Raw genomic sequence first — 115,343 nt, forward strand, 5'->3', positions numbered from 1 at the left:
GCCAGAACGATCGCGATGGCGACTGTGCCGAATGTTAGCTTGCGGTACTCGCCTGAAACAATGCGGCCGATTACCAAGGTACAGAAGCCGAGCATAATGCCCGTTACGATATTGCATGTCAGGACAATGAATACGGCACAAACTAGTCCAGCCATCGCATCGACCGTATCCTCCATATGCATCTTGCTGACACTGCCAAGCATCAATAATCCGACGTACATCAATGCGGGCGCAGTGGCGTAGGAAGGCACCAGGCCAGCCAATGGCGAGAAGAAGATAACCCCGAGAAACAGCAAGCCCACCACCACTGCAGTAAGACCGGTTCTAGCGCCAGCGGCTGTGCCGACGGTGGATTCAATATACGCAGCAGCAGGTGCACCACCGACAAAGCCAGCAAATATTGAACTGAGTGAGTCTGCTGTCAGTGCACGACCACCGTTGAGAATGTAGCCGTTTTCACTGACTTGTCCAGCCTGTCCGGCCACCGCACGAATGGTACCCGTGGCATCGAACACTGCAGTCATGACCAACGCCAGCACGCTCGGCAATACTGTCATGCTCAGCGCGCCTTTGATATCCATCGCGCCGATCAATGAGGCGTGACCCGGAGAGCTAAGCGCTGGCCATGCAAACACACCCGTAAATTTAACGGCTGGATCAAATATTAATCCGATGATTGATATGCCAATGACGACTAGTAAAATACCGCCTGGCACACGCCGACGTTCAAGACCGAAGATAGCCGCCAGTCCAACGATGCTCATCACGACTGGAAAAGAGGTGATGTGGCCAAGTGCCACTGGCAATCCAGGACCGGCATTTTTAACTACTAAACCTACGTCGTTTGACGCAATCAATAGCAAGAACAAACCGATACCGACACCCGTTCCGTGGGCGACACCGGCAGGCAAATTTTGCAGAATCCATGAACGCACGCCGGTCACTGAAATAGCCGTAAAGACCAAACCAGTCAGAAAGACTGCACCAAGAGCGACAGCTGGCGTTATGCCTTTGCCGAGCACCAAGCCAAACGCAGTGAATGCCGTCAACGAAATCGCACAACCAACCGCGATAGGCAAACGCGCCCAGAAACCCATTATTAGAGAACCAAAGGCGGTAGTCAGACATACGGCGACAAATACGGCGCTAACATCAAACCCGGCCTTGCCCAGCATATCCGGCACAACGAACACCGAGTAGACCATTGCCAAAAAGGTGGTGACCCCGGCAATAATTTCACGACGCTGCGTACTGCCGCGTGCAGTGATTTGAAAGTATTTGTCTATCCTGCCGGTTCCTGTTTCGGGTACAACCCCGATAGCTGGGTCAATGCCAGCGGCATCAAGACCGGAAGCTTTAAAACTACCTGTCGGCGGGGACTGAAGTTGTGGTTCCATCATGATCAAGCTACTCCTTTATTATCCTCTGAGGCAATATGCGTGCAATCGTCTTCAGGGTGTCTCGTGTTATGTTTTTGAACGCACCCGAATCGAGAAGCAATACCTCGGTCCTAGCCCGCTCTTAGTATGGAATGTGTGAATATTTCCCACAAATACAGCTTATGGTATGTAAAGTATCGGACCCATCATGATAGGTAAATAACCGCCATTTGCTTTTGGATATGCGGGAACGTTATAACGAGCAATAAATTATGCCCACGCCAGAACCAAAGCAGATCATTTATCAATGATAAATATTGGTTTTTAGCGCTAGAGCAAGGGAGAAAAAATTGGTAGAGAAAGCAAAATGACCCAATTAGCACTTCATTAATGCGTTATTTTTTCAACAAACGTCGATCACTTTTCTCGCTAATTAAGAGCTGCTGCCGGCTCCCGTGGCCGAATGCAACGGCGCTAACAAAAATTGCAGATCTTCCGTATTAAATTTCTGTGCCAATGCGCCGTCGCTGCCCAGCACTCCTTCGGCCAGCGCTGCTTTGCGAACTTGTAAATCTAAAATTCTTTCTTCGATACTGCCTTCGATCACCAGTTTGTAGACGAATACCACGTGCTCTTGCCCAATACGATGCGCGCGGGCCGTAGCCTGCTCTTCAACAGCCGGATTCCACCATGGGTCCATGTGAATAACGGTGTCTGCGGCGGTCAAGTTCAAACCGACGCCGCCAGCCTTTAGACTAATCAACAAAATCGGTACGGTTTTACTTTGAAATTGCGCGACTAATGCACCACGCTTTGCTGGCGGCGTCTTGCCGGTCAGGGCAAGCCAAGGGATTCCCAATAGCTTGAGCTCAGCTTCGAGCATGCCGAGTAATTCAGTAAATTGAGAAAATACCAGAATGCGACGACCTTCGGCGACCAGCGACGGCAGCATGTCGCGCAGCATTTCTAACTTGGCGCGTTCCATTGTTTTGGCGTGTTGTATTCCCTTTAGTAAATATGGATCACAACATACTTGTCGTAGTTTGAGTAATGCGTCGAGGATGGTGATTTGTCCTCCAGAAAATCCCTTGCGCTTTAATATACGCCGCACATGCTCGTCAGCGGCCACACGCACACTTTCATAAAGCGCGCGCTGCTGGCCTTGTAATTGCAAACGTTTGATCACTTCGATCTTGGCGGGTAACTCAGTGGCGACTTCATCCTTGCGTCGTCGCAGGATAAAAGGCCGTATCCGTTGCGCCAATAACTGTGCCCGCAACGTTTCACCGCTTACTTCAATTGGCTTGCGCCATAAGCGCATAAAACTGCGCGCATCTCCTAAAAAACCGGGCATCAAAAAATCGAATTGCGTCCATAACTCACCGAGATGGTTTTCCAACGGTGTGCCTGTAATGCAGAGACGATGACGCGCCTTTATACGGCGCACGGCGTTCGCACTGCGGGCTGCGGCATTCTTAACGGTCTGTGCTTCATCCAAGATCAGCATGTAAAAATCTTGCGCTTCGAGGATGGTTCGGTCACGCCACAGCAAAGGATATGTCGTCAGGACGACATCATGATCTGCTATGCGAAAAAAATCCTGCTTTCTGTTTGGCCCTTGCAACGTCAGAACACGCAGACTTGGTGCCATGCGTTTTGCTTCAGATTGCCAATTAAAGACGAGCGAGGTGGGCAGGACAATCAATACTGGACGATCCAGTCGACCAGATTGCTGTTCTATCAGTAGATGAGCAAGCGCCTGAGCGGTCTTCCCCAAGCCCATGTCATCCGCCAGGATGCCAGCCAAATTTTGCGCGCGCAGATATTGCAACCACGCCACACCATGTAACTGATACGGCCGCAAAGTGACACCCAAGCCGGATGGTGCCTCAATCGGTTGTGGGCCAGACGATTGTTGCAATCGTTGCGCCAACTCGCGTAATCCGACGTCTCCACGTAATTGCCAGGCGCCGTGCTTGCCTGCGCGTTGCGCCTGCGTATTCATCAGATGTAGACGCATCGCTTCGAGACGATAAGCATCCCAGGATGACAGTTGTAGCGGACCATCCTTACGATCCGGATCGGTCAGCAAGTCCAGCATGCTTCCTACAATTACCTTAAGCGGCGCGGCCTCCGCCGCAATCCGCTTTCCGTTTGGCGTACGTAGCAGGATCACTGCATCGTCATCAATCAACGCCAGTCTTCTGGCGTCAAGCCAGCGTGCATCACGTTGCAATAAATTCGCTAGTAACGGTGTCAGGTCCAGTATTTCTCCGTCAATCTCTATACCTAGCGTCAACATCCACGATTCACCGGAAGGTTGACTTAATGCTGTTAAAGCCTGAGGCCGGTTCCGCATGCGCGAAATCACTTCCTTATTGCGTATTTCGCCGGTTTCCGTGCTGACAGTGAGATGCCACGCATCCACCGCCACGCTTTCGTGCGCAAAGCCTGGATGCACTACCACCGACCAACCTTCCGCTTGCAACATCGGCAACTGGTCGGCCCAGAAATCACCAAAAAAACCTTCTTGTACAAGCGTCCAAAGTGAGGCGAACTCTTGCCCGTCGCTAGCCGTGCGCCACTGCAAATTTTCGCTGGGGAGCGGGTGCAAACCGACATCCCACACGCGATCCAATGCGTCAGCTTCTGCATCAAAATTGCGTGTCAACACGCGTTGCCCTAATGCATCCTCGGCGTATTGCGATGATGAAGGGCGTCGATTTAATAGCGCGATTGGCGCAGGGGTTTCCCAATACAAGCCCTCATCATTGGTATAAGTCCACATGATACGCACGACCGTCACTAGCCCGCCACGGGGGCCAAATGGACCAGATGGTTTCATCCCTAAAAGACCGTCACCACGGCTTAAAGTTTGCAGCGTCAGTCGTGGGCGGAAATGACCCATCGATACGGGAGCATTATTCGGGAGCATGGATCATCTATCTGAGCAGAAGAAGAGGCAGTATGAACAATGTATCAAAGCGTTAAAGCTAGTGATAAAGGACCCCAATCACGCGTCGGATTGACAAATAACAATCTCGTGATCATTGATTAAACGATCACGAGATTCAGATAGCAGCCATCACTGTTGTACAGGCTTCACCAGCAAATGGCGACCAATTCACTCGGAGCACTTTCGCAAAAATGCCCATCACGCGCATTACGTTACCCGAACTAAATCAGTCTGGTTACATCAGGCCGGTTTAGGACCTTTGCGATGTGGCTTAGGTTTTGTTTTTGCAGCGTCAGAACGGTTGTTAAAATCGTTTTTATTTTTGAACGGTGGTTTATCGCTTTGTTTCTCACCCACGCGTCTGTCGCCTCCCATTTTTGGAGAAGCAAAAGATTTGCTGTTGCCCGCAAATTTTTCGGATGCTTGCGAACGCTCACCAGCGTGACTAATACGTAGTTGCTGCCCTGCCACCCAGACAGTTTTTAAATGTTCGAGCAGTTCTTTTGGCATACCTTCTGGCAAATCGAGCGTGCTGTGATCATCAAATATTTCGATGCGGCCAATATATTTGGAATCCAGACTAGCTTCGTTGGCGATAGCGCCCACAATATTGCCAGCCTTCACACCGTGTTCATTTCCGACCTCAATACGGAAGCGCTCCATACCGGCATCAGGTTTACGATCATTGCGTTCTTTTTTTGGAAACTCAGATCTCGCAACATGGTCCGGTGATTCAGAACGTTCCTTACGTTCAAACTTATCGGACGGCGAGGCACTATTTTCTCTCGGATTGCTGGGGGAAAAAGCTGCCTTCGATGTTGCCGACGCTGGCGATGTAGCAGATTTATGTCCAGCACTGGCCGTCGCACCATCAGCACTTATACGTAATTGCTGACCTGCTACCCATACAGTTTTGAGATGTTCAAGCAGTTCAGCAGGCATGTCGTTCGGCAAATCCAGCACGCTATAGTTATCGAATATTTCGATGCGTCCAATATTTTTTGAATCGATCCCCGCTTCGTTAGCAATCGCGCCAACGATATTGCCAGGCTTGACGCCGTGCGTATGGCCGACTTCTATGCGGAAGGTTTGCATGCCGACATCTGCTGCGCGATCAACACGCTCTTTCCTTGGGGCTGCCGGACGCTCATTCCGATCCGAGCGATCATTGCGATCGAATCTTTCTGAACGCTCTGCTCTTTCACCACGTTCGGGACGATCAAATTTGCCTGCATGAGAAGACCGCTCGTCCGACCAGGACGAAGTAGGCGACGCTTCACGCTGATTTTTATCCAGCAATAGCGGTACATTGCCACGCGCCATTTTTGCGAGCGCGGCAGCGATTTCGATGGCAGGAACGTTGTTTTCACGTTCATATTCTTCGATGATGGCGCGGAATTGCTCCAAGTCACCAAGACTCAACATCTCGCCTATCTGACTTTTAAACTTCGCAATACGGACATCATTGACAGCTTGAATGCTTGGCAATATTAACGGCTCAATGGGTTGGCGTGTCGCCCGTTCGATCGCTTTTAGAAGACTTTTCTCACGTGGTGTAATAAATAAAATTGCCTCGCCGCTACGACCGGCGCGACCGGTGCGCCCCACCCGGTGGGTGTAGCTTTCCGGATCGTGCGGCACATCGTAGTTGACGACGTGACTGATACGCTCGACATCGAGACCACGCGCTGCGACATCGGTGGCGACCAGAATATCAATGCGTCCATCCTTTAGCTGTTGGATGGTGCGTTCGCGTTGTGCTTGTTGGATGTCGCCGTTAATTGCGGCCGCAGAAAATCCACGCGCTTGCAACTTGCTGGCCAATTCTTCGGTACCCAATTTTGTGCGCGAAAAAATGATCATGCCATCAAACGTTTCGGCCTCTAGAATGCGAGTGAGCGCTTCTAGTTTTTGCATGCCGCTTACCAACCAATAGCGTTGACGAATGTTGTCAGCAGTGCCAGTTTTTGCTGCAATTGCGATTTCAGATGGGTCGCGCAAATACGTTTTTGCGATACGTCGGATGACCGATGGCATCGTTGCGGAGAACAATGCTGTCTGACGTGTATCTGGCGTTTTCTGAAGAATATTCTCGACATCGTCGATAAATCCCATGCGCAGCATTTCATCGGCCTCATCCAGCACCAAGGTTTTCAGCTGCGACAAATCCAGCGTATTTTTATCCAAATGATCAATCACGCGACCTGGCGTACCGACCACCACGTGCACACCACGGCGTAAAGCTCTTAACTGCGGCTCATAACTTTGGCCACCATAAATAGGCAAAACGTGAAAACCGGGAATATGGGCGGCGTATCGTTGAAAGGCTTCTGCAACCTGAATTGCGAGTTCACGCGTCGGCGCTAAGACAAGCGCCTGCGGGGTTGTTTGTTTGATATCAATGCGGGACAGAATCGGAAGAGCGAAGGCGGCGGTCTTTCCCGTCCCGGTTTGTGCTTGACCCAACACGTCGCGATTCGCTAAAAGAATCGGGATGGTGGCTGCCTGAATCGGGGACGGAGACTCATATCCGACTTCTTTCAGTACGCGTAACAGCGGCTCACTGAGATTCAAATCGGCGAATAAGGGAATAGGTGTTTCTGACATGATAACTCGCAGGTTTGCTCGAATCGCACTATGCGAAACAATGTGATGCGTAGTTTACTCTGTTGTAGGGTCATCGGGGCTTATTGACGCTAGGTATCCTACTTGTACGTAAGATAACTTCAGCCGCTCTCGCCGATAAAATAGTAACGCAGGTCTGGAAAAAATGTTGATTGGTGTGAATGTGGCCCCACGCCTTGTCCATACACCAGCTTAATATCAAGCTTAGTAATAAGTATATTAGTAAGTGTATTAATGCGAGTAATTAGAGCGACACAATGGTTAGTGCGCGCTCTTTTGGCATCAAGCGTTGCGAGACTTCCATTCTAGGTTGATTCCTTTTGCCATTTACCGAGCAGTCCAGTCACCGTCCACAACTAAATTAGCACCTGCCATAAACGATGATTCGTCGCTGGCGAGAAACACAACTGCTGCTGCGATTTCATCTGGGGTTCCCAACCGCTTCAGAACAGTTGCTTGCTCAAAGCTCCTGCGTTCCTACCGGATCAGGATTGCTAGCAAATACATCTTCCAGCAAGGCCGTTGTTGTCGGGCCTGGACACAAACAATTGATACGAGCACCTTCGGGCCCGTGGTCCATCGCCATCGCCTTGCTCAACATCACCACCTCGCCTTTTGACGCGCAATAGGCGGCAACACCAACTTCACCAACCAGCCCAACCTCTGAAGCGATATTGACGATGATACCGCCACCGCTCTCACGCATGATAGGAATGACTGGTTTTGAACAAAGGAATACGTCTTTGAGATTGACTCGCATCAACCAGTTCCATTCGTCCTTGGCAGTGGTTGTCACCGGCTTAGCAAATGCAACACCAGCATTATTAATGAGGATGTCTATACGACGATGAAAATCCAATACCTCTTGGGCTAATTCTTGCACTGCGCCCTATGACCCGACATCGGTTTTTACAAAACGCATTTTATGTTTCCCTTGCTCCGGCAACGTGGAAACCTGCTCTGTTGCATCAACGATGTCAGCAATAATAACGTATGCGCTTCACGCATGAATCTCTGCGCAATAGCGAGGCCAATGCCGCGTTGTGCACCAGTGACGATGGCGACCTTATTATATAATTTCATCAAAACACCTGGCCCGTAACAAGGCTTCATCAATAAGTGGATGACCATTGCCGGGGGAATTCAGACCAAAAAGTCTGATCAAAAAATCTGAGTCATATTTGAGTAATACAGATAGCCCGAAAAAAAGGCCTCAAAAAAAGGCATGAGCGCCCGATAGGATGGTCAAAAGAATATTGTGGTAGCGTTAAATTCAATTGCATATTTATTCCCGACGTTAGATTCATTCAATAAAAAAGTGATGAATCAGTCGGAATCAAACAGTCGGGTTTAGATACATTATTTCGGTTATCCCGCTTTGTTAACTATAAGGGATTATTGCGCATCGTCGCAAGTTTAGTATGGTGCTTATTGCGACATGCCCGAAATTATTCATTCTGTAAAATCGTACATCTAACCGATCCTTACACTCAAACTTGGAGTTGTACTGTTTAACCGTCTTATTGCCATATGAAAAGCGCAAAGCCGCGACGCATTTGAGATAGATACAATCGCCGAGGCTGAGCGCAATGGTTTTTCTGTATGCCGATTATGCGATATCGCCGAGTAGTCGAATAACCCTTTCGCTGGACTGCTGAAATCCATTTGTGAGCAACTTCTGCGCCTCTTCTTTTTTCCCTGATTGATTCAGGCTGACGACATTGGACGCGTGATAATGGAAATTTTTATGTTCCGCAACAAGTTGCTGAAACGACGCGTATTTTCCTAGCTGCTCACGTGCAGATCCGTGTAACCACTTTCCCAAGTCGCAGCGATTATCGAAACAAATAACTTCCGGACGCAGATCCTCGCTAGATTTTCCCGCGAGATAAGTATCTAACCTAATTTTCCAGTTTTCATGCGCCGCAATCGCGGCGCTAACATTCAACTCACGAATAGTCTTAAGCTGCATTTCGGACACTTCATTTGGTCCGTTCTGCTTTGAGTTGCTATCCGCCCCAAAGATATTTTTAAAAAATTTCAACATGCATGACACTCCCTGTTTTTAGTTTATTGATAATCAAAGATATTGCAGCAATTCATTTGCCACATTGCCATAACCTGAAGTCTTCGGCTGCAACATCGCCACGCAGAATTTTTAGTCTCTGAAGTGCATCACCCAAAAGACGTGGGCCTCTGAAAGCTTTCCAACGACTGCCTGCAAATATGCCATGGTCGAATATCACCTGTTTAATTTGAACCGGATGGTAATGCTGGAACACAGTTTTGTAATGAATAACGTCGAATAAAAGAAGTTTATCTAGTTAAGCGAGATATTAGAAATTGGTCAAACGAAATGGTTCGTCATTGATGACAATTATGGCTATTTACTTAAGTGAGAATGTTTGCATTGATGGAAATCAGATGTGATATTTGATAGTTCGGTGACTACACACTGTGAAGTGTGGCCGACAATCTTGATCAGTGGCGCACATGCGACATATAAAATTAGGGGTGAATTGAAGGCCTCTTATTATCATCACTTACCTGAAGTACGGTTAGTAATCCCACATTTTTATTGTAAATATCATATTTTTTCGGATTTACATGACTATTCGAACTGTACCCATTGCTGCCGATTATCCTGCGTCGGTAGCAACGGAAGAGAAGTAGTGGGTATTCTGGCCGATCGTGACCACCGATTCTGGTCTATCGTGACCGACCATTCTGGCGCATCGTGACCGCTCATTCCGGTCTATCGTGACCGATTTCAAGCCCGACCAGAATCGGCGGTCACGATAGCAGAATCATCGGTCACGATACCGGAATGGTGTCGTACAGCACCGTGATGATGTTACGCATAGAGCAACCGAACGGGTACGCTTCCAGTTTGTCTGGAGACAACGTGCCCGTACAAAGGATCACTATGCGTAAGATAAAAGACGTATTACGTTTAAAACTGGATGCCAAACTATCGCACCAGCAGATTGCCGCAGCACTGGGGATTTCAAAAGGAGTCGTCACCAAGTATGTCGGCCTGGCCGCCGTTGCCGGTTTGGACTGGTCGGCGGTGCAAGATGTAGACGACACCGAGTTGGCGCACCGGCTTTTGGTCACGCCAGAACGGACCCGAGACCATGTCCAGCCAGATTACGCCAGGCTGCATCACGAACTGCGGCGCAAGGGGATGACGCTGATGTTGCTATGGGAAGAGTATCGTGCCGATTATGCCCAGCACCAGACCTATGCCTACTCACAGTTCTGCGTGAATTACCGGCAGTTTGCCAAACAGCTCAAACGCTCTATGCGCCAGATTCACCGGGCTGGCGAGAAACTGTTCATTGATTATGCTGGTCCGACTATCGGTCTCACTGATGGTAGCCGTGCCCACATCTTCGTCGCTGCTCTGGGCGCATCGAGCTACACCTATGCCTGTGCTACGCCGCGTGAGACGATGGCCGACTGGCTCACTTCGACAGCGCGTGCGCTGCGCTTCTTCGGCGGGGTACCGCAGTTGATTGTTCCCGATAATCCGAAGGCTATGATCGCCGACGCCAATCGCTACGAACCACGCAGTAACGACACCGTACGCGATTTTGCGCGCCACTACGGCACCTCCATCTTGCCAGCCCGTCCGCGTCATCCTCAGGATAAAGCGAAGGCCGAATCAGCAGTGCAGATCGTCGAGCGCTGGATCATGGCGCGTCTGCGACATCAGCAATTTAGCAGCGTCCACGAGGTCGATGTCGCCATCGCACCGCTGCTGAGCGTACTTAACGATAAGCCGTTTCAGAAGCTACCCGGTAGTCGCGCCAGTGCGTTTGCCCAACTCGATGTCCCGGCGCTACGGCCTTTGCCATTGCAATGTTATGAGATGGCGCATTTCAAGACTGTCAGGGTGCATAACGATTACCACGTTGAGATCGGCCGCCATCACTACAGTGTGCCGCAAGCCCTGGTCGGTCAGGTGCTGGAAGCCCGGATGACAGCGACGACAGTGGAAATCCTGCATCGCGGTCAACGTGTCGCCAGTCATCCGCGCAACAGTGGCGAAGGCGGGTTCACCACCGACACCCTGCATATGCCGGTGGCGCATCGTGCGCAATTGGAATGGACGCCACAGCGACTGATTCACTGGGGACAGACCATCGGTACGGCGACAGCGGAGGCGGTGACGCGTCTGATGGCCGAGAACAGACATCCCGAGCACGGCTACCGTGCCTGTCTTGGTCTGCTGTCATTGGCCAAGCGCTACGGCAAGCCACGTCTTGAAGCAGGATGCATGCTGGCCTTACAGCTCGGTGCCTGCCAATACCGCCACGTCCGTGACATTCTCAAAAATAACCGTGATCGCACACCGTGTGCCCCAGTTGGCGATTGGGTCAGTCCTGACCATGCCCATGTGCGTGGCCCTGATTACTATCAATGAGGATGTCAACGATGATGATGCATACCACTCTGGCCCAATTGCGGACCTTAAAACTCGATGGCTTAGCGACCGGACTGGAGGAACAATTGACGCAGGCCAGTATGGCGGCGATGAGTTTCGAGGAACGTCTGGCACTCTTGGTTGATCGCGAAGTCCATTGCCGCAATGACCGCAAGCTCCTGCGCCTGCTTAAGAACGCCCACCTGAAATACGCACAAGCGGCGATTGAAGACATTGATGCCCGCTCGGGGCGTGGCATCGACCGCCGTGAAGTGATGAGTCTGGCGCTGGGAGATTGGGTCAGTGCTGGCCACAGCATTCTCATTACCGGACCGACCGGTGCTGGCAAATCGTGGCTGGCCTGCGCACTGGCACAGTACGCCTGTCGGCGCGGATACTCTGCTGTTTATCAACGCGTACCCCGTCTACAGGAAGAACTACGCATCCGGCACGGCAGCGGCAGCTTTGGGAAATGGCTGCTCCAACTCGCCAAGATCGATGTCTTGGTACTTGATGACTGGGGCATGGGCGCGATCGACAGCACGACCCGTTCCGACTTGCTGGAGATGATTGACGACCGGGCGGCAAACAGAGCGACGATTATTACCAGTCAACTTCCTGTTGACCATTGGCATGCCTGGATTGGCGACGCCACTATTGCCGACGCCATCCTGGACCGCATTCTGCAGCGCAATCATCGGCTGACACTGACCGGCGATTCACTGCGTGGCGCAGAACGACCTAAAACCAGCAAAAAGGAGAAAACTATCGACCCATCGTGACCGCAGACATTACAATTTAACCGCGTAACAACATCGCAGGCGCAGCGGTCACGATCGGCCAGAATGAGCGGTCACGTTGACCAGAATACGCAGTAGCGGAAATACGCTGATCAACGTCAAAAAAAAGAGCGTTAAGACAACAAAGAGGAGGTAATCGACTAGCGGCGTCTCTTGGTCGGGCACGGCGTCCGGAAATTTCAAGATTAAACGTTGAGAGGGTGTTGGGTGTTGGGTGTTGGGTGTTGGGTGTTGGGTGTTGTCATTGCATAAATCGTTTCTGCAAAGCAAAAACCCTCCCCGATTACTCGGGGAGGGTTTTCTAATAAGAGCCTGACGATGACCTACTTTCACACTGGTTGCAGCACTATCATCGGCGCAAAGTCGTTTCACGGTCCTGTTCGGGATGGGAAGGGGTGGTACCAACTCGCTATGGTCATCAGGCATAAACTGTAGTGTCGTGTGTTCCCAATGGGGCAACAAACAACGCAATCTAGAAGAAGTAAAGTTTTGTATTACTGCAGTGCAGTGACAAGGGTGTGTCACCGCACTGCTGGGTATGATTGCACTTTTCAGGCAAACACATATCTCATTAGCTTAATCTATAACCTGCTAAGGTTATAGGGACAAGCCTCACGGGCAATTAGTACTGGTTAGCTTAACGTATTACTACGCTTCCACACCCAGCCTATCAACGTCCTGGTCTCGAACGACCCTTTAGGGGAATCTAGTTCCCGGGAAATATCATCTCAAGGCAAGTTTCCCGCTTAGATGCTTTCAGCGGTTATCTCTTCCGAACTTAGCTACCCGGCAATGCCACTGGCGTGACAACCGGTACACCAGAGGTTCGTCCACTCCGGTCCTCTCGTACTAGGAGCAGCCCCCTTCAAATTTCCAACGCCCACGGCAGATAGGGACCAAACTGTCTCACGACGTTTTAAACCCAGCTCACGTACCACTTTAAATGGCGAACAGCCATACCCTTGGGACCGGCTACAGCCCCAGGATGTGATGAGCCGACATCGAGGTGCCAAACTCCCCCGTCGATATGAACTCTTGGGAGGAATCAGCCTGTTATCCCCAGAGTACCTTTTATCCGTTGAGCGATGGCCCTTCCATACAGAACCACCGGATCACTATGTCCTACTTTCGTACCTGCTCGACTTGTCAGTCTCGCAGTTAAGCACGCTTATGCCATTGCACTAACAGCACGATGTCCGACCGTACCTAGCGTACCTTCGAACTCCTCCGTTACACTTTGGGAGGAGACCGCCCCAGTCAAACTGCCTACCATGCACTGTCCCCGATCCGGATAACGGACCAAGGTTAGAATCTCAAACAAACCAGGGTGGTATTTCAAGGTTGGCTCCACGCAAACTAGCGTTCACGCTTCAAAGCCTCCCACCTATCCTACACAGATTGGTTCAAAATTCAATGCAAAGCTACAGTAAAGGTTCATGGGGTCTTTCCGTCTAGCCGCGGGTAGATTGCATCATCACAAACATTTCAACTTCGCTGAGTCTCGGGAGGAGACAGTGTGGCCATCGTTACTCCATTCGTGCAGGTCGGAACTTACCCGACAAGGAATTTCGCTACCTTAGGACCGTTATAGTTACGGCCGCCGTTTACTGGGACTTCAATCAAGAGCTTGCACCCCATCATTTAATCTTCCAGCACCGGGCAGGAGTCACACCATATACGTCCACTTTCGTGTTTGCATAGTGCTGTGTTTTTATTAAACAGTCGCAGCCACCTTTTTATTGCAGCCCTTTCACCCTTCTGGCGCGAGCCAGTCAAGCTACCGGGGCGTACCTTATCCCGAAGTTACGGTACAAATTTGCCGAGTTCCTTCTCCCGAGTTCTCTCAAGCGCCTTAGAATACTCATCTCGCCCACCTGTGTCGGTTTGCGGTACGGTCTCGTGTGACTGAAGCTTAGAGGCTTTTCTTGGAACCACTTCCGATTGCTTCATGAATAAATTCACTCGTCTCAACCCCTTGAATTACGCTGCCGGATTTGCCTAACAGCCTTCTCTGAGCCAAAAACCGACTATTCCAACAGTCGGACAACCTTCCGCGATCCGTCCCCCCATCGCATCACACGACGGTGCAGGAATATTAACCTGCTTCCCATCAGCTACGCATCTCTGCCTCGCCTTAGGGGCCGACTCACCCTGCTCCGATGAACGTTGAACAGGAAACCTTGGGCTTACGGCGTGGAGGCTTTTCACCCCCATTATCGCTACTCATGTCAGCATTCGCACTTCTGATACCTCCAGCATCCTTTACAAGACACCTTCGCAGGCTTACAGAACGCTCTCCTACCATATGACCTATAAATAGGTACATATCCGCAGCTTCGGTGACTGGCTTAGCCCCGTTACATCTTCCGCGCAGGACGACTCGATCAGTGAGCTATTACGCTTTCTTTAAAGGATGGCTGCTTCTAAGCCAACTTCCTGACTGTTTTAGCCTTCCCACTTCGTTTGCCACTTAGCCAATCTTTGGGACCTTAGCTGGCGGTCTGGGTTGTTTCCCTCTTGACGTCGGACGTTAGCACCCGGCGTCTGTCTCCCAAGCTCGCACTCATCGGTATTCGGAGTTTGCAATGGGTTGGTAATTCGCAATGAACCCCTAGCCATAACAGTGCTCTACCCCCGATGGTGATACTTGAGGCACTACCTAAATAGTTTTCGGAGAGAACCAGCTATTTCCAAGTTTGTTTAGCCTTTCACCCCTACCCACAGCTCATCCCCTAATTTTTCAACATTAGTGGGTTCGGACCTCCAGTGCGTGTTACCGCACCTTCATCCTGGCCATGAGTAGATCACTTGGTTTCGGGTCTACACCCAGCGACTGAACGCCCTATTCGGACTCGATTTCTCTACGCCTTCCCTATACGGTTAAGCTTGCCACTGAATGTAAGTCGCTGACCCATTATACAAAAGGTACGCAGTCACGGAACAAGTCCGCTCCTACTGTTTGTATGCACACGGTTTCAGGATCTATTTCACTCCCCTTCCGGGGTTCTTTTCGCCTTTCCCTCACGGTACTGGTTCACTATCGGTCGATTACGAGTATTTAGCCTTGGAGGATGGTCCCCCCATGTTCAGACAGGATTACACGTGTCCCGCCCTACTTGTCGCACACTTAGTTCCACACCACCGATTTCATGTAAGGGGCTATCACCCTCTATGGCCACTATTTCCAGAGTGTTCCATTATCGCTGATGCTAAATCGTGCAGGCTGTTCCCATTTCGCTCGCCACTACTCTGGGAATCTCGGTTGATTTCTTTTCCTGTAGCTACTTAGATGTTTCAGTTCGCCACGTTCGCCTTGCATACCTATGTATTCAGTATGCAATACCCATAAAGGGTGGGTTTCCCCATTCGGAAATCTGCGGATCAAAGCCTGTTTGCTGGCTCCCCGCAGCTTATCGCAAGCTACTACGTCCTTCATCGCCTGTAATCGCCAAGGCATCCACCATGTGCACTTATTCACTTGTCCCTATAACGTTAGCCTCTGATCGCGTTCACGACCAAAAACCGGTTATAGGATATTACTTATGAGTATTACTTTAGCGTTTGCCGTATCCAAAGTGTTATCGCATTTGCATACTTACGTATGCTCTTTTGAGAACTCTTTAATACTTTTTGATTTGATACAATCATACCCATCCACACTACTGTCGTAGCGCAGACGAATCTTTACTTCTTCTAAATTGTTAAAGAACAAACAGCCAATGATCTTAAAAAGATCAAACCTAAATCGCTTTTATTTCACGCTACTACCCCGCGCAAATACTGACTTAGGTTTGATTTTTTACGCTTACTTTATGCACCAGGCGGTGTGCCCGGAAAAGTAAATGGTGGAGGCTAACGGGATCGAACCGATGACCCCCTGCTTGCAAAGCAGGTGCTCTCCCAGCTGAGCTAAGCCCCCCTTAAATCGTACCTCTATAACTGGTGGGTCTGGTTGGGCTCGAACCAACGACCCCCGCGTTATCAACACGGTGCTCTAACCAACTGAGCTACAGACCCGTCCTGATTAGCACGTTCCTAATATGACTGTTCTTCTTCTAACTAACACACCGATAAGTGTGGACGCTTAATGTCCGGGCAAACTCTAGAAAGGAGGTGATCCAGCCGCACCTTCCGATACGGCTACCTTGTTACGACTTCACCCCAGTCACGAATCCCACCGTGGTAAGCGCCCTCCTTACGGTTAGGCTACCTACTTCTGGTGAAACCCGCTCCCATGGTGTGACGGGCGGTGTGTACAAGACCCGGGAACGTATTCACCGCGACATGCTGATCCGCGATTACTAGCGATTCCAACTTCATGTAGTCGAGTTGCAGACTACAATCCGGACTACGATACACTTTCTGGGATTAGCTCCCCCTCGCGGGTTGGCGGCCCTCTGTATGTACCATTGTATGACGTGTGAAGCCCTACCCATAAGGGCCATGAGGACTTGACGTCATCCCCACCTTCCTCCGGTTTGTCACCGGCAGTCTCATTAGAGTGCCCTTTCGTAGCAACTAATGACAAGGGTTGCGCTCGTTGCGGGACTTAACCCAACATCTCACGACACGAGCTGACGACAGCCATGCAGCACCTGTGTACTGGTTCTCTTTCAAGCACTCCCTGATCTCTCAAGGATTCCAGCCATGTCAAGGGTAGGTAAGGTTTTTCGCGTTGCATCGAATTAATCCACATCATCCACCGCTTGTGCGGGTCCCCGTCAATTCCTTTGAGTTTTAATCTTGCGACCGTACTCCCCAGGCGGTCTACTTCACGCGTTAGCTGCGTTACCAAGTCAATTAAGACCCGACAACTAGTAGACATCGTTTAGGGCGTGGACTACCAGGGTATCTAATCCTGTTTGCTCCCCACGCTTTCGTGCATGAGCGTCAGTGTTATCCCAGGGGGCTGCCTTCGCCATCGGTATTCCTCCACATCTCTACGCATTTCACTGCTACACGTGGAATTCTACCCCCCTCTGACACACTCTAGCCTTCCAGTCACAAATGCCATTCCCAGGTTAAGCCCGGGGATTTCACACCTGTCTTAAAAAACCGCCTGCGCACGCTTTACGCCCAGTAATTCCGATTAACGCTTGCACCCTACGTATTACCGCGGCTGCTGGCACGTAGTTAGCCGGTGCTTATTCTTCAGGTACCGTCATTAGCCCCAGGTATTAACCAAGACCGTTTCTTCCCTGACAAAAGAGCTTTACAACCCGAAGGCCTTCTTCACTCACGCGGCATTGCTGGATCAGGCTTGCGCCCATTGTCCAAAATTCCCCACTGCTGCCTCCCGTAGGAGTCTGGGCCGTGTCTCAGTCCCAGTGTGGCTGGTCGTCCTCTCAGACCAGCTACTGATCGAAGCCTTGGTGAGCCTTTACCTCACCAACTAGCTAATCAGATATCGGCCGCTCTGATAACGAGAGGTTCTTGCGAATCCCCCTCTTTCCCCCGTAGGGCGTATGCGGTATTAGCTAATCTTTCGACTAGTTGTCCCCCATTACCAGGCACGTTCCGATATATTACTCACCCGTTCGCCACTCGTCAGCGGAGCAAGCTCCCTGTTACCGTTCGACTTGCATGTGTAAGGCATGCCGCCAGCGTTCAATCTGAGCCAGGATCAAACTCTTCAGTTTAATCTCTGTTTTGTGGCATTGCTGCCTAGCATCGCTGCTATCGCTCACTCAAAATACTGACAGGCTATCTCCCCAATTTGACTCAGGCAAATATCCTATTTTCTTCTTTTGTGAACATTTAATGTTTTAAGTTATACGCAAACCACCGAAGTAGTTCACGCTGCACTTTCATTAAACGCCCACACTTATCGGCTGTTAATTGTTAAAGAACTGTCTCTGTTTGGCGTCACACCCAACCTTACGCTCGGTGTTCGCAGCGCTGACAAAGCGTTTTGTTTGTCAGCAGCAGAGAGATGAGATTATGTGGCACTTCGAACTTTTCGTCAACTTCTTTTTAAATCATTTTAGAAACAATTTAAAACCAAATCAACTCACAACTACCGCTCAAAACACCCCACTTTACAACCTCGTTTCCGCCTCCAATTTCGCCCTTCGCACCGCTTGCGCCGTACTCAGTATTTCGCGTCGTTTTCAACAGAGGCCGAACTATAGCAACACATCTCAACACTGGCAAGCAATTTTATAAACAATTTTAAACATTTTTTAAGTCATCAAATAAATTGTTAATTAATCAAAATAAGGCACTTAGCAGGCTTGACTCTTTTCGACCACTTAGATCAAGAAAATCGTGGCGTGGCGGCAATCGCTAGAACTAGCCTCCAGCTTCCCTCTTGAACTGTACCTGATATGAAGTGGTCTACTTCCTAAGCCCTATTTGTCCGAACAGATCGGATAAAGCCCGCAAATTCATATTTAACGGCGAAAACGAGCGCATTATCAAAACACCATCAACAGCTGACTAAGATTCCGTATGCAGAGTCGGCTGGGAAAGCACACCGTCTTATAGTAGCTAATTGGCAACCAGCAACAGCAACGAAAATCGTAAAAGTACCCAACTTCTACAGGAGAGCGCCATGAATATAAGCCCAATGGCTGGCAAACTAGCCTCGCCCGACACGCTCGTTAATATTCCAAGACTCATCACTGCGTACTACAGCAATCGCCTCGATCCGCATGATGTTACACAACAGGTCACATTCGGCACTTCCGGACACCGGGGTTCATCGCTTCAAAATACATTTAATGAGTGGCATGTACTCGCCATCACGCAAGCCATTTGTCAGTATCGCAAACAACACAATATTACCGGCCCGCTATTTCTTGGAGTAGATACCCATGCGCTTTCTGCTCCCGCTGCGGCTAGCGCACTCGAGGTATTGGCGGCAAACGGCGTGAATGTCATGCTTGCCGAAAACGACGAGTACACGCCAACGCCGGCAATTTCTCACGCGATCCTGACTTATAACCGAGGTCGCACAGCAGGCCTGGCTGATGGCATAGTCGTCACTCCGTCCCACAATCCTCCTGATAACGGTGGCTTCAAATACAATCCACCGAATGGTGGACCGGCGGATACCAACATTACTAAGGGGATACAGGCGCTCGCGAATGACTTTATGAAAGATGGTCTGCTGAGCGTAAGGCGGTTGTCTTTTGAAAAAGCGTTGCTCGCGCCCACTACCCATCGCCACGATTACCTGGGTAACTATATTGCCGACTTGGGCAATGTCATCGATATGGAAGTAATACGTGGTGCTGACATTCGGCTGGGTGTCGACCCCCTCGGGGGCGCTGGCGTCCATTATTGGGCCAGAATTGCTGAACATTACCACATCAATTTGACGGTGATTAGTGCAACGGTTGATCCTACCTTCAGTTTTATGACCCGCGATTGGGATGGCAAAATCCGTATGGACCCATCGTCTCCCTATGCAATGCAGCGTCTAATAGATATCAAGGATCAGTTTGACGTCGCATTTGCCTGCGACACTGACCATGATCGCCATGGAATTGTTACACGCACGCATGGTTTGATGCCGCCAAATCACTATCTTACTGTCTCAATAGACTACCTGTTCCGCCATCGCCCTCAATGGCGGCAAGACACCGGTGTGGGGAAAACGGTTGTTAGTAGCCAAATGATTGATCGTGTATGCAATAGATTAGGGAGAAATCTGTACGAGGTACCGGTCGGGTTTAAATGGTTTGTCGATGGCCTTTTCGATGGCTCTCTCGGTTTTGGAGGCGAGGAAAGCGCTGGCGCTTCCTTCTTGCGCCGCGACGGTACTGTTTGGACAACGGATAAGGATGGTCTCACACCTGCATTATTAGCAGCCGAAATGACAGCACGCAACGGCAAAAACCCGGCACAAGTTTATCAAAAGCTTACCGAAGAATTAGGAACGCCCGTTTCCGACAGGGTCGAAGCGCCTGCAACAACCCCTCAGAAAGCCACGCTTGCGGCACTTTCTCCACAACAAATACACTCGACAGAATTGGCTGGTGAGAAAATCACCAGCATTCTTACCCAAGCGCCAGGAAATAATGCCTCCATAGGCGGCCTAAAAGTTTGTACAGAAAATGGCTGGTTTGCAGCACGCCCTTCGGGCACTGAGGAGATTTACAAAATTTACGCGGAAAGTTTTCGAGGCGATGCACATTTGCAGCAAATCGTCGAAGAAGCACAGACTATTGTCGATACGGCCCTGCGTACCGAATCAGGAAAAACAACGGCTAGCTAACTATCAGCAGACCATAATTACATAGGAATTGCAGAGGCTTAGTAAATCCCATTACACTAAAAGCTCTTTTATTTGGTCAAGCTCATATGCTAAAAGCCCTTAGTCGATTGTGGTTGCGAAGCATTAAAAAAATTAGCAAATCGCAACAAAGCCAACATAAAAAATTGGTTAAAACGTTCCTCGCGCCTCCCGCGCCGGCAAAACGTAAATCGACTAAATCAACGGCTAAGAAGGCCACCCCACTTGCCAAGCGATCCATAAGATCGACGTCCGCTGGTAAATCCACCTCTAAAGCGCCCACAAGCCCCGCACTGCCCGGGCGCTGGCTGCCTTTTTATTATTTATCAACGAAAGACAGTGCTGCGAGAACGCGCCGCCGCATGCAATATTGGCTTTATTTACCGGCCAGCGCCAGCGCTATTGGGGCCGAACTTCCTCTAGTTGTCATGCTCCACGGCTGCAATCAAAATGTAGACGACTTCGTACGCGGCACAAGAATGAACGAATTGGCCGAGAAGCAAGGATTTGCTGTCTTATATCCCCAGCAATCCTATAGTTCACACATGAAACGCTGCTGGAATTGGTATAACAGAGAGACGCAGGCAGGAGGCGGCGATGCCAAACGTATTGCTGCGATCATTAATATTGTCGCAGACAAACACCCAATTGACACAACGCGCATCTATATAGCGGGTTTATCAGCCGGCGCTACGATGGCTTCTATTGTGGCGCTTAATTATCCACATTTGATTACCGCCGTGGGCATACACTCGGGAACCGTTTTTGGCGTAGGGCACTCTATTATCGGTGCCTATGGCGTGATGCAACGGGGGGCACTCAAAAGCGCGACTGACATTATCGACACTATTAGTCAAAAATACCTTTTATTCCCGACGATGCCGGTCATGTTAATTCACGGCCTGGAAGACAATGTTGTCCGCCCCATTAACGCATTGCAATTAACCCAACAATTTAAAGCGTTGAATAAGATAGCAGAAGACAGTAAAGTCGTCGTCACTGCCAAGACGGGAAGCGCTGCCAACAGCCGAAATCCACACAAACCCTACACCATCCAAGAATACTACCAAGCAGGCAAATGTCTGATCCAAGTCTATGAGATTTCTACTCTCGGCCATGCGTGGAGCGGTGGAGACTGCTCACTACGATACAACGCATGCGAAGGCCCGGACGCTACCCAACTGTTATGGGATTTTTTTAAAAAACAACGTCGAATTGCCGTCCAAAAACCTGTTGAGGTCTAACCATTTAGACAAACAATTGATATCAACATTGCTCTTTACGAATACCTTAAGCCAGGAGCGCCTTCACAAAATCCTTTTTATCGCTTGCCGGTTGCCTTTCAAACTGGAGCGCAGACTCAACATGGTGGAGATGATGCCGCATCAATAGGACCGCTTTTTCCGTGTCTCCCGCTTTTGCGGCAGCTATAAAAGCCAGATGCTCATCCGATGAACAGACGGCGTCCCGTGTTGATTGGTATAGCATCGTTATCAACGAACTCCGGCCTGCCAACTTCACCAGAATATCGGTCAATACCTGATTGCCTACCGTCTTCGCCAACAATATGTGAAAGTCACTCAATAGCTTGGAACGCGTTTGCGGATTCTCTTTTGATAATGCATCGCGTTCCAACTCCAGATGGCGATCGATTTCTAAATAATCATCGATTCCCGCCTTCGCCACAAATTCTCGTACCAGCGCTTCCTCCAGAATTCGCCGCACAAAAAATAGTTGGCGCGCCTCTTCTTCGGTGGGTTGGCTGACAAATGCCCCCTTGTCCGGTATCAAATCAATTAATTTATCTTTTGCCAGCATCACCAAGGCCGCACGAATCTTGGTGCGGCTGACTGAATACAGACGCGCAAGTGCTTCTTCACGCAATTTAGTTCCTGGCGGCAGTCGCTGCTCCGCGATCGCCATTGCAATGTCGGCCGCGATGTCGTCCGAACTATCGGAAATGACTGGGCTCAAGGGCATGTTCATATTATTACTGACCTTAAAAGCGCTAAAGTTATCTAAAGGCAGAAATTGTACTTGGAAAACCTATTTTTAAAACTTCTATTCCAAATGAGAAATACTGTCCGTCGAGATCGCACCACAACCATTCGACGGACACGCATATTTAATCACAAGAGCAAAACACCATTTACATTGATGCCGGCATCAATGATTAACGCCCTTTTTTGCAGCTCTACTTAAGCCCTACAAAAATGAGCAGCGGATTGTTTAATGCCCGGCCTGCAAATTCAAATCAGTGGCCGGCCGCACATCCTGACGCAAATTTTCGCGATTTTTTTGCTCGTCATATGCCTTAATCGCGGCAACGTCACCATTCAACACAGCATGCGCACGTGTTCTATCAATATCTTTCTCCCATACCGCCACGACCACGGTTGCCACACAGTTGCCAAGTAAATTGCCAAGCGCGCGAGCGATACCCATGAACCAGTCAACCGACAGTACCAGCACCAAACCAACCACCGGAATAGCAGGAATCGCAGACAATGTCGCCGCCAGAATCACAATCGCCGAGCCGGGAACGCCATGCGCACCTTTCGAGGTGATCAACGCAACCGCCAGAATCGCTAATAAGTCGGTAGTCGCTAAGGGAGTGTTGGTCGCCTGAGCAATAAAAACAGCAGCAAGCGTCAGATAAATCGAGAACGCATCTAAATTAAATGAATAGCCAGTCGGAATCACCAAGCCCACGGTCGAATCTTTAATGCCCATATATTCAAGCTTTTTCATGATCTGTGGCAACACGGCATCCGACGATGCCGTTGCCAACACTACCATCAACTCTTCGCGCAAATATTTAATAAGTTTAAAAATACTGAATCCGGTAAGTCGCAGGATCGACCCTAAAATGGCAAATACGAATAAAACGACCGACGCATAAAATAGCGCCACCAAATAACCTAATTGCTGAAGAGAGCTGACGCCGTATTTGCCGACAGTAAAAGCAATCGCACCAAATACTCCCAAAGGCGCGAGCTTGATGATGAATGACATGCATTTAAAAAATGCCGCCGACATACTGTGGACGATCGTCACGATCGGTGCGGCTTTCTCGCCGATCAACGATAACGCGCAACCAAAAATGATAGAGAAAAGCAAAACTTGCAACACATCACCTGATGTAAAAGCGCTGACAACCGTATCAGGGATAATTTTCATCACAAAATTACCAAAGCCGGTTCCCCTCACCTTGTTGGCCGTTGCCACATAATTCGACAGCGAACTGGCATCCAGAGCGCCAACATCGATATTCATTCCAGCGCCTGGGTGAAACACGAACGCTAGCAACAATCCCAAAGCCAAGGCAATGGCTGTCACCACCTCAAAATAAATCAGTGCCTTTAAACCAACCCGACCAACTTTTTTCAGCTCGCCTGCGCCATAAATGCCTTGCACCACGACACAGAACACAATCATAGGAATGATCATCTTGACCAGCTTGATGAAACCATCCCCAAGCGGTTTCATACTTTCGCCAAACTTGGGATACAACACTCCCACGATAATGCCCAAAATCAAGCCGATAACGACCTGTCCAAAAAGTGATTTATACAAGCGCTGCATGTTTGTCTCCTAGTAACTAGAAATATTAATTTTGACATCAAGATCTTGCCACAATCGCAAAACTAAAAGTGCTGAGATGGTGACTGCCCTACACGCAATATAGTGCATACTTTTTTTGTATGCAATAAATGAATTCAAGAGTAATATCCAAAAATACCAAAAGGAGACAGGCATGGAATTAAATCCAACACCAAATCAAGTGGCCCATTCGATGGATGAAAATTGCGGCAATCAAATAATGCAATGGTCTGAGGACTTAGCGCGGCACACCGAAGTAGAAGGCATGTTGACCCGCACCTACCTGACGTCAGCGCATCACTCCGCAGCTGCGCAATTAGCCGAATGGATGTGCGCGGCAGGAATGCAGGTCCGGCGCGATATGGCGTGTAATGTCATTGGCCGCTATGAAGCCATCACCGCGGATGCACCCGCTCTCGTCACAGGATCACATTTTGACTCGGTCAGAAACGGCGGCAAATATGACGGTAATCTCGGGATTTTGTTACCCATTGCCTGCATTCAGCAATGGCATAAAGCAGGAAAACGCTTCCCGTTCGCGCTTGAAGTCATCGGATTCGCTGAAGAGGAAGGCGTCCGCTTTAAGGCCACCTTGCTCGGCAGTCGTGCAGCAGCTGGCACCTTCGATATGGCGGTACTCGATAATCTCGATGATGCTGGACTAAGCATGCGCGAAGTCATGGCGGCCTCCGGTTTTCATGCGGTCGGTTTGGCCAAAGCGGCTTATGCCCCGGAATCAGTGCTGGCCTTTGTCGAAGTCCACATTGAGCAAGGACCGATATTGCTTAACGAGCAATTGCCGGTTGGCGTCGTCACCGCCATTTCCGGTGCTTCTCGTTTCATGGTGGAAATCGACGGACTAGCTGGGCATGCCGGGACCGTGCCGATGGAAATGCGCCGCGATGCAGCGATGGCTGCGGCCGAAATAGGGTTATTGATAGAACGAAGGTGTCAGGGCACGCCGGGATTGGTTGGCACGGTTGGTATGTTTAATGTACCAAACGGCGCTGCTAACGTCGTTCCCGGCAAGGCACTCTTTTCCATTGATATTCGTGCCGGTGACGATACGATCCGGCAAGCTGCCGTTGCAGATGTACGCGCTGAGATTGAACGGATCGGGCATCGTCGCAACGTTACCATCAAGACCCGCCAAACCCATGACGCCGTCAGTGTTCCCTGCGCGCCGTGGTTACAACAACAATTGGCAAAGGCTATTGCGTCCAGCAATTTGCCAGTGCGCCACCTTCCCTCTGGTGCCGGTCATGACGCCATGGCGATGGCTGCAATTACTGATGTCGCGATGTTGTTTGTCCGCTGTGGTAACGGTGGCATTAGCCATCACCCTGATGAAATCATGACTGCTGAAGATGCTGCACTGGCAGCGCAAGTATTCACACATTTTGTCGAACAATTTAAAAAATAACGATGAATCTGACGCCGCAACACGGATCTGTGATCAGTCAAGCTTCCGGCTTATTAAAGCACGGCAAAAGTTAAGACATCTCCAAGACAAAAAATTTAACCCAGGAATTGGAAAGAAAAATGACGAACACCACCACTCTCACCATCGACGGTTTCACCCTCACCGCGGCGCAAGTCGTCAGCGTGGCGCGTGCGCCGCATCTGCCTGTGACGCTGGCGCAGTCTTCCCGCACGGCATTAAAAGAAAGCCGCGATTTTATCGAGGCGACCTGGATGCACGATGATGCGCCCATGATGTATAGCTTCAACACCGGCGTCGGTTTGCTCAAAGACACCCGTATCAAGGTGGAACATATCGCCTTGTTTCAGACCCAGTTGATCAAGGCCCATTGCGCCGGGATCGGCGAACCGTTCTCGGAAGAAGTCAGCCGCGCCACGATGTTGCTACGCGCCAATGCTTTTGCGAGTAATTATTCGGCCCCGCGGGTTGAAGTGGTGGATCGTCTGCTGGCTTTTCTGAACGCCGGTATTCACCCGATCATGCCGCAAAAAGGATCGGTCGGCGCGTCCGGCGATCTGGCACCGCTATCGTATCTGGCGGCGGCCATTGCCGGTTTCGATGAAGCCGAAGTCATGTATCAGGGCCAGCGCATGCGCGCACCGCAAGCCATTACCGCCGCGGGTATCGCGCCGGTCAAATTTGATTTGCAAGCCAAGGATGCGTCGGCGCTCATTAATGGTTGCACCGCTTCGCTGGCTGTTGCCGTATTGGTGGCCCACGATGCCCGTCATCTCTTAACCGATGCCTGCCTGTCATTAGGCCTGACATTGGAAGCAATGCGGGCCGAAATGGCCGCCTTTGATCCACGCATTCAGCAGGCACGTCCGCATGCCGGTCAAATCAAAACGGCAGCGGTCGTGCGCAAATTACTCAAAGGTTCAACCCGCACCACGCATGAAGCCCGCGCCGTACAGTTTCCCGAAGAATCCCGCCGCACTGACATTCCGTACACGGCGCGGATTCAGGATGTCTACTCACTGCGTTGTGCACCGCAAGTGTACGGACCGGTGTTCGATGCGCTCGATTACATCGATAACACCGTCGACAAGGAAATCAATTCGGCCACCGATAATCCCTTGATATTCGGCAAAGAAGGTGGCGGCTTTGAAATCATTTCCGGCGGCAATTTCCATGGCCAATATCTGGCGCAGGCGATGGATTTGATGGCGATGGTGATGACGGATTTGGGTAGTATTTGCGAACGTCGCGTCGCTCGCCTGATCGATCCGACCTTGTCATGGGGCTTGCCGCGCAATCTGATGAGCGGCGTGCGTGGCGTTAATACCGGCTATCCGGTGGTGCAATGCTCGTTGAGTTCGTTGGTGATGGAAAACCGCACCTTGTGTATGCCCGGCAGCGTTGATAGTATTCCGGCCAAAGGCAACAGCGAAGACCACGTTTCCAACTCGACCTGGTGCGCCCGCAAGGCCGCGACAGTCGTGGCAAACACGCAATATATTATCGGCGTTGAAATGTTGTTAGCCGCACAAGCCCTGACGATGACCGAAACGTTGCTTCCAGACTTTGTATTGGGCCAAGGCACGCAAGCCGCCTACGAGGAAATCCGCCGCCAGATTCCGGCCTGCCTGGACGGTGACCGCTGGTTCCATGACGATATTCTGATGGCGCAGTCGTTTGTGGTCACCGGATCGGTACGTAATGCCGTGGTGGAGAAAATTGGGGCGTTTGTCTAAATATTTTTAAAAATGGATCTATTCAACATGCATACCCACTCGGCCAGCAATGGCCACGTGGGTATTATTTTGCGACAAATTACGCCAACCGACCGGAGTTATCGCCACCACCACATACAGGCGTCAACTTCTGATAGGTCGCACTCAGTCTGATTTAACCGTTGTTTATCAATTGTTGTTGCTGAATTGATGAAAAGGCTGCGATATTTCTTAAGCGACGATGTTACGAGATTGCGCCCGTGTTAACATCTTTGCTTTGATCCGCACCACCCTTCATGACCTCATCCTCGCTCGCTCGCATCGTTGAAATAGTAGCCGTTGTTCATCCTGACATTCTACTTGGCCCCATTCAGCCAGAACTCATACGCAACGAAGTTCTCGCAGATCTTCTGGAGGACACCGCACGGCGGTCGCCTGACCAGATCGCGTTAATTTTTGCAGACCGATGCGTCACTTATAAAGAACTCAATCAGGCCGCCGACCGCGCCGCTTCCGCACTCATTGACGCAGGTGTAAAACCGGGCCAAATCGTAGGCTTATGGCTTCCACGTGGAATTGATTTGCTCATCATGCAAGCCGCCATAGCCAAAGCCGGTGCAGCATGGCTACCATTAGATGCTGACACCCCAGTTGAACGTATTGCAGTCTGCCTCGAAGATGCCAGCGCACCGGGTATAGTTACCTGCGCTTTGTTTTCATCACGGCTTGAGAACCTTGGTCGCCACCTCTGGACGATAGAAAATCTGCTTACGCCGCTGGAAACGCCGCTTCAAAGTCGTACTGGCTTGTTAAGCACCCATCCGGCTTATGTCATTTATACATCCGGATCAACCGGCAAGCCCAAGGGTATCGAAATCACCCAAGGCGGCATCTGCCACTTTCTGCGTAGCGAAAATGCGGTACTGGGCGTGCGCGGGTCAGATCGCGTTTACCAAGGATTTTCTGTCGCTTTCGACATGTCTTTTGAAGAAATCTGGATCAGCTATCTGGTTGGTGCGACGCTATGGATCGCGCCAAAAGAACTCGCCTCCGATCCAGAGGCATTACCGCTGGCATTGGCCGCAAACGGCGTGACCGTATTGCACGCTGTGCCCACTTTGCTGGCATTGTTTAATCAAGATATCCCAAGCCTGCGCCTGATCAATCTGGGTGGAGAAATGTGTCCGGAGGCTTTGGTCAATCGATGGGCTAAACCAGGACTACAAATATTTAATACCTATGGACCGACCGAGGCAACCGTCTCTGCCAGTTTAGCGGCATTACGTGCCAACGAACCGGTGACAATTGGTTCACCTTTGCCAAACTACGGCATGCTAATCATTCATCCCGCGACTGAAAATGGTCTGACGTTGATGCCGCGTGGCGATACCGGCGAACTGTGTATCACCGGCCCTGGCGTCGCCGCTGGTTATCTCGGCCGCCCTGACCTGACCGCAGAAAAATTCTTAGTCAATCCGTGGTCATCCGGCGCACATGATGGCCGCCTGTATCGTACCGGCGATCTGGCACGGATCGACACTGACGGACGCGTTCAATGTTTGGGCCGCACCGACGATCAAGTGAAGATTCGCGGCTTTCGCGTCGAATTAGGCGAAATCGAAGAAGTATTGGCGCGACAACCCGGCGTCGGGACAGTCGCGGTCATATTGCGCAATGATGACGGTATCGATCAACTGATCGCTTTCATTGTTCCAGAAAATGGTGCAACGATTGCTACTGGCACACTGCGCGCAGCGCTCGGGAAACTTCTGCCGCCGTACATGGTGCCGGGATTTTTTGAGTTGATGAGCGAGATGCCACGACTGACATCGGGCAAAATTGACCGAAAAGCCCTCAAAATACGTCCACTTACGGTCAGCCCCGTCGGGACAGCAAGCGTTGGCTCGGACACAGCAGAAACAGTAGCCGAAGAAGCGTTATTCGCCGCATTGATCAAATTATTCCCCGGTCAACCTATTCGTCGTGATGCCGACTTCTTTAGCGATCTTGGTGGTCATTCACTCTTTGCCGCGCGACTTGCTTCCGCATTGCGAACCGATCCTCGCTTTGCCCACGTCACCGTACGCGACATCTACATGAATCGCGTGATTGGTCGCATCGCCGCAGCTTTATCAGAAGTGCCCGAAATCCCTGTTGCAGTCGATACCACCTGGATCGCTCCATCGTCGTTGAAACGTTGGGTCTGTGGAGCCGCCCAAGCCGCAGCTGTGCCATGGTTAGTGGCAATGCGGATGATGCAATGGCTCGCACCATTTTTTACGTATCACTTCTTTACCGGTGATCCTGGAGATTCAATTCCACGTGCAATTGTCATGTCGGTCGGCGTATTTTTACTGGCAACGTTTTTTGAATTCGGCATAGCTATTGCTGCCAAGTGGTTAATTCTAGGACGCCTTAAACCCGGGCGCTACCCGCTGTGGGGATTAACCTATTATCGCTGGTGGCTGACTGATCGTCTGATTGAGGCAGCGCCGACCTATTTGCTTAGCGGCTCATCGATTTACACATGGTGGTTGCGCGCACTCGGCGCGCGGATTGGCTCGGAGGTGTTAATTGGTTCAATTATGTTACGCGTACATGATTTGCTCATCATTGAAGACGGCGCAACGATAGGCAATGCTGTCAATTTTGAAAATGCACGTGTAGAGCACGGTGAATTGCGCATAGGGCAGATTGCGATTGGTCGAGAAGCCAACGTTGGTTCTTACGTCGTCATGGAGGGAAACACGACTATTGGAGAATTCGGCCATCTGGAAGGACAGTCCGCGCTAAGCGATGGTCAGTCCGTCCCGGCGAACCGGATTTGGGGTGGTTCACCGGCGCGAGATATGGGCGCTTTCGACAAACGCTCTAACTCACCACGACCACCCGTAACCCGTAAGCGTCAAGTTGGCGAATCGATATTCTTTTTATTAGGCGCATTACTGATCACCACGCTGTTCTTCATGCCGGTTTTTCCTAGTTTTATTCTGATCGACTGGCTTGATAACTATGACCGCTTCCCATGGTTACAAAGTAATCAGTTATCCTTCCAGCTAACAAAATATTTTGTGATGGCCTTCCCTGCGACAGCGGTGTTGATTATCTGTACGGCGTTACTTTCGGCGGGCATTCGCTGGAGTATTTTGCCGCGACTCAAAGCCGGTAGCTGGCCGGTGCGGAGCAATAAATATTGCAGCAAATGGCTGGTGAACCAGATTCAGGAGTCCAGCCTGAGTGTTCTGCACGGCGTATACGCGACCATTTACGCACCGTTCTGGTATCGTCTGCTCGGTGCCAAGGTCGGTCGTGGCGCTGAAATTTCGACTGCGCTGGGCGTTGTGCCGGATATGCTGACTTTGGGCGAAGAAACGTTTATTGCCGACGCCGTTCTGCTTGGAGATGAGCAAATCGACGGCGGCTGGATGCGGATGCAGCCAACTGTCATTTCACGCCGTAGTTTTGTCGGTAATGGTGCCTATATTCCCGACGGCACCACTTTGCCAGAAAACGTCCTGATTGGCGTTCACTCGCGCGCACCCGCCAACGACAAAATGCACAACGGCGACGTCTGGTTAGGATCGCCGCCGATTAACCTTCCAGCGCGTGAGCAAGTCAGCGGATTTCCTGAGCATTTAACATTCCGACCATCCAAGCGCCGCCGCCTTGGTCGCGGTTTAGTAGAAGCCTTCCGTATCGTCTCACCACACGCAATCGTGATTGCCGTCGGTTATACATTGGTATTAAACCTGATGCCGCTAGCCGGTGCAGGACTTTGGGGCGAAGTAATCTGGTTACTGACGTTATCAGGGCTGATGTACGGCGTCGGGACGTTTATTTGGATCGTCTGTATCAAATGGTTATTATTAAAGCGTTATCATAAATGCAGCGTCCCAATGTGGACCCCTTTTGTATGGCTATCTGAAGGCGTAACCAATCTGTATGAGGGAATCGCTGTCCCGAACTTACTCAATTACCTGCGCGGAACCCCTTGGCTACCGCTGGCGTTCAACCTGCTGGGATGTAAAATTGGACGCGGCGTGTATCTCAACACCACTGACATTACCGAATTTGACTGCGTCACCATTGGTGACTACAGCGAACTCAACGCTTTGGCTTGTCCACAAACCCATTTGTTCGAAGACCGCGTCATGAAGATCGATCACGTCACCATCGGAAACCGCGTCTATATGGGGCCTCGGAGCGCAGTTCTGTACAGCGCGGTGGTCGGTGATAACGCCAAGCTGGGCGCGCTGACACTTGTTATGAAGGGCGAGCAAATACCTGCTGGCACCAGTTGGCGTGGTTGTCCTGCCGCACCGGAGTTAAAGGGATCGAAATGAACGTCATTTGCGCGCTCTGAATCATGCTAGCGTATCAATCAGGGCAACCAATCTCCGTCACTCCCTGGCCGCTAGCGGCTCCTCATATCCAGCAAGTGCGCGCTATGAGGGCTGTCGGTGGGGGCGAGCTAAAACCGTTGATTCTCGCCATCAGTATCATTACACCGCAAACAACAAACCGTGATAGCGCCCGGAAGCTAGTCCGTGCGGCGCTGCGTGAAACACTCGGTATTTTGCTTGATATGTCACCGCAATCGGTGCCCTTGATTTCTGAACCCGGTCACCCCATCCGATTAGCTTTACCTCATCAGCAGATTGGACTGTCGATAACCCATGAAGCTGGTTTTTCACTCGCAGCCATCAACTTGTATGGCAAAATCGGTATCGATACGATGCGAACCGACAGCATTTCTGATTGGCAACAGGTAGCCCAAGACTATCTCGGAAGCACTATTTATAACCGTATTTTGAGCAAGCCCGAAAACCAGCGTGCGATTGCATTTGCGGAACAGTGGACGCGATATGAAGCGAGTCTTAAATGTCTCTGTTTAGGTATTACAGAGTGGGATTTAAGGTTAGATAAAGCATTACGCCAATGCGCCGTAAATTCGCTGATGTTGCCAAATGGCATGGTCGGCACTATCGCCACATTGCCCGCCAAACCTTAATTTTTGTTGTCTCATTTTAGCTTGGCTTGACGTTCGGCTCAAACCCTACAAAATCACTTTGCCGCGCATCGCCTTGTCTTTGCCCCGCCGGGTTTTTCCTTCAACACGTTTAAGCTGCGAAGAATAACTCGGTTTCGTAGGGCGACGACGCTTCTGTACCACGGTCACACCTAATACCAGCGCACGTAGTCGCTCTAGCGCATCCACCTTATTCTGTTCCTGACTGCGTGATTGTTGCGCCTTCAGAATCACCACGCCATCCTTGGTAATGCGCTGATCTTGCAGCGCCAGCAGTTTTTCTTTATAAATAACAGGAAGTGACGATGCGTTTATATCAAAACGCAAATGGATAGCGGACGACACCTTATTCACGTTTTGACCTCCCGGCCCTTGTGCGCGCACGCCGGTCATCTCAACTTCTGCAAGAGGAATGCTAAGGCCTTCGGCGATAACCAGCAAATTTTGATCGTTAGGAGGGAACATTTGGCCTATTATAAAGCGGCAATTTCGAAGAACCTAATACCACCAGAAAACACCAAGGTTGAACGCCGTTAACCTAGAGGGAAGTCCTGATGCGCGCCAAAGTTATCAAAGTAAAAAATGGGTTAATCATTCTGATCGCCCTCGCTTTTAGCGCAAGTGCTGGTTCAAGCTCGGGTGCGACGGAGCACTTCACAATTGATTCCGACCATACGTTTTCGTCATTCGAATATAGCCATTGGGGCTTATCGATGCAGCGCAATCGGTTTGATCGTACCAGCGGCTACATTGCGTTTGATCAGGCTGCAGGAACCGGTGAAATCATGATCGAGATTGAAGCAGCATCTGTTAATACCGGTACCGAGTTATTTAATAAAGCACTACGTGCCAGCGAATTTTTTGATGCCGAAAAATATCCAAAAATACTATTTACCTCTTCGCAGTTACTATTTGACGGAGACAATCTCAAGCAGGTCCAGGGCGATCTAACTATTAAAGATGTCACCCATAACGTGACGCTGGAAATAACCAATTTCAATTGTCGCTTTATGTTGCTGTACGGAAAGCGGGCTTGCGGTGCGAATGGCTTCGTCAAAATTCTCCGAAGTAATTACCACTTGGGACGTTTTGTACCTTTTGTCAGCGATGCGGTCACGCTGCATATCGTAGTGGAAGCGATCAAGGATTATTGATGCTTGCCACGCTTCATTCTCATGATCGAGTAATCAAACAAGAAGTCATCCAAGTAAATCCGCGTTACAGCTATTTGGGTAAGAAAAAATACTCTCTTCTAAAGAAATAACCAGACATACACCAATGCAGCAACAACCAAAAGAAACGGAATCGAATAAACATGAAAGGTGATCCACGCCTTTTTGTCCGGTGTCATACGCAGCGCAATAATATTAGCGAGTGAACCCAACATAAAACCAAATCCGCCGACGTTAACGCCGAAAGCGATCAATCGCCAGTCGCCACTATATTCCGCAAGCAAAATCGCAGCGGGGACATTACTGATGAATTGCGACGCCACGATACCGGCAAGATAGAGTCGTTGCGATTCGGCAAGACCGACACTCTCCACCAACGCATGAACTATCGGCAACTGCGCTACCAGTCGTAAATCGACAAACATTAAAATGAATACCAACAGCAATGCCCAGTCGATCCGCGCCACCACGTTGCGCTGCGCAAATAAAAAGATCGCCAATACCATTAACAAAGCGGGGGCGGCATAATGCCTGTCCGTCATGATTAAAAACGGCACATACATAGCCAGCGATATGAGAAGCAATTTTTTATTGATCGGGGTCATCGCAGCATCCTCCTCAACCATCAGTTTTAAACCGGGAAATGCAACTACGGTCAATAAAACCAGCGGAATCATAAAAATGCATACCATCGGTAACATCGCGATCACATAATCCTGAAAAGAGAGATGTGAAAGCTGCCAGAGGAAAAGATTTTGTGGATTTCCAATGGGTGTCAGCGCAGAACCCGCATTGGCCGCCAGCGCTTCAAAAATAATCAGGCGGGTTATCGGCAATTTGATCGTGGTGCGCAAACTGAGTGTCAACGGGACCATGACGAACAGTCCTACGTCGTTGGTCAACAGCATCGACAAAAATGCGGTGGCGAGCACCAGAAAAACAGCAAGGGCGCGCTCAGTTGGCATCAATACCGTTAAATGCCTACCCAAGCGCGACAGATAGCCGCTTAATTCAACACCCTTGGTTAACGCCAGCAAACCGGTCAATGTCGCAATCGTGGGCCAATCGACCAAATGCGGATACTGCTGAATTTTTTCGGGAGCAATAGCCGACAAAATCAGCAAAATGACGAATAAAATTAGAAAAAAATAATCTTTACGTAGTGTTTCAAATAAAGTTGCAAATAAGGATGAAGTTGTCGATAGTTTAATAATATTTGTCATTGTTGGTCGAGTAAACACTTTGTAAATCGGTGTAAAGTTTGCGAATTCCGGGCGACTAGCCGACGGTGAACGAACCGTTTAAGGCGTTTTCATCAACGCCCTCTAATCGTTGTGCCTACACAGAATACTGCTTCAACGCAATTATATCGATACACGCTCAGTGAGCGTGAAAAAGCAGGAGCACCGCACGTAGATCTTTGCTTTAGTGTATTTGAAAAGCGCAGCAGTACTAGTGGAAACAATCATTTCCACGCTGTAAGTGCGTAATTGCAGATTGGATCGCTTGACGGCGGGAAGATAGATTTGTATTAACGCGACATTCCCTCAACTGCTGTGCGCAATTTCTTTATGGAAGCATCCAGGTCGGTTTTTAATTCTTCCCAGGCATTCAGTCCACTATTTTTCAAATCCATGCTTTTTTTATCAAGATCATTCAGATCTCTTTGAAAGCCTTGAATAGTCGGCTCCATACGCAGTCTCGCAACTCGACCTGACTTCTTGGCCTTAGCATTAAGACTATCAATTTTGATTTTTAAGTCGGCAATTTGCTGGCGCACCGCTTTTAAATAGGTATCCCGTTGTACTTCTACACCATATATTTTTTGTCGCGTATCGGGCGACTCTGCGAACGTGTTTTCGTAAAAACACAAAGGTAATAAAGCCCAGAGCAATAAAACACCAATATTCGATTTAGCTACTTTGATGGTGCGTTTCATGTACATTCCCCGGTAGGCCCATCACATGGGCGTGATTTGAGCGTCTTATTGGAACGTCTTATCAGTGATCCTATAAGGGAGCCGTGATAACAGGTTAATAAATAAAACCGGTATGACACGTCAATAAATAGCAGGAATAGTTGACGCCAGATAAGTCCTGCAATTTCACTTGTTAACGAAAGCTCTCCATTCAGCCTATCCTCTATTTTCGTACTTTCAAGAAAATTCTATTCAGTATCGAAGCCACGGGTTGTACCTGTGTCTATTGAGCTCAAACCTCAACAAGTGGCATATCTGCTGACTGGCCCACAATATCGAGAACGGCTTACATAATTGGACGAATTGTTGAAATATCCTTGGAAGATCAATACTGGCTAAAAAGCGATACGATCAACAAAAAATTAACACACCTAAAAATCTGTGATCCCCATGACTGCAATAAGCTCCAAAATTGACTTGCAGAACAGTTAATTGCGATTACAATTGTAATCATAAAGACAACATTAATAACTGATCCACATCAAAATTTATCGTCAACAAATCAGAAAATCAACGCCTTAGTGGCGATTCTGGTTTAGAAATATCGCATCCCGTCCGCGTCTTTTTATTTTTAAAGGGATCAGTCACGATGGTTAATACAGTCCCATTTCTCTCCCCACATCCGACACACGTCATGAACGTAAAGACGCATTGCGGGAACTGCAATTTGCGCGACCTATGCCTTCCAATCGGACTCACCGAGGCCGAACTTGATCGATTGGATCAAATTGTTAAACATAGACGGCGCATTACGCGCGATAGTGCGCTCTATCGGATGAACGATCCATTCGTCAATCTGTATGCTATTCGTGTCGGGCATTTCAAGACATATCAAGTTAATGCCAACGGAGCTCACCATATTTCCGGATTTCAAATGACCGGTGAATTACTAGGGATGGAGGCCATCAGCTCATATCGGCATCAATGTAACGCAGTGGCGCTGGAGGATAGTGAAGTCTGTGAAGTGCCGTTTTCGGACTTGGAAAATCTCTTGAAAGATGTCCCGATCATGCTGCATTATTTTCATCGCATGATGAGCCATGAGATTGCACAAGATCATAACGCCATGCTGCAATTAGGGAATCTTCGCGCAGAGCAACGGTTTGGGGCTTTTTTGCTCAATCTTTCGACCCGATATAAAAATCGCGGCTATTCAGCTACGAATTTTCAATTACGGATGTCTCGAGAAGAAATTGCCAACTACTTAGGACTGACAAACGAAACTATTAGTCGGTTGCTTTCTCATTTTAAAAAAATGGGATGGTTGAAGGTCAACAACCGCGAAATTACATTATTAGACGTTCCCGCTTTGCTGATGTTAGTAGAGGGAAAGTAACCAAGCTGTGAAAAAGTCACCACCCAAGAGCGAAAGTCCAAAAAAGAGTAGCGCCAATCTACTCAGCAGATAAAAATATCAGGCGGTAGTAATGCCTTACGTCAACCAAGCTGTGAAACATCTGCCGTTACTGTCGCTGTCTCTTAACCTTTTCGCTATTCCTGCAACACTAACGGATCACAACATCAAATCGGGCCTACCAATTTGTTACGTTTAAAAAGGCGACTTTACCTGCTTAATTTTTTTCCATTGCTTATGGAGTTTTTTAAGATTGATTTCGTTATGCGCTGAGACATAATCGCGCACGTATCCAGAAACATCGGCCAGTCTTGGCTTACCCGCTGTACATTGCTGTAATAAACCATCAGCTACACGCGCATCGTTTAATTCGCCTAACGTATCTTGCAGCACGCTAAGGGCGGCAAGATACGTTTTGATTTTTTTTGCAGAATATAACGAAGAAAAGAACGCTAATCCATAGCGCATTTTTTTTGCCGCAATCCGTAATTTGTGACGCTCTGTCGCATCGATGGCACTTAGCCCCTTTCCGCGCTGACGTAGTTTCTTTTGATATCTACGCAACTGCGCAGTGGCGAAAGGGCGCAACGGTGCATTAGCACGTTCCAGTAGCGAGGTGGCAGTGTCCGACTTTTTCCCTAACTGCTGATTTGCATCATGGATACATGCGCCCAAGATCAATATAAGACGTGCATACCGGCTAGAGTTGAGAACTTTGACAGCATTACTTCTGCTCTTCTTCGCAAAGTCAGCGGCTTTTTTCTGTAACGGCATAACGGTCCGCGGTCCGTTGAAACCGAATGTCGCGGCGGCCAGTGTAGGACCAGCAAACACTTCCCAGTCACGTGCACTTCCTAAGTGTCTACCCAACCACTTGCACTCCTCCAGTAAAAACTCCGGTTCTGCTAACTGGTCTCTAAAAATCACGAGCGCTGAGCGCAGGCGGCGCACGCCAACCCGCATTTGATGTACGCTCTCGGCATCGGTCCCGTATTTAATGCCAGCTTCGTTACCTTGAATTTGCTCCAGACAATGGGCAAGAATTATCTGAAAACCCTCTCCTATCGTCTTTTTATCTGATAATGCAAGAGCGCTTGCCGTTGTTATCGCCGGTGGTTGCGGTGCATACAATCCGTAACCACGCTCAGCCTTACTAATATTACCGACGCTTAGTGCTATCGTCTCTTGCAGCGCTAATGCTAAGGCAAATAAATTTCCTGCCTTCCCCGATTTAAGTTCCAGTTCAATTTCACTAATCGGGATACTAATAACGCCGTCGCCATGACTAGAGACAATCTGGCCCTGATCGAGAGCCAACTCTACTTCGTCACCTTCGGGCAAACGCAACATCCAGATACGCCGCTGAAACCGCGTAGTGAATACAGGGGCGAGTTGCTGCATCAACTGTGGTCGACCCAACAGCTTGAACCATCTGGATCGGGGTTTCAACAGTGCCTGAATTGCCGGCAGGTCAGGCCTGAGATCCGTGACTTCGGACTCCCATTCGTTGCGCTGATGCAAGCCACTGTCGACCTGACCGCCCGCTTTCAATGTCTGGATTAATTTGCCATCAACTTCCCTCACCCGAAATCCTGCCCGATGGCGCATTAGATAACAATCCGGCGTATCGAAGTAGGTGCTGACAAGTTGTTGTTGGTAAGGTTTGGCGATCGCCAGTTGCTTTAACAAAGGATGCCGTCTAAAAGCGCTAACCGCACTTGGGGCAATAAGGAGTTTTAATTCTATTTCCATCACAATCTCTGGATGTGGCGCCGCTTTGTTTTATTAATGGCCATGCGGAGTGTTGGCTTACCGAATATCAATCTAATCAAATTCAACGGCACAAAAGCATAAAAGTAGAATCGACGGCTCTTCGTTTTCGCAATAATTTAATGATGAAATGCTGCGCAGTCAGCGTTCAAGCCGTAGAAAACTTATTGATCTGCCATCACCAACATATTACACCCACCACGAAACAGTCATTGCGGCAATTTTGCCTGCGCGTGCGTCAGCTGTGCCTCAAGCTCACGAATGCGTCTTAGGAGATTAAGCGCTACTGCCAGGCCGTGACCATCCAGCTCAAAATCATCCCGCAAACGTCGCGCCGTTCTGGCAATCACGATGTAATGTGTCTGATAAAGATCATTTTCCGCATCAACGCTGGTCGGTGCAATTTCGCCCATCTCGACCAAATCCTGCAATTCGGCCAGCGTCAATCCGGAATAATCTGCCAACTGATCTAGCGAACAAAGGCCTGCATCATTGAGCCATACCGCTTCCACAATATGCGTACGCATCACTAACCTCCTGTATTGAAGTGTGCACGAGGATTAAAAGTTGATTCGGCGGCAAGTTTTACAAACAAGGCTTGCTCACCCGGCGTCGCCGACTTTGGTACCTCAATCCGAACAACTGCAAACAAATTGCCATTTTCGCCGTTGGCGGAAGGGAGACCCCGCCGGGCCAGACGAAATTGTCGATTAGCCGCCGTAGCGGGCGGGATCGTCAACTCAACAGTACCGCCCAAAGTGGGAACCTGGACGGTCGCACCCAGCACTGCTTCCCATGGAGACAGCGGCAGATCGATATAAAGATCTTTTTCGCTGACGCGATAAAACGGGTGGGGAATAACCACCATGACGACATAAAGGTCGCCGTTTTTGCCACCATTACTCCCTTGCCCACCTTTGCCTGGCAAGCGTAACCGCTGACCGTCTTCGGCTCCTTTTGGCACCTTGACTCTGAAGGTCCGCGGTACGCGATGAATCAAACCTTGTTTATCATATTCCGGCAAACTCAAATTCACATCGATTTCGCCGCCGACATAAACCTGCTCAAGTGTGATCGGGGCCTTGACTTCATAATCTTGCCCGTGGGAAGGGCGACGTTGACGCGGTTGTCCACCTTCATGGCGGGAAGCCGCAAAGGCAGCCAGGATGTCGGCCATATCGACGTCGCCGAAGCCAGCATCAGAATCGTTAAAGGTTTGCTGCCAATCTTTGGGCGGCTGAACGTTTTCTCCCTGCTGATGGCGACCTAGCGCGTTATAAGCATCGCGCTTTTCCTGGTCTTTCAGCGTGGCGTAAGCTTCGGCGACTTCTTTGAATTTTTCCTCACCGTCTGGATCTTTGGAGACATCGGGGTGATATTTATGCGCCAGCTTACGGTATGCCTGTTTTATTTCCGCAGTGGTGGCATCTCTTTCGACACCAAGGGCACTGTAATAGTCTTTGAATTTCATATTCGCGCCCAGAATAAATTTTGATCGATGGACAGGTCGACTAGTCGCAAAGAATGGCCATCGATTTGCTTCCAAGCTTTAATCTTACTGTATATGAAGAGGAGTGTATGCAGACACAAAGGAAAAATGCCTAAAACAAGATAACTGCGTAATCGCCGACCAATCACGGGTTATCGCGTATTAAGCATCGCTTACAGACTTCCATCCCGAAAAATCCAATTTACCTATTACTGCCACACAATTTTGGGATACATCCGCTTTTTTTGATTACTCAGAACATTGGCATAACGCTTATTATTTTCGTAGTGAAACATTCAAAACTGCGTCCAATCGTCACTATTAATATTTTTTACAGGCGCCTTCCACGTTGATTCGCGCGCCAGAGTTTTGTTCATCTGCGGCAATCGTGTAGCCGGTCGAACGACAGCCTGAGCGGTCGCTTTGGTCGCGCCCTTCTTCATCGCTGCATTGACATGCGGCTGGACTATTCGCCTCGACGATTCTGATTCCGATGCAGTTAACCCCTTTGAATGGCCCGATAAAGTAGCCGCAAACGCTTGTGCGGCGCGCACCTCCTGGCTATTGTCCAATCTAAAAATACTCACACTCTCCGTCAAATGCGTCGCTTGATCCTGCAAAGAACCCGCCGCTGCCGCTGCCTCCTCCACTAGTGCCGCATTTTGTTGCGTGACTTGATCCATTTGACTAATGGCGTGATTGACTTGTTCAATACCATCGCTTTGTTCTTTACTTGCGGTGGCGATTTCACCAATGATATTGGTCACGCGTTTGACGCTACTGACGACCTCGCTCATGGTCACTCCTGCCTGTTCGACCAATTTGCTCCCGCTGCCGACCTGGGCGACAGAGTCGTCAATCAGGGCTTTGATTTCCTTGGCTGCGCCTGCAGACCGTTGCGCAAGATTCCGCACTTCTGCCGCCACTACCGCGAAACCGCGCCCTTGCTCACCCGCTCGGGCCGCCTCGACCGCCGCATTCAGAGCTAGAATGTTGGTCTGAAAAGCAATCCCGTCAATAACACTAATGATGTCAGCAATCTTCTTTGATGAAGTCCGGATAGCGCCCATGGTGTCAACCACTTGCGCCACCACCACGCTACTGTGGGTCGCCACGTCGGAGGCACTGACCGCCAGTTGATTTGCCTGATTAGCATTGTCTGCATTTTGCCTGACAGTCGATGTCAGTTGCTCCATCGCGGCCGCTGTTTCCTCCAGCGAACTGGCTTGCTGTTCAGTCCGACTCGACAAGTCCATATTGCCAGCGGCGATCTGCCCGGACGCAGTGGCAATTGTATCGGCCGACCTCTTGATTGTATTAATTGTTTTTTCCAAAGACTCCCGCATGCATTTCATGGCATACATCAGACTGCGATCATCACCAGGACGCGTATTTATACGCAAGGTCAAATCACCTGCTGCGATCCGGTTTGCGATATCAGCCGCGTATTCCGGCTCGCCACCGATGGCGCGCAAAATACTACGATTAGTAAAAGTGGCAAATATGATGACTAAGATCGCGATCCCCATCAGTAATAAACCAGCCTGGTACAACGACACCATGAAAGCGCTGTCAATATCATCCACATACACGCCCGTAGTGGCTATCCAGTCCCACGGCTGATAAGCTATTGAAAAGGAAATCTTGGAAAACGACTCTGTTGTTCCTACCTTTGGCCAGACATAGTGTACAAAACCGCCTCCAGATTGCGCCGCTGCTTTAGATATCAAGCGATAGACGTAATTACCTTCCGGGTCCTTAAAATCGGTCAAATCGCGCCCGTTCGTTTCTGGCTTGATGGAATGCATGATCACTACTTGTGAAAAGGATGAGATCGTAAAATAGCCATCTTTGCCGTACCGCATTGCTCTGACGCGCTCTAGCGCTTGTTTTTGTGCGTCGGTTTTGCTCAGCGCGCCGCTATCGACAAGCGCACCGTACTGCGCGATCACGCCGATTGCTGCTTCCGAAATATGTCTAAGATCATTTTTTCTCTCTTCGATACGAATTTCACGGGATTGATATGCACCGAAAACGGATACAGCCAGCAGCGCAATCAGGCTAATAACTAGCGGCAACCAGAGTTTTTGGGTAAAAGTAAGCTTATTCACAGCGAGGTCTCCTATAATATTTCGTTGTTTGCCAACAAGGAAATATGTCTGCGGGAGGGCTGTGCATGATTCCCGGGTAACATTCTTGCTGCCTTTGCATTAACGGCAGTTACCCGATAAAAATGAAGCTTTGCGGCTTCCATCGGTGATTTATTCTCTATCCGTGGTCTTGTTGCGCTGATTCGTCGCACTGACCGATGCTCCGAATATATTCCTGCAAAGTCTTCGCAGGATTTGCAGGAACGCCAAAAACAAGGTCAGCTTCATCAAACCAACCCACTTGCCAATAGTGATAATGAAGTAAGAATTTAAATGAGGTAAAGTCGCAGGGAGCAAGTCTTTCGCCCCATCAAGCGCGGCATTTAAGAAATCGTATTATTTTTTTATTTAAAATGTAAGATTTACAAAATCGGAGCTAATTGAATGCACGCTGTGCCACTTGGGCTGATTTCTGCCGCTGTCTTTCTTTTACACGTCGCTGGCGTCATCGCCGCCGCACACGCCTTAATGCATACCCGTACTTCACAAGGCGCGGTAGCATGGGTATTTGGACTCGTACTTCTGCCCTATTTTTCACTATTACCGTATCTATTTTTAGGAAGTAAACACTTCACCGGATACGTAGAACTGCATCACTCACGCGTGGCCCGCAAGCGCAAACTGGATGACTCTGATCAACTGGATTTGGTCAGACAATACCCTCCCGACCCCGCCGCACAACGTTACACTGCAATCAGCGCCATGCTTGGCGTACCCTTTCTCAGCGGACATCGTTTGCGCTTACTGATAGACGGAGAAGCGACATTTGCAGCCATTTTTTCTGCCATCGCTGCTGCCGAATACTATGTTTTGGTGCAATTTTTTATCATCAAGGACGACGCACTTGGTCGCCGACTTCAGGCGGCACTACTAGAACGCGCTGCCGCTGGCGTCAGCGTCTATTTGCTTTACGATGGTGTGGGCAGCCATGATTTGCCGAGTAGCTATGGAAACGTCCTGCGCGATGGAGGCGTAAAGGTACATCCATTCGCCACGCGACGATGGCGCAACCGCTTCCAGCTAAATTTCCGCAATCATCGCAAAATAGTCGTGGTCGATGGGTCTAGGGGCTTTGTCGGTGGACTCAATGTCGGCGAGGAGTATCTTGGACGTAAACCGCCGTTGGCACCGTGGCGCGATACGCATATGGAATTGCAAGGCCCCGCAGTCGGCGACCTGCAACTGGCGTTTGACGAGAATTGGCATTGGATCACCGGCCAGCAACTCACGTTGTTACCGCCCCGCCCAACCGATGGCTCAGCCACCAGCCTCATCGCCGCTACCGGTCCCGCGGATGCGCAAGAGACTTGTTCGCTGTTCTTTGTCCAGTTGATTCATGCTGCACAAAAGCGCATCTGGCTGACCACGCCCTATTTAGTGCCGGATTCAGCGCTGATCGCCGCGTTGCAACTAGCGGTCTTCCGTGGCGTCGACGTTCGCATTATGCTGCCTTCGCGCCCAGATCACCGTACCGTATTCCTGGCGTCAACACTTTATGCGCATGAAGTGGTCCGCGCCGGAATCCGCGTGTTTCGCTATCAGCCCGGTTTCACCCACCAAAAAGTGATGTTGATCGACGACAATACTGCCGCCATCGGCAGCATGAACATGGATAACCGGTCACTTCGGCTTAACTTCGAAATCGCCGCCCTGAATATCGACGTCGCTTTCGCCAGTGAAGTTGAAACAATGCTGCAAGAGGATTTTAAACAAGCAATAGAAATCGGCACAGAGGAATATGCCCGCTCCTCTTATTTACACCGTGTGGCGATGCATGTTGCCCGCTTGTTTGGTCCCGTGCTGTAAACCTGTTTATCCGTTAGTGAGCATTAATTCGGGCCTTCAACTTATCCGTAGCGAATCAATCATAGAGACTGAATGATAACTATCGCGCCATCTCGCTATTTACGACAAGGGATGGCGTCGCCTCCGTCACGGCCGCCATATCTACTCTCGATTCGGTGAGTTTTTTGTTCAGCACCTTCTCCAGTTTTGCCATTTCCCGTTCAGAGTCGGTCCACCAGTCAGTCGACCAGATACGGTGCAAGGTCCATCCCAATCCTTCCAGCACAAACTGCCGCAATCGATCGCGATCTCTCGCGGTTGGTAGTGAGTGATAAGTAGCACCGTCACACTCAACACCAAGCAAAAACGTGCCTGGATGGTCGGGATGAACGACGCCGATATCGAGTCGATATCCTGAACATCCAACTTGCGGATGGACAATCCAGCCACGATTGCGCAATGCGCGAATTACCTCGACTTCAAATGGGCTGTCGGGTTCGCGTCCGGTCGGAATGGATTGCTCAACCAGCGCTCGCGGTCCCTTCTGCGCAAATTCCAGATAATTTTTCAGATCAATGACACCGGTCGCACGTGTCCGTGAAACGTCGATATCTTCGGGCCGTATCGAACTATAAATCGTCACGCCGACGCGCGCCCGTGTGATCGCGACGTTAAGGCGGCGATGACCGCCCTCTTTGTTCAGTGGCCCGAAGTTCATTGGCATGCGACCGGCAGCATCTTTACCATAAGCAATCGAAAACAAAATCAGATCGCGCTCATCGCCCTGCACATTCTCGAGATTCTTGATGAATAATTTTTCTGGACCGTGTTCAGCAATATGCCGTTCCAACTCTGGCGCTTTGCGTAGCTCTTCATCCAGCAATGTTTCAATCAGGCGTCGCTGAGTCTGATTAAATGTCACCACACCCATCGTTAACTGGCGTCGTTTTTCATCTGAAAAGTGAACCACGATAGCAGCAACAATGGCGTTGGCTTCAGCGCGATTGGTACGGCTGCCGCCGCGATCATAGACGCCTGATACCAACTCCAGCCGCACCGCCTGATCTTGTGTCACAGGCGAGGGAAAAGTAATCAGCCGTGCGTCATAATAGCGATGATTGGAGAACGTAATCAGGCTTTCATGACGGCTACGATAATGCCACTCCAGTCTGAGCGTCGGCATACCCGCGCCCAAACATTCATCCAATATGCTTTCAAGATCATGGACCACAGTATCTTCACCGTCCCCAGCGGTTTGATCGTCTTCATCATCGGCACGTGCAAAGAAACTAGTAGGCGGCAGTTGTTTCGGATCGCCGACCACCACCAATTGTTTGCCGCGGGCAATAGCACCGACCGCATCCCACACCAAAATTTGCGAGGCTTCATCAAACACCACCAAATCAAAACTGGAATGCGCCGCGTCAAGGTATTGCGCGACGGAGAGCGGAGACATCAGCAAACAAGGCTTTAACTTCGGTAATAAAGTAGGAATTCCGCGAACCAATTTCCGTACCGGCAAATGCGCTTTTTGCTTAGCTAACTCGCGCAGTACCAAGCCCATTTCGGCATCCGGCTTTTGACCTGCGTCAATCCGCGGTACTTTACCCGCCAGCACCGCGTGAAGGTATTGCTCAGTCAGTTGCTGAAATCGCGCATCGGTTGCACGGAACTCTCGAATCTTCCGATCATGGTCCGCGCTGGAAAAATTACGCAGAACCAACTCCTGATCAGTAATGATTTTCAGCCACCACACCTGATAGGAATATTCAACGTAATCAATCAACTCCGGCAACGCAATACGGTCCTGTTCGATCGCCTGCACTACGCTGGAAATACCAGCATCCACCGCCTGCTTGCGCAATCCGCGCCACTTACACCAACTACGCAATCCGCGTTGCTGTGCGCGCCATCCTGCCAATACACCGCGCACCCGAGTCGGCAAACCCGCCGCGTGGCTAGCGCCAGCCAGATCAACTCCGGCATCGGAATATTCGGTCACCAATGCCAGTTTGAGCGTGAATTCGCGGAATGCATTTTTGAACGCAACCAAGTGTAGCGATAACCTACCTTGTGGCCCCAGATCGGCACGTTGATCATGAACAAGTTGGCGCAATCGTTCCGCCAAAGTTGCAGCCATAACGCCGTCAGTGATGGTCGCAAAACGTGCAAGGACCAACTCAAATTGCTGGCCCCATTGCTCGTAACGCGCGACGGCTGCCCAATCAGTTTGCGGCCCCTGATACTCGGCCCCCAACCACTGCGTGGCTTGCGCCTGCGCCAGATTCAAGGCCTGATCTTCTTGATTCAATCCACGCAAGGCGTCCAGCATCGCCACGATATCGGAAGCCGATGGTTGCTGTTGTTGTTGCGTGTGCGGCATCAAACGCGCCATCAGATCACGTGACGCAAACCAACTCTTAGGCCACCAGGTTTGCGAAGCGGCTGTCCACAGCGCCGCCAACTCCGCACCGTTGGCTTGCGCGATTTCCGGCTTAAAACCTAAAGACGCCAATTGCTGCGCAAACAGGTGACGCCGCTCGCCATGCTGTCTTAACTTTTGTAATGCATTAAGCTTAGTTGGATCATCGCCGAAAGCGGCGATCCCGGTCGGTATTTGAGGCGCTTGCAGCAAAACGTCCGCTAGCGCATCAAAAAACTCCAGCAATGCAAGCGATGGCGCCTCAGCACTGATCGCCATCATCGGTTCGAGTGCCAATGCGGCAATTTGTACTTGCTCAGAGGCACTGTCCAACTCGGCCATTGCGTTGAGTAACTGATCTTCCCAGGCATTCGACCACGCGCTATGACGGATGAGGCGTAAAGGATGTTGTTGAATCGGGCCCAGTTCCTCAACTACTACCTGGATCGTGCGCACCAGTTCACGCAAGCTATCAAGACCAGCGCGGTGATGCGTATCTGGATTGGTCCACGGCATGGGCGCAGCAGTCCAACGCTGTTGATGCAATATTGCGCTGTCAGTCGCCCCGCGCACGGTCAGGCCATGCGGATAAGTGCGATGCAGCGCTTGCACCAACGCATTCAGATCCTCGCGCAATGTTGCCAGGCGATCAGCTTCGCGCTGCCAGTCGCCCGCCGCAAATTGCTGAGAAATATTCATCGCAGTGCGCAATTGCTCCAGAACTTCGGACTTCTTGGCTTTGGCAGAATGCAACTGTAAGCAAAATGGGCCAAGTCCAATCGCATTCAAGCGGCGTTGGACAACGTCCAGTGCGGCCATTTTTTCTGAGACAAAAAGGACGGTTTTACCTTGCCCCAAAAAATGCGCAATCAGATTGGTAATGGTCTGAGACTTCCCTGTTCCCGGCGGACCTTCAAGCGCAAAATCATGTCCGGCGCCCGCGCGACTCACAGCATTTAACTGGGAAGAATCGGCTAATAACGGCGTCAACAAACTTTCCGGCGTATGGCGCTGATCCATGTCTGCGCGCATGCCGATATCTTCGCCGCGGCTCATCGATTCGGTTGGCCTTTCGATCAAATGATTGACTACCCGATTCTGTCTCAACTGATCACTGCGATCCTGCAAATCTTTCCACATCAAATATTTTGTGAAAGAAAATATCCCCAGATAGACATCCTCCAAGACTTCCCACCGAGGTACGTGATTGATCGCCAGACGCAAAATTTGCCAGATCTTTGCCACATCAACGCCATTGCCATCCGCCGGAAGTGGATCAAATCCTTTGATCGTCAGTTGAAATCTTTCTCGCAGCAACTGAATCAACGTTGGATTGATGATGGTTTCATCATCGTGGCGTTTGATCGAGTAACCGGCCCGGACCGATTGTCGCGTCAGCGTCACCGGCACCAATAATATCGGCGCAAGCAAAGTTTTCTCAGCGCGATCGTCCTCAGTCCAGCGTAGAAATCCTAACGCAAGATAGAGCGTATTTGCGCCACCCTCCTCCAAACCCAAACGCGCAACGCTGTAGATTTCGTACAAATGCGCATCCAACTTTTTAGCGTCAACAGTTGCCAACAACTCGTGCATTGCCAACGCTTGCAATGCAGCAGCGATCAACGGATCTTCACCATTGCGACGCACGGCAATCGCCGTGACACGCGGATCGTCTGGATTGGTAGCGTCCATTAATAATGGCTGATGCCGAAACTTCCACTCCTTCCCATCTGATAGCTCATCTTCGAGATGGCTGGGATTTGGCACGCACAGCGGCAACATCACCTTGGTCGGCTTAAAATTAATCAGTCGGTTGCGCAGGGTTAAATCCAGCAACTTTGATTTCCAGCGTGCCAGACGTCCATCCGCAGTTTCAACGGGTGCATCGTCATCGATCAGGCTGATCCCATCGAGCGGTGGCAACAGCGGCGGCGGCTCGATGCGTGGTTCCTCAGTCACTTGCGGAATGTCGTCGCTCTCGTTCGCTGGCACACGGAATGGCAGCGGACGGATTTGCTCCATGCGAGCGCGTTTTATATCGATAGCGAAAAGAAATGCATCCTCATCGTGTAGTTGCTCCTGACCATTTTCACAGGCCAGCCGAAGCGAGGCTGCGGGTCGGTGCGTCAGCATGGTGGTTTCAAATAGCAACAACTCACCACTGGCGACGCGTTTGCGAACCGCTTGTCCATCATCAAATACGGCATTCGGTAGCGTCGTGTTGATCAACCAGCAACCGACCAACGCATGACCTTTTTTAATGATGACAAGGGGATTTAATCCAGCTTGCTCCATGCACGACACCAACAACATCGAAGAGTCGAGACAGGTGACCAGACCGCTACTGAGAATCCGGTCGGGCGTACGAATTTTTTGACCATCGTTTCCAAATGACGCCGCTGGATTAATGTAATTTAACTTGAGCGCACCGATAACGCTATAAATAGCCGAAATCTGGGCCCATGCATCGTCACGGTTTTTAGATTGATAACCGTTCATGCTTTGTCCTGCACCGGCTTTATGCAATAGCTCACCGCACTGCGCCATCAGGCGATCAATAGCCGGATGATTGGGCAACGAGAATGCCGCCAATAATTCTGGCAAGGCCCGCGTTCCGGCCCATTGATCATAGGCCAGCACATCCACTGCATGCTCTGCGACGGTAACCTCATGATTATTCGCCATGACCTGAAAGATAATGCGACCACGCTCAGCCTCGTTCAACTCAGCCAGGTAACGATGGGAAATTTTCAAATCGATAGGGTCGATGCGGCGTGTCTGGTGCGCATCAAGTTGTGCAAATCGCAATCGAACCGGATCAGCAAAAGCAGGCTCGCAACGAATGACAATTTCGACATCAAGGAGCGGCGCATCGCTATGATTCTGGACCGAAAGACTACGTATCAACGGAACATTATTTTGATAGGACGCATAGTTCACCGTGGCATCTACCAGCGCTGCGATGGTGATCTCTGCTAGCGCTAGCGGCGGCACGTCTACATGTAACTGACGTGACTGTGGTGACTGTTGTGGTTGCTCTAACTTCTCCGACACTGCGTCCTCTTCTTTTTATCATCCAGCGCGACGTTCAGTCGCCAAGGTCAACATCATACCAACCCGTATGCAAAATTGCAGGCTCTATCGATGTTAAAACTGCTCGTTAATGACGGATTTGAAGTTATCGGAAGGTGAAAAGGAAATCAGACTCTCTGATATTCCCTGCAAGAATTAGTCTTAAACAATAAAGTTCAATACTAGCGCTAATGTGCACACTTAATGGTGATGCGACCAGTCGCCGGTTGGGGATGCCAGATAAGAATCTACCGCCGCCTTTTGTCCGGTGGCATGGCGCTTCAATTCGCCGCACTTGCAGAGTCCCTGATAAGGCTGAATATGGGAACATGCCGACACTTTTTGCAAAAAAACCTGCACAGGCTTAGTGCACTTTTCACATTTAAATGTCAGCGTCCGCGAAGGTTTAATAGACATATTTTGAAGCTGCTTTCTGCCGTTATTGGCGGCGATAATTGTGACGTTATTAACTATACCGTTTTTCAAATTTCTTAAACGTTTTACACTTTACTTTTGCATACTTTACTTTTTTACACTTTCTTTAACTTTGAAAGTGCCCAGAATGGGGGATCAACGCGCCGCAAGACGCCATAGCGAGGTGACTTCTGCTGCACGTGCCGCGTGCAACGGATCGGACGCATCAGCAGCTTTTGGATGATGTGGCTTAACATCCATTCGGCCTACGACGATTAAGCCAGCCTCATCAATGAACGCCAACAACGCTGCCCGTGAACGTAAAGCTAAGTGCTCAGCCAGATCGGATAGTATTAACCAGCCTTCGCCACCCGGCGCAAGGTGTTCGACTAAACCGTTAAGAAAACCGCGCAACATCCGATTATCGGGATCATATACCGCGTGTTCAATAGGTGAACTTGGGCGCGCCGGAAGCCACGGTGGATTACACACAATGAGCGCTGCCCGTCCGGGCGGAAAAAGATCAGCCTGCATCAGCTCAACTTGTTGGGTGAGCGCAAGTCGGGTCAGGTTTTCTTTAGCACATGCCAAGGCACGCGGGTCCAGATCGGTCGCCACTATGTGGGCAATACCGCGACGCGCCAACACTGCCGCCAGCACGCCGGTTCCTGTGCCGATATCGAATGCCAGGTTTGTCATTGGCAGCGGCGCTTCCGCTACTAAGCCGATATACTCGCCACGCACCGGAGAAAACACCCCGTAATGCGGATGAATACGCTCGCCAAGCGCAGGAATCTCCACGCCTTTCTTGCGCCACTCATGCGCGCCGACCACCCCAAGCAACTCACGCAACGAGGCAACAAAAGGACCGTTTGCGACGCCGTAAGCTTCCAGGCAAGCCTGTTGGACATCTGGCGCACGCCTCAGCGGAATACTATAATCTTCATCAAACGGCAGCAATATCATGGCTAAAGTACGACCACGCTGCGATTGCGCCTGACGATGAAAATTGAACACATCGCCAGGCGTTGTTGCTAGCTTTGGCGGTTTTCGGTCAGTACGCCGCGCTAAAGCCTGCAACAATTGGCGCGCATTTTGAAAGTCACCGCGCCACAACATCGCCGTGCCTTCAGATGCCAGACGAAAAGCAGCATCTGCGGTCATGCGGTCATCCGCTATCACCACGCGTTTAGGTGTGGGCGCGCCACTTTCGGAATGCCAGCGCATCGACTGCAACATATCATTTTCGGTCCAGCTAATCAGCGATGGTTGACTCACAACGACGCCTCCGATAGACCGAACGGAATCTGGAATGATTGCATCGGGAATACTACGAAATGAGCAAACATGGTGCTACCTTAATTAAAGTCGGCTTAAACGGGCATCCTCTCCGCAAGCCTGAAATCACAAAACCTGAAAGTACCGAAGATTTGACGCTTTGGCTCGACCAGTATTCAACGACAACTGAGGCAAAACCGTCATGGCAATGGGTTAAATCACGTCAATCAGAACCGTTCATATCCCAACAAATAGCGCCATTGTCCTGCTGGCAAACCAGCCATCGGCACGCGACCAAGGCGAATGCGCTTCATCGACACCACTTCCAGCCCGACCTTTTCACACATATGCGCGATCAAACCGCGTGGCGGGGCTTTCAGCGGAAAACGCAAGCGCGTTTCATTTTGCCAGCTGACCTTGATCGGTGCCAAAGGCTTGCCACTGAATTTCAACCCGTAACTAAGCAATTGCAATCCATCCGGAATAATATCGCCGCGTACCTCTACGATGTATTCCTGCTCTATCTTGGCCGTATCATCGACTAACTTCCGGGTAATTTTCCAGTCTTGCGTTAATACGACCAAACCGCTTGCCTTGGCTTCAATAGGATTGACCACGGACAGACCGACCAAATGATGTTTTAAAAACCGCAATCCCGATCGATCATCTGCCGTAAGGTTTGCTGCACTTAAGAATTGAATAATCGGCGATAAGTCGGAAGGATCGAATGCCAGATCAATACCAAGCGGCAGATGCAGCAGAATAGTGACCGGATCAACCGGTTGCAAAACAGCATCGGGCAGCAATGCAACACTATGTTGCGGTAGCACCCTAAAACCGGCCTCCTCGACGATTTCGCCGTCCACGGTGACCCATCCGCCCTGAATATATTGTTCAGCCTCGGTACGAGAGCAAGAGACTAGCTCGGAGAGGTGTTTGGCGAGGCGGACGGATTCTGTCATGGCAAAGGTCGAAATTGAATAGGCGCTTCTGTAATCAGCGCAGGTGTTAGGGAGAATGCTGAACGGGGTCCGACATCGATGCTGGCCTTAGCCAGCAATGACAAACGTAACGATGTATCTAAAAAGCAATGATTGTCAGCATCATTTTTACGGCGTAATTTACGGCGTGATTTCGCATTTCGCTTGCCGTATTTATACGTATTTGTGCGTGTTTGTGCGTCCTCATACATCCTGATTTAACGTCTTCATTTAACGGGGGTTTTAGACCGTCCATGAAATGCCTCAGGGCGCGACTTGTTTCTCTGCTCAAAAATCTTTACCGCATCCAGCGCCGCATTCTCTTTGGTGCGCAGTTCAGCATGATCATCGTGCAAAGTAAAAAAATCAGCAGCTTGCGCGCGCATCACGTGCTTGATCGCCGCAGCATCAATCAGGTCATACTTTTCAGTCAATACCGTGGTGACTTCATCCAGATATTCTTCGTAGGTCATTGTCATGGTGTTACTCCAATTTATTCTTAACGCCAGGAGGCTGTCGCGCAATCATTTTGCAGCCGGTTAACCGTAAGGACAGAAACACATCCGACAGACTCCTGGACCAAATAGGGCGGATAAGCAGTCTGCCTTCCGCCCTACTGTATTCTTATTTTAATATGAACTTTAGATCATCTTGGAAAAGACCAAAGATCCATCTCTGCTAGCCAACCCACGTCCGCGCATTGCGGAACATGCGCATCCATGGAGAATCTTCGCCCCAACTATCAGGATGCCACGATTGCTGCACGCTACGGAACACGCGTTCGGCGTGTGGCATGATGGCATTAAAGCGACCATCTGCGGTAGTGACCGCAGTAATACCCTGCGGCGAACCGTTAGGATTGTATGGATAAGCTTCACTCACTTGCCCTTTATTATCAACGAAGCGCATACCCACCAACGCCTGATTAATATCGCCAGTTTGCGAGAAGTCTGCAAAGCCTTCACCATGTGCAACCGCAATCGCGGTTTGCGTACCGGCCATGCCTTGCAAGAAAATCGATGGCGATTCTTCGATTTGTACCATCGAAAACCGGCCTTCGAATTTTTCCGACTTGTTGCGCGTGAATTTTGGCCACGCTTGCGCACCGGGAATGATGCCTTTTAAATTGGCAATCATCTGGCAACCGTTGCAAATGCCCAGTGCAAACGTATCGGTGCGGTTAAAGAACGTAGAGAACTGATCAGCCAGCGCATTATTGAACAAAATGGTCTTGGCCCAACCCTCACCAGCACCGAGCACGTCGCCGTAAGAGAAGCCACCGACGGCGATAAAGGCTTTGAAATCGTCGAGTTTGGCGCGTCCGGCAATCAGGTCGCTCATGTGCACATCGACCGCAGTGAAGCCCGACTTGTGCATCACATAGGCGGTTTCGATGTGTGAATTGACACCCTGCTCGCGCAGAATCGCCACGCGTGGTTTAGAGCCGACATTGATAAACGGTGCTGCTACATCTTGCTGAAAATCGAAAGTAATTTTTGGCGTGATACCTGGATCAAGCACGTCCAGAATACGGTCATATTCAGCATCGGCACTGGCTGGATTGTCACGCAAACGGGCAATGCGCCAGCTTGTTTCACTCCACAAACGTTGTAATGCAATCCGCGTCTGGCTGTAAATCACTTTTGCATCGCGAGTAAATTCAATCACATCACGGGCGTCAGGCTTGCCAATAATGTGACTGCATGCGCCCAGATTGTAAGTACGCAACACGTTCATGACATCCGACTTTTGCTCGGCGCGGACTTGAATCACAGCACCCAGTTCTTCGCTGAACAAGGCGCGTAATGTCATTTCATTACGACGTTCCGACACTTGACCAGCCCAGTTTTTCGAATCGCCCCAATCAGCAGCGTGTTCACTTTCCATAGCCAAAATATCGAGATTGACTGAAAAACCGGCATGACCAGCAAATGCCATTTCACACAACGTGGTAAATAAGCCGCCATCCGAACGATCATGATAGGCCAGCAATTTATCTTCGCTATTGAGTTGCTGGATAGCGCTGAAGAAAGCTTTCAGATCTTCTGCGCTGTCGACATCTGGCGTTTCATTACCGATCTGCTGCATTACCTGCGTCAGCGCCGATGCGCCCATACGGTTTTTGCCACGTCCAAGGTCAATGAAGATGAGAGCAGTATTGCCTGCATCGGTTCGCAACTGCGGCGTGAGGACGCGACGCACATCGGTGACCGGCGCAAATGCAGAGACGATCAATGACACCGGCGACGTCACTGCCTTATCCTCGGCGTTATCCTTCCAGGTCGTGCGCATGGACAAGGAATCCTTGCCAACCGGAATACTGATACCAAGCGCCGGACACAATTCCATACCCACTGCTTTGACTGTATCAAATAATGCGGCATCTTGACCGGGCTGACCACACGCGGCCATCCAGTTGGCCGACAATTTGATATCTGAAATATGAGCAATTGGCGCAGCAGCAATGTTGGTCAACGCCTCGCCGACCGCCATACGACCCGACGCAGCAGCATTGATCACCGCCAACGGGGTACGTTCACCCATTGACATCGCTTCGCCCAAATAACCCTCAAAACTCATGCTGGTCACGGCGCAATCCGCTACCGGAATTTGCCATGGGCCAACCATCTGATCGCGCACTGAAGTCGCGCCCACAGTACGATCACCAATCGTGATCAAAAACGACTTATCCGCTACCGTCGGCAATTTTAATATGCGCTGCGACACTTCCAGCAAATCCATGCCGGTCAGATCCACGGCTGGCAAATTGTGAGCCAGACGCTGGACATCCCGGTGCATTTTAGGTGGCTTTCCGAGCAACACATCCATCGGCATATCGACCGGATTGTTATTGTGTTGCGGATCAATGACCTTCAATTGACGTTCTTCTGTGGCGGTGCCGACTACCGCAAACAAACAGCGTTCACGCTGGCAAAAGTATTCAAATAGCGGCAAGCTTTCTGGTGCAATCGCCATCACGTAGCGTTCTTGCGATTCGTTGCTCCAGATTTCCTTCGGTGCCATGCCGCTTTCTTCCAGTGGCACTTTACGCAAATCAAAGATCGCACCGCGCTTGGCGTCGTTGGTAATCTCAGGGAATGCATTCGACAAACCACCAGCGCCGACGTCATGAATTGACAGAATTGGATTGGTATCGCCCATCGACCAGCAAGCGTTGATCACTTCCTGTGCGCGCCGTTCCATCTCGGGATTGCCACGTTGCACCGAGTCAAAATCGAGATCTGCCGTATTAGTACCGGTCGCCATCGATGATGCCGCGCTGCCGCCCATGCCGATACGCATGCCGGGACCGCCCAGTTGAATCAGCAAGCTACCGACCGGCAGTTCATTTTTAAACGTGTGTTTATCTGAAATGCTACCGATACCACCAGCGATCATGATCGGCTTGTGATATCCATGCACATTGCCAGCAACGTTTTGTTCGTAGGTACGGAAGTAGCCGCCCAATATAGGACGACCAAATTCATTATTGAAAGCCGCCCCGCCCAAGGGACCGTCGATCATAATTTGCAATGGCGAGGCAATACGATCCGGTTTGCCGTAAATAGCGGTGCTGGACGCACTCACAGAATCAGCAGAAATCGTCACATCGCCCGCGTTTTCCCATGCCTGATTAGCGTCAGGGAGCATCAAATTGGATACGGTAAAACCCGTCAAACCGGCCTTGGGCTTGGCACCGCGACCAGTTGCACCTTCGTCACGAATTTCACCACCCGCACCAGTGGATGCACCCGGGAAAGGTGAAATCGCAGTAGGATGATTATGCGTTTCGACTTTCATCAGGATGTGCGTTAACTCATCTGTCGCCTCATAGACGTCGCCGTTGGCCGCGCCGCGTGGATAAAAGCGTGACACGGTCGCGCCTTCAATGATCGACGAGTTGTCGCTATACGCGACGACTGTGCCTTGCGGATGCAATTCATGGGTATTTTTGATCATCGCAAACAATGACTTGTCCTGCGTCTGGCCATCAATCGTCCAGTCCGCATTGAAAATCTTATGTCGGCAATGCTCACTATTAGCCTGCGCAAACATCATTAATTCGACATCAGTCGGATTGCGTTCAGCACGGGTGAACGCCGCCATCAGATAATCAATTTCGTCGTCGGATAAAGCAAGACCGAGTGTGCTATTGGCAGTCTCAAGCGCCGCTTTACCGCCAGCCAAAATATCAATAGAAGCCAGTGGAGCAGCTTCTAGTTCACGGAACAAATCGCTGGCCGCTTCGGGACTGCGTAACACCGTTTCCGTCATGCGGTCATGCAATACATCCGCAATCGCTAAAATACTAGCTTCGCTGAGTTTTTTAACCCCGCCGAGCAGGCCGGATTTAAGGTGCACCTGATACGCAATACCGCGTTCGATACGCTTAATGTTCGACATCCCGCAATTGCGCGCAATATCGGTCGCCTTACTTGCCCATGGCGAAATCGTACCAAACCGTGGGATAACGATAAATTCTTCGCCGCCACTAGTTCCCTCGAAAAGATCACCATAAGTCAGGAGCGCTTGCAAACGACCGAGATCATCTTGCCCCACTACTGTTAAAGCATCGACAAAATGATCATAACGACCGGTAACGCCGATTATATTGGCGTCAATCAGCTGTAATTGAGATAAAAGACGTTGGGAGCGAAAAGCAGGAAGGGCATTAGAACCCGGCAAAATCAACATGGCGATATGGAGGGGTTGTGCAGCTATAAGCCGCGGGTTAAATCAGAAGCCGCCATTATACAACCATGCCTCGGAGGGCGCTCTATTCGTTCCCGTAAAATCCTTGTTTCGGTGCTAATTTTTCCACAATGCGGAATCCTTGGATGAATGAGGGATTCCGCATCTGGTTGTCACATCCATCCTAAGGGTAGATTGGTACGTAATCTCTCTCACCGCCATAGCGCTTTGTTAGTCGTAAAAACGCGGTAACGACCATGGTGCCAGGAATACTACCTTGGCGGATTCTGCGCCCGCCCGAATCCTAAGAATCGAATGAGTATAGATTTTTTACCATCATTATTTGCCACTATTTTCCACGCAGGAAGTTGGCAAAAATAAAAGTTAGAAATCCTTCAATACGATTTTACCAATCACATGGCCCGCTTCCAACGTTGCATGCGCTAACCGTAAATTAGCCGCATTGATTGGCGAAAGGACTTGCCCTACTGTCGTTACCAGGATTTTGCTATCAATCAAACGTGCAATTTCATTCAACAAATTGCCCTGCTCTTGCATATCGGGGGTCTGATACATTGAACGCGTGAACATGAATTCCCAGACAAAACCGGCACTTTTTGACTTGAGCAAGCTAAGATCCAAAGGCGCGGCATTTTCTACAATGCTGCAAATCATCCCTTGAGGCGCGATCACTGCCGCCGCCGCTGGAAAATGCTGATCAGTGTCATTCAGAATCAAGACATGGTCTACCGCTAAAAATCCCTTTTCCTTCAGTTGCGCCTGTAGATCGCCAAAATGGTTAATGACGTGCTGCGCGCCCAGCTCACGGACCCATTTCTCTGACTCTGGACGCGAGGCAGTAGCAATCACCGTCAATCCAGCAACTTTTGCCGCTAATTGAATCGCAATTGAACCGACTCCACCAGCGCCACCGATGATCAGAATGGATTTGCGCGGGATGGCGTGTGGTGGCGTTGTGACTTGCAAACGCTCAAATAACGCTTCCCAAGCAGTAATGGCGGTGAGCGGCAAGGCTGCAGATTGCTCAAAATCGTGCGATTTCGGCATATGGCCGGCGATGCGTTCGTCGATCAATTGAAATTCGCTGTTGGTACCAGGCCGCGTGATGTCACCGGCATAAAAAACTTTATCACCGACCTTAAAAAGGCTAACGTCAGGACCGACCGCCTGCACTATTCCAGCGGCATCCCATCCCAAGACGCGCAGCGCTTCTTCAACTTTGGCTTTTGGTGCGCGCACTTTCGTGTCGACCGGATTAACGGCGATTGCTTTTATTTCAACAAGCAAATCACGACCTTGCGGCGTCGGCTTACTCAGCGTCACATCCATTAAGGACTCTGGATGATCGATTGGCAAATAGCGCGTTAATGCAATGGCTTTCATGTGTGCTCCTGATAGGTGTAAAAGTAGTGACAAATACCAATCACTTTTGATTGAGGCGCTGCTCAGCGAATGAAAACTATTATCCCTGTTTGAATTATTTTATAAAGAGTCTATTATTTGATTCACTTTCAAAAATAATTTGCCAATGTACTCAATCACAGACATCCAGCTTTTTGTTCTCACCGCAGATTTAGGCAACTTATCCAAAGCTGCGCGCCAACTTGATCTGGTGCCAGCAACCGCGAGCGCGAGTCTAAAACGCCTGGAACTTCACCTAAACACACGATTATTTGTTCGCTCCACGCGAAGCCTGCGCTTAACGCCGGAAGGCACCTTATTTTTAGAATATGGGCGTCAAGCTTTGACGCTTCTCAATCAAGGTGAAGCCCATTTACGTAGCGACGGCGAAATCAAAGGGCATTTGCGCTTATCCATGCCCGCAGACGTAGGTAGAAACGTCTTACTTCCCTGGCTGAATGATTTTCAGCAATCCTATCCAAAAGTAACTCTGGCCTTGCAATTCTCCGACCGCATTATCGATCTCTTCAGTGCACCGATTGATGTTGCCTTTCGGTATGGCAAACTAGATGACTCCACATTGATTTCACAACCGCTGGCCGCGAGTCGGCGCGTAGCGGTCGCATCACCCGCTTATTTAGCGCAACATGGCACACCGACCACGCCAAAAGAGTTGGCAGAACATAACTGCCTACTGTTTTATCTCGAGCGCGGTTTGTTTAACAACTGGCGCTTTCACTCTGGAAAACATGCAATCGTTATCAAGGTGCGCGGTGACCGCATGACGGACGATGCCGCGATTGCGCGGGAATGGGCAATTGCCGGATTGGGGATTGCTTACAAATCATGGCTGGATGTGAGACTGGATTTAGCGGAAGGAAGATTAGTAACATTGCTGGATCAATACGTCGGAGAAGAAACCCCGCTCAACATGGTCTATCCGGATCGCAGCAGCGCTTCACCCGTGCTACGCACATTACTCTTATTTTTGCGTGAGAAATTTCATGCTTTGGGTATTCCTAGTGAGAGAGCTTATTAATCCATATGAAGACTGCGGATTATTCTTAACTTTAAAATCGGTGGTCGTTTTTCAGAAAGTTCTTAGGACTATTGACGACCATTCCCGCTTACTATTACCTTAACATTTTTCGTCCCCACTATTGAGGGATGGTAACGAAATTCAGTTAATCTCCTATTCCAGGTATAGCTCCAGATAAAAAAAGAACAGAATGATTCATACGTAATACTGCGTCAAATAGTCACCGATAACGGCGATATCGCATTAAGGGTCGTAATGGTTCAGTTAGCGGTTTCTTTAGATTAATTTGTAAGTCTGCATCATCAACTGTAAATGCAAATTTTTGCAACAAAAGACCCCAAACCAGTTTTATAAATTGTTGCGCCATTGTTTGACCCAAGCAGAAATGTCTGCCGCCCCCAAATCCAATCAATGAAAAGGCTTGTCGTTTATCTTCTTCACGTCCGGGAGAGAAACGATCTGGATCAAAGTTAAGTGGATTAGAAAATACCTCAGCCAATCGATGGCTCACTGGCGGACAAACTGCAACGAAACTGCCAGCTGGCACGACCATATTACCTACTTCAAAATCATACAATACCTGGCGCGGTATCAGATTGACCGTGGGGTATAAGCGTTCGACTTCTTTGATGAAGTTTCTCATCTGATATTGAGACTGAATAGCTGTTGGTAATATCGGATACTGTTTCAATGGATGCTCAGTTTCCTCGCGAATTTTGGCTGACCAATCGGGATAATGCGCCAATAATAAACCGGTCCAAGTGGCCAATATCGGTGTGTTAGTTTGCGCTGCAAAAAATGTCATGATGGCTAATCCAATTACTTCATCATCGGACAAAGCAGATCCGTCGGGATAGCGCGAAGACATAAGGGATCCTAAAAGATCTTGATTTTTTATCTTTTGCAAGCGTCTTTGTCTAATAATCTGCAAAAAATGATTTTCCACCTGACGCCGCGCATGATCACGTCGCCAATGAGACAGTAAAGGGGCATTAGTCCATACAACCGATACTAAACTAATAGTATTTTTCATTTCACGATACAACTGTGAAATATGCAGTGAATCCGATGAAGAACAGTCTTGTCCCAGAATAAAACGACTCATGATTTTAACGAGTAATGTCTCCATAATGATGGAGATATTCAATGTTCCCTCTTTGCCACAGCGAGAGGTGAATTCTTCCACTACCTTAACGATGGTATCTATATAACCTAAGGCTGCTTGTTCATGTATGGCAGCATGTAACAGGCGCATTTGTTGATCCATCCGCGCTGGTTCAGTATCGTAGACGATGCCTTTTCCCACCACCGGAGTGAGAATACGATGAAATTCTTGTACGCCCAATTGTGCATCCGTCGCATGAAAATACGCCGCATGATTCTGCGATCCCAGCAAAACATACACCGTTTTTCTCAGGAATTTAAAGCGAAATAATTTACCATGCTCCTCTAGGCCACGTTGAATAAATGGCGTTGGGTTGCCGCGGAACGCTAGCAGATGTCCCAGAACAGGTATTTTGCCGGATACCCACGGGGCAGATTGAACTATCAAAGTAACTCTCCTAATGAGGATTTGCTTTTGCCAGAGCTAACGTAGGAAAATAACAGCTATACAGTCGATAATTCAAAAGCGCTGTACGAAAAAAAACACCATTCACCGCATCGCCCGACCAGGTGCCATCTGTCTGTTGACGCTGAACCAGCCACATGATGCCGCGATTGGCAGCTACTGATTGGGGTCCTTCAATCGCCAACAGGGCGAGGCTCGCCCAGCTAGTACTAACGACAGTACTCGCAGGATGATCTACATAAGAGCCGGTATGACATCCAGAAAAATGCTCTCCCCAACCACCATCGGCGTGCTGTATGGTTTTCAACCACGCAGCTGCTTTTTGCAACGTTGAATTAAAAGGAGAAAGCTGTGCAGCGCATAGTGCTTCTACCGCAAACCAAGTCGAATAGATCAGGTTGACACCCCAAGCGGCTAACCATGTGCCATCAGATCGTTGCTGTGCACATAAAAACTTTATTGATCTGTTGATGGCATGACGTACAGTTTCAGATCCCAGCTCTGGATAATCCTGAACGGCAATATACAAGGCGCGCAAAACAGAAGCTGTACATTCAATGTAGGACAGTTCAGCCATACAATTGCCATATATTTCGGTTGGATTAGCGTTATTCATCCAATGCATACCGCGACTACGTTCATAAGAACCAAAGCCACCGTCTGCATTTTGCCGGGTCAACAAAAAACCAATCGCGGCTTGTAAGTGAGCGACGGAAATACGATTTTCTAGTGAGATTACCTCTGGTAGATGATGGCAACTTAGTAAAGCACTGATTACTTCAGCAGTGCAGTCAGAGATTGCCCATTGATGTGTTGAATCGTTAAAGCACCAACCTCCCGAATTTGAGTCTCGTTCGTCACGCTCCTCAATTGGTAATTCATTTGTAATTTGCATATTGTGGAGACGATGATAGGCAGCACGCACAGCTAGTATGACTTGCTCTGTTACTTGATGTGAAGCTGTCAGTGCTTGCAGTGTGAATGCCGTATCCCATGTCAGCGAGCGAGCGCCGGCATAACGAGTCCCTTCGGCTGCGCTAGTCCAGCACCAACTATCCAACATCTCTACACTGCGATATACAGCACTATGATTAGGATTTTCGTGCCACAGTGCCAATATATTGAGACTACTGCTTAGACTAGAAAGACCTTGAAAATTGCTTGTACGCTGCTCAGCAAGGATACGTGGGTATTCTGGCCGATCGTGACCACCGATTCTGGTCTATCGTGACCGACCATTCTGGCGCATCGTGACCGCTCATTCCGGTCTATCGTGACCGATTTCAAGCCCGACCAGAATCGGCGGTCACGATAGCAGAATCATCGGTCACGATACCGGAATGGTGTCGTACAGCACCGTGATGATGTTACGCATAGAGCAACCGAACGGGTACGCTTCCAGTTTGTCTGGAGACAACGTGCCCGTACAAAGGATCACTATGCGTAAGATAAAAGACGTATTACGTTTAAAACTGGATGCCAAACTATCGCACCAGCAGATTGCCGCAGCACTGGGGATTTCAAAAGGAGTCGTCACCAAGTATGTCGGCCTGGCCGCCGTTGCCGGTTTGGACTGGTCGGCGGTGCAAGATGTAGACGACACCGAGTTGGCGCACCGGCTTTTGGTCACGCCAGAACGGACCCGAGACCATGTCCAGCCAGATTACGCCAGGCTGCATCACGAACTGCGGCGCAAGGGGATGACGCTGATGTTGCTATGGGAAGAGTATCGTGCCGATTATGCCCAGCACCAGACCTATGCCTACTCACAGTTCTGCGTGAATTACCGGCAGTTTGCCAAACAGCTCAAACGCTCTATGCGCCAGATTCACCGGGCTGGCGAGAAACTGTTCATTGATTATGCTGGTCCGACTATCGGTCTCACTGATGGTAGCCGTGCCCACATCTTCGTCGCTGCTCTGGGCGCATCGAGCTACACCTATGCCTGTGCTACGCCGCGTGAGACGATGGCCGACTGGCTCACTTCGACAGCGCGTGCGCTGCGCTTCTTCGGCGGGGTACCGCAGTTGATTGTTCCCGATAATCCGAAGGCTATGATCGCCGACGCCAATCGCTACGAACCACGCAGTAACGACACCGTACGCGATTTTGCGCGCCACTACGGCACCTCCATCTTGCCAGCCCGTCCGCGTCATCCTCAGGATAAAGCGAAGGCCGAATCAGCAGTGCAGATCGTCGAGCGCTGGATCATGGCGCGTCTGCGACATCAGCAATTTAGCAGCGTCCACGAGGTCGATGTCGCCATCGCACCGCTGCTGAGCGTACTTAACGATAAGCCGTTTCAGAAGCTACCCGGTAGTCGCGCCAGTGCGTTTGCCCAACTCGATGTCCCGGCGCTACGGCCTTTGCCATTGCAATGTTATGAGATGGCGCATTTCAAGACTGTCAGGGTGCATAACGATTACCACGTTGAGATCGGCCGCCATCACTACAGTGTGCCGCAAGCCCTGGTCGGTCAGGTGCTGGAAGCCCGGATGACAGCGACGACAGTGGAAATCCTGCATCGCGGTCAACGTGTCGCCAGTCATCCGCGCAACAGTGGCGAAGGCGGGTTCACCACCGACACCCTGCATATGCCGGTGGCGCATCGTGCGCAATTGGAATGGACGCCACAGCGACTGATTCACTGGGGACAGACCATCGGTACGGCGACAGCGGAGGCGGTGACGCGTCTGATGGCCGAGAACAGACATCCCGAGCACGGCTACCGTGCCTGTCTTGGTCTGCTGTCATTGGCCAAGCGCTACGGCAAGCCACGTCTTGAAGCAGGATGCATGCTGGCCTTACAGCTCGGTGCCTGCCAATACCGCCACGTCCGTGACATTCTCAAAAATAACCGTGATCGCACACCGTGTGCCCCAGTTGGCGATTGGGTCAGTCCTGACCATGCCCATGTGCGTGGCCCTGATTACTATCAATGAGGATGTCAACGATGATGATGCATACCACTCTGGCCCAATTGCGGACCTTAAAACTCGATGGCTTAGCGACCGGACTGGAGGAACAATTGACGCAGGCCAGTATGGCGGCGATGAGTTTCGAGGAACGTCTGGCACTCTTGGTTGATCGCGAAGTCCATTGCCGCAATGACCGCAAGCTCCTGCGCCTGCTTAAGAACGCCCACCTGAAATACGCACAAGCGGCGATTGAAGACATTGATGCCCGCTCGGGGCGTGGCATCGACCGCCGTGAAGTGATGAGTCTGGCGCTGGGAGATTGGGTCAGTGCTGGCCACAGCATTCTCATTACCGGACCGACCGGTGCTGGCAAATCGTGGCTGGCCTGCGCACTGGCACAGTACGCCTGTCGGCGCGGATACTCTGCTGTTTATCAACGCGTACCCCGTCTACAGGAAGAACTACGCATCCGGCACGGCAGCGGCAGCTTTGGGAAATGGCTGCTCCAACTCGCCAAGATCGATGTCTTGGTACTTGATGACTGGGGCATGGGCGCGATCGACAGCACGACCCGTTCCGACTTGCTGGAGATGATTGACGACCGGGCGGCAAACAGAGCGACGATTATTACCAGTCAACTTCCTGTTGACCATTGGCATGCCTGGATTGGCGACGCCACTATTGCCGACGCCATCCTGGACCGCATTCTGCAGCGCAATCATCGGCTGACACTGACCGGCGATTCACTGCGTGGCGCAGAACGACCTAAAACCAGCAAAAAGGAGAAAACTATCGACCCATCGTGACCGCAGACATTACAATTTAACCGCGTAACAACATCGCAGGCGCAGCGGTCACGATCGGCCAGAATGAGCGGTCACGTTGACCAGAATACGCAATACGCTCCAGACAATGCGCCAAGGCACGCTGGCGCACTCGTTTTGTGCCAAATATATAGGGCAGAACACCTTCGCTCCAACGTTGGATGTCATACAAAATACGCAATACACGAGCAGGCATGTGAAATACATCGGTCAATGCAATTGTGTGACGACTTGCGTGGCGCTGACTACTATCTGCAGCTTTAGAGTCGGAACCATATAATTCATTGCGTATTGTCTGTGCTACAAAGCCTAAATCATATTGGAACCGCACGCCCTTTAGGTAAACCATGCCTCGGTAAACTGAGCGGGTATGGCAATAAAAGCGAGTGGGTGATAAAAAAAACCAACGCGGTGTAAGAAAAACTTCTGGTCCGCCTATATTTACAAAATGCCAGTCATATAGCCCCAAGATTGCCAACCAGAATTTGCCATGAGTCGGAACACTATCTACTCCACCCGGTTGAGAGTCCAGCCTATGTGCACTGCGTAACATAGGGTCATCTGCAGACATACCTAATAAACGGGCAGCGACATACACTAGGGTAGTCACATAGCGGTAGGAATGAGACTCATCATGGAATCCCCATCCACCATCAGGTCGTTGGGTTTTCGCAAAATAATGCAATATGGAAGACTTCTTTTCATCAGCAATCGGATGCCCAATTATTTTATGCGTCAACACTACCTGCGCGGTGGGTAACGGACACCACCACATCTCACCTTCCCAGTCCCCCGTTTTATTTTGACTTTGGATAAAGTAAGAACAGGCTCGTTTGAGTGCTGAGGCAATTTGAGACTGATTGCACTCATCTTTAGACGAGCAGATTATTGTTGATCCGGATTTCATATGCTGGTTTTTAGATATTTTCTTGTTAATATCCAACGATTTTGATGAACTACTGCGTGATGCGATTCAGTCAGCCAAGGAGTTTTTAGCTAATAGAGTCAACGATAGTTCGTGTACCGCCATTGCAAACAACCAGCGCAAACCTTGGTCGTATTTGCGAGACAGTCTGGTGAGCACAAACGTACTAGCGACGTTTTATGCGAAGACACCCGCATCTATTTATATATTAAATGAAGACAATATTAGGATTGCAATTCTCTGCATGCTGACAATCTACCGGGCAAAATAATATGCTTATTTTTGCACATAGGACTTCCAGACTTCCAGGCAGCCGTCGCCAGCTTCATTCAGAATTTTTATAAACCAAACAGTAAAGACCTGGGGTTGAACTGCAATCCATTCCAGCAAAGCAGGCGTGGCTATCCAAAACCAATTCGAGGCTTCATCAGGATTTGGCACAGGTTCGCTGTTAAATCTACCAACGTAAATGTGATCGAATTCGTGCTCAATAAGATGATTGGAAACCGATGCCCGATAAGTAATGGCGGCGACTTCTTGCAAGGGGCAATCGAATCCCATTTCCTCCATGAGCCGACGATGTGCCGCATCATCGTTGTTCTCTCCATGTCGTGGGTGACCACAGCAGGTACTTGTCCATAAACCACCAGAGTGATATTTATCCTTAGCGCGCTGCTGCAACAACAAGCGACCATCACTATCAAAGATAAAAATTGAGAATGCACGATGCAATACACCATCTTGATGTACTTGTAATTTATTACCAACGCCAATGGCGTGATCATATTGATCAACCAGAATGAGTACTTCGTCCATGATGTGGAATCTTTAATAAAAAAGGTAACACCAACACGCATGCTGCAAATAGATTGCTCTGTTAGGATTTTTTTTAAGCGTCATTCAATGACGTGTAATCACACAGCTCATCTTGTCTGTTTTACTTCAGATGGCTTACTTTATCGAACGACCCTCCCATTTGTACGAAGAAATTTCGCAGCAGCAGCAGCAGCAGCAGCAAATTAGTAACTTGCCAGCGATCTTTTAATTCCCCTCAGGAAATATAATTTCTCCATATTAACGCTCTTATTGAATTACGCAGACATTTTTTTATACAAAGTATTTATCCAAAGGTTTTTGGTATAGCACTGCTTTAGCCTGTATGAATTTTCAAGGTCGTTACTGTCGCATATTGTAGAAAAATAAAAACGAACCAGCATTCCAAGTAAAAGAATTTGCTCGTACTTAAGATAACTATGGACTATTCTTAAATTTGAAAATGGCATACATTTTCAGAAAGTTCTTAGCACTATTGATGATCATTCCCGTTTAATATTGCCACAGAGTTTTTCACCTCCACGATTGCAAGATGCGATAGAGATTGCATTAAATCGTCCTCACGTTCGTAGCGGAAGGTCTTTCCCCAATGTCCAGCAGTCGCACTCTCAGCGCATCTAGCAGCGCTATTCCAACACGCCTGAATCAACCTGCGCTGGTGCCGATTAGTCTCTCTGGCACGGAAGGCATGAACGCATTATTCGATTACACCGTCGTGCTGATGACACCCGAATCCTTGATCCATCTGAGTGAAGATATCGGCAATGTCAATCTTGACGATTTCATTGGTCGCGAGTTAACCATCATGATTGCATTGGATGGCAGCGGTGGATTTTTCGACAGCGCATTTGCTGACAATCTGCTTGGCAACATCGGTGCTGGGACGCGTGAAATCTCCGGCTTGATTACCGCTGCCCGCGTGCTGCGTCAGGAAGGACGCCATGCGCTGTACGAAGTCACCTTGCGCCCATGGTTGCATCTGGCGACACTGACCACCGACTGCAAGATATTTCAGGATCAAAGCGTGATCGAGATCATCGATCTGCTGTTTGCCGACTACGCCTTTCCAGTCGACAAGCGTCTCATTGAGACTTATCCCAAACGCGACTATCAGACCCAATACAACGAAAGCGACTTTACGTTCTTTAGTCGATTGTGCGAAGAATGGGGAATCAACTATTTCTTCGAGCATGATAACGGCGTCCATCGACTGGTCTTAATCGACAGCATCGGTGCGCATAAGAATTCGCCCAGCAGCGCTTATCACGTGGTGCAGTTTCATACGGAAGGCAAACATATCGATGAAGAGTGTATTCATGCCTTTTCACCCGTACATCAACTCACTTCCGGCCAGTACACCACGCGGGATTATGACTACACAAGGCCCAAGGCCAATCTCACCGCCAACCGCTACGATCCCCGCCCCACTGCGCACAGTGAGCAAGCGGTCTATGAATGGCATGCCGACGCGCATTATAGCCAGCCGAAGGCGGGTTCCGGTTCAGCAAGCACCAACCCGGAAAGCCAGAATGATCCGTTTGCCGAAGGCGATTTCATCGCCCGTTTGCGCATGCAAGCCTTACACAGCGTCGGCCAACGAGCGCAAGGCCAAGGCCATCTACGCGGCATGGTGCCCGGTTGCATCTTTACATTAGAGCGCCATCCGCAGACCGCCGCCAATGCCGAGTATGTGATCCTATCGACCACACTGAGGATCGACGAAGCCGCGCAAGAAACGCAGGCGTCCGACAATGCGCATCGGCAACGTTATCGCGTCCACGTCGACTTTACGGTGCAACCGGCCAGCGAGAACGTGCGACCGCAACGGTCTACACCCAAACCGTTGACCCACGGTCCCGCCACCGCCATCGTGGTCGGTCCGCAGGGACAAAACATCTGGACCGATACCCTCGGCCGCATCAAGATCCAGTTTCCATGGGACCGCCTCGGCCAACACAATCATCAGAGCAGTTGCTGGGTCCGCGTCGGCGCACCGTGGGCTGGCAATCAACTCGGCGGCATGCATATTCCGCGCATCGGTCAGGAAGTCATCGTCGACTTTCTCGGTGGCGATCCCGACTTGCCGCTATGTACCGGACGGGTGTACAACCAACTCAATACGCCACCGTGGGCATTGCCGAGCCAGAGTGCGCTATCCGGATTTCGCTCACGCGAACTGACACCTGATGGTGGCAATGCCGCCAGCGGACGTAGCAACCATCTGGTCATGGATGACACCGCTGGCAAAATCCAGAGCCAGCTCAAAAGCGATCATCAGCATAGCCAATTAAGTTTAGGCCACATTACACGCATCGAAGACCACGCCGGTCGCAAGGAAGCCCGCGGACAAGGATTTGAACTGCGCACCGACGGACATGGCGCAATCCGTGCTAAAAACGGTCTGCTGATCAGCACCGAAAGCCGTACTCATGCCAGTCACCACATCACCGATCTGGGCGAGACGGCACAGCGCCTGATCGATGCGCACGGTCAACAGCAAAGCTTTGGTGAACTGGCGCAGCAACATGGTGCGCTTGAAGCCGATGAGCACAAAGCGATCACCACTTCACTCACCGATCAGAACGACGCGATTCAAGGGACCGGCGGCAACAACGGAAACAACGGCAACGTCAAAGAAGGCAGCTTTCCCGAATTAACCGCACCGCATCTGATACTCGCCAGTCCGGCGGGAATCGCTACCACGACGCCGCAATCGACCCACATTGCCAGCGGGGAGCATGTAGCGCTCACCAGCGGACAGGATATGAGTTTGTCGGTAGGACAGCGGCTCATCGCCAGTGTCAAAACCGGTATCCGACTATTTAGCTATCAAGCAGGGATGAAACTTGTCGCTGCCAGTGGCGACATTAGTCTTACCGCGCTAAAAGACAGCATCAATCTGCTTGCCAAACTCAACATTACGCTCACCGCCAACCGTATCGTCATCAACGCCACCGAAGAAGTCATGATCAATGGCGGCGGCAGTTATGCCAAATGGAATGCCAACGGAATTGAAAGCGGTACAAAAGGAATGTGGAAAGTGCATGCCGCCAGCCATTCGACGGTTGGACCTAACAGCCTGCCGATCGCATTACACCAATTTCCTCAAGCAGCGTGCAAAGAATGTCAACAATCGGCGCGCACCGCGGCTACACGTGCAGGCTCTCCTCCAATCTAATTAAATTGAAAAGAAAAATATGATCTATTACGGCCTTGACCCATACCATCCAGAATTACTCAGCCAGATCGAAGCGACCTTAACCGAAGCCAGCACCAAACACGCTCAACTATCAACCTTCGTGTTGATCGACGGTACCTTTGATGACGACTTCGGTATGGAAATGTGGAAAAAAAGTCGAAGCGAAAACAGTGAAGTTATGTCTCTATACGACAAGACGGTATTAAGCGAACTGGAAGAATGTGCCCCCTTCCTCATCGCCATGACCGCAATGAATTTACCCGGTGTACTTAAAAGCTGTGCAGGCAAGCCGATGCTCAGTATTCTACAAAGCCCACTCACCATCCATGCGCTAAAACGCCACTTCACGCCGTTCTTACAGATCCGCACAACATCTGACGGAATGTGTTTTTCGCTCCCGTTTTCGGACACAATTTGCAGTGAGGATATTCTGTACAGCTTCGATACTGCACAACGCACAGCATTCTGTTCCGGCTTTGCCAAATGGCACTTAATCAACCGCAAAGGCACGCTGACGACCATCGACGGAACATGCTTTGATGCAGCATCGTACCTACCTTCTGCGGTCGGCGAATCTAATGCCATCGATATCACCGACAAGCAATACGCGTGGTTAATCGATAGCGGCGAGGCAGATTATATTTTGCGCGAACTTGCCAAGCAACCGTTCGCACTACCGCCGGACCAAACTCCATCCATGCTCTTTCCAAGCATCCGTACGCTATTGCTGGCAATGGATAAACGCGATATCACCATTGATGACGAGCGACATGTGCTGGTCGCACAATCTCTGCAGCTTCCTGATTATTTTTGCGCTCTGGATATGCTGGATGAAGCCCAAACGCTTGGTGTCGAAGCCGCGGTAAAGCGCGCTTCTCTGCGCACGCTCGGATAAACCCGATTGACTATTCCAATCAACCTTAACATTGTCCCTGAAGAAGAGTAAATGCGCGCAATTATCCAATCTAATCTAACGAACGTCGCTTTCATTAAGTGGTCGGTATTAATCACCTCCGCCCTTGTTCTCACTGCTTGCGGCACGACGTCTCACACGACCTTGCAAGCAGCAAAACTCAAACGTGCGGTATTCGTTACTATTCCATCGACAGCTGTGTCAATGTCCTGTGTAAATCACACGAATGGGTACATTCACTCGTATGCAGTCCAAGAGCCGCTTACGATGGCAAGGGACATGAAGTACTCCTTTAATTGCTGGCCGCATGAAATGGGCAGTTCAATCGTTGCGGCTGGTTTCTTGCTGCCAGATCAATGGCAGCCAGGAATGAAAGTTAAAGTCCGCTGGAATCGGCCAATCAAAGGCGAAGATAACTGGATAGAAAAGACCACCACGATTCCAAGATATGAAAGTCCAGGAAAACTCTATGTGCACTTTTTTAAAAATGATGAGGTTCGTGTTGTTTCATCTCCGAATCATGGCGCTCGCAATCGTAATCATCCCATTTTAATGAACATCACCATCGCCCCACCGGAGGAAGAGTAAATGCACCTAATGATCCAATCTGCGCCATGGACATTCGCCTCCATTAAATGGGCGATATTACTCACTAGCACGCTCTGCTTCACTGCTTGCGGCACGACGTCGCACACGACCTCGCAAGCAGCAAAACCCAGACGGCCCGTATTCGTGCCGATTCCCTCAACCCCGGCTCCAATGTCATGCGCAAATCACACGAATGGGTACATTCACTCGTATGCAGTCCAGGAGCCCCGCACGATGGCAAGAGACATGAAGTACTCCTTCAATTGCTTTCCGAATGAAATGGGTAACTCAATCGTTGCGGCTGGTTTCTTGCTACCTGATCAATGGCAGCCAGGAATGAAAGTTAAAGTTCGCTGGAAACCTAATGCGCACGACTGGATCGAGAAAACCACCACGATTCCACGATACGACAGAGTTGGAACACTTTTTGTCCACTTTTTTGACAACGATGAAGTGCGCGTGGTGTCAGCGTTCTATTTTCCAAGAAGTACCCTTCATCCCATTCTCAGCAATGTCACAACAGCCCCGCCCGAGGTAGAATAAATGCACACATTTGTCCAATCTGCACTAACGAACATCGCTTGCATTAAATGGTCGCTGTTAATCACGGCCGCAGTCGGCCTCACTGCTTGTGGCACCACGCCACACAAAACCTCGCAAGCAGCAAAACCCAAACGTCCCGTATTCGTGCCGATTCCATCGACAGCTGTGTCAATGTCCTGTGCAAATCATACTGATGCATATATCGATTCCTATGCAGTTCAGGAACCTCGCACGATGGCAAGGGACATGATGTACTCCTTTAATTGCTGGCCTCATGAAATGGGCACCTCTATCGCAGCACTTGGTTTCACGCTACCTGATCAATGGCAGCCGGGAATGAAAGTTAAAGTTCGCTGGAATCGGCCAATCAAAGGGGAAGAAAACTGGATAGAAAAGACCACCACGATTCCACGGTACAACAGAGTCGGAACACTTTTTGTCCATTTTTTTGAAAACGATGAAGTGCGTGTCGTGTCAGCGTTCTATTTTCCAAGAAGTACCCTTCATCCCATTCTCAGCAATGTCACAACAGCCCCGCCCGAGGTAGAGTAAATGCACGCAATGATCCAATCAGCACCATTAATTATTTCCGATAATGTTGAAAAAGAAATGACACCAGCCACCGCCGACCTCTGTAGCCTCATTCTAAAAAAAGGACGACCAACCAAAAATATTCCGTGGTGCCAGCAATATATCAATATTGGCGTGTTTTTTGATGGAACCGATAACAACCGATACCGAGACGAGCCGCTACAAAGTCATACCAACATCGTCAAGTTGTTTAATGCCCATAAAAGCGCGGATGGGCAAGGCTGGATGAATGCACCGGGACATTATCGTATTTATGTTCCCGGTTTGGGTACGCCCTTTCTGGAAAACGACGAATGGCGCGAAACAATGGAAGGAAAGGCGTTCGGCAAAGGTGGGCAAGCAAGGATTTTGTATGCATTACTGCAGGTATTTAACGCGGTGCACCAAGCATTTAACAATGATCGTCCAATGTTTTGGCCTAAAGACATCACTGCCAAACTCCAAAAATACACACGCGAAATTGACACCGGTGACCCATTACGCGACGCCCACGAACCACGCCCCGACCGGCGTAGTTGGTTTAAAGGGCTAAGCGACGAACTGGATATTGCATTGCGTCTCGCCCGCAAGGATCGTCCCTTACCAAAAATTCCAAAAATTAGCCTTTCGGTTTTCGGATTTTCACGTGGCGCGATGCAGGCTCGGGCATTTTGTTACTGGTTTAACGACTTGCTGGTGAAGGATGGCACCTTTGCAGGAATGCCTGCCAGTATCGAGTTTCTTGGACTATTTGATTGCGTGGCAAGTACCGGCATGTCGCAATCGGCGGCAGAAACTACCCCGGCGTTTTGGGCCGATGGGCATTGGGCGTGGGCAAATGAAACGTTGTCCCCACTGCCAGCATGCGTAGAACAAACTGTGCATTACAGCGCCGGGCATGAGCTACGACGCAATTTCCCGCTCACACGCGTGCAAGGAAAAAACGTCACCGAAGTAATCTATCCTGGTGTGCATGCCGATGTCGGCGGCGGTTACGCGCCGGGCGACCACGGACGTGGAATCAAAAATGGCAAAGGAGAACTGGATATGCTGCTGTCGCAGGTCCCGTTGGCGCATATGTATCTGGCTGCGAGTAAAGCGGGTGTGCCTTTAGTTAACTATTGCGTGATGGAGTCTGATCTCAAGGAAGACTATGCCATCAGCCCCAAACTTGCCATCGCCTGGAACGATTATATGGCGGCCGGAAAAACAGAATTTGAGGGCGATCCAGAGCGTAAGATCGTTCCCACGTTTCACAGTATCGTCCGTCAGCACATGCGGTTGTATTACAGTTTTCGACGGCTGCGATTGGAGGGGTTGACCAACTCTGTCGGTTACAACCGCGCCAACCAGCAAGAACAACACAATATGCAAAGCTATAACGCCTTACTAAAAGGCGATGTCAAACTGCTGACAAAACGCGCCCAATTAGCGGCCGATGAAAGGAATGGTCGAGATAGTTTTGGTCGCGATGTGCATGGTCGGCCCTCTCTCCGATTTGCTGCCGAAGATCATGGCGTGGCAAACGCCTGGCAACTGCGCCTGGCGCGTAGCGGGGTGCCCCCGGAATCAAATGAATTATGGGCCTTGGGAGAAATGACCAAAGCAGCGGTGCCGCAGAACGCACCCTTTTTAGTCCTGCTGGAAGAATACATCCATGATTCACTGGCGAATTTCTATTTGGCCGGTTACACCACCCTTGAAGAAAAATCAGAAGCTTTGCTCAAGATGGCAATCGCGTATCACGATTCAGGGAAAGCGCCATCGACGCCGTATAGAAGTCGTGTATGGCAAAACTATCAAAAGGGGATCAAGGACAATCCGCAACTGGATGCCATACTGCAAAGCCGTGTCGATACATTGGAAGCGGCGGATAACATGTCCAACTATCGGAATGGAGAAATTGATCCACAAACACGTCGTCCTTACGCTTACTACCGTGCGGACAAAATTCAAGCTAGGCAAAGTGCCAGACAACAGACTATTTTTTCGAAAGATGAGCAAGCCACGCTAGCGAGGTTTTATCCGCTGCAAACTGATGCCGACGTCGCTGAATTGCGCTCTCCCTTTATTGTGACTCAGACAAATACACGTCGTGAAGGAAGTGGCTATTTGCGACAGCGACATATCTTCGAATAGTTCACGCCCATCATTCATCCGCGAAATTCCACTTAACGCATTAACGAGTAATTAATTGTTAGTCGTCGAAAGCAATCAGGTATTTATTACTGATACGGCGCGAGTCAAACTAAAACAGCCGAACTTCATCAACGCAAGAAAGAACACCGCATGTCTATAGACAAGAAGCCCCGACCATTTCACCTTATCAAAACCAGACAACTCCGCAGAAAAATCGTCATGGTCCTGCTTTGTAGTATTTTCTTGCTTCTTGGTATCACGCCACAAACCGGCCGAACAAACGAGCGTCCTCCACCGTCGCTCATGCAGGCAAATATTTATCATCCTGGCGTAAAACTGGCAGAGTATTGGGTCAGTGAAAAATTGGATGGCGTAAGGGGCTATTGGGATGGAGTGGCGTTATGGACCCGCGGTGGCAATCCGATTCATGCGCCTGCGTGGTTCACTTCTGGCTGGCCGAAGGTTCCGCTAGATGGTGAGTTATGGGCCGGTCGCGGACTATTCACGACAGCCGTTTCGACTGTGCGACAACAGATACCCAATGACATAGCGTGGCGTCAGATTCGTTTTATGGTATTTGATTTACCGGCGCATTCAGGAACGTTCGATGAACGTATTCCCGTGCTGCAAAATCTCGTCACCAAGATAGCAAAGCCATGGGTTGAAGCGGTAGCGCAAATCAAGGTCGCGGATCAACAAGCGCTACAAAGCATGCTCCAAAAAAATGTCAACCAAGGCGGCGAAGGCTTGATGCTACATCGAGGCAATGCAACCTATCGCGGCATACGTAGTGACGACCTGCTCAAAATGAAAACGCATGATGATACTGAAGCCAGAGTCGTCGGCTATCTTCCCGGAAAAGGAAAACATCTCGGCGTGATGGGTGCGCTGATAGTCGAAACACCAACAGGATTACGCTTTCGGATTGGGACGGGGTTCACGGACGCCGAGCGTCGCCGACCTCCGCCGATTAGTAGCTGGGTGACGTATCGCTATCGGGGATTACATCCAGGTGGCGTACCGCGCTTTGCGAGTTTTATGCACATACGCGATGAAATGCCACCAACTGAACTACTGCAAACGATCAAACAGTAAAGCTGCTTTAACATTCACATTTAGCTAAGGTTAAAACGGTGTGTCAATTTAAAGCGCAGATAACTCGTAGCGTTATTTTTACCAGACGAGATTATTATCGTGCTGGTGAAGAAACGAAAATAAAAATGTTGAAAAGCACAATCAATACTAAGCAAAATAGTGCTCAACGCCGTTCAGCCAGAATCAGTTCAACACTATTCGTTCATAATGTAGAAGCAATCCAGACATCATTCCTACCGCATTGCAACATCGACAATCCTTGCATAAGTACCCCCGTTCAGTTAAAAATGTAATCGATTACATTTTTAACTGAATTGCGATGCGTACTGAAGATTCGCCTTTACCCACCTCCGATCACCCGGGTTCAATCTCGTCTGCATCAATCTCGTCTGTCGCCTCCCACGCAGGCGTATCAGTAGCGACTGTCTCGCGTGTCATGAATGGGCAAACCGGCGTACGCCCCCAAACCCGCGATAAAGTCATGGTTGCGGTTGAGGCGTTGGGATATCGGATGAATCATCTGGCGCGCAACTTGCGCACTGCCGAGAGTCGCTTGCTGTTAACCATGGTGCCTGACGTAGGCAATCCTTTTTACGCCGAGATTGTGCGCGGCATCAATCATGTTGCCCGTCAGCATGGTTACTTTGTCCTGCTATGCGACACCGGCGCAGAGGAAGAGCAAGAACGCTCGTATTTTGATTTGCTACGCACCCATCGTGCCGACGGTGCAATCTGCCTTGATCCCGACACCATTCAACACGCCTTAGCCAATGAGTCAGTGCGCCTGCCATGGGTCGCCTGTTGCGAGTTTGATCCTACAGTTGCCGTCCCTTATGTCAGCATCGATAATCATCGCGCTGCCAGCGATGCGATTCGCCATTTGCTTCAGCGTGGTCATCAGCGCATCGGCTTGATCAATTCTGACGCCCGTTATCTTTATGCGCGGCAACGCGAAGCCGGGTATATCGACACCATGCACGCTGCCGGTTTGACACCACGCCCGGAATGGCGCAAAACCGTTCAAAGCCTGGATTACGCCGCTGGAACCGTCGCCACGTTAGAAATGATGGCACAGTCGGATGCGCCGACAGCCATTTTTGCCGTCTCCGACACGTTGGCCATCGGCGTCTTGAGCGCCTTGCGTCAACTTGGCAAACGCGTGCCGGAAGACGTCGCGGTGATCGGCTTCGATGACATTGCGATTGCTGCGCAGATTGATCCTGGTCTGACGACGATTGCGCAGCCAATGCGCGCACTGGGTGAAACCGCCGCGCTGCTTTTATTGCACCGCTTGACCGCGCCAACGGTTCCTGTATCGGGCGTTCTGCTTGACCATCATCTAGTTCTCAGAGGGAGCACGTAATGATGCGTATCCGGTCGCAAATACCGCTTTGCCCTGATTCCCGCCAACACTGCGGCCCATTGACCAAATCCAACGGCTTGCGTGGCGATGATTTTTCATCAAAATCCTTATGAGGATCTTTCCGTGAGGACCAGACCATGAGTGTCACCGTCAGCTTCCAACATATCTGCAAAGATTTCGGACCGGTACGCGTATTGCACGACGTCAGCTTCGATTTGGCGCCCGGTCGGGTCTACGGTTTATTGGGCGAAAATGGTGCCGGAAAATCAACCTTAATGAAAATTTTGGCGGGTTACGAGACCACCAGCGATGGACAACTGGTCATTGACGGCCAGCCGCAACGCTTCACCAGTTCGCGCGCAGCCGAAGCCAGCGGCATTGTGTTGATCCATCAGGAATTTAATCTGGCCGAACATTTGACGGTCGCGCAAAATATATTTCTGGGTCATGAAAAACACAAAGGCTGGCTACTTGACGATGTCGCGATGCGCGAAGACGCTGCGCGTTACCTCAAACAGGTTGGTCTGAACGTCAGCCCAGATACCAAAGTACGCCACTTAATCGTAGCAGAGAAACAGCTGGTGGAAATCGCCAAAGCACTCGCACGCAAAGCACGCTTCCTGATTATGGACGAACCGACCGCAACGCTGACCTCATCTGAAACGCAGCGATTATTTGCGCTTATGGCGCAACTCAATAACGATGGCGTCACCATTCTTTATATTTCACACAAGCTTGATGAAGTCGAACGCATCACCGATGAAGTAATCGTTATGCGCGATGGTCGCTTTATTACACGCGAACCAACAGCAACTTTGACTCGGCAACAGATGGCCAATTTAATGGTTGGCCGCGATCTGTCAGATATGTTTCCTCTAAAATCGCGCCACGCCACCGACGCCGCAGTTTTATTGCAAGTAGATGGTTTATGCGTACCTGGTTGGTCAAAAGAACTCTCCTTTGAAGTACGCGCTGGTGAAATTTTAGGTTTTGCCGGACTGGTTGGCGCGGGCCGCACAGAGTCGTTCGAGGCCTTGCTTGGCTTGCGCCCCCGCAGCGCTGGAAAAATTACTTTGAGCGGCAAGCCGGTCAATCTGCGTAATCCTCGTCAGGCGATGCAACATGGCGTGACCTATCTCAGCGAGGACCGTAAAGGTAAAGGATTGCACGTCAATCTTGGGCTACGCGAGAACCTGACTATGATGACGGTGGAGCGCTATGCTCACCCATGGCTCGACATCAACGCCGAGAAAAAGGCGCTGGATCAAGCAGCCAATGTCTTCAATATTCGCACCGGCGATCTCGATAGTAAAGCACGCATGCTGTCAGGTGGAAACCAGCAAAAGTTAGCGCTTGCCAAAATTTTGCATCCTGATCCACGCGTCATCATTCTTGATGAACCAACCCGAGGGGTCGATGTAGGTGCCAAGCGCGATATCTATTTTTTAATTCATCAGTTAGCAGCGGAAGGACGCGCAGTCATTGTGATTTCGTCCGAGTTGATCGAACTGATTGGTCTTTGTCATCGCGTCGCGGTGATGCGTTCCGGCACATTACAAACAACGCTCGACAGCGAGCATTTGACTGAAGAGGAGTTGATTGCTCATGCAACCGGCACACACTGAATCCCCCGTTGAGGCGCAGAATGAGTCGCACAATAAAGCGCACAACAAGCCAGCCGCCGCTTCTGCCATCATCGGTCGCATTAAAAATATTGGCCCATTGATTGGCCTGATCGCTTTATGTATTGTCGGCACGCTGCTTAATCATGACTTTGCCACTGTCGATAATATGATGAACGTGCTGACCCGCACCGCCTTTATTGGCATTATCGCGGTTGGCATGACTTTCGTGATCATATCGGGTGGAATCGATTTGTCGGTCGGTTCCATGGCGGGCTTGATTGCTGGCAGCATGATCTACTTTATGAACATGCTGATGCATGGTGTAGGCGGTATGCACTTGAATCCCACTACTATTGTTGTTTTAGGTATTGTATTGGCGCTGGTGCTTGGCTCTGTGTTCGGACTCATACACGGCTTGCTCATCACCAAGGGGAAAATTGAACCGTTTATTGTGACCCTTGGCACGCTCGGCATCTTCCGGGCATTTCTGACTTATCTAGCCGATGGTGGCGCGCTGACGCTCGACAATCAATTGTCGGATCTATACAGCCCTGTGTATTACAAAAACTTGTTGGGCGTGCCAATTCCCATATGGATATTTCTTCTAGTTGCGATTGGCGGCGCTGTCATTCTCAATCGCACCACCTTCGGACGGCACGTTCAAGCGATTGGATCGAACGAGCAGGTGTCACGGTATGCGGCGGTACGGGTGGATATGGTGAAGATATCGACCTATATTTTTCTCGGACTTTGTGTTGGAGTCGCCACCATTTTATACGTCCCACGTCTGGGATCGGCCTCACCGACAACCGGCCTGCTGTGGGAGTTGGAAGCGATTGCCGCAGTGGTTGTCGGCGGCACAGCGCTTAAAGGTGGCGAGGGACGCATAGTTGGTACAGTTATCGGTGCGATTTTGCTCTCCGTTATCAGTAATATTCTCAACCTGACCAGCATCATTAGCGTCTATCTCAACGCAGCGGTCCAGGGCATCGTCATCATCGCGGTGGCTTTTCTACAGGGCAGTCGAAGATGAAGAAATAACGTTAAAAGGTTTAAAAAGTTAACGCAGTTTTTTACAAAGGGATTGCCGCTCACGGCACCCATCTACCGGAGGAGACACCATGAAACGTATCACCAAAATACTGGGCGCAGGGTTGTTAGCACTGAATGCATTGTCGGCGGCATCCGCATTTGCAGCAGAAAAAGTTGTATTAGGCGTAGCGATTCCCACGGCGACCCATAGCTTTACCGCCGGTATTGTCTGGTGGGCGAATGAAGCCAAGGCAGAATTGGAGAAAGCGCATCCCGGTTTGAAGGTCATCGTCAAAACGGCCGCCACCGCGCCGGAACAAGCCAATCAGCTTCAAGATATGCTGACCGTCAACAAGATCAACACGCTGGTTATTTTTCCCATTGAGTCGGCCTCACTCACGCAACCCGTGGCGCAGGTAAAAAAGAAAGGTGTCTACGTTACCGTCGTGGATCGCGGCCTCACCACGAACGATGCACAAGATGCGTACGTATCGGGCGACAATACCGCTTTCGGTAAATTGCCAGCCGAATACATGGCTAAACGTTTGAACGGCAAAGGCAATATCGTCGTTTTTCGCGGTATGCCAACCACGCTCGACAACACGCGTTTTGATGCATTTAACGCTGTGATGAAAGATCACCCCGGCATCAAGATCCTGGATGCAAAATATGGCAACTGGAACCGAGATGATGCGTTCAAAGTCATGCAAGATTACCTGACCCGCTTTAAACAAATCGATGCAGTCTGGGCGGCGGACGACGATATGGCGATCGGTGTACAGAAAGCAATCGAGCAAGCCAAGCGCACGGATATCAAAGATGTATTTGGCGGCGCTGGTGCAAAAGGCGCTGTGAAGAAAATCATGGATGGCTCTGATCCCCTGATTATGGCGGACGTTTCGTACTCACCTAAGTTCATCTATGATGCGATTAAAATGACCGCCGAAGCACGTTTGAAAGGTGAAAAGTTACCAGCGAACACCATCATTCCCTCGGTATTGATCACGAAGGAAAACGCCAAACAATTCTACTTTCCCAATTCACCGTTCTGATATGTAAACGCACATTTGAGCGCGTCGCGATAAGCAGTAATGATGGATACAGGACCGCATGATGGACGTGACATCAGGTCCTGTATCCACCGTTTTAACAATGCTAAACAAAGAGGATTAACCATGAAAACGATCAAAGGGCCAGCCATTTTTCTCGCCCAGTTCATGGGTGACAAAGCACCATTCGATACACTTTCCCATCTGGCTGCATGGGCCGCCGGTCTGGGATATAAAGGTATTCAGTTGCCAACCGACCCGCGCCTGTTTGACCTGACGCTAGGCGCGAAGAGTCAAACCTACTGTGATGACATCACAGGATTACTGGCGCAACATGGATTAACGATTACCGAATTATCGACCCATTTACAAGGCCAGCTCGTCGCAGTGCATCCGGCTTACGATCCTTTATTCGACAACTTTGCAGCGCCGCATGTGCGCGGCAATCCCGCGGCGCGGACTGCATGGGCCATCGAACAGTTAACACTCGCAGCAACGTCATCTCAACGTCTCGGCTTAAGCGCCCATGTGACTTTTTCAGGGGCACTGGCGTGGCCTTATTTATATCCATGGCCGCAGCGTCCAGCGGGTCTGGTGGAAACAGCATTTGCTGAGTTGGCTCGGCGTTGGCGTCCTATTCTGGATGCGTTCGATGCCGCTGGTGTTGACCTTTGCTACGAGTTACATCCCGGTGAGGATCTCCATGATGGCGTCAGTTTTGAACGTTTTCTTGATGCAGTTGACCAGCATCCTCGAGCCAGCATTTTGTATGATCCCAGCCATTTTCTGTTGCAACAACTCGATTACCTTGCTTTCATCGATATCTATCACGACCGGATTAAGGCTTTCCATGTCAAGGATGCAGAATTTCGTCCAAATGGTAAACAAGGCGTGTACGGTGGCTTTTCGTCCTGGCAAGATCGTGCCGGACGTTTTCGCTCACTCGGTGACGGGCAAATTGATTTCAACGCAATCTTCTCTAAAATGGCGCAATATGATTTTCCTGGTTGGGCGGTGTTGGAGTGGGAATGCTGCTTAAAGCATCCCGAGGACGGCGCAGCAGAAGGAGCGGAATTTATTCGACGTCATATTATTCATGTGGCAGACCGCGCTTTCGATGATTTCGCGGGTGGCGCAGTCAAACAGGATCAAATCAATCAATTGCTTGGGCTAGTACGCTAGAGCTGCAAAATACGACCACATAATTTTGGTAAAAAGGAACAGAAATGCAACGACGTTTAAGACTAGGAATGGTGGGCGGCGGCCAAGGCGCGTTCATCGGTTCGGTGCATCGGATTGCCGCCCGCCTCGACGATTACTATGAGTTGGTGGCGGGCGCATTATCCAGTGACCCGACGCGCGCTGCCAATAGTGCTACCGAGATTCGCCTCGACCCAAGCCGCAGCTATAGCGACTATCAAGAAATGGCGCGGCAGGAAGCCGCACGACCGGATGGCATTGACGTCGTCACCATCGTCACACCAAACTTTTTACACGCCCCGGTAGCAAGAGCATTTCTGGAAGCTGGTATCCACGTCATTTGCGACAAGCCTTTAGCTATTTCACTCAAGGAAGGCCAGGAACTTGCCACACTCGCACAACAAAAAAATCGTGTCTTTGCACTCACTCACACTTACACCGGCTATCCAATGGTGCGCCATGCCAAAGCGCTGGTCGAAGCAGGCGACATCGGTGACCTAAGACTGATACAGGTCGAGTATTCACAGGATTGGCTAGCCGCCTCTATTGGCAGCGCCAATACCGGCGCTGCCGACAACTGGCATAACGATCCGTTACGCTCAGGTCCCGGTGGGACGCTGGCCGATGTCGGCACGCATGCCTATCAACTGGCGCAATATATTAGCGGTCAAACACCCACTCAACTGCTGGCTGAACTATCTACTTTCGTACCCGGACGTCCTATCGACGACCACGTACAAGTCATGCTGCGCTACGCCAACGGCGCGCGCGGCACGTTGTGGGCGAGTCAGGTCGCCACCGGCGCTGAAAATGCCTTACGTTTGCGTTTATACGGCAGCAAAGCCCAACTCGCCTTCAACCAGGAAAATCCAAACGAGTTATGGATCACGCCGCAAGGCGGTAACGCCCAGCGCCTTACCCCGGGCCGGGCCGCCAGTGCCGCCGCCGCGCATGCCACACGGGTTCCCGCCGGTCATCCGGAAGGTTACATAGAAGCCTTCGCCCAATTGTATGTCGACGCAGCCTTACAGATTGCTGCAATCAACGCAGGTCAGCCGATTCCCAAAGCTGCACGCTGGCTAACAAATGTCAATGATGGCGTCGCCGGGATGGCATTTATTGAGGCCGTCATTCGTAGCCATCAAAATGATGCGCAGTGGACGGATATTGCACGCTGAAAGGATGCGATTAAAACATGAATGACAGTTGTATTCCGCCTTAAAATAATCGGAATAACAATACTTTTCCCGCATAAAAAACAGATTTAATTAATTGGTACTGATCGCGGATACGCCGCGTCACAACATACTATTTATGATGAAATAAAATTGTATTTCCAACCCGTAGATTTAAAAATACCGGTGGCGATGTCCACCGGTATGGGACTTCTTTGACATATTCGCCAATATCAGATGTCATCCGGTTCCGGTAAATGCAACGCTTCCTGACCATCACGCTCGGCCTTCATTCTCTCCAGTTCCTGAAGATTGTTCTCAACCCATTTTGCTAAATCCCCCGTCGGATCTCCGCCCTGACGTATCTGCTCTACAACTTCAGCGATATCATGCTCAGCCTTTTCAATACGCCGATCAAGGTCAGATTTTTCGTGATCACGACGATTGGAGCCAACTCTACTAAACTGCCATAGTTGCGCCAGAGTATTGTTCGCCTTGAAAAGTTGCAGTTTTCTGTAGTTATCCAGCCGCCCATCTGTCACATCCAATTGTTTTCCATAGTTGCCGCTTAGCCTGTAGGAACCGTGGAAACTTGGGTCTATATTCCACTTAAAGTTATGCCAGGATGATGCTGCCACTACATCAATAGTGACAGGGATACTATCCCCGGCGCGGTCATCTGCATGCAACATGCAATGAGGGGCATAATCCACAGTTAAGAAATAAACTCTTGTAAAAGCAGTTTTAAACCCTAGAACCCAATGTTGATTATTCCCACCAGTATAGGGATACTGAACAACAGGCGTTCCCGGCCCTTTTTCACCCCCTAGAACGTCCATTACTTTTCCGCTAAGTCGACTGGTAATAACATATTTAGCTCCAGTTACCAATGGTACAAATTCCGTGAACACAAATGACTGGGAACTGCTGTTGTCACGGACCCTGATTCTGTATCCCTCCTCCGTTCCAGAAAAACCGGTCAATATCCCGAAGGGATGGCCATGAAGAGTTCCTCCGGCCACCAGAATATAAGAACGCTTATCCTGACTGAGTACCAAGCGCCAATACCGAAATCTATCGACAGGATCGGTAACATTCAGCGAGCGCACCGAAACCGTGGAGTTGTAATAGCCCCAGGCCAATATGCAATCGCCACCTACCTTGTCTTTTTTCATGTTATGCAGCACATATAAACCATCAAACTCACCACCTTTCACCTTTTTGATCCGCCACTGCTGGGATCTATCCCGAATAAAATTTGGCTTTAACCCAAGTAGAGTGCCGAATATAATGCCGTGTGATGGGGTATCTACATAACCCAGCGCGTCCCCGCTATTCTTGCACTCAGAAATAATATACGTTTTGCCTTCCTCGGGAGTTTCAGTCGAGAATCTCCAGGGATCCGGCTGCGGCCTGTTGGGCGTATCTTTTCCACCAAACAACCAGTCACACCCGTAAGCCAAGCCGCCTATCAAATTATCTAAGGCTTCGCCTGCCACACCACTTTTCCACCGATCACTAGCCGGTCCCCAAACATAATCCGGCCTGTTAATTGCACTTGTCGGAGGCTTTTTACCGAGTGATGCATAAAACCCCTTCTCGTAGAGATCACATTTACCGCTGCCTGGAATTTGACCTATCTTCAGCACATCATCGCCAACACAAAAGGCAATGATCGCATGGTTATTTTGTCCAAATCCGCCACCACTATCCATGTAAGCATTATCCTCCCCGCCCACGGGCCAACCCGGTATAAACCATTCATTGCCCCATGTATCAAGCGCGGTCACATCAAAGTCTCGATGACCGTTATTTGTCTCTATCGCGTAATAGGCCGTCTCCCACATCCTTTTTTTACAGGACAACTTGAGGTTACAAATAAAAGTATTAGTCTTGGGATCGAAGACCTCAAAGTGGAGAACGCCAGAGACGTGCCCCGAATTACCGACATTCACCGAATTCCACAGAACATAGCTTCTCGCCTGTCCTGGGCCGACCGTCCCGGATGGCGGACCAATCTTCACCATCTTGCCAGCAGCCTCATCCCAGATCGCCCAGTCGCCGCTAAACTTCTCTACTCGTACGATCCGCATATCATAAGCAGTACTGTTATAGATGATGACTTCACGTATGCGCATCATGACTGTGGTCATACGAATCGTCCCACCGGTCTGCGCCAGATCCACGATCGTGAGGGGAGCTTTACCCGAATGGAGCCAGATGTCCACGTAAGGACTCACGCTATTGAGGTAAGGATCGTTGGGGTCCGCAACACGCTTGACGTTAGGATCAAAATGGGGATCGACGCTAGTGTCAACACATGGCGTAATGGCATGACCATGGGGCAATCGAAGCTTGGTATCGTCGGCATTTGAAGTCATTGAACACCTCGTCTATAAGGGTAATCTGATTAATAACTGTGTCAAGTTGCGATCACAGATTAAGCGAAAAATTTCTCACGTGCAAGTATTTGCACTATGCGTTGACAATATTGTCAGGTAACACATATCGATACGCAGCAATTGAAAACGACGCACACACACCAAATACACGACGACCATCACACCAAGATAACAAGTTGAACTTAACGATATCTGCACCAGGTTTTCTTAATTTCAATCGAACCCGAATCGATCTAAAAACAAGGCCCGATGAGGCTAAGCGCAAGTGAAAAACCGTTTAACTTATACTGATTGACGATAAACTTTATAGGAATCAAAATATGATCGTAACTTCTAGTGCTTTTCCATTGTTTTATTCAAAATATGCCGAGCTAGAGCCACCGGCGGAGAATCCTATTAGCGAGGTTGATCGTGTTACGTTGACTTATGCTCTGCGCTCGATGCAAGAAAGCATCACGCAACATTGGCAGCAACAAGGTAAAAGTATTGGGGAAGCCAACGACCCTGACGACGACCAGCTGCAGTGGAGCGCCAGAGTCGAAGCTGCAAGATTTATGTGCGGAGTCTGTTCTGTTTTACCGCCCGCTGACACTCAGCTCTTATACAGTGTGGATCAGGTGCCAGTGGGAGCACTAACCATGCTTCATCGACAGGAGGCCTTGAATGTTCCGTATGTAGAAATTTTTGTTACGCATCCGGGCAGCAGCGGTGCCGGAGCAGCGCTGTTAGAGCGGGCTGTAAAAAAATCAATGGAAATCGGGGGACTTGGACAACTGATGCTCTCGCCGATAGACAGTGCCATTCCTGCATATGAAGCACTTGGCTTTTCAAAAATACCTGAAGGTATGTTTCTTGATCCTGCCAAAAGTGAAAAATGGCATCTTTTTGGCGACGCATGGAGACTCGTTAATGGTGTCGGTGAAGTTAAAACTGGCTAAAGTATTTCAGAAGCCACATTAAGGCTGACCTCGACGAGAGCGCGCTAATGCCAGCTTCTCACATAGAACAACGGTACCGTCGATCAATCGCGGACCTGCTCGATTCATCAGATCGGCATCGATACCGAATAAATTGTTGCGATGAACTGCCAGCAAGCCAGAATAGCTGCGCCAATAATCGAGGTCACTTTCATCATCTTTCCGTTGTCCACTTATGAGTACCTCTGGATTTTCAACCAGCACGGCTTCTATATTAACGACTGGTGCTGTCACTGACAGATGGGCGAAGATATTTTCTCCGCCGCATACGTTGATCGCATCGCTGACAATCTGGCTGCCGTTGAGCGTATACAGCGGGCGACTCCATACCTGATAAAAAACTCGGACGCGAGGACGTTTCTGGTATTTAAAAGCGAGAGCGTCAATTTTTTCACCTAGCGCGGCTGCCTCTTTTTCTGCGTCACCAGTTGTGCCTAATAGTCGGCCTAGACGGATGATGCTGTCCGGGATATCGCGCAACTTGCGTGGGTCGCTGTAAAATAATGGGATGCCGAGTTTTCGTAATTGTTCCAATTGACGATCGGCACTGTTATGTCGCCATACCACCAATAAATCCGGTTTGAGCGCAATCAACCGCTCTATGTCCAGCAGGCTGTTGTCACCTATTCGAGGAATACTTTTTGCAGCAACCGGATAATCGCTGTACTTGACTGTACCGACTATTCGGGACCCACCACCGGCGGCAAATATTAATTCCGTAATATGCGGGGCCATTGTCACTACGCGCAAAGCTGGCTGCGCTAACGTGATGATATTGCCTGCGTCATCTTTGACTATAATAGCCGCTCCTGAAGCATTTACTATGACTGAAAGTTGCACACTGATGAGCAATACCGTCATTAAGAAAATACGCTTTACGATGTTCGGTTTCACAATAATATTCCGATATACAAAATTATTAACGCCCGAAAGTTTTTAGCGCCACGTTTAGAAGTAGAAGCATCGTGTAGGAATGTAACGAGCAATGAATCAACTACATTTATTTATAGAAAATTTTTTCTCGACACTTAGATGGAAACCGACCCATTACATACGCGCTACGCAGGAATAAAAATAGACCGATTTTCGTGCGTGATGATCTCGATCGGATGCCCTAAACATTGGCTCAGAATTGGTGCTGTCATCACCTCGGCAACCGGCCCGGCACGCCAACCTCCATCTCCCATCAGCAGCAGCGCATGACTCGCCACGCTATGCGCCAGATTCAAGTCGTGGCTTACCATTACGATGGCTTTGGGCGACTCACTGTTCGCGCACAGTTCGTCCAATAAACGCATCACGCTAACCTGATGCGCCAGATCCAGCGCATTCGCAGGCTCGTCGAGCAATAATAACGGCGTATCCTGCGCCAACACAGCGGCAATCGCCACCCGCTGACGCTCGCCACCGGACAAGGTACGAATATCACGTTCGGCAAGTGCTTCTACATCCAGCGCTCTTAACGCACTTAAAGCGGTTTCCTGATCAGTATCGGATTCCCAATAGCGGGTATCGTGATACGGATGCCGCGCCGCCAATACGGTTTCAATCACGCGATAACCGAAGGCGTCACGCGTTCCTTGTGGCAAAAACGCGCGAACCCGCGCCAGCCCTTCCAACGCCCATTGTGATAACGGTTTTTCAGCCAGTTCCACTACCCCGCCATCGGGCAAGCGCAAACCTGCCAGACAGCGCAAAAATGTACTCTTCCCAGCCCCGTTGCGACCGATCACACACCAAAGCTGGCCAGGATGCAGATCCCAATCCAAACCCGCGACCAGCGCACGACCCTCGATAGTTAAATCGACAGACCGGGTGCGCATCAGTGTTGGAGATGTCATCATCGTTTGCGAATGTGGTGCAGTTGTAATAGAAATGCCGGCACGCCGATCAAGGCCGTAATCACGCCGACCGGCAATTGTGTTGGCGCAATAACAGTACGCGCCAATGTATCCGCCAACAAGAGAAACGTGCCACCGGCAATGGTCGCAGCAGGCAACAACAAACGGTGATCCGGTCCCAGCGCAAACCGACACGCATGCGGCACAATCAACCCGACAAACCCAATCGCGCCCGCGCTACTCACCGTGCAAGCAGTCAATAAGGCCGCACAAAAGAACAACCCCTTACGTAACGACGCCACATGAATCCCCAACGTCGCCGCCGCCTCTGCCTGCATGACCATGACGTTAATATGCCGTGCTTTGCGTAAAGCAAAAATAAGTGCACCGCTCAAAACAATCCAAGGCAACCAGCGCAATTGCGTCCCCGACAAATCGCCGATCAACCAAAACACCATACTACGCAACCGACTATCCGGCGCAATCGACAGCATCAACGTCACCAAAGCACCGCAACCCGAAGCCACAATCACGCCAGTCAACAACAGCAACGGCGCGTTACCATCCGAAATCCCACCCCGCAAATCCCGATAAGCCAAACCAAACAACAGCAACGCCACAACAATCGCACCCGCAAACGCCGCCACATCAATCATCCACGCCGCACTAAAAAAAAGCATCGCAAACAACGCCCCAACCGCCGCCCCACCAGAAACCCCCAGCACATAAGGATCAGCCAAAGGATTACGCAACAACGCCTGCATCATCACCCCAGCCAAAGCCAACATCGCCCCAGTCACAAACCCAGACAAAGCCCGCTCCAACCGCAACTGCAACAAAGTCGCCGCCATACTTTTAGGTGCACCACGCAACACCTCACTCAAAGCGCCAAAAATATCAGAAAAAGACAACGTCACCGAACCAACCGCACAAGCAAAAACAATACTAACCAACGCCAACAAACCCAACCCACCCAACACCAAAATCGCCCGCCGCCCATCCCGCGACCCACGCGTAGAAGAAATTGACGATTTTTTCAAAGCTCCACTATTAATCACGCAATCTTTCAAACACAAAAAAATAATTCAAAACAAAACCCAAATATCAAAACCGTCAATACCAACGCAATCGCCGGTGCAGCCACAGTTGACGTTGCCTTTGACCTTACAGGCGCAGCCACAGTTGACGTTGCCTTTGAACTTGCAGGCGCAGCCACAGTTGACGTTGCCTTTGAACTTACAGGCGCAGCCACAGTTGACGTTGCTCTTGAACTTGCAGGCGCAGCCACAGTTGACGTTGCTCTTGAACTTGCAGGCGCAGCCACAGTTGACGTTGCTCTTGAACTTGCAGGCGCAGCCACAGTTGACGTTGCGGTTGTTCTTGAAGTTGAAGTTGACGTACTCCGTCATGGACGCTGCCAAGTATTTCAGCTGTCAGTCGGGAATTGTTGGAAGACATGTTTGAGCGTAGCGAGTTGGTCTTTCAACCCGACTGGCGGCTGAAATACTTGGGGACCCGCAGGGCAGCGTCAGTTGCGGTCGCCTTCTTTTTGGTTACTTTTTCTTGGCGGGGGCGCCGAGCCGAAGCAAGAAAAAGTAACTAGCTGTCGGGCTACCCCCGACAAGCCCCCACGGAGCAAAAGCCCCCCAACCTACCGACTACCGACCACACCCCAGCCAATCACCGAAACCCATACCGAACACCCAAAAACAAACTACTCCCAGCAGTCCCATAATACCGCGCCAACTCATAATCCTTATTGAGCACATTATTCCACCGCCCAAACAAAGACCACTTCCCAGTCAAATCAACACTAGCATACAAGTTAACCAAACTATACCCACCCAAAACAACCTGATTATCCCCATCATCGTACCGCTTACCAGACACCACCATCTCAACACCAGACTTCAACGCCCCAACCCCATACTCAAGCGCCACCGTTCCATGCTGCCGCGCACGCCGAGCCAGCAACTTCCCACTAGTATCATCCCGCGGATTCTGCACATCCAGCGAACCACGCAAAGCAAAATTACCCAACTTAGTACTGCCGCCAAAAGAAACCCCCTCAAGCGTCGCCTTATCAACGTTATAAGCACAACCATAAGGATGGCTATCCGGCTCAACCGGACAAGTCGTAGTCGAGACGATCAAATCAGTTATTTTGTTGTGATAGTAAGAAATATTTAACTGCGAAGTCCCATTGTCATACACCAACCCCACCTCCGCATTCTTACCTTTTTCCGGTTTGTTCGCCGCAACACCATAACCGGGGTAATACAACTCATTGAAAGTCGGCGCACGAAAACTAGTGCCATAACTGACATTAGCCCGCCAGTCCTGGTTCAAACGATAGCCATACCCAAGACTACCAGTCGCATGCGTACCAAATTGCGAGCTATTATCATTCCGGATACTAACGGTCGCCAGATGATCTCCACGCTTCAACTGGTACGATGCAGCAACCGAATTGGTCGTCCGGTCACCAGACAAACCGGTGGCAGAAACCTCCTCCTCACGTCGCTCAGCCAACAACTGCAAGACGTCTGTCCCGATGAACAAATCATTTTGCCAGCTGTAATTATTCTGCTTAGTCGTTACATCGCTGATCCCATCCGGCTGATCGCTGCTGATATAAGTCGATTTATCGGTAGTTTGCGACACCTGAACCTTACTATTCCACCAAGGCAGAATCTGGTTTTTCGAATACACAGCCACATTTTCAAGTTTTTGCACGACACGCGTGTCGAAATCCGAACCATCGTCGTACTGCGCATTCAACCGGCTTTGCAAAAAGGTCACGCCAACTTCCTGGCCCTTTGCCAGCTCCAACCCAAACTGTCCGCTGGCACTATCTTTTTTGTAGCCGTCTTTATCTGGATTATAAGAACTATACGGCGAAGGGTCTGGCTTAGTCGCTGAAAACCCATCTGCATTTTCATGCGCCACCGATATAGCGTAACTAAAACGATGGTCGCCTTCGGTCGCGCCAGAAATACTCGCATCCATGGTGCGGGTACCATAGCTGCCGACACCGGCAGATGCAGTCAAACGCGGCGCGCCCGAACCTTTCTTGGTAAAAATTTGAATCACGCCACCCATTGCGTCAGCGCCATAAAAACTACTCAAAGGGCCATACACGATTTCGATGTGATCAATTTGTGACAATGGAATGCTGGACCATGTAGCGCCGCCGGTCGTGGAAGACCCGACACGGACGCCATCGATTAATACTATATTTTGATTATTAGCTGCACCGCGCATGAATACCGATGCCGAAGTACCAGGACCGCCGTTAGCAGTGATTTCAATTCCACGTTGCTTTTGCAGCAGTTCAACCAGCGAGGTTTGTCCCGATAGCGCAATGTCTTCGGCAGAAATCGTCACGTTGTCGCTGATCACATCACTGGCTTTTTGTGGCGTGCGTGTTGCTGTGACTAGAACGGGCTCTAGTGACTTATCCGAGGCTTCCTGAGCAAAACTGGATGCGGAAAAAGTAGAAATAATAAGCGTAGAAAGGCACAAAGGCCCAATCATTCGCGCAGCGCGGCGCGGATGGGTCGGTGAAACAGTTAGGGTCATGATAATTTAAGCAAGAAAACAACCACCAGCTCGCCTCCCCGCGCGCTGGATTCAAAAGAAATACCTCCGCAAGACATTGCACTGAACAATCAATCCAGCAAAGTTGCCGGATCGCATTTCGCGACAGATCGTCCGTACCGCCTTAAAAGTAGTTCCACCTGCTACTGGCCGGTATCCGGGCTACCAAGTCCAACTGCCTTACCTTCCCGCGCGAAACACAGTGGTGTTAGAGGCAGCTTGTCACAATGTGTAATCAATATTTTGCAGCAACTACGCTGCAATTATCGGCCATAGTGAATAGGCCGACATTAACCGGTCATTCAACCAGTCATTCATTAAGCAAATTGAGACGCTTGTTTTCCGTTGCGGGGGCAGCACACGTATCGCGTGTTTCCCGTTTAACTGCGAACACAGCCGTGTTCGCGAGCACCAAAAGCACCGGCATTCTAATATTCATCTGCCTTTACAGCAACAATAAATCTTCGAATCCGCGTGCAAAATCCCAGCGAAATCAGCAGATTAGCGAAATCACTTCGCCGTAACCGATCTTATGGGCTGCGTTGGCAGCCTTTCGCGCAATATCCGCAATCGCCCTTGACGCTCCGATTGGCATGGAAGCCTCCTGGGATAAGGCATGGCAGGCTAAAAGGAGGCGAATAGTCCCTGCATGGCAAATGACGGCAACATCATCGCCATTGTTGTTATTTTCGCCACTGCTCGATGATGGTGAATGAAGTCGCGGCAACGCACGATAAAACGCATCCACGCGTGCCGCCATCTGCATCACGCTTTCTCCACCACCCGGTCGATAGTCAATCACCGCGCCCGCCCATGCATCGATCTCATCACGCGGGATATCCTGCCAGGATTGCATTTCCCATTTTCCAAAGTCCAGTTCCACCAGACGGTGATCAAGAGTCGGTGCCGGCCAACCCGGTTGTCGCGACAAACTATCCGCCAACCCCGCGCATCGAAGGAGCGGACTAGAAAACATCAGGACCGGCTTTGGCAGTACCTTTATCAATTGATGCAACAAACGCGTATTTTCTTCTTCGGATACAAGGAGGTCAGAACGCCCGTAGCACAAGTCGGATACAGCTCCTGGCGTGCTCGGCTTCGGATGACGCACAAGATGGAGTTGCATCATTATCTTAAGTACATCATTTTAAAAGCGGCATGGCAGCCAATAAACCAAGGTAAAAGGTCACTTCTGCCACCTGCTGCACGGCACCCAGACAGTCGCCGGTATAACCGCCAATGCGCTTAACGAAAAAGCGGGCGAGCCACAAGGTAGCAATAGCGCTACACACCAGACCAGCGGCTATCCCCGCCCAAGGCGCCCAACCCAAAACACCGATTGCCAATAAAGGTAACGCAGCGAAAGCCATCGCCACGCCACATTCAGGTCCGGACATCTGCTCTGCCAATGGTTTTGCCTTGCCCTCGGCTTTGACATACGTCAGCCGCCAAATCAAACTACTCGCCATCAAACGGGAAATAGGATGGGCCGTTAGTAACGCTGCCACGACCGCCCAGAACGGCAGGCTCACGAGTAACGTGAATTTCAAACCGAGCATCGACACCATGCCGATGACACCATATGCACCAACCCGTGAATCCTTCATAATCTCAAGAATACGGGCGGCAGTATAACCACCGCCAAAACCATCACAGCTATCAGCAAAGCCATCTTCGTGGAACGCACCGGTCAGATAAATGCCGCCAATGGTCGATAGCAACACCGCCACCGCGGGCGGCCACACATGGGCCGCCGCCGCATAAATCGCTGCCGTCACAGCACCCACAACAATCCCCACCGCCGAAAAATAACGCGAAGCTTGCTGTAACCATGCAGGATCGAACCCAACCCAGCCGGGAATGGGCAGTCGCGTAAAGAATTGCAGCGCAACGAAGAATAACCGCACTTGATGGGTGATTGCTTTGGTCAGACTACGCGAGCGTAACGCACTGGGTCGCATGCTGGACATGGCTATTCAGTATTCACTGTGCATGCGGAGGCGTAGAAATAGAATCAACCGCTGCCGAGTCAAAGGTCGCCATTTCCGTCATAAAAAGTACCGCCGCCTGCACCAGAGGTAATGCCAGCGCTGCGCCCGTACCCTCGCCCAAACGCAAACCTAATTGCAGTAATGGTTGCGCTTTAAGGAACGTCAACATCTGTTGGTGGCCTCGCTCGTCCGAGCAATGCGCAAAAATGCAGTAATCCAGGATTTCGGGACGCAACTGTGCGGCGACCAGTAATGCGCTGGTAACAATGAATCCATCGATCAGCAAAACCATGCGGCGTTCGGCAGCAGCCAGCATCGCACCGACCATCATGGCGATTTCAAAACCACCAAATGTCGCCAATACATCAAGCGGCGCAACGATGCCACCGTGAAAACTGACCGCACGCTGAATCACATTTTGCTTATGCAAAATTCGGGCAGCATCAAAGGCGGTTCCCGCCCCCACGCAATCGACCAGCGGCAAGCCGGTGATCTTGTGCATGATGGCCGCCGCTGCGGTGGTATTGCCGATTCCCATCTCTCCAAAACCAACGATATTGCCGGTTAGCCCCCCAATCAGGTCCATGCCGTGTTCCATGGCTGTGGTGCATTGCTCAGCGGTCATCGCCGACTCGTTAGCAAAATTTCGCGTTCCGAAACCGACTTTTTTACCGATTAACTGAGGAGGCCAACCGAAATCATGATTAACACCAGCATCAACTATCTGCAAAGCGCAATTATTTTGACGTGCAAAAACATTAATCGCCGCATTTTGGTTGAGAAAATTTTCAACCATTTGCCACGTCACACTTTGTGGATAAGCAGAGATATTCTCGGCGACGACACCATGGTCAGCGGCGAATATAAGGATAGCTGGCTGGATGAATGTCGGACGCGTGGTTTTTTGGATCAATCCGATTTGAAGGCCGATTGCTTCTAACGCACCCAAACTGCCTAACGGCTTGGTTTTATTATTGATGACAGTGGTGATGGTATTACTGAGATCGCTATCCTGAATGGATACAATGTGAGGAATCTGCATGGCGATATTGTCCGATGTGTTTCTGTAATGGTTTCTAGAATCTGCGCGGCGTCCACGATACAACGTTTGCGCCAAAACACTTCAGAAAACGGCAGCAAAGGTGTTGCTGCCCACATACTGCCGACATGCGCGCACAGCGGTAATGCGTTCTGCGTCAAAGGTAAGACAGCGCGGCCCGTCTGTATTCCACCTAAACTCCGCATCAGGAATTGGCAGATACACGATGTTACGACGAGCCGATACAACCATGCGTGCTGTAAAGCCAGGTTTTTAAGTCCGGTCTTAAAGCCCTGTCTTAAAGCGTCTTATACCGCTTCCGAACCAGTTTCGCCGGTACGAATGCGGATAACTTGCTCGACTTCGCGGACAAAAATCTTACCGTCACCAATCTTGCCAGTACGCGCAGCTTTGATGATGGCATCAACAGCTTGCTCAGCAAGCGCATCGTCAATCACCAATTCAACTTTTACTTTTGGCAAAAAATCGACGACATATTCCGCGCCGCGATACAACTCGGTATGGCCTTTTTGGCGACCAAAACCTTTGACTTCAGTGACGGTTAAGCCATTGACGCCGACTTCGGCCAACGCTTCGCGTACTTCGTCCAGTTTGAACGGTTTGATAATGGCAGTAATTTGCTTCATGACAACTCCTTTATGCAATTAACAAAAATCTTTTGATACAGGAAGAAAGAAAAGGAGACCAAGAGCGCTCGACACAATTATGTCATGCTCCAAGCTTCACTCTTTAAACTTTGAAGTAATCGGGTAACGCCAGTCACGACCAAACGCACGGTGCGTCACACGACAACCAACCGGTGCCTGTCGACGCTTGTATTCGTTGATCTTGATCAGACGCGTAATACGTTGAATATCTTCAATCGGATAACCGGCGGCTTCGATCTCGGCAATGCTCTGATTCTCTTCCATGTACATTTGCATAATGGCGTCTAACACATCATACGGCGGCAGCGAATCCTGATCAGTCTGATCAGGCCGCAGTTCGGCCGACGGTGGACGCGTCAAAATGCGGGTGGGAATCACTTCACCCAGCGTATTTCGATATGCGCACAAGCGATACACCAGCGTCTTGGCAATATCTTTAATAACAGCAAAACCGCCCGCCATATCACCATACAGCGTGCAATACCCCACTGCCATTTCGCTCTTATTTCCAGTGGTCAATACAATTGAGCCAAATTTGTTCGACAACGCCATTAGCAGGGTGCCACGAATACGCGCCTGGATGTTTTCTTCGGTAGTGTCTTCAGCTATGCCCTCAAACTCGCTAGCCAACGTGGATTTGAAAGCGCTGAAACAATCATTAATGGATATTTCATCATAGCGCACACCCAGTCGCTGCACCATATCGCGCGAGTCAACCCACGACATTTCTGCTGTATAAGGAGACGGCATCATGATACAGCGTACTTTTTCAGCCCCCAGCGCATCGACCGCGATCGCCAACACCAATGCCGAATCCACACCGCCAGACAAACCCAGCAAGACACTGGGGAAACCATTCTTACCAATATAGTCGCGCACGCCCAACACCAAGGCCTGGTAGACCTGCGCCTCTACCGACTGCGTAGGCGTAATCGAGGATGGGCCAACCAGCGGTGTCGCGCCATCAAATTCGATGATCTGCAAGTCTTCCTGCGCGTGCTTCAGCTGCGCCGCGACTTCACCGTACTGGTCCATCACAAACGAGTTACCGTCAAAGATCAATTCATCCTGCCCGCCCACCAGATTGGCATACACCAGCGACAAACCTTTTGCCGTGACGTTCGCCCGCATGATGTCGTAGCGCAGATGTTGCTTGTTCATATGGTACGGCGAGCCATTCGGCACCAATAAAACCTGCGCGCCAGCGGCACGCGCGCGCGCGGGCGCATGCGAAAACCAGGTATCTTCGCAAATATTCAGACCGAAACGAACGCCTTTTACTTCAAAAACAAATGGCACATCAGAGGCTGAGAAATAACGCTTCTCGTCAAAAACAGCATCGTTCGGCAACGCGTATTTGCAATAAGTACCTGACAACGCACCATTAACGATCACGGATGCAGCATTAAAACGTGCGCCATTTTGCAAAATGGGATGGCCGACCACAACATGTACGTCACGTAAATCTGCCAGGTCCGCGATCAATGCGGTCATTGCTTCCTCAGTCTTATCGTAGAAAGCCTGACGTAATAATAAATCTTCTGGCGGATAGCCCACCAACGACAACTCCGGCGTTAATACGATGTCCGCGCCCTGCTGAGCGGCACGACGTGCAAATTCAGCGATTTTGGCGCGATTACCGGCAAGATCACCGACGGTGCTATTGATTTGAGCGATGGCGACTTTGACTGTCATGGCGATGAATATGAAATGTAATTGATGATGAAAACAGCGAAATTAGGCGAAATAACAAATTCAAGCCCCGATTATCGCATGGGTGTCACATGCGTATCGTTTATGTATAACCTATCTTCCGCTTGCTTATCTCTTCGCATGCGCTATTTGTTGCTTGCGCCCGGCTAATCACATATTTATTGGATTGCTATTGCGCTTTATTCTCACTGTTTAGCCTGATCGTCTCTCTTTTATAAAACGTTTAGGAGCTTATAAACCCCATTCAACCCTCACTTAAACACAGAAAAAGTTGTCTTCCCGTGGCCCTAAAGGCTTTCAAAGCCCAGATGAAAAGTCACTACGATACGGTTTTCTTGACTATTTATTCTCATGACCACCATGCCATTGTTCGCGAAACTGGACCGAACACTCGGCATAAAAAGGCCTGTAATAGCAGAAACTTCCATGACGCCAACCTTTATTAGTCATGCCAGAAGATTATCTCCGAGAGTGCTAAACTCAATCCTTTCCTCGTAATCTCTGGCTTCCCAGATCGTATTGACTAAGTGAATAAGCAAACACCACCACCGCCAACATTGAAATTTACACCCCGCATTGTTTCCTCTCTGGATGAAATTGGGCAACCCGCGTGGGATGCTTTGCTTGCGCTTCAAGCAGAGAACAATCCATTTTTATCCTTTGCGTTTTTGCACGCATTGCACGAAACCGGTTGCGCCTCCGAAAAATCTGGCTGGCAACCGCAATATTTAACGTTGTGGGATAACGCTGAGGAAAACACTAACGATACGGCAACCGTGCCGCAATTGATGGCAGCGCTTCCCCTGTACGTAAAATACCACTCGTATGGCGAGTACGTGTTCGACTGGGCCTGGGCGGATGCGTATCAGCGTAGCGGTTTGGAGTATTACCCAAAGTTGCTGTCGGCAATTCCATTCACGCCCGTTACCGGCAGTCGCCTGCTGGCGCGCGATGCGGCATCCGCTGCGGCGTTGATCGACCTGCTGAAAACCTTACGCGTAGATACGCAGACTTCTTCTACCCATATTTTGTACCCGCCGCCAGAACAGGCCAAAGCGCTGCATGCGGCAGGATTTTTATTGCGCAGCGGCGTCCAGTTTCATTGGCTCAATCCGGGTTATCGTGACTTTGATGCATTTCTCGATACATTAGAACGTAAAAAACGCAAAAACATTCGTGCCGAACGGCGTAAGGTCGCCGAGGCTGGCGTCACCTTCCGACACGTACGCGGTGTCGATGCAACAGAGTCAGACTGGGTATTTTTTAATCGCTGCTATCGCCATACTTATTCTGCCCATCATTCCACACCTTATTTAAACCTGGCATTCTTTCAACGCATCGGTGCGACGATGCCACAAAATATCTTATTAATCGTGGCCGAGCGCGCGGGACGACCAATTGCGTCATCACTGTTGATTCACACAGAGACAACCTTGTATGGTCGCTATTGGGGCGCAATTGAAGAAGTCCCTTGTCTACATTTTGAAACCGCTTATTACCAACCCTTAGAGTTTTGCATTGCGCAAAAAATCGGTTGCTTTGAGGGCGGCGCACAAGGCGAACATAAAATGGCGCGTGGATTTCTGCCACAGAAAACCTGGTCAGCACATTGGCTCGCCCGCCAAGATTTTTCCAACGCCGTCGCCAATTTTTTAGAGAGGGAAACCGATGACATTGAGGCTTATATGGATGAACTCAATGATCGCAATCCCTTCAAAGGCGACGGTTGATTTCCTAATACCCGCTTTGCGTCTTGGCGCGCGACCACAGTCGACCAACTTGACGCATAAGCACCACCGCACCACCAACCGTTACCCCTTCCTTATCGATCAGAAAGATTTGCTACCACGCAGCGCCCATCCGTAAGATGGCCCTGTCACGCAGAACCTCACCTATGCAACCGACCGACATTCTTCTCGCACTTCTTACCGTCACCATTTGGGGTTTTAATTTTGTCGTCATCCGAATAGGTCTGCATGACTTACCACCTTTATTTTTCTCGGCCCTGCGTTTCATTTTTGCGGCGATACCATTGATATTTTTCATCAAGCGCCCAGCCATACCCTGGCGTCTTTTGATCGCTTACGGTCTATTCCAATTTGCGCTGCAATTTGCGTTGCTGTTTTCGGGCATGCATCTGGGATTTACGGCGGGACTCGCGTCGTTGGTGATACAGCTTCAGGCCTTCTTCACCATCGGATTAGCAGTCTTGATTTTAAAGGAGCGTCCACGCGCCGCACAATTAATTGGCGCGTTTATCGCATTAGCTGGCATGGCCCTGGTTGCCATCCATGTTGATGGCACTGCCACTTTCATCGGCTTCTTGCTCGTGGTCTGCGCTGGCGTGAGTTGGGCCTCAGCCAACATCGTCACCAAAACCATCGGCAAAGTCAATCCATTGGCGCTCGTAGTATGGGGATCGTTAATCGCCGTGCCACCTTTATTATTGGCATCATTTTTGACCGAAGGCCCCGCTTCATGGACCAATGCAATCAGCCACTTCACCTGGATATCCGCTGGCGCGGTACTGTTTAATTCGTATCCAAATACGATCATCGGCTTTGGTATCTGGTCCGTCCTGATGCGCAAATACCCGACGGCCACTATCGCGCCATTTGCATTATTAGTGCCGGTAGTGGGAATGCTGAGCGCAACGCTGGTGTTAGACGAACCGTTGCAATGGTGGAAAATTGTGGCGGGATTACTCGTATTATGCGGACTGGCTTTGAATCAATTCGGCGCAAAACTCATGCTGATACTCAAACCAAACAAATAATGCTTAAGTGACGCCTATCAACAACAAACGATGCATCAAGCGGACTTGAACGGGCAAAAGTTGTACCGTTTTAGTGTTAATTACTTGCAGCCACTCAACATAATCGCAGGCGTTATTTCTTGCGTGGCATAAAAAAAGCGCACCGAAGTGCGCTTATCTTAAAAGGAAGCAAAAATTATTTTGCTTCCAATGTTTTATTGTAAGCTGCCACACCCGCCAAAATTTCTTCGCGCGCATCTTCTGGACCGCCCCAACCATCAATCTTGACCCATTTACCTTTTTCCAGATCTTTGTAATGCTCAAAGAAATGTTGAATCTGGTTCAGGCGCAATTCATTCATATCTTCAGGCTTTTGCCAATGCGTGTAGATACTCAACACTTTATCGACTGGCACGGCCAATAGCTTGGCATCCTGACCCGCTTCATCCGACATTTTCAGCACGCCGATAGGACGGCAGCGCACAACCACCCCAGGAAACAACGGGAAAGGTGTGATCACCAACACGTCAACTGGATCACCGTCATCCGACAAGGTTTGCGGAATATAGCCGTAGTTACACGGATAATGCATCGCCGTACCCATGAACCGATCAACAAAAATCGCGCCCGACTCTTTGTCGACTTCGTATTTGATTGGATCAGCATTCATTGGAATTTCAATGATCACATTGAAATCATTCGGCAAATCACGCCCTGAGGATACGTCGTTCAAGCTCATGTTGTCTCTCGTCTTGTAAGGATGGGTAAAATAATGAATGCGAAATTATAACGGTTCCAGACGCCATCATGCACTGCAACATTTAAAGAAGACGGCGAATCATTATCAAAATAATAATAATGTTACAATTTTGACCGCTTTCTAAGACCTTTTTACTATCCACAAATACAATGTGTTATGCGCACAACAATAGATTTAAAAAGAGTGCCTCACCACATGAAGTAATTGACGCTAAATGTGGTGAGCAATGCGGCATACATTACGCCACAAAATCCACCACGGCATTTAACACATCATCTTGCTGGTCCCGATGGGGTGAATGGCCACAATGCGCAAGGGCAACATACCGTGCATTCGGCACAGCCGCCACGATCAAATCGACTTGATTCATGCTGAAATACTCGTCCTCCACGCCTTGAATAACGAGTGTTGGCGCGTGAATATCCGCCAGGAATTGCTCGATATTCCAGTCTTGAAAAACCGGCGAGACCCATGTGTCGTACCAAGACCAAAAAACCTGATCAACATCTTTATGATGCCTTTGGAGTTTTAGACGAAAGTCAGTCGTTTCAAAGGCTTTTTTAGCCTTAACAATACCTGCAATCGCCTGCTGCTCGACATTCACGTGCGGCGCTTCCAGCACAATAGAGAGCACACGTTCGGGAAACAGCGCAGCAGCAATAATCGCCATTGATGCACCATCGCTATGACCGAATAAATGCGCCTGAGTCACGCCCAATGCATCCATCACCTGCGGTACCAATTTCGCTTCCTGCTCAATATAATCCGGCAGACGCTGGCCTAAAAGCCCATCAGAGTCACCATAACCCTGCCGCGACCATGCAATCACCTCGAGACCCGTAACACGCGCCAGTTCGACAGGGAAATTGCGCCAGATCGAAACTGATCCAAGCGCCTCATGCATGAGCATAATCGGTGGCTGCGAGCCGGGCCAGCGTTGATAAGCTAACCGTATGTTATGAATTTCAACGAAACCCTTTTCATCCATAATATCTTTCTTGAAGTTGTCCATGAACTTAACGAACGGTTAGTTGTATGTCAGTCTACAGTTCCTTTATCAGGCAACAGACCCATTTAGTGCCAATACTTCCTCTTGTGCTTTTTTCAGTAGAGATTGCGCCGTCTCCAAGACTTCCTGAATGGTAGATTTTTGAAGTTGGTCGTACTCGCTGTCAAATGCCATGGACAAAGCAGCGAGGACCGCAGAAGTACGACTGTGCAGAATCGTGAGACTGTCCAGGATATCGATCGTTTTTACGGTACGTGTTTGAGCGTTTGCAGACATGGCAACTTCCTTGGATAGTGTTTAATCCGCGCCCCGTTTCCAAGCGGGGTGGGCGGAAAATGGCAGGGTTGGAAAACCAGTATCCAAAGCAACCGGCAGGCCGAAGCCTCCCCACCATTACCGCCCAAAGAAGGCGTAACAGGGTTTTCGCACGAAAAAAAACGGCATTGCGCCGTTCGTACGCTTTGGATAAATCAGGTTTCCAATCCCGAATCCCTCTTTTTCAGAGACATTTTTAGTATCTAGTAGTTTTGGCGAACACGCAAGCGTTAAGGTTTATCCACCGCAGAAAACATGCTCCCACAAAGTTAATACGACAAAATGCAGCGAGGGCAGCTTTCCATAAAACTACTCATCATCTCGGCTTGGTAAGTTGGTAATTCAAGTGCACCTTCACCGTCGGCCATTCACCAGCAATAATGCTGTACACGCACGTATCACGCAAAGTACCGTTTGGCGAAATCTGATGGTGCCGCAAAATACCATCCAACTTAGCGCCCAGTCGCTCAATACCAGCACGGCTTTGCAGATTAAAGAAATGTGTACGAAATTCGACCGCGATGCAGTCCAGTTGTTCAAAAGCGTGCGTCAGCAACAGAAGCTTGCATTCAGTATTAAGCGGGCCGCGCTGGACCCGTTTGCGATACCAGGTTGAGCCGATTTCAAGACGTCGATTTGCCGAATCGATATGCATATAAGTCGTCATCCCAACTGCCTGACCGGTGGCGTTGTCGATAATCGCAAAGGGCAGCATCGCACCCTTCTCTTGCAGGTCGAGACGTCTGCTGATCTCCGCGTCCAATTTATCAGGCGTCGGGATCGCTGTGTACCACAAGTCCCAAAGCTCGCCATCTTTCACGGCCTCGATCAAATCATCTTTGTGTGCAGGCGACAACGGTACTAACGATCCGAATTGTCCGGTCAATGTTACTGGTTGCGTCAAGCTCATCTTCCTCTTTCTTTTAAAAATCACGACTACTTCGTTATGAAATGATAATTTTCCGCGTCAACGCGCAGGGAGAGAAACTTAACCGAAATCGCAGCCCCCCTTCCAAAAATGCAAATTGCAGCATCGCAGTACCTCGCACACACTGAATGCTTCGATTGAAACTATAAACTGCCATCATGACCTTCGATACCCCTGATCCTCTTTTATTGCAACAGTGGGTCGGAAATACGACAACTTCCGACGACCTTATCACGGTCGGCGCTGTCAACGCACTGGCTGCAATCCTTGACCGCCCGACTTTATTCGCCGCAGGTGCAGCTTTGCCGCCGTTATGGCACTGGATTTATTTCTGGTCAGTAGCGCCTCAGGCTGAACTGGGCAGTGACGGACATCCACAACGCGGCGGCTTTTTGCCGCCTGTGCCTTTGCCACGCCGCATGTGGGCTGGCGGTCGGCTGAAGTTCGGTCCCCCACTTCCGATCGGAGTCGTTGCAACCCGCTCCTCGCGTATACAAAACGTAACCGAAAAACGCGGCGCATCCGGCAATCTGGCTTTTGTAACCGTCCAGCATCAAGTTGCGCATGCAGGCCAAGTTTCTATTACCGAAGAGCACGATATTGTTTATCGTGCCATGCCAGAACGGGGCGCTGCCACTTCAGTGGCCAAGCTTGCGCCGACCGAAGCCGCATGGTCGCGCACCATCACGCCGGACCCAGTGCTTTTATTTCGTTACTCTGCACTCACTTTTAATGGTCATCGCATTCATTATGATCGCAGCTATGCGAGCGAGGTCGAGGGCTATCCCGGTCTGATCGTGCATGGTCCATTGATTGCTACGATGTTGGCCGATTTACTACAGCGCAATATGCCGGACGCGTCATTGGTCGCATTCAATTTTCGCGCAGTTGGTCCATTGTTCGACACCGAACCCTTCACCGTTTGTGGACAGCCAGACGCCGATGGCCGTACGGTGCGACTCTGGGCCAAAAACAATCGCGGCGAACTCGCCATGCAGGCGGAAGCAACACTTGGCGAACTTGCCGACGCAACAGTCAACCCATCATAAAGAACCAGAATGTCTACTCAAACCAATACTTACGAAGATATCCGCGATGCTGTGCGCGCTTTATGCAGCGAATTTTCGGGAGAGTATTTCCGCAAGATCGATGAAGCGCGAGGCTATCCAGAGGAATTTGTTAACGCGCTGACTAAGGCCGGTTGGCTGGCTGCGCTGATTCCGCAAGAATACGGTGGCTCTGGACTTGGCTTGACCGAAGCGTCCGTGATCATGGAAGAGATCAACCGTGCTGGCGGTAATTCTGGTGCCTGTCACGGTCAAATGTACAACATGGGCACGTTATTACGACACGGTTCGCCTAAGCAGAAAGAATTGTATCTGCCAAAAATTGCCAGCGGCGAATTACGCCTGCAATCGATGGCCGTAACAGAGCCAACCACCGGCACAGACACCACCAAAATCACCACCACGGCAGTACGCAAGGGCGACCGCTATGTCGTCAATGGCCAAAAAGTATGGATTTCACGGGTCCAGCATTCGGACTTAATGATCTTGCTGGCCCGCACCACGCCGCTAGCCGAGGTGAAGAAAAAATCGGAAGGCATGTCGATCTTCGTGGTTGACCTGCGTGAAGCCATCGGTAATGGCCTGACAGTGCGCCCTATCCTGAATATGGTGAACCACGAAACCAACGAATTATTCTTTGAAAACCTCGAAATTCCAGTCGAAAATTTGATCGGTGAAGAAGGCAAAGGCTTCAAATATATTCTGGATGGCCTGAACGCAGAACGCACGCTGATCGCCGCCGAATGTATCGGTGATGGCTACTGGTTTATCGACAAGGTGACAAAATACGTTAATGAACGCATTGTATTTGGTCGTCCAATCGGACAAAACCAAGGCGTGCAGTTCCCTATCGCAAAAGCCTATGTCAATCTGGAAGCGGCAAACCTGATGCGCTACAAAGCGTGCGAATTGTTCGACGCGCACTTGCCCTGCGGCACGGAGGCGAACATGGCCAAAATGCTGGCGGCCGATGCTTCATGGGAAGCCGCCAATGCATGCCTTCAATTCCATGGCGGATTTGGTTTTGCGTGCGAGTACGACATTGAGCGCAAATTCCGCGAGACCCGCCTGTATCAGGTCGCGCCAATCTCGACCAATTTAATCCTATCCTACGTTGCTGAGCATGTGCTCGGCATGCCCCGTTCATTCTAATTGGAGAGTTCCATGCGTCCATTGGATGGCATTACCGTAATCACACTTGAACAGGCAATTGCCGCGCCGTTTTGTACTCGCCAACTGGCCGACCTCGGCGCACGCGTCATCAAGGTCGAGCGACCAGGCGTTGGTGACTTTGCACGCGCTTATGACGAACGCGTACACGGATTGGCCTCGCACTTCGTATGGACCAATCGGTCCAAAGAAAGTCTGACGCTTGACGTCAAGCATCTGGAAGCCGACAGCATTTTGACCAAGTTACTCGAAACCGCGGACGTGTTTGTACAAAACCTGGCCCCGGGAGCCGCCGCACGACTTGGCCTATCATATGAAGCATTGCACGAAAAATTTCCACGCCTGATCGTCTGCGACATCTCCGGCTACGGCGCAGATGGTCCGTATCGCGATAAGAAGGCCTACGACCTGATGATACAGAGCGAGTCCGGATTTCTATCGATCACCGGCTCACCCGATGAACCGGCCAAAGCAGGATGCTCGATAGCGGATATCGCTGCGGGCATGTATGCGTACTCCAACATCCTTGCGGCACTCATCCAGCGTGGCAAAACCGGTCAGGGTTGCAACATTGACGTATCGATGCTTGAAAGCATGGTCGAGTGGATGAACTATCCGCTGTACTACGCCATCGATGGCGCATCGCCACCACCACGCGCCGGAGCCGCGCACGCGACAATTTATCCTTACGGACCATTCCTCGCTGGTGACGGCAAGGTTGTCATGCTTGGCCTTCAGAATGAACGCGAATGGGCGCTATTTTGCGACAAAGTGTTGCAACAACCGGCATTGACCAGCGACCCGCGTTTCTCTTCAAACTCTGCGCGTACGGCAGCGCGAGAAGCATTACGCACAATCATTATTGATGCCTTCTCCACCCTGAGTTCAGCCCAAGTGATTGAACGTCTTGAATCAGCGCAGATTGCCAACGCGCAAATGAACGACATGCACGATATATGGGAACACGCACAATTAAAGGCACGTCAGCGCTGGGTAGAAGTCGACACACCCGTCGGAAAAATTCCCGCTCTACTACCGCCCGGCATACCCAATACCTACACGCCGCGCATGGATGCTGTTCCTGGATTAGGTCAACATACTGATGCCATCCTGAACCAAATCGGCTATGACAACGACGCTATCGTCGCTCTGCGTGCACAGCACGCTATCTAATAAGAATATACAATTCGCCATGACTGATCACGCTAGCCAGACCTTAGCAAACTTCGCCGCCACTTTGCGTTTTGAAGACATCCCCGAAGCAGTCGTAAGACGCGCCGAAGACCTGATGCTCGACTGGTTCGGCTCCGCTTTGGCCGGCAAGAACGGCAGGCCGGTAAAAACGATTGAATGGTTTGCAACCCAGATGGGCCCGGCCACCGGCACCTCCGAAATTCTCATCTCGCGCCGTCAAACCACACCGTTATTTGCGGCAATGGTCAACGCCGCCTCCTCCCATTTTGCAGAACAGGACGATGTTCATAACGGCTCGGTATTTCACCCCGCCGCCGTCGTTTTTCCCGCAGTGCTGGCGGTGGCGCAATCACTCGGCAGCAGTGGACGCGAGCTGATTACCGCTGCCGTCGCAGGTTACGAAGTCGGCATCAGGGTCGGTGAATTTCTTGGCCGCTCGCATTACCGGATATTTCATACCACCGGAACCGCCGGAACAATCGCCGCTGCCGCAGCGGTCGGACATTTATTAAAACTGACGCCTGAGCAGATGCTGCACGCATTCGGGTCAGCTGGCACACAAAGCGCAGGATTGTGGGAATTCCTGCGCGACGCGGCCGACTCGAAGCAATTACATACGGCTAAAGCAGCTGGCGACGGATTGATGTCTGCCTACCTCGCCAGCGAAGGATTTACTGGCGCAAGACGGATTCTTGAAGGCGCGCAAGGCATGGGAGCTGGCATGTCGACCGATGCCGATCCAGCGAAGCTGACCGATCGTTTGGGCGAGCGCTGGACATTAGCGGAGACGTCATTTAAGTTTCACTCATCTTGCCGCCATACACACCCTGCGGCCGATGCGTTGTTGGCAGTGGTCACGCAACATGACCTCGCCCCTGATCAGATAGCCCGCGTAGTCACGCATGTGCATCAGGGCGCTATTGATGTTCTTGGTCCAGTGGTCAATCCGCAGACGGTGCATCAGGCAAAGTTTTCGATGGGGACGGTGCTTGGGTTGATTGCGCAGTTCCGCTGTGCGGGGTTGAGGGAATTTGAGTCGTTTTATAACGATGCGCGAGTTGCTGCATTTTGCGATAAGGTGAGTATGAAGCTGGATGAGGAAGTGGATGGTGCTTATCCCGCGCGCTGGATTGGTAAGGTAACGGTTGAGACGGTTGATGGGCGGACGTTGCAGGGTCGGGTGGATGAGCCTAAGGGTGATCCGGGGAATACTTTGACGCGTGAGGAATTGGAGTTGAAAGCGTTGCGGTTGGCGGAGTTTAGTGGGGCTGCTAGCACGGCTGAGATGCAAGTGGTGTTTGGGAGGATTTGGGGAATTTTGGGATGTGGGAAAGTGGAGAGGTTGTTGGGATAAAGATGCGGTTGCGTTTATAGGCGTTGGGTCTTCGTTAATTAACATGGTTTGGTGCTCCGTGAAGGCTGGTCGGGGCTACCCATATGCGCTAACCAGAACCAATAGCTGTTAACATTTGGAAATTGAAATAAATCTCCAAAATAAAGAATGCAAACAAACTGTTACAACACAGTGAGTGAAGACTGGTCGAAGATAGTTGCTTTGCTTCCTGATGGTTGGGAAGATAAGGCACGGACGTTGGGCGCCTTAAAGTATGGTCGGCAATTTTCTGGGCCGGATAATTTATTGCGCGTGTTGCTGATGTATTTCAGTGATGGTTACTCGATGCGTGAAACGGTGGCGCGTGCTCGGGTTGGCAACCTGGCGAATATCTCAGATGTTGGCTTGCTCAAGCGGATCAATAAATCGGGGGAATAGTTACGCTGGATGACGGAACGCTTAAGCAAAGAGAGGCCGATGGAGGGCATGAATTGCTCTGCCTTGGCAGGAAGGCGGATCTTGGCGGTGGATGGCAGCGCGATTCGGGGGCCGAGTGCAATTACGTCGAGCTGGCGCTTACATTATGCGCTCGATATCGGGACCTTAGCCTGTCATGAGATGGAAATTACAGACGGCAAAGTAGGTGAATCATTAAGCCGGTTTGCGGTACAAAAAGAGGACGTCATCGTAGCTGACCGTGGCTTTGCTAACCGGCGTGGTGTCAATCACGTGCTGGATCGAGCGGGTGATATTCTGGTGCGGATGAATCTGTCAAGCCTGCCCTTACAAGATGAGGCAGGCCAACCCTTTGTCCAGCTGGCGCATTTAACTTCTTTGAAGATGGTACAAAGCGGAGAATGGCCAGCGACGATGCAAGGTCAAGGTACCAATGAAAGCATAGCGGTACGTGTGTGCGCCTATCGGAAGAATGAAATACAGCGTGCCGAGAGCGAACGGAAGTACTACCAATACCTCAACAAAAAGCAGCAGAAATTCCAGGCTGATACTGTGGCGGCAACAGGTTATGTAGTGCTCTTGACGCGTTTGAAGGGCCCGAATGCCGAGGCCATACTGGCGTTATACCGGCATCGCTGGCAGATTGAACTGGCGTTCAAAAGAATGAAGTCGTTGCTGGGATTGGGTCATTTAAAAAAGAAGGATGCCGAGGGTGCTAAGGGTGCTAAGGCTTGGCTTCAGGGGAAATTATTGGTTGCATGTCTGATCGAGTGGTTGATTGCATTGGACGATCATTTTTCCCCTCTCGGCCCTACGCAGCACGAAGAAAAAAGTTATGAAACATCGCTGCCGGTGGCGTGAAATGGCGTTGGTGCATTGGCTGCTCAGCGCCACCGTCAATCCCCGTTTGTCGTTGTTTGCTTGTATTGAACGGTGGGGAGAAGTCAGCCGATTTTTTTTTGCGTGAGCCCCCGCGAAAGAAACGTCAATATCAGCAGGATCAATTTAGGAAGGGTAAATTTGGTTAGCGCATATGGAGCCACCCCCGACAAGCATCCACGGAGCACAAACCGTTTAATTAACGAAGGCCGAAGTTTACCACCTTGTGTTGCCTTTGAAGTGGCTTTTAACCTACATAGACAGTTAAACGAATAAGCCCAAGCAAAAAACAAAAAAACCAACACCTACCACCAAAACAAAATCACAAATAATTCATCAACGAAATTTTCTGTATTTTCATAAAAGCCAACTGCGTTGCCTGTAAAGAAACCTGCCGCTGCGCCAACTCCACACTAGCCTTAACCACATCCAAATCCTGCAAATCCGACAAATAACTCTGATCCGAAATATTACGCGCCGAACCGCTATTATCCAAAGCATCCACCTCATTCAACCGCGACCCAACCGACGCAGAAACCGTCAACACATTATCCAAAGAATTCGCCAATTTAACATTCACAGTACTCAGTGAATTCAACAACTGCGTACGATCAGCAGATGTCCCATTATCGATCGGCTTACGTAGCGCTGAAATCACGTCCCCAAGTGCCGAAAAAATATCGCTACCCGCATTTTTTGCAGTAGAAACATTCATCTTATCGCCATCTGCAGGCGTCCCGCTCACACTGATTTGCACACCACCAAACGTAATTGGCGCACCATCAACAAATGTGCCGGTTGCGACTTCTTCAGGAGGCTTGGCGATAGTTGTGACCGTATATTTTCCAGCACTAAAACTAATCGAAAAATCTTTACCAAAGTTCACATCTGTCGCATCAGTCACAGCACTTGAACCAAACACAGCCGTACCGTTATTGCTTGCAGGTGACGAAGTGACATAACGCGCACCACCCTGGACTGATTGAAAAATTGAGCGACCGTCATCAGTAGCTGCCATCTGGCGCGAAGCATCAACCTGCATCAAGCGCTGTCCCTGATCACCGACAAAGGCAACCGCTCCGTCGGCTTGCTTAACAAACGGTGGCGTACCGCTTTGAAATCCGGCAAATATAAACTGCCCATTACCATCAGCAGTATTCGCTAATCCTAGCAACTGATCGTAATTGCTTTGCAACGTGGTCGCGATAGATGCGCGATCGGAATCTGACAGAGAACCATTACCACCCTGCACTACTAACGACTTGATATTGTTATAAATATTCGTGACGCTGTCGAGAATATTTCCTTCTAGCGACAAGGTTTGTTTGACTTGATTTCGGCTGCTGGCGTATTGTCCATTAAGCGATATCGCCTGCGCCGTAGCCAATGCACGAGTCGCTGCAATTGGATCATCGGAAGGAGCCAGTATTTTGGTGTTAGCACCGATTTGCTGTTGTACGCGTAGCAAATTGGCCTGCTGTGTACTCATTGCGGCCTGGCTTTGCTCATAAAACGATTGGGTACTAATGCGCATCAAATTCTCCTGATGAATGATAGAGCGGTGGCGATGTACAATAAAAGTCGCACCGTTCTGAGTAACATTTCAATATTATTTAATTTTTTGGAGAGGACGATCGCTCAGGTATGAATCCCCAATACGGCATCAAACATCGTTGACGCCGTCTGAATCACTTTTGCATTCGCTTGATACATCTGCTGAAACATTAAGAGATTCGCGGTTTCTTCATCTTGATTGACACCCGATACCGACTGCTGTGCAGCTTTGATTTGCGCGGTCAGACTGGTTTGGGCGGTACTCGCTATTTGTACTTGTCTGGTCTTGTTACCCACCGAACTTACCAGTTGAGAGTATGAATCGTTAAAACTAGCCGTTCCGGCATTCATCGTTTTTTTACTTTGCAAAGCGCCTAACAACAACGCATTACTACCATCAGATACGCCACTGGAATTTGGCTTAAGGGTAAACTGATCGCCGGTAGAAGGCGATCCGGTAATAGAAATCGAAACACCGTCAAAACGCATCTTTGCGCCAGCTGTATACGGCACGGGCGTACCCGGATTATAGATTTGAGTTGTGCCATCAGCCGAGGTCACACTCACACTGGCATTTGACGGAAATCCTGTCAGGGTATTTGTTGCCTTGTCGTAAGTAAGTGTTGTTGTTCCCGTAAGCGGAGCATTTAAATAAGCTGCATCAATCACGGGCGCGCTGATAACACCAGTACCTTGATTGCCAGCAACGTTACCGGTCAGAACTGGATTTGCCGCGGCCAATTTAGCTGGGTCGGTCGCGATCACGCTCAAGTCACGCCCACCGTTGCGCGTGGGTTGAATGAGAAAAGAATCGCCAGACTGTGCCTTACCGCTTCCTATCGCCATCGTGACACCGTCAAATGTGACGGGAAAATCTGCATCGCTGTAAGTGTTAATTACCTTGTTATCAGACAGCCTGGTTAGTGAATACGCCAGAGCGCCGGGAGCGCCGCTAACAGTCAGCGTGTAGTCGCTGGTAGTCAGTTGTCCAACATCCGAAAAAGTCGGGGCCAGTTTCATGTCACCCTTATTACGATCATTCGAGATCGCTGAAGGACTGGCCTGTGAAAAGAAATCCTGCCCCAATGCACCAGACAAATCCACGCCCAACTTGTGTTGCGCATTGAATGTATCTGCTAACGAAATAGCGATTCGTCCAAGGGAATTTTGTGCATCGCCTAATGCCTCATTACGAAACTGTAATAAACCACCAAGTGAACCACCGGTCAGCACGCTATCCTGCATTTCAACCGGTTTGCCATTGGCATTGATGACCGCCACCGCAGAACGACTCGGGTCGGCAGCGGAGTTCACCACTTGTAAGGTTGATGCTTTAGCGCCGAGTACCAATGTTTGTCCGTTGCCGATAAATACGTTGTACTGACCACCATCTTGCACCACAACCTTGGTCGCTACCAGCTTACCCAAATCACTCACCATTTGATCACGCTGATCCAACAAATCATTCGGTGCCTGTGTGCCATCAACGCCACCGACCAAGGTGATCTGCTTATTGATATTAGCGATCTGATCCGCCAAGGTGTTAATCTGATCAACGTTCCCACTGATTTGCTGATTTACGCCACTATTCATATCGTTTAGTTGCAAACTCATCGAGCGATACTGATTGGCGACGGCTTGTGCCGCACTCACCATTTGCTGACGCGCTGCCGGATCAGACGGGGTATTAGCAACACCCTGAACACTGGTAAAGAACGTCTGCATTAACGGTGCCAGACCAGCAGTCTGGTTAGCCAGCAGATTGTCAATCTGACTCACCTGCGAAAAGAAGGTCGATAGGGCCTCATTAGTCCCCTGCGCCTGGTTCAGTTGGGAGGTCAGGTATTGATCATAGCTGCGAACGACGTTGGTGACTGCCGCGCCATTCCCAAAAAAACCAACACTAGGCGCATAAGTCCCACCACCCGAACCGACAACAGCGGTCTGGCGACTATAGCCGGGAGTCGCAAAATTAGCCGAATTATGTCCCGCGGTGAGCAGCGATGCTTGCGCTGCATTCAAACCGCTTAAACCGATATAAAACATACTATTCGACATAATTCCATCCTGAAAAAATCAAGTAACTGCTTTGAGTACACAACTTATATTGGATATAACGGCTGTTGCGGCAAATACCTGAAGGCCAGAAACAGCATTATTTTGCTTAATCTGTGTTGCGTGATCGTTGCTGCCATCGCTTGGTTGCAGCAAACGTTGAACACTGGCGGCCATGCATTACTTTTACAAATGCCCGAACGTCCAAAATTGAATCAACTTATCTGCTGCATAATACGGACCAGTTTATCCCCGTATTGCGGATCTGTCGCATATCCCGCGCGCTGTAATCCATATGCTGCGGCTGCAGGATCACGTGTTGCCAATACATTCGCGTAGCGTGGATTACTCGCCAAAAAATTGGCGTAATCCGTAAATGCTTCCTGGTACGATCCATAAGCCCGAAACGTCGCGCGGGTATGTTGGGCCGCGCCATTAACGTATTCAGTAGTAGCAGCTTCTACCACTGGACCCGTCCAGTTTTTACCGGCTTTGATACCGAATAAGTTGTAGCTTTGCGTACCGTCGTCAGCTTTGACTTCACGCCGCCCCCAACCCGACTCCAATGCCGCCTGCGCCAGAATCAATTGCGATGGCAGGCCTGTGGCTTGACTGGCAGCCTGCGCTGGCACCGCCATATTACTGACAAATTGTTGAATGGTTGCTTGTGAGGTGCTGCCCGCATTCGCCGGACGAGCTGATTTGCCCGACGCGGCCTCATAAAAGGACAAATTGGGTATAGCGACCGCTTGCTGCAATCCGAGTTGAGATAACTGTTGCGCATCTTGCAGCAAATAGAGAGATTGCTTTGGCGATAATGGCATGAGCGGAGCTGGTCCGGTCTGATTCTGCGACCCATCCGGTGGCTGCGCACGCTGATTTGCGTCTCGCGTCAGTTGAGCAGCCATGGCCTCAGCCAGACCAAGTCCACGACCTGATAAATTCTGGGACAATTGTTGATCCAGCATTGAGGTGTAAGTTTTTGTTTGCTGGCTATCGAACGGTCCATCGGAGGGTGTCGCGTCACGCATGCTCTTCAACACCATCTGCATGAACATTGCCTCAAACTGACGCGATACCTGCTTGATGCCTTCGGCTGGTGAATTCTTGTTAGTCCGGCGTAAGACGTCCACGCCCTGCACATCAAGCGCAAAGCGTTGATCCAGATCGCCACTGCGATTACCGGGGATGGCCGGACTGGTAGCGTTGGCTGCTGTGGAACCGATGGGAAGATTACCTGGAGATGCAAGGACGTTCATATCGCCTTCAATATTCGTTCACTAAATAACTTCCAACTCGGCACGTAATGCACCAGCCGCTTTCATTGCCTGCAAAATCGATACCAAATCCTGTGGATTAGCACCCAATGTATTTAAACCGCGCACCACGTCCGCCAGCGATGCGCCGCCACGAACGACTTGTAAAGCGCCACCGCCTTGATTTAATTCAATTTGCGAGGTTTGTGCGACAACGGTATTGCCTCCGGCAAAGGCATTCGGTTGACTGATCACTGGCTGCGTGTTGATCACGACCGATAAGTTGCCGTGTGCGACGGCGCAATCAAGTACCCGTACAGTTTGATTCATCACCACCGATCCAGTACGCGCGTTGATGACAACTTTGGCCGGCGCTTTAGCCGGCGTGACATCAATATCTTCAATCTGGGCTAAAAAGCCAACTCGCTCTTCAGGTTGCGTCGGACCGAGAACGCGAATCACCCGTGCGTTCAGCGCCTGCGCAGTGCCCTCACCAAAAGTGCGATTGATCGCATTTACCGTTTTTTGCGCAGTGCCGAAATCTGAAACGTTCAGCTCCAGTATGAACGTTCCGGCTTCACCGATCGGCGACACTACCGCCCGCTCGATAACCGCGCCCGAGGGAATCCGACCAGACCCAAGTTGATTCACCTGCACTCTGCTGCCATTGGCGGACGCACCAGCCCCGCCGACCACCATATTGCCTTGCGCTACCGCGTAGACCATGCCATCAGCACCTTTCAAAGGCGTCATTAACAAAGTGCCTCCGCGCAGGCTCTTGGCATTGCCCAGCGACGACACGGTGACATCGATATTCTGACCGGGCTGGGCGAATGAAGGCAGACTCGCCGTTACCATGACTGCCGCAACATTTTTTAGCTGCATATTATTGCCCGCAGTGACCGAAATCCCCAATTGCGACAACATATTGCTTAGGCTCTGCGTAGTAAATGGCGTTTGCTGCGTTTGATCGCCTGTGCCATCCAGGCCAACCATCAATCCGTAACCAATCAACGGATTGTCACGAACGCCTTGAATGTTAACAAGTTCTTTCAAGCGCTCTGCTTGTGCTGGCAGTGGACTGAGGAATGCACAGAAAAGAATGCTGACAAATAAAGCCGCACAAGTCTTACTCACGCGCATTAGAATCGGTAAGGAACAGTAGTCGGTAAGCTGCTTAGGATACATATTGGGAGCGCTAACTCAGAACGGTAAGACATTGAGGAAGAAACGTTGCAGCCATCCCATGTTCTGCGCTTCGTCGATATAGCCCTTTGCACTATATTCAATACGTGCATCAGCGACTTGATTGGACGATACCGTATTGCTGCCAGTAACGGTACGCGGATTGACTACGCCAGAAAAACGGATGAACTCAGTCCCTTGATTAATCATCATTTGCTTCTCGCCGCTGACTATTAAATTGCCATTACCCAGGACTTCAGTCACGGTCACCGTAATTACACCGTTGAAGGTATTGGCCGCATTAGCACCGCCCTTCGCCACCAATGCACTCTTTCCATCGGCTCCGGCATCAAGACCACCGAACAAGCCACCAAATAGTTTGGGAACTGCAGTGATCGCGG

The 115,343-nt window shown here is 50.2% G+C and carries 85 protein-coding genes, 2 tRNA genes, 3 rRNA genes and 1 riboswitch (2 of these 91 running past the window's edge); of the genes, 37 read left to right on the plus strand and 53 right to left on the minus strand.

Translation table 11 applies throughout. From position 1 onward, the window contains the following. The 8 genes from RGU75_RS20740 to RGU75_RS20770 all read right to left on the minus strand — a co-directional run. On the minus strand, positions 1 to 1,400 hold the 5' portion of the coding sequence (locus RGU75_RS20740; RefSeq protein ID WP_322239242.1) for an NCS2 family permease. 31 nt of this gene lie to the left of the window's left edge; only the first 1,400 of its 1,431 coding nucleotides appear in the window; its start codon is at positions 1,398 to 1,400; its stop codon lies off the left edge, out of view. A gap of 412 nt (positions 1,401 to 1,812) precedes the next feature. After that, a complete protein-coding gene (locus tag RGU75_RS20745) occupies positions 1,813 to 4,314 on the minus strand; it encodes a DEAD/DEAH box helicase (RefSeq protein WP_322239244.1) in 2,502 nt (833 codons plus the stop codon). A gap of 261 nt (positions 4,315 to 4,575) precedes the next feature. Beyond that, positions 4,576 to 6,942 (minus strand): DEAD/DEAH box helicase, encoded by a 2,367-nt coding sequence (locus tag RGU75_RS20750; RefSeq protein ID WP_322239246.1) that lies wholly within the window; start codon positions 6,940 to 6,942, stop codon positions 4,576 to 4,578. A 345-nt stretch (positions 6,943 to 7,287) separates the two neighbouring features. Further along, entirely contained in the window at positions 7,288 to 7,398 is a 111-nt protein-coding gene (locus tag RGU75_RS24005; protein ID WP_369124727.1) for an SDR family oxidoreductase, read from the minus strand. 22 nt (positions 7,399 to 7,420) lie between these two features. Next, on the minus strand, positions 7,421 to 7,843 hold the full coding sequence (locus tag RGU75_RS20755; protein WP_322239248.1) for an SDR family NAD(P)-dependent oxidoreductase: 423 nt from the start codon (positions 7,841 to 7,843) through the stop codon (positions 7,421 to 7,423). Positions 7,844 to 7,869: 26 nt separating this feature from the next. Beyond that, positions 7,870 to 8,043: an SDR family NAD(P)-dependent oxidoreductase gene (locus tag RGU75_RS20760; RefSeq protein ID WP_322239250.1), complete on the minus strand. Its 174-nt coding sequence runs from the start codon at positions 8,041 to 8,043 to the stop codon at positions 7,870 to 7,872. Positions 8,044 to 8,569: 526 nt separating this feature from the next. Next, a complete protein-coding gene (locus tag RGU75_RS20765; RefSeq protein ID WP_322239252.1) occupies positions 8,570 to 9,007 on the minus strand; it encodes a CZB domain-containing protein in 438 nt (145 codons plus the stop codon). Positions 9,008 to 9,571: 564 nt separating this feature from the next. Then, complete coding sequence (locus RGU75_RS20770) at positions 9,572 to 9,709, minus strand: hypothetical protein (protein WP_322239254.1); 138 nt, start codon at positions 9,707 to 9,709, stop codon at positions 9,572 to 9,574. Positions 9,710 to 9,865: 156 nt separating this feature from the next. On the opposite strand from RGU75_RS20770, the gene istA (RGU75_RS20775) reads away from it, so the two are divergent. Both istA (RGU75_RS20775) and istB (RGU75_RS20780) read left to right on the plus strand, forming a co-directional pair. Continuing rightward, the gene (gene istA, locus RGU75_RS20775; protein ID WP_322240175.1) at positions 9,866 to 11,389 is read left to right on the plus strand and encodes an IS21 family transposase; all 1,524 of its coding nucleotides are present in this window, start codon (positions 9,866 to 9,868) and stop codon (positions 11,387 to 11,389) included. Between the two features lie 11 nt (positions 11,390 to 11,400). Continuing rightward, positions 11,401 to 12,171, plus strand: coding sequence for an IS21-like element helper ATPase IstB (gene istB, locus RGU75_RS20780; RefSeq protein ID WP_322232626.1), 771 nt, complete (start codon positions 11,401 to 11,403; stop codon positions 12,169 to 12,171). A gap of 328 nt (positions 12,172 to 12,499) precedes the next feature. Here the strand turns inward: istB (RGU75_RS20780) and rrf are convergent. The 5 genes from rrf to RGU75_RS20805 form a co-directional block, all read right to left on the minus strand. Then, a 5S ribosomal RNA gene (rrf, locus tag RGU75_RS20785) occupies positions 12,500 to 12,612 on the minus strand. 178 nt (positions 12,613 to 12,790) lie between these two features. Beyond that, positions 12,791 to 15,673 (minus strand): 23S ribosomal RNA (locus RGU75_RS20790). 359 nt (positions 15,674 to 16,032) lie between these two features. Beyond that, positions 16,033 to 16,108 (minus strand) — tRNA-Ala (locus RGU75_RS20795). A 21-nt stretch (positions 16,109 to 16,129) separates the two neighbouring features. Further along, positions 16,130 to 16,206 (minus strand) — tRNA-Ile (locus RGU75_RS20800). A gap of 89 nt (positions 16,207 to 16,295) precedes the next feature. Next, positions 16,296 to 17,828, minus strand: a 16S ribosomal RNA gene (locus RGU75_RS20805). The 16S, 23S and 5S rRNA genes sit together here with 2 tRNA genes alongside, the layout of an rRNA operon. 914 nt (positions 17,829 to 18,742) lie before the next feature. On the opposite strand from RGU75_RS20805, the gene pgm reads away from it, so the two are divergent. Continuing rightward, positions 18,743 to 20,410 carry a phosphoglucomutase (alpha-D-glucose-1,6-bisphosphate-dependent) gene (gene pgm, locus RGU75_RS20810; protein ID WP_322239256.1) on the plus strand — a complete coding sequence of 556 codons (1,668 nt, stop codon included), beginning with the start codon at positions 18,743 to 18,745 and terminating at the stop codon, positions 20,408 to 20,410. Between the two features lie 86 nt (positions 20,411 to 20,496). Next, positions 20,497 to 21,672 (plus strand): PHB depolymerase family esterase, encoded by a 1,176-nt coding sequence (locus RGU75_RS20815; RefSeq protein ID WP_322239258.1) that lies wholly within the window; start codon positions 20,497 to 20,499, stop codon positions 21,670 to 21,672. A 46-nt stretch (positions 21,673 to 21,718) separates the two neighbouring features. Here the strand turns inward: RGU75_RS20815 and RGU75_RS20820 are convergent, their stop codons facing one another. Then, complete coding sequence (locus RGU75_RS20820) at positions 21,719 to 22,408, minus strand: GntR family transcriptional regulator (RefSeq protein ID WP_322240702.1); 690 nt, start codon at positions 22,406 to 22,408, stop codon at positions 21,719 to 21,721. A gap of 249 nt (positions 22,409 to 22,657) precedes the next feature. Further along, positions 22,658 to 24,013, minus strand: coding sequence for a C4-dicarboxylate transporter DctA (locus tag RGU75_RS20825; protein ID WP_322239260.1), 1,356 nt, complete (start codon positions 24,011 to 24,013; stop codon positions 22,658 to 22,660). Positions 24,014 to 24,185: 172 nt separating this feature from the next. Between RGU75_RS20825 and RGU75_RS20830 the strand changes: the two genes are divergently transcribed. The 4 genes from RGU75_RS20830 (at position 24,186) to RGU75_RS20845 (ending at position 32,198) form a co-directional block, all read left to right on the plus strand. Further along, positions 24,186 to 25,454: an allantoate amidohydrolase gene (locus RGU75_RS20830; protein WP_322239262.1), complete on the plus strand. Its 1,269-nt coding sequence runs from the start codon at positions 24,186 to 24,188 to the stop codon at positions 25,452 to 25,454. Between the two features lie 119 nt (positions 25,455 to 25,573). Then, positions 25,574 to 27,208, plus strand: a complete 1,635-nt coding sequence (locus RGU75_RS20835) for an aromatic amino acid ammonia-lyase (protein ID WP_322239264.1) — start codon at positions 25,574 to 25,576, stop codon at positions 27,206 to 27,208. A gap of 275 nt (positions 27,209 to 27,483) precedes the next feature. After that, the gene (locus RGU75_RS20840; protein WP_322239266.1) at positions 27,484 to 31,530 is read left to right on the plus strand and encodes a Pls/PosA family non-ribosomal peptide synthetase; all 4,047 of its coding nucleotides are present in this window, start codon (positions 27,484 to 27,486) and stop codon (positions 31,528 to 31,530) included. Between the two features lie 23 nt (positions 31,531 to 31,553). Continuing rightward, positions 31,554 to 32,198, plus strand: a complete 645-nt coding sequence (locus RGU75_RS20845) for a hypothetical protein (RefSeq protein WP_322239267.1) — start codon at positions 31,554 to 31,556, stop codon at positions 32,196 to 32,198. Positions 32,199 to 32,243: 45 nt separating this feature from the next. On the opposite strand, the gene arfB is transcribed toward RGU75_RS20845, so the two are convergent. Beyond that, positions 32,244 to 32,657, minus strand: coding sequence for an alternative ribosome rescue aminoacyl-tRNA hydrolase ArfB (gene arfB / locus RGU75_RS20850; protein WP_369124730.1), 414 nt, complete (start codon positions 32,655 to 32,657; stop codon positions 32,244 to 32,246). Between the two features lie 113 nt (positions 32,658 to 32,770). On the opposite strand from arfB, the gene RGU75_RS20855 reads away from it, so the two are divergent. Then, entirely contained in the window at positions 32,771 to 33,370 is a 600-nt protein-coding gene (locus RGU75_RS20855; protein WP_322239271.1) for a YceI family protein, read from the plus strand. 98 nt (positions 33,371 to 33,468) lie between these two features. On the opposite strand, the gene RGU75_RS20860 is transcribed toward RGU75_RS20855, so the two are convergent. Beyond that, positions 33,469 to 34,611, minus strand: a complete 1,143-nt coding sequence (locus tag RGU75_RS20860) for an SLC13 family permease (RefSeq protein ID WP_322239273.1) — start codon at positions 34,609 to 34,611, stop codon at positions 33,469 to 33,471. A gap of 308 nt (positions 34,612 to 34,919) precedes the next feature. Beyond that, positions 34,920 to 35,327 (minus strand): hypothetical protein, encoded by a 408-nt coding sequence (locus RGU75_RS20865; protein ID WP_322239275.1) that lies wholly within the window; start codon positions 35,325 to 35,327, stop codon positions 34,920 to 34,922. Positions 35,328 to 36,000: 673 nt separating this feature from the next. Between RGU75_RS20865 and fnr the strand changes: the two genes are divergently transcribed. Further along, positions 36,001 to 36,702, plus strand: coding sequence for a fumarate/nitrate reduction transcriptional regulator Fnr (gene fnr, locus RGU75_RS20870; protein ID WP_322240704.1), 702 nt, complete (start codon positions 36,001 to 36,003; stop codon positions 36,700 to 36,702). Positions 36,703 to 36,915: 213 nt separating this feature from the next. On the opposite strand, the gene RGU75_RS20875 is transcribed toward fnr, so the two are convergent. From RGU75_RS20875 to RGU75_RS20890, 4 genes are all read right to left on the minus strand, one after another. Next, on the minus strand, positions 36,916 to 38,472 hold the full coding sequence (locus tag RGU75_RS20875; protein WP_322239277.1) for a CHAD domain-containing protein: 1,557 nt from the start codon (positions 38,470 to 38,472) through the stop codon (positions 36,916 to 36,918). Between the two features lie 227 nt (positions 38,473 to 38,699). After that, positions 38,700 to 39,017, minus strand: a complete 318-nt coding sequence (locus RGU75_RS20880; RefSeq protein WP_322239279.1) for a chaperone modulator CbpM — start codon at positions 39,015 to 39,017, stop codon at positions 38,700 to 38,702. Between the two features lie 2 nt (positions 39,018 to 39,019). Further along, positions 39,020 to 39,961: a DnaJ C-terminal domain-containing protein gene (locus RGU75_RS20885; RefSeq protein ID WP_322239281.1), complete on the minus strand. Its 942-nt coding sequence runs from the start codon at positions 39,959 to 39,961 to the stop codon at positions 39,020 to 39,022. 314 nt (positions 39,962 to 40,275) lie between these two features. Next, positions 40,276 to 42,090: a methyl-accepting chemotaxis protein gene (locus RGU75_RS20890; RefSeq protein WP_322239282.1), complete on the minus strand. Its 1,815-nt coding sequence runs from the start codon at positions 42,088 to 42,090 to the stop codon at positions 40,276 to 40,278. A 423-nt stretch (positions 42,091 to 42,513) separates the two neighbouring features. Here RGU75_RS20890 and cls point away from each other — a divergent pair, with 423 nt between their 5' ends. Beyond that, on the plus strand, positions 42,514 to 43,935 hold the full coding sequence (gene cls / locus RGU75_RS20895) for a cardiolipin synthase (RefSeq protein ID WP_322239283.1): 1,422 nt from the start codon (positions 42,514 to 42,516) through the stop codon (positions 43,933 to 43,935). Between the two features lie 79 nt (positions 43,936 to 44,014). Here cls and RGU75_RS20900 read toward each other — a convergent pair whose 3' ends face one another. The 7 genes from RGU75_RS20900 to RGU75_RS20930 all read right to left on the minus strand — a co-directional run bounded on the left by RGU75_RS20900 (position 44,015) and on the right by RGU75_RS20930 (position 58,176). After that, positions 44,015 to 49,390 carry a DUF4011 domain-containing protein gene (locus RGU75_RS20900; protein ID WP_322239285.1) on the minus strand — a complete coding sequence of 1,792 codons (5,376 nt, stop codon included), beginning with the start codon at positions 49,388 to 49,390 and terminating at the stop codon, positions 44,015 to 44,017. A gap of 219 nt (positions 49,391 to 49,609) precedes the next feature. Then, a complete protein-coding gene (locus RGU75_RS20905) occupies positions 49,610 to 49,825 on the minus strand; it encodes a hypothetical protein (protein WP_322239287.1) in 216 nt (71 codons plus the stop codon). Between the two features lie 153 nt (positions 49,826 to 49,978). Then, positions 49,979 to 51,061 carry a methyltransferase gene (locus RGU75_RS20910; protein ID WP_416186886.1) on the minus strand — a complete coding sequence of 361 codons (1,083 nt, stop codon included), beginning with the start codon at positions 51,059 to 51,061 and terminating at the stop codon, positions 49,979 to 49,981. 266 nt (positions 51,062 to 51,327) lie between these two features. Further along, entirely contained in the window at positions 51,328 to 52,062 is a 735-nt protein-coding gene (locus tag RGU75_RS20915) for an rRNA pseudouridine synthase (protein ID WP_322239291.1), read from the minus strand. A gap of 245 nt (positions 52,063 to 52,307) precedes the next feature. Next, a complete protein-coding gene (locus tag RGU75_RS20920; protein ID WP_416186835.1) occupies positions 52,308 to 52,559 on the minus strand; it encodes a hypothetical protein in 252 nt (83 codons plus the stop codon). Between the two features lie 199 nt (positions 52,560 to 52,758). Then, the gene (gene purL / locus RGU75_RS20925; protein WP_322239293.1) at positions 52,759 to 56,775 is read right to left on the minus strand and encodes a phosphoribosylformylglycinamidine synthase; all 4,017 of its coding nucleotides are present in this window, start codon (positions 56,773 to 56,775) and stop codon (positions 52,759 to 52,761) included. 381 nt (positions 56,776 to 57,156) lie between these two features. Further along, positions 57,157 to 58,176, minus strand: a complete 1,020-nt coding sequence (locus tag RGU75_RS20930; protein ID WP_322239295.1) for a zinc-binding alcohol dehydrogenase family protein — start codon at positions 58,174 to 58,176, stop codon at positions 57,157 to 57,159. 145 nt (positions 58,177 to 58,321) lie between these two features. On the opposite strand from RGU75_RS20930, the gene RGU75_RS20935 reads away from it, so the two are divergent. Further along, positions 58,322 to 59,233, plus strand: coding sequence for a LysR family transcriptional regulator (locus RGU75_RS20935; RefSeq protein ID WP_322239297.1), 912 nt, complete (start codon positions 58,322 to 58,324; stop codon positions 59,231 to 59,233). A 220-nt stretch (positions 59,234 to 59,453) separates the two neighbouring features. Here the strand turns inward: RGU75_RS20935 and RGU75_RS20940 are convergent, their stop codons facing one another. Then, positions 59,454 to 60,785, minus strand: a complete 1,332-nt coding sequence (locus RGU75_RS20940) for a cytochrome P450 (protein ID WP_322239299.1) — start codon at positions 60,783 to 60,785, stop codon at positions 59,454 to 59,456. Positions 60,786 to 60,795: 10 nt separating this feature from the next. Beyond that, the gene (locus RGU75_RS20945; protein WP_322239301.1) at positions 60,796 to 61,866 is read right to left on the minus strand and encodes a prenyltransferase/squalene oxidase repeat-containing protein; all 1,071 of its coding nucleotides are present in this window, start codon (positions 61,864 to 61,866) and stop codon (positions 60,796 to 60,798) included. 355 nt (positions 61,867 to 62,221) lie between these two features. Here RGU75_RS20945 and istA (RGU75_RS20950) point away from each other — a divergent pair, with 355 nt between their 5' ends. Both istA (RGU75_RS20950) and istB (RGU75_RS20955) read left to right on the plus strand, forming a co-directional pair. Next, the gene (gene istA, locus RGU75_RS20950; protein ID WP_322240175.1) at positions 62,222 to 63,745 is read left to right on the plus strand and encodes an IS21 family transposase; all 1,524 of its coding nucleotides are present in this window, start codon (positions 62,222 to 62,224) and stop codon (positions 63,743 to 63,745) included. Between the two features lie 11 nt (positions 63,746 to 63,756). Further along, on the plus strand, positions 63,757 to 64,527 hold the full coding sequence (gene istB / locus RGU75_RS20955) for an IS21-like element helper ATPase IstB (RefSeq protein ID WP_322232626.1): 771 nt from the start codon (positions 63,757 to 63,759) through the stop codon (positions 64,525 to 64,527). Between the two features lie 16 nt (positions 64,528 to 64,543). Here istB (RGU75_RS20955) and RGU75_RS20960 read toward each other — a convergent pair whose 3' ends face one another. Both RGU75_RS20960 and idi read right to left on the minus strand, forming a co-directional pair. Continuing rightward, complete coding sequence (locus RGU75_RS20960; protein ID WP_322239302.1) at positions 64,544 to 65,488, minus strand: hypothetical protein; 945 nt, start codon at positions 65,486 to 65,488, stop codon at positions 64,544 to 64,546. A gap of 258 nt (positions 65,489 to 65,746) precedes the next feature. After that, positions 65,747 to 66,286: an isopentenyl-diphosphate Delta-isomerase gene (gene idi / locus RGU75_RS20965; protein WP_322239304.1), complete on the minus strand. Its 540-nt coding sequence runs from the start codon at positions 66,284 to 66,286 to the stop codon at positions 65,747 to 65,749. Between the two features lie 607 nt (positions 66,287 to 66,893). Here idi and RGU75_RS20970 point away from each other — a divergent pair. The 13 genes from RGU75_RS20970 to RGU75_RS21030 all read left to right on the plus strand — a co-directional run bounded on the left by RGU75_RS20970 (position 66,894) and on the right by RGU75_RS21030 (position 82,798). After that, positions 66,894 to 69,482, plus strand: a complete 2,589-nt coding sequence (locus RGU75_RS20970) for a type VI secretion system Vgr family protein (RefSeq protein WP_322239306.1) — start codon at positions 66,894 to 66,896, stop codon at positions 69,480 to 69,482. 19 nt (positions 69,483 to 69,501) lie between these two features. Further along, positions 69,502 to 70,398, plus strand: coding sequence for a DUF4123 domain-containing protein (locus RGU75_RS20975; RefSeq protein WP_322239308.1), 897 nt, complete (start codon positions 69,502 to 69,504; stop codon positions 70,396 to 70,398). Positions 70,399 to 70,449: 51 nt separating this feature from the next. Further along, positions 70,450 to 71,004: a DUF3304 domain-containing protein gene (locus RGU75_RS20980; RefSeq protein WP_322239309.1), complete on the plus strand. Its 555-nt coding sequence runs from the start codon at positions 70,450 to 70,452 to the stop codon at positions 71,002 to 71,004. After that, positions 71,005 to 71,547, plus strand: a complete 543-nt coding sequence (locus tag RGU75_RS20985; protein WP_322239311.1) for a DUF3304 domain-containing protein — start codon at positions 71,005 to 71,007, stop codon at positions 71,545 to 71,547. Then, positions 71,548 to 72,099, plus strand: coding sequence for a DUF3304 domain-containing protein (locus tag RGU75_RS20990; protein ID WP_322239313.1), 552 nt, complete (start codon positions 71,548 to 71,550; stop codon positions 72,097 to 72,099). It begins immediately after the preceding gene. Then, entirely contained in the window at positions 72,100 to 74,256 is a 2,157-nt protein-coding gene (locus tag RGU75_RS20995; protein ID WP_322239315.1) for a DUF2235 domain-containing protein, read from the plus strand. 150 nt (positions 74,257 to 74,406) lie between these two features. Further along, on the plus strand, positions 74,407 to 75,351 hold the full coding sequence (locus RGU75_RS21000; protein WP_322239317.1) for a DNA ligase: 945 nt from the start codon (positions 74,407 to 74,409) through the stop codon (positions 75,349 to 75,351). 319 nt (positions 75,352 to 75,670) lie between these two features. Then, positions 75,671 to 76,714, plus strand: coding sequence for a LacI family DNA-binding transcriptional regulator (locus RGU75_RS21005; protein WP_322239319.1), 1,044 nt, complete (start codon positions 75,671 to 75,673; stop codon positions 76,712 to 76,714). A 137-nt stretch (positions 76,715 to 76,851) separates the two neighbouring features. Continuing rightward, entirely contained in the window at positions 76,852 to 78,339 is a 1,488-nt protein-coding gene (locus RGU75_RS21010) for a sugar ABC transporter ATP-binding protein (protein WP_322239321.1), read from the plus strand. Then, positions 78,320 to 79,372, plus strand: coding sequence for an ABC transporter permease (locus RGU75_RS21015; protein ID WP_322239323.1), 1,053 nt, complete (start codon positions 78,320 to 78,322; stop codon positions 79,370 to 79,372). The genes RGU75_RS21010 and RGU75_RS21015 overlap by 20 nt, the downstream gene beginning before the upstream one ends. A gap of 88 nt (positions 79,373 to 79,460) precedes the next feature. Further along, a complete protein-coding gene (locus tag RGU75_RS21020) occupies positions 79,461 to 80,423 on the plus strand; it encodes a substrate-binding domain-containing protein (RefSeq protein ID WP_322239325.1) in 963 nt (320 codons plus the stop codon). A gap of 123 nt (positions 80,424 to 80,546) precedes the next feature. Continuing rightward, the gene (locus tag RGU75_RS21025) at positions 80,547 to 81,602 is read left to right on the plus strand and encodes a sugar phosphate isomerase/epimerase family protein (protein ID WP_322239327.1); all 1,056 of its coding nucleotides are present in this window, start codon (positions 80,547 to 80,549) and stop codon (positions 81,600 to 81,602) included. A gap of 44 nt (positions 81,603 to 81,646) precedes the next feature. Next, on the plus strand, positions 81,647 to 82,798 hold the full coding sequence (locus tag RGU75_RS21030; RefSeq protein ID WP_322239329.1) for a Gfo/Idh/MocA family oxidoreductase: 1,152 nt from the start codon (positions 81,647 to 81,649) through the stop codon (positions 82,796 to 82,798). A 230-nt stretch (positions 82,799 to 83,028) separates the two neighbouring features. Here RGU75_RS21030 and RGU75_RS21035 read toward each other — a convergent pair whose 3' ends face one another. Further along, positions 83,029 to 85,176 (minus strand): RICIN domain-containing protein, encoded by a 2,148-nt coding sequence (locus RGU75_RS21035; RefSeq protein WP_322239331.1) that lies wholly within the window; start codon positions 85,174 to 85,176, stop codon positions 83,029 to 83,031. A 341-nt stretch (positions 85,177 to 85,517) separates the two neighbouring features. Between RGU75_RS21035 and RGU75_RS21040 the strand changes: the two genes are divergently transcribed. Beyond that, on the plus strand, positions 85,518 to 86,135 hold the full coding sequence (locus tag RGU75_RS21040) for a GNAT family N-acetyltransferase (RefSeq protein ID WP_322239333.1): 618 nt from the start codon (positions 85,518 to 85,520) through the stop codon (positions 86,133 to 86,135). An 18-nt stretch (positions 86,136 to 86,153) separates the two neighbouring features. Here the strand turns inward: RGU75_RS21040 and RGU75_RS21045 are convergent, their stop codons facing one another. The 10 genes from RGU75_RS21045 to RGU75_RS21090 all read right to left on the minus strand — a co-directional run bounded on the left by RGU75_RS21045 (position 86,154) and on the right by RGU75_RS21090 (position 97,008). After that, positions 86,154 to 87,068 (minus strand): cobalamin-binding protein, encoded by a 915-nt coding sequence (locus tag RGU75_RS21045; protein WP_322239335.1) that lies wholly within the window; start codon positions 87,066 to 87,068, stop codon positions 86,154 to 86,156. A gap of 164 nt (positions 87,069 to 87,232) precedes the next feature. Then, a complete protein-coding gene (locus RGU75_RS21050) occupies positions 87,233 to 88,018 on the minus strand; it encodes an ABC transporter ATP-binding protein (protein WP_322239337.1) in 786 nt (261 codons plus the stop codon). Next, positions 88,015 to 89,055 (minus strand): iron ABC transporter permease, encoded by a 1,041-nt coding sequence (locus tag RGU75_RS21055; RefSeq protein WP_322239338.1) that lies wholly within the window; start codon positions 89,053 to 89,055, stop codon positions 88,015 to 88,017. The genes RGU75_RS21050 and RGU75_RS21055 overlap by 4 nt, the downstream gene beginning before the upstream one ends. Before the next feature lie 196 nt (positions 89,056 to 89,251). Then, the gene (locus tag RGU75_RS21060) at positions 89,252 to 89,473 is read right to left on the minus strand and encodes a hypothetical protein (protein ID WP_322239340.1); all 222 of its coding nucleotides are present in this window, start codon (positions 89,471 to 89,473) and stop codon (positions 89,252 to 89,254) included. A gap of 222 nt (positions 89,474 to 89,695) precedes the next feature. Continuing rightward, positions 89,696 to 91,597, minus strand: coding sequence for a TonB-dependent receptor domain-containing protein (locus tag RGU75_RS21065; protein ID WP_322239342.1), 1,902 nt, complete (start codon positions 91,595 to 91,597; stop codon positions 89,696 to 89,698). A 148-nt stretch (positions 91,598 to 91,745) separates the two neighbouring features. Continuing rightward, a riboswitch (cobalamin riboswitch) is annotated at positions 91,746 to 92,046 on the minus strand. Between the two features lie 62 nt (positions 92,047 to 92,108). Then, entirely contained in the window at positions 92,109 to 92,744 is a 636-nt protein-coding gene (locus RGU75_RS21070; RefSeq protein WP_322239344.1) for a histidine phosphatase family protein, read from the minus strand. A 13-nt stretch (positions 92,745 to 92,757) separates the two neighbouring features. Continuing rightward, positions 92,758 to 93,576 (minus strand): adenosylcobinamide-GDP ribazoletransferase, encoded by an 819-nt coding sequence (locus tag RGU75_RS21075; RefSeq protein WP_322240708.1) that lies wholly within the window; start codon positions 93,574 to 93,576, stop codon positions 92,758 to 92,760. Positions 93,577 to 93,598: 22 nt separating this feature from the next. Continuing rightward, on the minus strand, positions 93,599 to 94,648 hold the full coding sequence (gene cobT, locus RGU75_RS21080) for a nicotinate-nucleotide--dimethylbenzimidazole phosphoribosyltransferase (RefSeq protein ID WP_322239345.1): 1,050 nt from the start codon (positions 94,646 to 94,648) through the stop codon (positions 93,599 to 93,601). A gap of 305 nt (positions 94,649 to 94,953) precedes the next feature. Continuing rightward, entirely contained in the window at positions 94,954 to 95,292 is a 339-nt protein-coding gene (locus RGU75_RS21085) for a P-II family nitrogen regulator (protein WP_322239347.1), read from the minus strand. A gap of 96 nt (positions 95,293 to 95,388) precedes the next feature. Further along, positions 95,389 to 97,008 (minus strand): NAD+ synthase, encoded by a 1,620-nt coding sequence (locus RGU75_RS21090; protein ID WP_322239349.1) that lies wholly within the window; start codon positions 97,006 to 97,008, stop codon positions 95,389 to 95,391. Positions 97,009 to 97,553: 545 nt separating this feature from the next. On the opposite strand from RGU75_RS21090, the gene RGU75_RS21095 reads away from it, so the two are divergent. Together RGU75_RS21095 and RGU75_RS21100 are read left to right on the plus strand one after the other, a co-directional pair. Then, a complete protein-coding gene (locus tag RGU75_RS21095; RefSeq protein WP_322239351.1) occupies positions 97,554 to 98,756 on the plus strand; it encodes a GNAT family N-acetyltransferase in 1,203 nt (400 codons plus the stop codon). A 164-nt stretch (positions 98,757 to 98,920) separates the two neighbouring features. Beyond that, on the plus strand, positions 98,921 to 99,802 hold the full coding sequence (locus RGU75_RS21100; protein WP_322239353.1) for an EamA family transporter: 882 nt from the start codon (positions 98,921 to 98,923) through the stop codon (positions 99,800 to 99,802). Positions 99,803 to 99,977: 175 nt separating this feature from the next. On the opposite strand, the gene ppa is transcribed toward RGU75_RS21100, so the two are convergent. From ppa to RGU75_RS21120, 4 genes are all read right to left on the minus strand, one after another. After that, positions 99,978 to 100,520: an inorganic diphosphatase gene (ppa, locus tag RGU75_RS21105; RefSeq protein WP_322239355.1), complete on the minus strand. Its 543-nt coding sequence runs from the start codon at positions 100,518 to 100,520 to the stop codon at positions 99,978 to 99,980. A gap of 259 nt (positions 100,521 to 100,779) precedes the next feature. Beyond that, on the minus strand, positions 100,780 to 101,553 hold the full coding sequence (locus RGU75_RS21110; protein ID WP_322239357.1) for an alpha/beta hydrolase: 774 nt from the start codon (positions 101,551 to 101,553) through the stop codon (positions 100,780 to 100,782). 45 nt (positions 101,554 to 101,598) lie between these two features. Then, positions 101,599 to 101,826, minus strand: coding sequence for a hypothetical protein (locus RGU75_RS21115; RefSeq protein WP_322239359.1), 228 nt, complete (start codon positions 101,824 to 101,826; stop codon positions 101,599 to 101,601). A 355-nt stretch (positions 101,827 to 102,181) separates the two neighbouring features. Beyond that, positions 102,182 to 102,775, minus strand: coding sequence for a GNAT family protein (locus RGU75_RS21120; RefSeq protein WP_322239361.1), 594 nt, complete (start codon positions 102,773 to 102,775; stop codon positions 102,182 to 102,184). 176 nt (positions 102,776 to 102,951) lie between these two features. Here RGU75_RS21120 and RGU75_RS21125 point away from each other — a divergent pair, with 176 nt between their 5' ends. The 7 genes from RGU75_RS21125 to RGU75_RS21155 all read left to right on the plus strand — a co-directional run bounded on the left by RGU75_RS21125 (position 102,952) and on the right by RGU75_RS21155 (position 108,980). Further along, positions 102,952 to 103,842: an FAS1-like dehydratase domain-containing protein gene (locus tag RGU75_RS21125; protein ID WP_322239363.1), complete on the plus strand. Its 891-nt coding sequence runs from the start codon at positions 102,952 to 102,954 to the stop codon at positions 103,840 to 103,842. Positions 103,843 to 103,851: 9 nt separating this feature from the next. Beyond that, a complete protein-coding gene (locus tag RGU75_RS21130) occupies positions 103,852 to 105,012 on the plus strand; it encodes an acyl-CoA dehydrogenase family protein (RefSeq protein ID WP_322239365.1) in 1,161 nt (386 codons plus the stop codon). A 12-nt stretch (positions 105,013 to 105,024) separates the two neighbouring features. Further along, complete coding sequence (locus RGU75_RS21135; protein ID WP_322239367.1) at positions 105,025 to 106,203, plus strand: CaiB/BaiF CoA-transferase family protein; 1,179 nt, start codon at positions 105,025 to 105,027, stop codon at positions 106,201 to 106,203. A 19-nt stretch (positions 106,204 to 106,222) separates the two neighbouring features. Further along, positions 106,223 to 107,578, plus strand: coding sequence for an MmgE/PrpD family protein (locus RGU75_RS21140; protein ID WP_322239369.1), 1,356 nt, complete (start codon positions 106,223 to 106,225; stop codon positions 107,576 to 107,578). A 147-nt stretch (positions 107,579 to 107,725) separates the two neighbouring features. Then, positions 107,726 to 107,995 (plus strand): hypothetical protein, encoded by a 270-nt coding sequence (locus tag RGU75_RS21145; RefSeq protein ID WP_322239371.1) that lies wholly within the window; start codon positions 107,726 to 107,728, stop codon positions 107,993 to 107,995. A gap of 9 nt (positions 107,996 to 108,004) precedes the next feature. Beyond that, positions 108,005 to 108,874 (plus strand): transposase, encoded by an 870-nt coding sequence (locus tag RGU75_RS21150; RefSeq protein ID WP_322239373.1) that lies wholly within the window; start codon positions 108,005 to 108,007, stop codon positions 108,872 to 108,874. Next, entirely contained in the window at positions 108,849 to 108,980 is a 132-nt protein-coding gene (locus RGU75_RS21155; RefSeq protein ID WP_322239375.1) for a hypothetical protein, read from the plus strand. Before RGU75_RS21150 ends, RGU75_RS21155 begins: the two co-directional genes overlap by 26 nt. Positions 108,981 to 109,214: 234 nt before the next feature. Here RGU75_RS21155 and flgL read toward each other — a convergent pair whose 3' ends face one another. The 5 genes from flgL to RGU75_RS21180 form a co-directional block, all read right to left on the minus strand. Further along, positions 109,215 to 110,426: a flagellar hook-associated protein FlgL gene (gene flgL, locus RGU75_RS21160; RefSeq protein WP_322239377.1), complete on the minus strand. Its 1,212-nt coding sequence runs from the start codon at positions 110,424 to 110,426 to the stop codon at positions 109,215 to 109,217. Between the two features lie 104 nt (positions 110,427 to 110,530). Continuing rightward, on the minus strand, positions 110,531 to 112,504 hold the full coding sequence (flgK, locus tag RGU75_RS21165) for a flagellar hook-associated protein FlgK (RefSeq protein WP_322239379.1): 1,974 nt from the start codon (positions 112,502 to 112,504) through the stop codon (positions 110,531 to 110,533). A gap of 212 nt (positions 112,505 to 112,716) precedes the next feature. Further along, on the minus strand, positions 112,717 to 113,760 hold the full coding sequence (gene flgJ / locus RGU75_RS21170; RefSeq protein WP_322239381.1) for a flagellar assembly peptidoglycan hydrolase FlgJ: 1,044 nt from the start codon (positions 113,758 to 113,760) through the stop codon (positions 112,717 to 112,719). A 21-nt stretch (positions 113,761 to 113,781) separates the two neighbouring features. Continuing rightward, complete coding sequence (locus RGU75_RS21175; RefSeq protein ID WP_322239383.1) at positions 113,782 to 114,900, minus strand: flagellar basal body P-ring protein FlgI; 1,119 nt, start codon at positions 114,898 to 114,900, stop codon at positions 113,782 to 113,784. A 60-nt stretch (positions 114,901 to 114,960) separates the two neighbouring features. After that, positions 114,961 to 115,343, minus strand: partial view of a flagellar basal body L-ring protein FlgH gene (locus RGU75_RS21180; RefSeq protein ID WP_322239385.1) — the 3' end only. It continues 403 nt past the right edge of the window; only the last 383 of its 786 coding nucleotides appear in the window; its start codon lies beyond the right edge, outside the window — the gene reads right to left on this strand; it ends in the stop codon at positions 114,961 to 114,963.

Source organism: Glaciimonas sp. CA11.2 (assembly GCF_034314045.1).
In the GTDB taxonomy this organism is placed as follows: Bacteria; Pseudomonadota; Gammaproteobacteria; order Burkholderiales; family Burkholderiaceae_D; genus Glaciimonas.

Excerpts from the sequence above, each read along its gene's own strand:
- RGU75_RS20930 (WP_322239295.1), bottom strand. The coding sequence starts at position 58,176 with ATGAAAGCCATTGCATTAACGCGCTATTTGCCAATCGATCATCCAGAG.
- RGU75_RS20885 (WP_322239281.1), bottom strand. The coding sequence starts at position 39,961 with ATGAAATTCAAAGACTATTACAGTGCCCTTGGTGTCGAAAGAGATGCC.
- RGU75_RS20820 (WP_322240702.1), bottom strand. The coding sequence starts at position 22,408 with ATGCCCTTGAGCCCAGTCATTTCCGATAGTTCGGACGACATCGCGGCC.
- RGU75_RS20840 (WP_322239266.1), top strand. The coding sequence starts at position 27,484 with ATGACCTCATCCTCGCTCGCTCGCATCGTTGAAATAGTAGCCGTTGTT.
- RGU75_RS20935 (WP_322239297.1), top strand. The coding sequence starts at position 58,322 with ATGTACTCAATCACAGACATCCAGCTTTTTGTTCTCACCGCAGATTTA.
- RGU75_RS21035 (WP_322239331.1), bottom strand. The coding sequence starts at position 85,176 with ATGACTTCAAATGCCGACGATACCAAGCTTCGATTGCCCCATGGTCAT.
- ppa (WP_322239355.1), bottom strand. The coding sequence starts at position 100,520 with ATGAGCTTGAACGACGTATCCTCAGGGCGTGATTTGCCGAATGATTTC.
- RGU75_RS21020 (WP_322239325.1), top strand. The coding sequence starts at position 79,461 with ATGAAACGTATCACCAAAATACTGGGCGCAGGGTTGTTAGCACTGAAT.
- RGU75_RS20830 (WP_322239262.1), top strand. The coding sequence starts at position 24,186 with ATGGAATTAAATCCAACACCAAATCAAGTGGCCCATTCGATGGATGAA.
- RGU75_RS20835 (WP_322239264.1), top strand. The coding sequence starts at position 25,574 with ATGACGAACACCACCACTCTCACCATCGACGGTTTCACCCTCACCGCG.
- pgm (WP_322239256.1), top strand. The coding sequence starts at position 18,743 with ATGAATATAAGCCCAATGGCTGGCAAACTAGCCTCGCCCGACACGCTC.
- istB (WP_322232626.1), top strand. The coding sequence starts at position 63,757 with ATGATGATGCATACCACTCTGGCCCAATTGCGGACCTTAAAACTCGAT.
- RGU75_RS20975 (WP_322239308.1), top strand. The coding sequence starts at position 69,502 with ATGATCTATTACGGCCTTGACCCATACCATCCAGAATTACTCAGCCAG.
- RGU75_RS21015 (WP_322239323.1), top strand. The coding sequence starts at position 78,320 with ATGCAACCGGCACACACTGAATCCCCCGTTGAGGCGCAGAATGAGTCG.
- RGU75_RS20945 (WP_322239301.1), bottom strand. The coding sequence starts at position 61,866 with ATGTTGGATAGTTGGTGCTGGACTAGCGCAGCCGAAGGGACTCGTTAT.
- flgJ (WP_322239381.1), bottom strand. The coding sequence starts at position 113,760 with ATGAACGTCCTTGCATCTCCAGGTAATCTTCCCATCGGTTCCACAGCA.
- RGU75_RS21065 (WP_322239342.1), bottom strand. The coding sequence starts at position 91,597 with ATGACCCTAACTGTTTCACCGACCCATCCGCGCCGCGCTGCGCGAATG.
- RGU75_RS20825 (WP_322239260.1), bottom strand. The coding sequence starts at position 24,013 with ATGCAGCGCTTGTATAAATCACTTTTTGGACAGGTCGTTATCGGCTTG.
- flgL (WP_322239377.1), bottom strand. The coding sequence starts at position 110,426 with ATGCGCATTAGTACCCAATCGTTTTATGAGCAAAGCCAGGCCGCAATG.
- RGU75_RS21060 (WP_322239340.1), bottom strand. The coding sequence starts at position 89,473 with ATGTCTTCCAACAATTCCCGACTGACAGCTGAAATACTTGGCAGCGTC.
- RGU75_RS21005 (WP_322239319.1), top strand. The coding sequence starts at position 75,671 with ATGCGTACTGAAGATTCGCCTTTACCCACCTCCGATCACCCGGGTTCA.
- RGU75_RS21135 (WP_322239367.1), top strand. The coding sequence starts at position 105,025 with ATGCGTCCATTGGATGGCATTACCGTAATCACACTTGAACAGGCAATT.
- cobT (WP_322239345.1), bottom strand. The coding sequence starts at position 94,648 with ATGCAGATTCCTCACATTGTATCCATTCAGGATAGCGATCTCAGTAAT.
- RGU75_RS21030 (WP_322239329.1), top strand. The coding sequence starts at position 81,647 with ATGCAACGACGTTTAAGACTAGGAATGGTGGGCGGCGGCCAAGGCGCG.
- RGU75_RS21130 (WP_322239365.1), top strand. The coding sequence starts at position 103,852 with ATGTCTACTCAAACCAATACTTACGAAGATATCCGCGATGCTGTGCGC.
- RGU75_RS20920 (WP_416186835.1), bottom strand. The coding sequence starts at position 52,559 with ATGACAATGACCTACGAAGAATATCTGGATGAAGTCACCACGGTATTG.
- RGU75_RS20915 (WP_322239291.1), bottom strand. The coding sequence starts at position 52,062 with ATGACAGAATCCGTCCGCCTCGCCAAACACCTCTCCGAGCTAGTCTCT.
- RGU75_RS20745 (WP_322239244.1), bottom strand. The coding sequence starts at position 4,314 with ATGCTCCCGAATAATGCTCCCGTATCGATGGGTCATTTCCGCCCACGA.
- RGU75_RS20980 (WP_322239309.1), top strand. The coding sequence starts at position 70,450 with ATGCGCGCAATTATCCAATCTAATCTAACGAACGTCGCTTTCATTAAG.
- istB (WP_322232626.1), top strand. The coding sequence starts at position 11,401 with ATGATGATGCATACCACTCTGGCCCAATTGCGGACCTTAAAACTCGAT.
- RGU75_RS20845 (WP_322239267.1), top strand. The coding sequence starts at position 31,554 with ATGCTAGCGTATCAATCAGGGCAACCAATCTCCGTCACTCCCTGGCCG.
- RGU75_RS20880 (WP_322239279.1), bottom strand. The coding sequence starts at position 39,017 with ATGCGTACGCATATTGTGGAAGCGGTATGGCTCAATGATGCAGGCCTT.
- RGU75_RS20855 (WP_322239271.1), top strand. The coding sequence starts at position 32,771 with ATGCGCGCCAAAGTTATCAAAGTAAAAAATGGGTTAATCATTCTGATC.
- RGU75_RS20970 (WP_322239306.1), top strand. The coding sequence starts at position 66,894 with ATGTCCAGCAGTCGCACTCTCAGCGCATCTAGCAGCGCTATTCCAACA.
- RGU75_RS21050 (WP_322239337.1), bottom strand. The coding sequence starts at position 88,018 with ATGATGACATCTCCAACACTGATGCGCACCCGGTCTGTCGATTTAACT.
- RGU75_RS20875 (WP_322239277.1), bottom strand. The coding sequence starts at position 38,472 with ATGGAAATAGAATTAAAACTCCTTATTGCCCCAAGTGCGGTTAGCGCT.
- RGU75_RS21000 (WP_322239317.1), top strand. The coding sequence starts at position 74,407 with ATGTCTATAGACAAGAAGCCCCGACCATTTCACCTTATCAAAACCAGA.
- RGU75_RS21075 (WP_322240708.1), bottom strand. The coding sequence starts at position 93,576 with ATGCGACCCAGTGCGTTACGCTCGCGTAGTCTGACCAAAGCAATCACC.
- RGU75_RS21145 (WP_322239371.1), top strand. The coding sequence starts at position 107,726 with ATGCAAACAAACTGTTACAACACAGTGAGTGAAGACTGGTCGAAGATA.
- RGU75_RS20770 (WP_322239254.1), bottom strand. The coding sequence starts at position 9,709 with ATGAGCGGTCACGATGCGCCAGAATGGTCGGTCACGATAGACCAGAAT.
- RGU75_RS20750 (WP_322239246.1), bottom strand. The coding sequence starts at position 6,942 with ATGTCAGAAACACCTATTCCCTTATTCGCCGATTTGAATCTCAGTGAG.
- RGU75_RS20815 (WP_322239258.1), top strand. The coding sequence starts at position 20,497 with ATGCTAAAAGCCCTTAGTCGATTGTGGTTGCGAAGCATTAAAAAAATT.
- RGU75_RS20865 (WP_322239275.1), bottom strand. The coding sequence starts at position 35,327 with ATGAAACGCACCATCAAAGTAGCTAAATCGAATATTGGTGTTTTATTG.
- RGU75_RS21100 (WP_322239353.1), top strand. The coding sequence starts at position 98,921 with ATGCAACCGACCGACATTCTTCTCGCACTTCTTACCGTCACCATTTGG.
- RGU75_RS20760 (WP_322239250.1), bottom strand. The coding sequence starts at position 8,043 with ATGAAATTATATAATAAGGTCGCCATCGTCACTGGTGCACAACGCGGC.
- RGU75_RS21085 (WP_322239347.1), bottom strand. The coding sequence starts at position 95,292 with ATGAAGCAAATTACTGCCATTATCAAACCGTTCAAACTGGACGAAGTA.
- RGU75_RS21125 (WP_322239363.1), top strand. The coding sequence starts at position 102,952 with ATGACCTTCGATACCCCTGATCCTCTTTTATTGCAACAGTGGGTCGGA.
- RGU75_RS21040 (WP_322239333.1), top strand. The coding sequence starts at position 85,518 with ATGATCGTAACTTCTAGTGCTTTTCCATTGTTTTATTCAAAATATGCC.
- RGU75_RS21110 (WP_322239357.1), bottom strand. The coding sequence starts at position 101,553 with ATGGACAACTTCAAGAAAGATATTATGGATGAAAAGGGTTTCGTTGAA.
- RGU75_RS20985 (WP_322239311.1), top strand. The coding sequence starts at position 71,005 with ATGCACCTAATGATCCAATCTGCGCCATGGACATTCGCCTCCATTAAA.
- RGU75_RS21175 (WP_322239383.1), bottom strand. The coding sequence starts at position 114,900 with ATGCGCGTGAGTAAGACTTGTGCGGCTTTATTTGTCAGCATTCTTTTC.
- RGU75_RS21070 (WP_322239344.1), bottom strand. The coding sequence starts at position 92,744 with ATGATGCAACTCCATCTTGTGCGTCATCCGAAGCCGAGCACGCCAGGA.
- cls (WP_322239283.1), top strand. The coding sequence starts at position 42,514 with ATGCACGCTGTGCCACTTGGGCTGATTTCTGCCGCTGTCTTTCTTTTA.
- RGU75_RS20990 (WP_322239313.1), top strand. The coding sequence starts at position 71,548 with ATGCACACATTTGTCCAATCTGCACTAACGAACATCGCTTGCATTAAA.
- fnr (WP_322240704.1), top strand. The coding sequence starts at position 36,001 with ATGAACGTAAAGACGCATTGCGGGAACTGCAATTTGCGCGACCTATGC.
- RGU75_RS21090 (WP_322239349.1), bottom strand. The coding sequence starts at position 97,008 with ATGACAGTCAAAGTCGCCATCGCTCAAATCAATAGCACCGTCGGTGAT.
- idi (WP_322239304.1), bottom strand. The coding sequence starts at position 66,286 with ATGGACGAAGTACTCATTCTGGTTGATCAATATGATCACGCCATTGGC.
- RGU75_RS20905 (WP_322239287.1), bottom strand. The coding sequence starts at position 49,825 with ATGTCTATTAAACCTTCGCGGACGCTGACATTTAAATGTGAAAAGTGC.
- RGU75_RS21010 (WP_322239321.1), top strand. The coding sequence starts at position 76,852 with ATGAGTGTCACCGTCAGCTTCCAACATATCTGCAAAGATTTCGGACCG.
- RGU75_RS20765 (WP_322239252.1), bottom strand. The coding sequence starts at position 9,007 with ATGTTGAAATTTTTTAAAAATATCTTTGGGGCGGATAGCAACTCAAAG.
- purL (WP_322239293.1), bottom strand. The coding sequence starts at position 56,775 with ATGTTGATTTTGCCGGGTTCTAATGCCCTTCCTGCTTTTCGCTCCCAA.
- flgK (WP_322239379.1), bottom strand. The coding sequence starts at position 112,504 with ATGTCGAATAGTATGTTTTATATCGGTTTAAGCGGTTTGAATGCAGCG.
- RGU75_RS21025 (WP_322239327.1), top strand. The coding sequence starts at position 80,547 with ATGAAAACGATCAAAGGGCCAGCCATTTTTCTCGCCCAGTTCATGGGT.
- RGU75_RS21140 (WP_322239369.1), top strand. The coding sequence starts at position 106,223 with ATGACTGATCACGCTAGCCAGACCTTAGCAAACTTCGCCGCCACTTTG.
- RGU75_RS21115 (WP_322239359.1), bottom strand. The coding sequence starts at position 101,826 with ATGTCTGCAAACGCTCAAACACGTACCGTAAAAACGATCGATATCCTG.
- RGU75_RS21120 (WP_322239361.1), bottom strand. The coding sequence starts at position 102,775 with ATGAGCTTGACGCAACCAGTAACATTGACCGGACAATTCGGATCGTTA.
- RGU75_RS20860 (WP_322239273.1), bottom strand. The coding sequence starts at position 34,611 with ATGACAAATATTATTAAACTATCGACAACTTCATCCTTATTTGCAACT.
- RGU75_RS20910 (WP_416186886.1), bottom strand. The coding sequence starts at position 51,061 with ATGTTGCAGTCGATGCGCTGGCATTCCGAAAGTGGCGCGCCCACACCT.
- RGU75_RS21155 (WP_322239375.1), top strand. The coding sequence starts at position 108,849 with ATGAAACATCGCTGCCGGTGGCGTGAAATGGCGTTGGTGCATTGGCTG.
- RGU75_RS21150 (WP_322239373.1), top strand. The coding sequence starts at position 108,005 with ATGACGGAACGCTTAAGCAAAGAGAGGCCGATGGAGGGCATGAATTGC.
- RGU75_RS20995 (WP_322239315.1), top strand. The coding sequence starts at position 72,100 with ATGCACGCAATGATCCAATCAGCACCATTAATTATTTCCGATAATGTT.